This is a genomic window from Salimicrobium humidisoli, assembly GCF_002295105.1.
Lineage (GTDB): Bacteria > Bacillota > Bacilli > Bacillales > Halobacillaceae > Salimicrobium > Salimicrobium humidisoli.
Genome location: NZ_NSGH01000004.1, coordinates 57,672 through 170,575, shown reverse-complemented (window position 1 = coordinate 170,575; position 112,904 = coordinate 57,672). Strand labels below are relative to the sequence as shown.

102 protein-coding genes and 1 pseudogene (1 of these 103 only partly in view) are annotated in these 112,904 nt (G+C 44.7%); 14 read left to right on the top strand and 89 right to left on the bottom strand.

The window, feature by feature from the left end:
* Nucleotides 1-178: 178 nt before the first annotated feature.
* The 5 genes from CKW00_RS04015 to betB form a co-directional block, all read right to left on the bottom strand.
* Nucleotides 179-1,744, bottom strand: coding sequence for a mechanosensitive ion channel (locus CKW00_RS04015; protein WP_095821490.1), 1,566 nt, complete (start codon nt 1,742-1,744; stop codon nt 179-181).
* 140 nt (nt 1,745-1,884) lie between these two features.
* Complete coding sequence (locus tag CKW00_RS04010; protein ID WP_095821489.1) at nt 1,885-2,649, bottom strand: helix-turn-helix transcriptional regulator; 765 nt, start codon at nt 2,647-2,649, stop codon at nt 1,885-1,887.
* A 447-nt stretch (nt 2,650-3,096) separates the two neighbouring features.
* Nucleotides 3,097-3,642 carry a choline uptake/conversion transcriptional regulator CudC gene (cudC, locus tag CKW00_RS04005; RefSeq protein WP_095821488.1) on the bottom strand — a complete coding sequence of 182 codons (546 nt, stop codon included), beginning with the start codon at nt 3,640-3,642 and terminating at the stop codon, nt 3,097-3,099.
* Between the two features lie 121 nt (nt 3,643-3,763).
* A complete protein-coding gene (gene betA, locus CKW00_RS04000) occupies nt 3,764-5,449 on the bottom strand; it encodes a choline dehydrogenase (protein ID WP_095821487.1) in 1,686 nt (561 codons plus the stop codon).
* A gap of 16 nt (nt 5,450-5,465) precedes the next feature.
* Nucleotides 5,466-6,932 (bottom strand): betaine-aldehyde dehydrogenase, encoded by a 1,467-nt coding sequence (gene betB / locus CKW00_RS03995; RefSeq protein WP_095821486.1) that lies wholly within the window; start codon nt 6,930-6,932, stop codon nt 5,466-5,468.
* Between the two features lie 454 nt (nt 6,933-7,386).
* On the opposite strand from betB, the gene CKW00_RS03990 reads away from it, so the two are divergent.
* Nucleotides 7,387-9,042: a sodium:solute symporter family protein gene (locus tag CKW00_RS03990; RefSeq protein ID WP_095821485.1), complete on the top strand. Its 1,656-nt coding sequence runs from the start codon at nt 7,387-7,389 to the stop codon at nt 9,040-9,042.
* Between the two features lie 186 nt (nt 9,043-9,228).
* Here the strand turns inward: CKW00_RS03990 and hxlA are convergent, their stop codons facing one another.
* The 20 genes from hxlA to CKW00_RS03890 form a co-directional block, all read right to left on the bottom strand.
* The gene (gene hxlA / locus CKW00_RS03985) at nt 9,229-9,846 is read right to left on the bottom strand and encodes a 3-hexulose-6-phosphate synthase (RefSeq protein WP_095821484.1); all 618 of its coding nucleotides are present in this window, start codon (nt 9,844-9,846) and stop codon (nt 9,229-9,231) included.
* 4 nt (nt 9,847-9,850) lie between these two features.
* The gene (locus CKW00_RS03980) at nt 9,851-10,801 is read right to left on the bottom strand and encodes a sugar kinase (protein WP_095821483.1); all 951 of its coding nucleotides are present in this window, start codon (nt 10,799-10,801) and stop codon (nt 9,851-9,853) included.
* Nucleotides 10,798-11,448: a ribose-5-phosphate isomerase RpiA gene (rpiA, locus tag CKW00_RS03975; protein WP_095821482.1), complete on the bottom strand. Its 651-nt coding sequence runs from the start codon at nt 11,446-11,448 to the stop codon at nt 10,798-10,800. The genes CKW00_RS03980 and rpiA overlap by 4 nt, the downstream gene beginning before the upstream one ends.
* Nucleotides 11,449-12,744 carry a TRAP transporter large permease gene (locus CKW00_RS03970; RefSeq protein ID WP_095821481.1) on the bottom strand — a complete coding sequence of 432 codons (1,296 nt, stop codon included), beginning with the start codon at nt 12,742-12,744 and terminating at the stop codon, nt 11,449-11,451.
* A complete protein-coding gene (locus CKW00_RS03965) occupies nt 12,729-13,226 on the bottom strand; it encodes a TRAP transporter small permease (RefSeq protein ID WP_095821480.1) in 498 nt (165 codons plus the stop codon). Before CKW00_RS03965 ends, CKW00_RS03970 begins: the two co-directional genes overlap by 16 nt.
* Nucleotides 13,227-13,278: 52 nt before the next feature.
* Complete coding sequence (locus tag CKW00_RS03960) at nt 13,279-14,319, bottom strand: TRAP transporter substrate-binding protein (RefSeq protein ID WP_095821479.1); 1,041 nt, start codon at nt 14,317-14,319, stop codon at nt 13,279-13,281.
* A gap of 2 nt (nt 14,320-14,321) precedes the next feature.
* Nucleotides 14,322-14,960: a bifunctional 4-hydroxy-2-oxoglutarate aldolase/2-dehydro-3-deoxy-phosphogluconate aldolase gene (locus tag CKW00_RS03955; protein ID WP_095821478.1), complete on the bottom strand. Its 639-nt coding sequence runs from the start codon at nt 14,958-14,960 to the stop codon at nt 14,322-14,324.
* 11 nt (nt 14,961-14,971) lie between these two features.
* A complete protein-coding gene (gene hxlB, locus CKW00_RS03950; RefSeq protein ID WP_095821477.1) occupies nt 14,972-15,523 on the bottom strand; it encodes a 6-phospho-3-hexuloisomerase in 552 nt (183 codons plus the stop codon).
* Nucleotides 15,524-15,534: 11 nt separating this feature from the next.
* A complete protein-coding gene (locus CKW00_RS03945; protein ID WP_095821476.1) occupies nt 15,535-16,536 on the bottom strand; it encodes a LacI family DNA-binding transcriptional regulator in 1,002 nt (333 codons plus the stop codon).
* 370 nt (nt 16,537-16,906) lie between these two features.
* The gene (locus tag CKW00_RS03940) at nt 16,907-17,212 is read right to left on the bottom strand and encodes a monooxygenase (protein WP_095821475.1); all 306 of its coding nucleotides are present in this window, start codon (nt 17,210-17,212) and stop codon (nt 16,907-16,909) included.
* A gap of 125 nt (nt 17,213-17,337) precedes the next feature.
* A complete protein-coding gene (locus tag CKW00_RS03935) occupies nt 17,338-18,075 on the bottom strand; it encodes an amino acid ABC transporter ATP-binding protein (RefSeq protein WP_095821474.1) in 738 nt (245 codons plus the stop codon).
* Nucleotides 18,076-18,085: 10 nt separating this feature from the next.
* Nucleotides 18,086-18,796, bottom strand: coding sequence for an amino acid ABC transporter permease (locus CKW00_RS03930; RefSeq protein WP_095821473.1), 711 nt, complete (start codon nt 18,794-18,796; stop codon nt 18,086-18,088).
* Nucleotides 18,774-19,598, bottom strand: a complete 825-nt coding sequence (locus CKW00_RS03925; protein ID WP_095821472.1) for an amino acid ABC transporter substrate-binding protein — start codon at nt 19,596-19,598, stop codon at nt 18,774-18,776. Before CKW00_RS03925 ends, CKW00_RS03930 begins: the two co-directional genes overlap by 23 nt.
* A gap of 447 nt (nt 19,599-20,045) precedes the next feature.
* Nucleotides 20,046-20,888, bottom strand: a complete 843-nt coding sequence (locus CKW00_RS03920; protein ID WP_095821471.1) for a glycosyltransferase — start codon at nt 20,886-20,888, stop codon at nt 20,046-20,048.
* Between the two features lie 73 nt (nt 20,889-20,961).
* Nucleotides 20,962-22,050: a UDP-glucose 4-epimerase GalE gene (galE, locus tag CKW00_RS03915; RefSeq protein WP_095821470.1), complete on the bottom strand. Its 1,089-nt coding sequence runs from the start codon at nt 22,048-22,050 to the stop codon at nt 20,962-20,964.
* 95 nt (nt 22,051-22,145) lie between these two features.
* Entirely contained in the window at nt 22,146-23,480 is a 1,335-nt protein-coding gene (locus tag CKW00_RS03910) for a lipopolysaccharide biosynthesis protein (RefSeq protein WP_233129706.1), read from the bottom strand.
* Between the two features lie 2 nt (nt 23,481-23,482).
* Nucleotides 23,483-24,169: a CpsD/CapB family tyrosine-protein kinase gene (locus tag CKW00_RS03905; RefSeq protein WP_095821469.1), complete on the bottom strand. Its 687-nt coding sequence runs from the start codon at nt 24,167-24,169 to the stop codon at nt 23,483-23,485.
* Nucleotides 24,159-24,908, bottom strand: coding sequence for a YveK family protein (locus CKW00_RS03900; protein ID WP_233129704.1), 750 nt, complete (start codon nt 24,906-24,908; stop codon nt 24,159-24,161). The genes CKW00_RS03905 and CKW00_RS03900 overlap by 11 nt, the downstream gene beginning before the upstream one ends.
* A 79-nt stretch (nt 24,909-24,987) precedes the next feature.
* The gene (locus CKW00_RS03895) at nt 24,988-25,995 is read right to left on the bottom strand and encodes an EpsG family protein (protein ID WP_158221272.1); all 1,008 of its coding nucleotides are present in this window, start codon (nt 25,993-25,995) and stop codon (nt 24,988-24,990) included.
* 49 nt (nt 25,996-26,044) lie between these two features.
* The gene (locus CKW00_RS03890) at nt 26,045-26,716 is read right to left on the bottom strand and encodes a sugar transferase (protein WP_095821467.1); all 672 of its coding nucleotides are present in this window, start codon (nt 26,714-26,716) and stop codon (nt 26,045-26,047) included.
* A gap of 564 nt (nt 26,717-27,280) precedes the next feature.
* Between CKW00_RS03890 and CKW00_RS03885 the strand changes: the two genes are divergently transcribed.
* On the top strand, nt 27,281-28,021 hold the full coding sequence (locus tag CKW00_RS03885) for a helix-turn-helix domain-containing protein (protein ID WP_095821466.1): 741 nt from the start codon (nt 27,281-27,283) through the stop codon (nt 28,019-28,021).
* Between the two features lie 109 nt (nt 28,022-28,130).
* The gene (locus CKW00_RS03880) at nt 28,131-29,033 is read left to right on the top strand and encodes an LCP family glycopolymer transferase (protein WP_095821465.1); all 903 of its coding nucleotides are present in this window, start codon (nt 28,131-28,133) and stop codon (nt 29,031-29,033) included.
* A 56-nt stretch (nt 29,034-29,089) separates the two neighbouring features.
* Here CKW00_RS03880 and asnB read toward each other — a convergent pair whose 3' ends face one another.
* From asnB to CKW00_RS03860, 4 genes are all read right to left on the bottom strand, one after another.
* Complete coding sequence (asnB, locus tag CKW00_RS03875; protein WP_095821464.1) at nt 29,090-30,994, bottom strand: asparagine synthase (glutamine-hydrolyzing); 1,905 nt, start codon at nt 30,992-30,994, stop codon at nt 29,090-29,092.
* 74 nt (nt 30,995-31,068) lie between these two features.
* The gene (locus CKW00_RS03870; RefSeq protein WP_095821463.1) at nt 31,069-31,635 is read right to left on the bottom strand and encodes a YdcF family protein; all 567 of its coding nucleotides are present in this window, start codon (nt 31,633-31,635) and stop codon (nt 31,069-31,071) included.
* 54 nt (nt 31,636-31,689) lie between these two features.
* A complete protein-coding gene (gene cysQ, locus CKW00_RS03865) occupies nt 31,690-32,469 on the bottom strand; it encodes a 3'(2'),5'-bisphosphate nucleotidase CysQ (protein ID WP_095821462.1) in 780 nt (259 codons plus the stop codon).
* Between the two features lie 65 nt (nt 32,470-32,534).
* Nucleotides 32,535-33,911 carry an outer membrane protein assembly factor BamB family protein gene (locus CKW00_RS03860; protein WP_095821461.1) on the bottom strand — a complete coding sequence of 459 codons (1,377 nt, stop codon included), beginning with the start codon at nt 33,909-33,911 and terminating at the stop codon, nt 32,535-32,537.
* A 173-nt stretch (nt 33,912-34,084) separates the two neighbouring features.
* Here CKW00_RS03860 and CKW00_RS03855 point away from each other — a divergent pair, with 173 nt between their 5' ends.
* Nucleotides 34,085-34,645, top strand: coding sequence for a DUF6241 domain-containing protein (locus CKW00_RS03855; RefSeq protein ID WP_095821460.1), 561 nt, complete (start codon nt 34,085-34,087; stop codon nt 34,643-34,645).
* A gap of 51 nt (nt 34,646-34,696) precedes the next feature.
* Here CKW00_RS03855 and CKW00_RS03850 read toward each other — a convergent pair whose 3' ends face one another.
* The 8 genes from CKW00_RS03850 to CKW00_RS13885 form a co-directional block, all read right to left on the bottom strand.
* Nucleotides 34,697-35,491, bottom strand: coding sequence for a mechanosensitive ion channel family protein (locus CKW00_RS03850; protein WP_095821459.1), 795 nt, complete (start codon nt 35,489-35,491; stop codon nt 34,697-34,699).
* Between the two features lie 160 nt (nt 35,492-35,651).
* Nucleotides 35,652-36,608 carry a glycosyltransferase family 2 protein gene (locus CKW00_RS03845; protein WP_158221271.1) on the bottom strand — a complete coding sequence of 319 codons (957 nt, stop codon included), beginning with the start codon at nt 36,606-36,608 and terminating at the stop codon, nt 35,652-35,654.
* Nucleotides 36,609-36,857: 249 nt separating this feature from the next.
* Entirely contained in the window at nt 36,858-38,666 is a 1,809-nt protein-coding gene (locus CKW00_RS03840) for a hypothetical protein (protein ID WP_095821457.1), read from the bottom strand.
* 22 nt (nt 38,667-38,688) lie between these two features.
* Nucleotides 38,689-39,738 (bottom strand): bifunctional glycosyltransferase family 2/GtrA family protein, encoded by a 1,050-nt coding sequence (locus tag CKW00_RS03835; protein WP_233129703.1) that lies wholly within the window; start codon nt 39,736-39,738, stop codon nt 38,689-38,691.
* Nucleotides 39,739-40,011: 273 nt separating this feature from the next.
* On the bottom strand, nt 40,012-41,400 hold the full coding sequence (locus tag CKW00_RS03830; protein WP_095821456.1) for an alanine/glycine:cation symporter family protein: 1,389 nt from the start codon (nt 41,398-41,400) through the stop codon (nt 40,012-40,014).
* A gap of 492 nt (nt 41,401-41,892) precedes the next feature.
* Nucleotides 41,893-43,314 (bottom strand): hypothetical protein, encoded by a 1,422-nt coding sequence (locus CKW00_RS03825; protein ID WP_143544221.1) that lies wholly within the window; start codon nt 43,312-43,314, stop codon nt 41,893-41,895.
* Nucleotides 43,315-43,466: 152 nt separating this feature from the next.
* Nucleotides 43,467-43,826: a hypothetical protein gene (locus tag CKW00_RS03820; protein ID WP_095821454.1), complete on the bottom strand. Its 360-nt coding sequence runs from the start codon at nt 43,824-43,826 to the stop codon at nt 43,467-43,469.
* A 1,506-nt stretch (nt 43,827-45,332) separates the two neighbouring features.
* On the bottom strand, nt 45,333-45,470 hold the full coding sequence (locus CKW00_RS13885; protein WP_269845275.1) for an ATP-binding protein: 138 nt from the start codon (nt 45,468-45,470) through the stop codon (nt 45,333-45,335).
* A gap of 147 nt (nt 45,471-45,617) precedes the next feature.
* Between CKW00_RS13885 and CKW00_RS03805 the strand changes: the two are divergent.
* Nucleotides 45,618-46,109, top strand: a pseudogene (locus tag CKW00_RS03805) (ATP-binding protein); the annotation flags it as partial.
* 402 nt (nt 46,110-46,511) lie between these two features.
* Here CKW00_RS03805 and CKW00_RS03800 read toward each other — a convergent pair.
* The 18 genes from CKW00_RS03800 to CKW00_RS03715 form a co-directional block, all read right to left on the bottom strand.
* Nucleotides 46,512-47,972, bottom strand: a complete 1,461-nt coding sequence (locus tag CKW00_RS03800) for a lipopolysaccharide biosynthesis protein (RefSeq protein ID WP_095821451.1) — start codon at nt 47,970-47,972, stop codon at nt 46,512-46,514.
* Nucleotides 47,973-48,011: 39 nt separating this feature from the next.
* Nucleotides 48,012-48,809, bottom strand: a complete 798-nt coding sequence (locus CKW00_RS03795; protein ID WP_095821450.1) for a phosphotransferase — start codon at nt 48,807-48,809, stop codon at nt 48,012-48,014.
* A gap of 15 nt (nt 48,810-48,824) precedes the next feature.
* Nucleotides 48,825-50,075, bottom strand: coding sequence for a nucleoside/nucleotide kinase family protein (locus tag CKW00_RS03790; RefSeq protein WP_095821449.1), 1,251 nt, complete (start codon nt 50,073-50,075; stop codon nt 48,825-48,827).
* Nucleotides 50,076-50,174: 99 nt separating this feature from the next.
* Nucleotides 50,175-51,284, bottom strand: coding sequence for a glycosyltransferase (locus CKW00_RS03785; protein WP_095821448.1), 1,110 nt, complete (start codon nt 51,282-51,284; stop codon nt 50,175-50,177).
* Nucleotides 51,285-51,288: 4 nt separating this feature from the next.
* Nucleotides 51,289-52,185, bottom strand: coding sequence for a glycosyltransferase family 2 protein (locus CKW00_RS03780; protein ID WP_095821447.1), 897 nt, complete (start codon nt 52,183-52,185; stop codon nt 51,289-51,291).
* 90 nt (nt 52,186-52,275) lie between these two features.
* Nucleotides 52,276-53,652: an O-antigen polysaccharide polymerase Wzy gene (gene wzy / locus CKW00_RS03775; protein ID WP_095821446.1), complete on the bottom strand. Its 1,377-nt coding sequence runs from the start codon at nt 53,650-53,652 to the stop codon at nt 52,276-52,278.
* A 1,441-nt stretch (nt 53,653-55,093) separates the two neighbouring features.
* Entirely contained in the window at nt 55,094-56,071 is a 978-nt protein-coding gene (locus tag CKW00_RS03770; RefSeq protein ID WP_095821445.1) for an SDR family oxidoreductase, read from the bottom strand.
* A 2-nt stretch (nt 56,072-56,073) separates the two neighbouring features.
* A complete protein-coding gene (locus CKW00_RS03765; RefSeq protein WP_095821444.1) occupies nt 56,074-57,480 on the bottom strand; it encodes a nucleotide sugar dehydrogenase in 1,407 nt (468 codons plus the stop codon).
* A 5-nt stretch (nt 57,481-57,485) separates the two neighbouring features.
* The gene (locus tag CKW00_RS03760) at nt 57,486-58,610 is read right to left on the bottom strand and encodes a glycosyltransferase (protein WP_158221270.1); all 1,125 of its coding nucleotides are present in this window, start codon (nt 58,608-58,610) and stop codon (nt 57,486-57,488) included.
* A gap of 121 nt (nt 58,611-58,731) precedes the next feature.
* The gene (locus CKW00_RS03755; protein WP_095821442.1) at nt 58,732-59,829 is read right to left on the bottom strand and encodes a hypothetical protein; all 1,098 of its coding nucleotides are present in this window, start codon (nt 59,827-59,829) and stop codon (nt 58,732-58,734) included.
* 25 nt (nt 59,830-59,854) lie between these two features.
* Nucleotides 59,855-60,964 (bottom strand): glycosyltransferase family 4 protein, encoded by a 1,110-nt coding sequence (locus tag CKW00_RS03750; protein ID WP_095821441.1) that lies wholly within the window; start codon nt 60,962-60,964, stop codon nt 59,855-59,857.
* A 2-nt stretch (nt 60,965-60,966) separates the two neighbouring features.
* On the bottom strand, nt 60,967-61,617 hold the full coding sequence (locus tag CKW00_RS03745; protein WP_095821440.1) for an acetyltransferase: 651 nt from the start codon (nt 61,615-61,617) through the stop codon (nt 60,967-60,969).
* Nucleotides 61,614-62,243, bottom strand: a complete 630-nt coding sequence (locus tag CKW00_RS03740; protein WP_095821439.1) for a sugar transferase — start codon at nt 62,241-62,243, stop codon at nt 61,614-61,616. Before CKW00_RS03740 ends, CKW00_RS03745 begins: the two co-directional genes overlap by 4 nt.
* The gene (locus CKW00_RS03735) at nt 62,243-63,358 is read right to left on the bottom strand and encodes a DegT/DnrJ/EryC1/StrS family aminotransferase (protein ID WP_095821497.1); all 1,116 of its coding nucleotides are present in this window, start codon (nt 63,356-63,358) and stop codon (nt 62,243-62,245) included. Before CKW00_RS03735 ends, CKW00_RS03740 begins: the two co-directional genes overlap by 1 nt.
* Before the next feature lie 61 nt (nt 63,359-63,419).
* A complete protein-coding gene (locus CKW00_RS03730; RefSeq protein ID WP_095821496.1) occupies nt 63,420-65,270 on the bottom strand; it encodes a polysaccharide biosynthesis protein in 1,851 nt (616 codons plus the stop codon).
* 398 nt (nt 65,271-65,668) lie between these two features.
* Entirely contained in the window at nt 65,669-66,433 is a 765-nt protein-coding gene (locus CKW00_RS03725) for a tyrosine-protein phosphatase (protein ID WP_095821438.1), read from the bottom strand.
* A 109-nt stretch (nt 66,434-66,542) separates the two neighbouring features.
* Complete coding sequence (locus tag CKW00_RS03720; protein ID WP_095821495.1) at nt 66,543-67,211, bottom strand: CpsD/CapB family tyrosine-protein kinase; 669 nt, start codon at nt 67,209-67,211, stop codon at nt 66,543-66,545.
* Nucleotides 67,212-67,233: 22 nt separating this feature from the next.
* Nucleotides 67,234-68,001 (bottom strand): YveK family protein, encoded by a 768-nt coding sequence (locus tag CKW00_RS03715; protein WP_095821437.1) that lies wholly within the window; start codon nt 67,999-68,001, stop codon nt 67,234-67,236.
* Between the two features lie 541 nt (nt 68,002-68,542).
* Between CKW00_RS03715 and CKW00_RS03710 the strand changes: the two genes are divergently transcribed.
* Entirely contained in the window at nt 68,543-69,340 is a 798-nt protein-coding gene (locus tag CKW00_RS03710; protein ID WP_076571725.1) for a LysM peptidoglycan-binding domain-containing protein, read from the top strand.
* A gap of 236 nt (nt 69,341-69,576) precedes the next feature.
* The gene (locus tag CKW00_RS03705; RefSeq protein ID WP_095821436.1) at nt 69,577-70,554 is read left to right on the top strand and encodes a C40 family peptidase; all 978 of its coding nucleotides are present in this window, start codon (nt 69,577-69,579) and stop codon (nt 70,552-70,554) included.
* A gap of 242 nt (nt 70,555-70,796) precedes the next feature.
* Here CKW00_RS03705 and CKW00_RS03700 read toward each other — a convergent pair whose 3' ends face one another.
* The 3 genes from CKW00_RS03700 to CKW00_RS03690 all read right to left on the bottom strand — a co-directional run bounded on the left by CKW00_RS03700 (nt 70,797) and on the right by CKW00_RS03690 (nt 75,459).
* The gene (locus CKW00_RS03700) at nt 70,797-72,179 is read right to left on the bottom strand and encodes an N-acetylmuramoyl-L-alanine amidase (RefSeq protein WP_095821435.1); all 1,383 of its coding nucleotides are present in this window, start codon (nt 72,177-72,179) and stop codon (nt 70,797-70,799) included.
* A 140-nt stretch (nt 72,180-72,319) separates the two neighbouring features.
* Nucleotides 72,320-73,987, bottom strand: a complete 1,668-nt coding sequence (locus CKW00_RS03695; protein ID WP_095821434.1) for a S8 family peptidase — start codon at nt 73,985-73,987, stop codon at nt 72,320-72,322.
* An 86-nt stretch (nt 73,988-74,073) separates the two neighbouring features.
* Nucleotides 74,074-75,459 (bottom strand): N-acetylmuramoyl-L-alanine amidase, encoded by a 1,386-nt coding sequence (locus tag CKW00_RS03690; RefSeq protein ID WP_095821433.1) that lies wholly within the window; start codon nt 75,457-75,459, stop codon nt 74,074-74,076.
* 334 nt (nt 75,460-75,793) lie between these two features.
* On the opposite strand from CKW00_RS03690, the gene CKW00_RS03685 reads away from it, so the two are divergent.
* The 4 genes from CKW00_RS03685 (at nt 75,794) to CKW00_RS03670 (ending at nt 81,244) form a co-directional block, all read left to right on the top strand.
* Nucleotides 75,794-77,746, top strand: coding sequence for an S-layer homology domain-containing protein (locus tag CKW00_RS03685; protein ID WP_095821432.1), 1,953 nt, complete (start codon nt 75,794-75,796; stop codon nt 77,744-77,746).
* Nucleotides 77,747-77,853: 107 nt separating this feature from the next.
* Nucleotides 77,854-78,936, top strand: a complete 1,083-nt coding sequence (gene csaB, locus CKW00_RS03680) for a polysaccharide pyruvyl transferase CsaB (RefSeq protein WP_095821431.1) — start codon at nt 77,854-77,856, stop codon at nt 78,934-78,936.
* 44 nt (nt 78,937-78,980) lie between these two features.
* Entirely contained in the window at nt 78,981-79,730 is a 750-nt protein-coding gene (locus CKW00_RS03675; RefSeq protein WP_095821430.1) for a WecB/TagA/CpsF family glycosyltransferase, read from the top strand.
* The gene (locus CKW00_RS03670) at nt 79,727-81,244 is read left to right on the top strand and encodes a putative polysaccharide biosynthesis protein (protein ID WP_095821429.1); all 1,518 of its coding nucleotides are present in this window, start codon (nt 79,727-79,729) and stop codon (nt 81,242-81,244) included. Before CKW00_RS03675 ends, CKW00_RS03670 begins: the two co-directional genes overlap by 4 nt.
* Before the next feature lie 216 nt (nt 81,245-81,460).
* On the opposite strand, the gene CKW00_RS03665 is transcribed toward CKW00_RS03670, so the two are convergent.
* Genes CKW00_RS03665 through CKW00_RS03640 form a run of 6 tightly spaced genes read right to left on the bottom strand, consistent with a single transcriptional unit; the run spans nt 81,461 to nt 87,173 of the window.
* Nucleotides 81,461-82,771 (bottom strand): UDP-glucose dehydrogenase family protein, encoded by a 1,311-nt coding sequence (locus tag CKW00_RS03665; RefSeq protein ID WP_095821428.1) that lies wholly within the window; start codon nt 82,769-82,771, stop codon nt 81,461-81,463.
* 16 nt (nt 82,772-82,787) lie between these two features.
* Nucleotides 82,788-83,672, bottom strand: coding sequence for a UTP--glucose-1-phosphate uridylyltransferase GalU (gene galU, locus CKW00_RS03660; RefSeq protein WP_095821427.1), 885 nt, complete (start codon nt 83,670-83,672; stop codon nt 82,788-82,790).
* A gap of 37 nt (nt 83,673-83,709) precedes the next feature.
* Nucleotides 83,710-84,189, bottom strand: a complete 480-nt coding sequence (gene pssE, locus CKW00_RS03655; RefSeq protein WP_095821426.1) for a PssE/Cps14G family polysaccharide biosynthesis glycosyltransferase — start codon at nt 84,187-84,189, stop codon at nt 83,710-83,712.
* A complete protein-coding gene (gene pssD, locus CKW00_RS03650) occupies nt 84,186-84,659 on the bottom strand; it encodes a PssD/Cps14F family polysaccharide biosynthesis glycosyltransferase (RefSeq protein WP_008590416.1) in 474 nt (157 codons plus the stop codon). The genes pssE and pssD overlap by 4 nt, the downstream gene beginning before the upstream one ends.
* Nucleotides 84,660-85,757, bottom strand: a complete 1,098-nt coding sequence (locus tag CKW00_RS03645) for a glycosyltransferase (protein WP_095821425.1) — start codon at nt 85,755-85,757, stop codon at nt 84,660-84,662.
* A gap of 18 nt (nt 85,758-85,775) precedes the next feature.
* On the bottom strand, nt 85,776-87,173 hold the full coding sequence (locus CKW00_RS03640) for an O-antigen ligase family protein (RefSeq protein WP_095821424.1): 1,398 nt from the start codon (nt 87,171-87,173) through the stop codon (nt 85,776-85,778).
* 462 nt (nt 87,174-87,635) lie between these two features.
* Here CKW00_RS03640 and CKW00_RS13880 point away from each other — a divergent pair, with 462 nt between their 5' ends.
* Nucleotides 87,636-87,758, top strand: a complete 123-nt coding sequence (locus CKW00_RS13880) for a hypothetical protein (RefSeq protein ID WP_269845272.1) — start codon at nt 87,636-87,638, stop codon at nt 87,756-87,758.
* A 43-nt stretch (nt 87,759-87,801) separates the two neighbouring features.
* Here CKW00_RS13880 and CKW00_RS03635 read toward each other — a convergent pair whose 3' ends face one another.
* The 10 genes from CKW00_RS03635 to CKW00_RS13660 all read right to left on the bottom strand — a co-directional run bounded on the left by CKW00_RS03635 (nt 87,802) and on the right by CKW00_RS13660 (nt 99,755).
* On the bottom strand, nt 87,802-89,292 hold the full coding sequence (locus tag CKW00_RS03635) for a tripartite tricarboxylate transporter permease (RefSeq protein WP_095821423.1): 1,491 nt from the start codon (nt 89,290-89,292) through the stop codon (nt 87,802-87,804).
* Nucleotides 89,293-89,308: 16 nt separating this feature from the next.
* Complete coding sequence (locus CKW00_RS03630; RefSeq protein WP_095821422.1) at nt 89,309-89,767, bottom strand: tripartite tricarboxylate transporter TctB family protein; 459 nt, start codon at nt 89,765-89,767, stop codon at nt 89,309-89,311.
* Nucleotides 89,768-89,835: 68 nt separating this feature from the next.
* A complete protein-coding gene (locus tag CKW00_RS03625; RefSeq protein WP_095821421.1) occupies nt 89,836-90,852 on the bottom strand; it encodes a tripartite tricarboxylate transporter substrate binding protein in 1,017 nt (338 codons plus the stop codon).
* Nucleotides 90,853-90,999: 147 nt separating this feature from the next.
* The gene (locus CKW00_RS03620) at nt 91,000-91,668 is read right to left on the bottom strand and encodes a response regulator (protein ID WP_332889036.1); all 669 of its coding nucleotides are present in this window, start codon (nt 91,666-91,668) and stop codon (nt 91,000-91,002) included.
* Nucleotides 91,665-93,245 (bottom strand): ATP-binding protein, encoded by a 1,581-nt coding sequence (locus CKW00_RS03615; RefSeq protein ID WP_095821420.1) that lies wholly within the window; start codon nt 93,243-93,245, stop codon nt 91,665-91,667. The genes CKW00_RS03620 and CKW00_RS03615 overlap by 4 nt, the downstream gene beginning before the upstream one ends.
* Nucleotides 93,246-94,004: 759 nt before the next feature.
* Nucleotides 94,005-94,340 carry a helix-turn-helix domain-containing protein gene (locus CKW00_RS03610; protein WP_095821419.1) on the bottom strand — a complete coding sequence of 112 codons (336 nt, stop codon included), beginning with the start codon at nt 94,338-94,340 and terminating at the stop codon, nt 94,005-94,007.
* Nucleotides 94,341-94,555: 215 nt separating this feature from the next.
* A complete protein-coding gene (locus CKW00_RS03605; RefSeq protein WP_095821418.1) occupies nt 94,556-97,621 on the bottom strand; it encodes an efflux RND transporter permease subunit in 3,066 nt (1,021 codons plus the stop codon).
* On the bottom strand, nt 97,622-98,764 hold the full coding sequence (locus CKW00_RS03600) for an efflux RND transporter periplasmic adaptor subunit (RefSeq protein ID WP_095821417.1): 1,143 nt from the start codon (nt 98,762-98,764) through the stop codon (nt 97,622-97,624). It lies immediately after the preceding gene.
* An 89-nt stretch (nt 98,765-98,853) separates the two neighbouring features.
* Complete coding sequence (locus CKW00_RS03595; RefSeq protein WP_233129702.1) at nt 98,854-99,471, bottom strand: hypothetical protein; 618 nt, start codon at nt 99,469-99,471, stop codon at nt 98,854-98,856.
* A 110-nt stretch (nt 99,472-99,581) separates the two neighbouring features.
* Nucleotides 99,582-99,755, bottom strand: a complete 174-nt coding sequence (locus tag CKW00_RS13660; RefSeq protein WP_158221269.1) for a hypothetical protein — start codon at nt 99,753-99,755, stop codon at nt 99,582-99,584.
* Between the two features lie 76 nt (nt 99,756-99,831).
* Between CKW00_RS13660 and CKW00_RS03590 the strand changes: the two genes are divergently transcribed.
* Nucleotides 99,832-100,722: a nuclease-related domain-containing protein gene (locus tag CKW00_RS03590; protein WP_158221268.1), complete on the top strand. Its 891-nt coding sequence runs from the start codon at nt 99,832-99,834 to the stop codon at nt 100,720-100,722.
* A gap of 50 nt (nt 100,723-100,772) precedes the next feature.
* Here CKW00_RS03590 and fabZ read toward each other — a convergent pair whose 3' ends face one another.
* On the bottom strand, nt 100,773-101,195 hold the full coding sequence (gene fabZ, locus CKW00_RS03585; RefSeq protein WP_093106510.1) for a 3-hydroxyacyl-ACP dehydratase FabZ: 423 nt from the start codon (nt 101,193-101,195) through the stop codon (nt 100,773-100,775).
* Nucleotides 101,196-101,306: 111 nt separating this feature from the next.
* Here fabZ and CKW00_RS13560 point away from each other — a divergent pair, with 111 nt between their 5' ends.
* The gene (locus tag CKW00_RS13560; RefSeq protein ID WP_143023826.1) at nt 101,307-101,453 is read left to right on the top strand and encodes a lmo0937 family membrane protein; all 147 of its coding nucleotides are present in this window, start codon (nt 101,307-101,309) and stop codon (nt 101,451-101,453) included.
* A 14-nt stretch (nt 101,454-101,467) separates the two neighbouring features.
* On the opposite strand, the gene CKW00_RS03580 is transcribed toward CKW00_RS13560, so the two are convergent.
* The 14 genes from CKW00_RS03580 to atpB all read right to left on the bottom strand — a co-directional run.
* Entirely contained in the window at nt 101,468-101,710 is a 243-nt protein-coding gene (locus CKW00_RS03580; RefSeq protein WP_008590447.1) for a DNA-directed RNA polymerase subunit beta, read from the bottom strand.
* An 18-nt stretch (nt 101,711-101,728) separates the two neighbouring features.
* Nucleotides 101,729-102,565 (bottom strand): flagellar hook-basal body protein, encoded by an 837-nt coding sequence (locus tag CKW00_RS03575; protein WP_095821414.1) that lies wholly within the window; start codon nt 102,563-102,565, stop codon nt 101,729-101,731.
* Nucleotides 102,566-102,614: 49 nt separating this feature from the next.
* Nucleotides 102,615-103,436: a flagellar hook-basal body protein gene (locus CKW00_RS03570; RefSeq protein WP_095821413.1), complete on the bottom strand. Its 822-nt coding sequence runs from the start codon at nt 103,434-103,436 to the stop codon at nt 102,615-102,617.
* A 28-nt stretch (nt 103,437-103,464) separates the two neighbouring features.
* Nucleotides 103,465-104,460 (bottom strand): rod shape-determining protein, encoded by a 996-nt coding sequence (gene mreB / locus CKW00_RS03565; protein WP_095821412.1) that lies wholly within the window; start codon nt 104,458-104,460, stop codon nt 103,465-103,467.
* A gap of 203 nt (nt 104,461-104,663) precedes the next feature.
* Complete coding sequence (murA, locus tag CKW00_RS03560; RefSeq protein ID WP_095821493.1) at nt 104,664-105,959, bottom strand: UDP-N-acetylglucosamine 1-carboxyvinyltransferase; 1,296 nt, start codon at nt 105,957-105,959, stop codon at nt 104,664-104,666.
* 266 nt (nt 105,960-106,225) lie between these two features.
* Entirely contained in the window at nt 106,226-106,459 is a 234-nt protein-coding gene (locus tag CKW00_RS03555; RefSeq protein ID WP_008590456.1) for a DUF1146 family protein, read from the bottom strand.
* A 201-nt stretch (nt 106,460-106,660) separates the two neighbouring features.
* The gene (locus tag CKW00_RS03550; protein WP_008590457.1) at nt 106,661-107,065 is read right to left on the bottom strand and encodes a F0F1 ATP synthase subunit epsilon; all 405 of its coding nucleotides are present in this window, start codon (nt 107,063-107,065) and stop codon (nt 106,661-106,663) included.
* Nucleotides 107,066-107,133: 68 nt separating this feature from the next.
* Complete coding sequence (atpD, locus tag CKW00_RS03545; protein ID WP_095821411.1) at nt 107,134-108,528, bottom strand: F0F1 ATP synthase subunit beta; 1,395 nt, start codon at nt 108,526-108,528, stop codon at nt 107,134-107,136.
* Nucleotides 108,529-108,566: 38 nt separating this feature from the next.
* Nucleotides 108,567-109,436 (bottom strand): F0F1 ATP synthase subunit gamma, encoded by an 870-nt coding sequence (locus tag CKW00_RS03540; RefSeq protein WP_008590460.1) that lies wholly within the window; start codon nt 109,434-109,436, stop codon nt 108,567-108,569.
* Nucleotides 109,437-109,543: 107 nt separating this feature from the next.
* Entirely contained in the window at nt 109,544-111,052 is a 1,509-nt protein-coding gene (gene atpA / locus CKW00_RS03535) for a F0F1 ATP synthase subunit alpha (RefSeq protein ID WP_076571680.1), read from the bottom strand.
* A 12-nt stretch (nt 111,053-111,064) separates the two neighbouring features.
* Nucleotides 111,065-111,616, bottom strand: a complete 552-nt coding sequence (locus CKW00_RS03530) for a F0F1 ATP synthase subunit delta (RefSeq protein WP_008590463.1) — start codon at nt 111,614-111,616, stop codon at nt 111,065-111,067.
* On the bottom strand, nt 111,613-112,134 hold the full coding sequence (atpF, locus tag CKW00_RS03525; protein ID WP_095821410.1) for a F0F1 ATP synthase subunit B: 522 nt from the start codon (nt 112,132-112,134) through the stop codon (nt 111,613-111,615). The genes CKW00_RS03530 and atpF overlap by 4 nt, the downstream gene beginning before the upstream one ends.
* A 201-nt stretch (nt 112,135-112,335) precedes the next feature.
* On the bottom strand, nt 112,336-112,548 hold the full coding sequence (gene atpE, locus CKW00_RS03520) for a F0F1 ATP synthase subunit C (RefSeq protein ID WP_093193197.1): 213 nt from the start codon (nt 112,546-112,548) through the stop codon (nt 112,336-112,338).
* 54 nt (nt 112,549-112,602) lie between these two features.
* On the bottom strand, nt 112,603-112,904 hold the 3' end of the coding sequence (gene atpB / locus CKW00_RS03515; protein ID WP_095821409.1) for a F0F1 ATP synthase subunit A. 421 nt of this gene lie beyond the right edge of the window; 302 of the gene's 723 nt are visible here — the last part of the coding sequence; the start codon falls outside the window, past its right edge — the gene reads right to left on this strand; the stop codon is at nt 112,603-112,605.

Below are 112,904 nucleotides of genomic sequence, written 5' to 3'. Positions count from 1 at the left end.
AATGCATATATACACACAACTCCTATCTTTTTCTTGGGTCTCGTCAATTCAAGTGTAAAAGATAAAGGAGCTTGTGTGTTTTTTTTATGCTGAATTTTTCTGATACCCCAACAAATATTGTAGAGCCACAAAAAAAGACTGCCGGCTTTAGAAAACCGGCAGTCCTTCGTCTTTTGTCTTAAGGAAGATCATTCGGGCCAGGACCAGGTTCACCAGGTTCCTCAGGCTTCGAATCTTTTTCTACACTGACTTTTTCCATCTTACGGTCAGCTTTTTCAAGGTACTCGGCCGCTTTGTCACGTCCGCCAAGTCCAAAGGCAAGACCGAATGCAAGAGCTAGTGCTCCAAGAATGAGCATGAACGCAGTGTTGATGATAGAATCAGCTACACCGAGCTGGTCGAGTGCCATGAACAATGCGAAAGCCAAAATAGCGTACTTGGCAACAGAGGCAAGAATGTTCGATTCGCCTCCAGGAGTGCGGACGGCACCTTTCACGAAGCGGGAAGTCGCATCCGCAAGCCACATACCTATACCGAGAATGACGATTGCAGCGAATACAGATGGCAGATAGCTGACGACTCCTGTCGCAAGATCAACGAGGAACTCAAGCTGTATTACCTGAAGAGCTTCTACAGCAAACAGGAATATAACGAAAATCTGTACAATGTATCCACCGATTTCGGACAGTTTAGGAATGTTTCTGTTCTCTTCTGCGCCTCCAAGTCCCATCTTGCTCATAAGGGAATTGAAACCTACGCGTTCAAGAAGGTTGGCCACAACGTCCTTCAGCCAGCCACCGATTACTACACCTACCATAATGAGCAGAGCGGCTACGATGATTTGCGGAATCATTTCCAGTACGGTGTTCAGCATAGCGATAGCCGGTCCGGAAATACCTTCAAGATCCAGTGTTTCCAGTGCGGAAATAACGACCGGAATCAGAATGAGTACGAATACTACCGTACCGATAATTTGGGAAAGACTGGTTCCTTTCATGGAAGAAGAAAGATTCATCTTCTCGGAAACGCGGTCCGTTCCGATGCTCTGAAGGAACTTCGTAACGATATCACGTACGATTTTAGCTACAAACCAGCCGATCAGCAGCGTGATTGCAGCTGCTACGAGTTTAGGAATAAAGGTAAGGATACTCTCTATCATAGAAGAGATGGATCCGCTCAGAGAGTCGATGTTCAGGGCTCCGAGCACAGCCGGAAGCGCCAGTAAAAGGATAAGGTAGAATACGATCTGAGCAAGTGTATTCACACCTTTTTGAGCAGATTCTTCATTATCTGCTACTTTGGACTTCACCATCATTCCGGACATTTTTCCTCCGGCGCCTTCGATAAGCTTCTTAAGTACTGTCGCAATAACGTAGGCGACGAGCAGAATGATACCTGCTTTTACGATTGCAGGGATCGCTGAAGTGATGCTTGAAAGCATATTGGACAGCGGCTCTGCCAGCATATCGATGCTCAGCATATTAAGGAACCATACAAAGGCTATAATGACGATCAGCCAGTAAACGATTTTTCCGGCGACTTTTTCAACGCTGAACGACGGGGGCGTGTCCGAGTCTTTCTTTCCGAACAACCTCCTGCTTACTTCCATTTTTTCCAGAGCTTTTTTAACTCCTCTGGAAACGATCGCAGCTACTATAAATCCTATAATTAGTACGAGAAGCGCAAGAAGAAGCTGCGGTATTTGCGCAATAAAATCTTCGAATGTCTTCATGAGACCATCCACATGATCATCCTCCTTTACTATATTTAAAAAAAATGAATCACTTCCTCCTTCATCGGAGCAAAGTTTCTTCCGGGAAACATTTCCCGGAGCATAACGGCCTCAGACGGAGACCATCATGCGCCGGAAAACGGCCCGAGTGCTTATACGTCTGCGGTGATGCCCGTGACGATCCGTTTCCGGTATTCACTGGGAGAACAGGAGTACTTCTCCTGAAAGATACGGATGAAGTGCCCGTTACTGATGCCGATTCTATCGGCAACGTCCCGGATGGGCAGGGCCATATCCTGAAGAAGGAGCACACTCTCTTCAAGCTTCTTTCTTTTTATATATTCATTGCAGGTGGTATCGAGATGAGTACGGACCAGCCGGGCGAGATGGCCGGGAGACATTCCGAGCCCGTCTGCTATCAAAGTGACGGAGAGCTGATCATACAGATGTTCATCCACGTACTGAATGAACTTCATCACTTGCGGATGGGAAGGGGATTCCATTAAATATGTATTGACTGTGTGCATAAATGTATCGGTCATGAAATACACCCCCGTCCGAAAATCTTCTTCCGTTTCCCATGACTCCACCAGTTTCATTAAAGAGACGGCTGTCGCCATAAACTCCCACGCAAATACAAAACGCTTGGAAAAACGTTCCGCTGAAGCCCCGGCCAGATAAACGAAAAACCTCCGGTAATCCTTCACACGTTCCTGCGGGTCTTTCTCTTCTGCCAGAATATCAGCAATGTTTTCTATCCGTCTGTAAGCTTCGGACTGTTTGCTGTTACATACGGCTGCGAAATAATACTCCTCTTCCTTTATAATAGTGGCAAAAGTCTTTTCTCCCGTGTTCTGCAGGTTAAAAAGTTCCTGATCATACAGCTGTTTGAACTTATTTTCGTTTGTACTATCCACTCAGAATCACCTTCCTCCCGTCCTTTTACCTGATACTTACCGGCTGCTGTTACCGGCAGATTCTTTTGCTCTGCAGTAGGGACACTGAAGGTGGATGATTTTTCCGTCTGTAACTGTTTCCTCAAAATTAGTCTGGCATTGAATACACGTCATCGCTCGTACCTTGTAACTCAAAATGAACAATCCTCCTAAATCCGTAACAGGTATTACGCTGTTAATGTAACCATACCCTAAATAACAGATAATACATTCATAATTACGAACATTTATTGTTAATATTCAACATTGTAATAAATTACGACTTTTGACCTAATTCGTGCATATTAATTGAATTTTCTAATAATATTATAACATTAACTCCTGCTCCCGAAAACCTTACCTTTACTCCCGCTCTCACGGCTGCACGCAATAAAAAAACACCTGTTGTGTACAGGTGCTTCTCCCCGGTTATTTATCTTCCTCAATAGGAAGAAATTCGAAAATCTCGCCGGATTCGATGGAATCTGCAAGACGCTCCAGCCACTTACAGTACTTACGATATTCTTCGAGCTGATTGTAGTCTTTGCGCGCTCTCTCCTTCAGTTCTTCTTCCGTACCTTCGTCATCGATGACTTCCTGAAGCTTCTCTTCTGCATATTCGATCGCGGATAAATTCAATTTCGCTTCCCTTTCCCACTTGTTACCAAAGAAATGAGAAAAATACTTAAAGAAGTTCTTCTCAGCCGTAAAAGCGTCCTTACGGGAGCCCTTCTGCCAGACTTTCTTTACGATGCTCACTTCCTGAAGATTACGGACAGCTATGCTCATACTCGGCTTACTCATTCCAAGATCATCTTTCATATCATCTAAAGTCATAGGCTGATGTTTAAAATACATCCGTGCAAACAGCCGCCCCGTTGACGGGGTGATACCGTACAGGTCCATCGTTTCAGCAATGGAATCGACGACTGCCCCTTCCGCTTCCTCAATCAGTGCTTCCGAATCCTTTTCCACCGGGAGCCCCTCCTTTTATTTCATTTAAAGTATTTAATATTAACTAAAATATAACACAAATTAAAATCAGGGACTTGTAAAATAGCCCCTGATTTTAGTAATTTCCTTATTTCTTTTCCGATTAAACTTTTACTGTTCCTGCATCTGCCGGATGAACGCCGTGCTGATAATAGTCGACATACTCGGGCTCGAGCGGTTTTTTGCCGCGGATGATGTCTGCAGCCTTCTCGGCAAGCATCAGTACCGGTGCGTGAATGTTCCCATTCGTTACGTACGGCATAGCGGATGCATCGACCACCCGGAGGTTGTCGAGTCCGTGAACTTTCATCGTTTCCGGATCGACGACGGCCATAGGGTCGGATTTCGCTCCCATTTTCGCTGTACAACTCGGATGCAGAGCCGTTTCTGCGTCTTCCGCCACCCAGTTCAGGATTTCTTCTTCCGTCTGCACCGACGGTCCCGGCGAAATCTCTCCGCTGTTGTAAGGTTTCATGGCAGGCTGTTGCATGATTTCACGCGTGACGCGCACTGCTTCCACCCATTCACGTCTGTCCTGCTCGGTGGAAAGGTAGTTATAAATCATGCTTGGATGCGCTTTTGGATCGTTGGACTGTATTTTCAAGGAACCGCGGGCATCCGAATACATCGGTCCGATGTGTACCTGAAAACCGTGTTCCACCGGTGCTTTTTCACCGTCGTACCGGACGGCGACCGGAAGGAAATGATACATAAGGTTCGGATAATCCACGTCTTCGTTCGACCGTACGAACCCTCCGCCTTCGAAATGGTTCGTCGCAGCAGGGCCCTGACGTTTCAGCAGCCACTGCAGACCGATCCACGGCATATTTTTCAGTTTAAGGCTCGGCTGCTGGGAAACCGGCAGCGGGCAGCCGTGCTGAATATAAACTTCCAGGTGATCCTGCAGGTTCTCACCCACTCCCGGAAGATTCACTTTCGGCTGAACGCCGACGGAACGAAGATGTTCAGGGTCACCTACTCCGGAAAGCTGAAGAAGCTGTGGAGTGTTGATTGCGCCGCCGGAGAGGATGACTTCTCCTGCGGATACGTAATGTTCTTTTCCGTTCCGCTTATAGGTAAGTCCCCGTGCTTTTCCATTCTCGATATCAATGTGCTGAACGAAAGAAAGGGTCCGGACCGTAAGATTCTTCCTGCGCATCGCAGGACGAAGGTAAGCGCGGGATGTGGACATCCGCCGCCCGTTATAGACGTGCTTATCAAACGGGCCGAATCCTTCCTGACGGAATCCGTTCACATCCGGAGTTCTCGCATGCCCAGCCTCTGACGCAGCTTCGAAAAAGGCCTGGAATAACGGGCTCGTCGCAGGTCCGCGTGTCAATTTAACCGGACCGTCATGCCCACGGTATTCATCACTCTTATCGGAATCGATCGTATTTTCCAGGCGTTTGAAATAAGGGAGGCAATGGGCGAAGTCCCACTTATCCATCCCTTCGTCCGCTCCCCAGCGCTCATAGTCTTTAGGGTTGCCGCGCTGGTAAATCATTCCGTTTATGGAACTGGAACCGCCTAACACTTTACCACGGGCGTGCTTGATTCTGCGTCCGTGCATGTACGGTTCCGGATCCGATTCATATTTCCAGTCATAGAGGGATTTCCCTGCCGGAAATGGTAAAGCCGCCGGCATCTGGATCAGCAGGTCCCACGGATAGTCACTGCGTCCGGCTTCCAGTACAAGTACACTTTTCGTTCCATCTTCACTCAGCCGGTTCCCAAGAATCGAACCGGCACTTCCTGCTCCGATTATTACAATATCGTATGATTCACTCATTTTGATGACCTCCCTGTTATTTGAACCAGTGGATCGGTTCAGGTTTCAAGTTTCTGTATATATGTTTCGTTTCTGTATATTCTTCAAGTCCCGGTTTTCCGAGTTCACGGCCGATACCGGACTGTTTGTAACCGCCCCATGGCGCCTGAGCAAAGTACGGATGGAAATCATTGATCCACACTGTTCCCATGCGCATTTTGGCAGCTGCACGTTCCGCCTTATCGATGTCTGTAGTGAAAACGGCTCCTGCCAGTCCGTAAACGGAGTCGTTCGCAAGAGTCACCGCTTCTTCCTCGGAGTGGAAACGCTCCACCGTAAGTACCGGTCCGAAGATTTCTTCCTGCACGATTCTCATATCAGATGTGCATTCCGTAAAAATCGTCGGAAGGTAGAAGAAGCCGTTCTGAAGCTCTTCCTCTTCCGGCCGTGCTCCGCCGGTAACAATCTTCGCACCTTCCTGCTTACCGATTTCCACGTAGCTTTCCACTTTTCCGCGATGTTCTGCGGAAATAAGGGGTCCTGACTGTGTATCGTCTTCGAAACCGTCACCGAGCTTGATGCGTCCTGCTCTGTCTGCCAGTTCCTTAACGAACTCATCATGGATCGAATCCTCCACAATAAGACGCGCTCCTGCTGAACAGACCTGACCGGCGTGGAAAAACGCGGCGTTCAGTGCCTGGTCGACAGCTGTCTCGAAATCAGCGTCGGCGAACACAACGTTCGGGTTTTTACCACCGAGTTCAAGAGCGATTTTCTTCATGTTACCGCTCGCCTTCTGCATCACTTTCTTCCCGGTTTCAATACCGCCGGTAAAGGAAATCAGATCGACGCTGTCACTTTCTGCCAGCTCATTTCCGACCGTAGCCCCGTCGCCGAGCACCAGGTTGACGACGCCAGCCGGGAATCCGGCTTCTTCCATCAGCTCTGTCACTTTGACGGTTGTGAGCGGAGTTATTTCACTCGGCTTCATTACGATTGTGTTTCCAGCTGCAAGAGCGGGAGCGATTTTCCAAGAAGCCTGAAGGAGCGGATAGTTCCACGGGGTGATCTGCCCGCACACTCCGACCGGTTCCCGGACGATTCTGCTCTGACTGTCCGGGATCGGAGACTCGATCATCTCTCCGCCGTCCTTGTCGGCAAGACCGCCGAAATACCTGAAGACTCCAGCTATATCGTCCATGTCCTCCCGGCTTTCTTCTACTGTCTTGCCGGTATCAAGAGTTTCCATCCTGGCAAGTTCTTCTCTGTCCCGTTCAATCAGTTCCGCTATACGAAGCACTTTTTCTCCTCTGGTTGCTGCAGGAGTCGATGCCCACGCCCCATTATCGAAAGCCTCGCGTGCTGCAGCGATCGCTATTTTGGCATCTTCTTCGTTCCCGTCTGCCGCTTCGGCGATCACTTCCTGATTATATGGATTGATGATTTCTCTCGTTTTTCCGGAACGGGCATCCACCCAGTTTCCGTTTATATACATTTGTTTCATTTCCGTACCTCCTTTTTAACGTTTATTTTATTTAATTATTTTTAAACGTTTTTAACAATTTTCATGCTAGCACATGATTTTTCAGTTGTAAACCGGACTCCAGTAAACTTTTCCTGATGGAGAAAGAAAATGGAGGATCTTTTCAGAGCCTTTAATGAAAGGAATGATTTCCGGGACAAAACTTTTCCCTTTTCCTGTGTAAAGCCTTCCATATCTTATAAGTGGAGAAGGATTTTGTTGAAATTCCTTCTATCCCCTGTCTTTGAAGCTGCCAGCCCGGTTTTGTCTCCGAAGCGGAGTTGACATTATTTTATTGTACGTTACAGTAATACATGTTGATTGTTTAATAATTATTAAACGTTTTAAATTAATTAAGCGACACGGTACCGTCGTAAGCTTTACATCCGGAAACACATACACTACAGCTAACAAATACTTGCAAAGGAGTGGTTTCGTGCAACCGCAACCATCTGAAACACCAGAAGGGAAGCAGGATAAGAAAAATAAGAATTATGAAAAAGCAGGAACGTTCGGATTTCTGGGGCTGCTTCTCGGAGTAGCCGTCTATGTAGGTTTTACGGGGAACAACGTCAACTGGGGCGCCCTCATTTTCATGTTCATCGCGTACGCTATCATCTTCTACATAGGCTCCATTACGGCCGGGAAAAAATCAGACAGTGCCAAAGATATGATGGTCGCCGGTCGGGCGATGCCGTTATGGATCGCCATGTTCACGATGACGGCCACCTGGGTCGGCGGCGGTTACATCGCCGGTACGGCTGAGTCGACATTCGCCTCCGGTATCGTCTGGGTCCAGGCTCCGTGGGGTTTCGGCCTGAGTCTGATTATAGGCGGGGTTTTTTACGCCCGGAAAATGAGAAGATATGAATTCACGACAATGCTCGATCCGCTCGAAGTCCGTTTCGGTAAAAAAGTGACCGGTGTCCTTTACCTGCCTGCGCTGCTCGGAGAACTTTTCTGGAGTGCTGCGATTCTGGTAGCGTTAGGCTCCACATTCGGACTGATCCTTGGGATAGACTTCACTACTTCCATTATCGTTTCGGCTCTCATTGCAGTAGCCTACACGTTCGTCGGTGGTATGTGGTCGGTAGCGCTCACCGACGTAGCGCAGATCATCATGATCATCGTCGGCATGTTCCTCGTCGTGCCTTTTGCTCTTGCAGAAGTAGGCGGACTCGGTCAGGCATGGGGAGCTTATAAAGAAGGTATGGCCGGGTTTACGAACTTGATTCCGCCTCTCGACGGCTGGAACCACCCGGACTGGGGAAACCAGTACTTCTACTGGTGGGACTCTGCTCTTCTTCTCATTTTTGGGGGAATTCCGTGGCAGGTATACTTCCAGAGAGTCCTTTCCTCGAAAAACGAAAATACGGCGATGTGGCTGTCCATTGCAGCTGGTGCGTTATGTATTATCCTTGCAGTACCGGCCGTTATGCTCGGTATAGCAGGATTCTCCGCCGACTGGGCAAGCTACGGTATTGAAGGACCGGCTGCTTCTTCCGATATTCTCGCCTACGTCATCAACTATATGGCTCCTTATCTCGTAGCTATTGTGGCTCTCGGTGCCGTGGCGGCTGCAGTCATGTCCTCCATGGACTCATCTATTCTATCTGCTTCTTCCATGGCAGCGTGGAATATTTACCGTCCACTTATTAAACCGAAAGCCGAAGGAAAAGACATTAAACGCGCTATCCGTATCTCTATCATATTGATCGGACTGGCAGCGACAATGGTCGCACTCAACATCGACAGCGTGTACACGCTCTGGTATCTGTGCGCCGATCTCGTTTACTGCGTACTTTTCCCGCAGCTCACGACAGCACTTTTTGATAAAAAAGCGAACACGTACGGTGCGCTCGCCGGACTCGGTGTATCGTTCTTCCTCCGTATCGGAGGCGGGGAACCGGCGCTCGGACTCCCGGCTTTCCTCCCTTATCCGATGATGGAAGACGGGGTCGTCCTCTTCCCATTCCGGACGCTCGCTATGGTCGCCGGACTGTTGACGATCATCATCGTCTCCCGTCTGACTCAGAAAGCATGCCCGCCTCAGCCGCTTCGCAAGCTGAAAACGGAAATGGCGGAAGAATAACGAAACAGGCAGTTCCTTTAAGGAGCTGCCTGTTTTTTGTAGGGGTGAATGGGCGTTTCGTGACCTTGGGGACCCTCTTGGCTCTCTGAAAGTAACAAATAGAAGTTTCACATTATATTTCTTCATAGAAAATGGTATCCATAGTAACGAAAGAACATAGTAAAAGATAGCATTAAATAAAATTTTTTATTCAGATATTGCTTTTTTGAATTTACGAGCTGCCTCTTTTGGGTTTGAGGCTTTTGTTATACCACTACCCACAATCACTACGTCAGGATTTCCAACGGCTATTTCATCAATCGTTCCCAGATTTACCCCTCCAGCTACCGCCACTTTCACGTCTTTATCTGATAGAAAAGAGAAATTTTCGCGAGATATACCTCCGTCTTGTTGTTGGTCTTTCCCAATATGCAAACTAACAAAATCAACTCCGATCTTACGAAGATCATCTACTTTTTCTAGATTTTTTATACCTAACAGGTCAATCATTACTTCTCCTTTCCCTTCAGCCGTCTCAAGACACGCTTTAATCGTCTCTTCTGAAGAAAAAGCCATTACTGTTGTCACGTCCGCTCCGGCCTCCAGTGCCTGAAGCGTCTCCGATTTTCCAGCATCACAAGTTTTCATATCAGCAAGAATTTTATGACTAGGGTGCCTCCGGCGTAAATCACGCACAAGTTCCATTCCATATTCCTTGATGACACCAGTCCCAACTTCAATAATATCGACGTAAGCTTCAGTTTCCCCGAGCACTTTATAAATTTCATTACGCGTAAGACGATCCAAAGCTAATTGTAATTTCATCATCTCACCTCTCAATTATTTCTTTTTTACCAAGTAATTCCTGAACTTCTGATAGAAAAGGTAGTCCTTCATTGTCGCCAATTACGCTAACTACCATTGACCCAATAGTATTAGAAAACTGAAGACATTTTTGCAAGTTCCATCCTTGAAGATAACCGTAAAGATAACCAGCGTCAAAACCATCTCCGGCCCCTACGGTATCAACTACCTTCGTAGGTTTTCTCGCTTTCTCGTAAATTTTACTCCCATTCCTCATTCCGGACGCTCCGTTTTCTCCATCTTTAATAACTATATCTTGAATTTCATACGACCGAGCTTGTTTATACATCTCATCTTCATCATCTGTTTCAAAAATAATTTTCATTTCTTCTTTTCCTGCCAAAAGAATATCCACATCCGGCAAAAAAGTTTTTAAAGTTTCTCGCGCTTCCTTCTTACTCCATAATTTCAAGCGAATATTTGGATCAAGAGCTATCTTTACGTTGTATCGCTTAGCTATTGCAATTGCTTCCTTCATGTATAACCGAGCCCCTTCATGTAAAGCAGGAAAAATTCCCGTTAGATGAAGAATGCGTGAATTTTTAATATAATTTTCATTCAAATCTTCTGCATATAAATCTCTAGTAGGCGTCTGGTCTCGATAATAAAAAGTTTTCCCACCTCCGTCTTGACGGATTTCTTTGAAATTAATAGATGTTGGGTATTTCTTAGTTCTTTTCACTTCACTTACATCTATTCCTTCTCCTCGAGCAAAGTTATTGATAAAAGTACCGAATTCATCCTCCCCGAGACTACTCAACCAACCGGTAGTAAGACCCAGTCTTGAACAGCCAACTAAGACATTCAATTCCGCTCCTCCAACGTTTCTTTCAAAAGAAGGGACAAATCTTAATGGCCCAGTTTTACTAGGGTTGAAGACTACCATTGCTTCCCCAATTGTAATTACATCCCTCATAACTTATTTCTCCTTTCCGTTCTCACTCCTGTATCTTCACCAATCAGTACAACATCTGCTAAATTTAAAAAAACACCTGTATTAACAACCCCCGGAAGACGAACAGCTTTCTCATGAAAAGCCCTCACTTCTTTTACATTCGTACAATCATAAATAAAATTACCGTTATCGCTAATGAAAGGATACCCGTTCGTATCAAGTCTAAGAGAGCAGTAGCTTCCTGCCGATAGTAACAACTCTTTAGTTCCCTCATGGAGAAAAGGGAGAACTTCGACCGGTACCGTTTCATCATGCAGTGTCTTTTTCCATTTCTCTTTCGTCCCGATAACGATGTAAATATCTGCATGATAAGCTACTAATTTTTCACGTACGAGTGAACCTCCTCCCCCCTTTATCAAGGTCAAAGAATTATCCACTACATCTGTTCCATCAACTGTTACATCAATTTTCCCAGTTTCCACGAGCGGAATCCCCAGGGAGCGAGCCAATTTTTCTGTTTTTTTAGAACTTGCTACTCCCTGTATATTTTTATCTTTCAAATTATGAAGGAAGAGTTCTGCAGTCGATCCTGAACCTAGCCCAACAGTCATCCCATCTTCAATCCAGTTAAGTGCTTCTAAGGCTACTTTTCGTTTTAACCAGTCCATTTACATTACTCCAAATAATTCCGGGTTCAATTGTTTCGGAATGTACATTGCTATCTCGGGGAAAAAGGATACAAAACCGAGCACAAGCAGAACAATTGTAATATATGGTATTACCGCTACAAAAGAGCGCTCAATTGGTAAGTTCCCGATCTTCGCTGCAAGTAATAAACACAAACCATAGGGTGGTGTAACGAGTCCGACCGCGAGGGTCATAACCACTATCAGGCCAAGATGCACGTCCCCAACCCCGAATTGCATCGCTGCAGGCATGATAACTGGAACAAACAAAATCATCGCAGGGATTGCATCCATAAAGGTACCGATAATCAGGAAAAAACCTATTGTTATCAAAAGGAATACCCATTTTGCATCAATAAAGTTGTCGAAAAAGGCTTGTGCATGCATACCAAGTTGATAATAGCTCATTAATTCACCCAAAGCACTTGCTGCAGCTAGTGCAAATAATGATAAAGAACTTAACGCCAAAGTATCAAAAAAGATCTTCGGTAAATGTTTTACTTTCAATGTTCGATAGTAGAACATACTTACGAGGAGGGTATAGACAGAAGCTACCGCAGCTGCTTCCGTAGCTGTGAAAAACCCTGTAACGATACCGCCTACAATTATTATCGGAGTAATCAGAGCTGGCAGAGCATCTCCAAAAAGCTTCAGTACTTTTTTAAAACTTGCGCGTTCCTGACGTTCAAAATTATTTTTTTTAGCCAAAAAGTATACAAAAACCATCATAGTAAGTGCAATTAATATACCAGGAACTATTCCGGCGAGAAACAAAGCTCCTACCGAAACATTAGTAATACCAGCAAAAATAATCATTGGGATACTCGGCGGAATGATAACTCCTATCGTGGACGAAGCTGCCGTTACACCTACAGCGGTCTCATTATCATAACCATTTTTCTTCATGTTCGGGATAAGAATTTTCCCGACCCCTGCTGTATCTGCCTGAGAAGCACCAGATACTCCTGCAAATAACATAGAAACAAGGATATTCGATTGAGCTAATCCACCGCGTATATGACCGACAATCCCAAGAGAGAAATCGATTAACTTCTGAGAAATCTTTCCGGAGTTCATTAAGTTAGCAGCCAAAATGAATAGAGGGACTGCTAGAAGAACAAATGAATCCAGGCCGTTAACCATTTTCATTGGTACAGTCATTTCCGGGATATATTCAATGTTTACAATACCCAGCAGCGCAACAATACCTATAACGAAGGCGATAGGTATTCCAATTACCATCAGAAGTACAAACGCAGATACTAGGAAGATGCCCATGTTTCTACCCCCTCTTTCGAAACACTCTGAAATCTGTCAATGACATGATGCAGTGTGTAGACAATCATCGACCCGGCCATTATTGGAACAGCAATCCAAACATAGCCCATTTTCATAAATGGGAGAGCTACCCACTGGTTTCCCCAAAATTCCATCACAACCTTAATTCCATATACTAATAAAGCACTGTTAAAAATAAGAAGGATGAAGTCATTCACTGTTAAGAGTACCAGTAATGATTTTCCCTTCAGTTTTTTAACAAGCATATCGAAACTGAAATGCTCTTTTCGATTAACCATCACTGCAGCCCCCATAAACACCGACCATACAAAAGAGTAACTCGCGAGTTCTTCTGTCCATATCACAGATATACCTAAATGTCTTGTTATAATCTGATATAGAAGCACTCCGAAGAACAAACTCAGAAACAAAAGCCCAACTGCCGTCTGAATTCTTTCAATAACATGTACAGCTTTAGCCATATCCCTCTCCTCCTAAAAAACAGGGACACGCGGAGTGTCCCCACTAATATTATTACTCTTCTACTGAATCACCGATTTCCCTGATCTTCTTAAGCAATTCTGTTACACCAATATCTTCCGCTACTTTATCCTGAATAGGTTTAGCAAGATCAATAAATGGCTGACGGTCAATCTGATTAACTTCAGCTCCATCGTCTATCGCCTTTTGTTTATATTCTTCTTCCTGAGCATGCAGTTCTTCCCACTCAGCTTCTACAGAAGCTTCAGAAGCCTTATCAATTATTTCTTTTTGCTTATCAGTGAGATTATCATATGTCTCCCCACTGATCATAAGAAAGCGGGTAGTGTAATCGTGACCGGTTTCTGTAATATATTTCCCGTTAGGTGTTTGGTGATGGTCTTGCTGAACAAAATATGGGTAAGCGTTTTCAGCAGCATCTACGACATCCTGCTGAAGCGCTTGATATAACTCACCCCATGCGACAGAAGAAGGCACCGCACCTGTTTCTTCCCAAAAATTTGCTACTACTCCTGAAGTTTGTGTACGTATTTTTTTACCCTCAAGGTCTGACATTTTCTGAAGTGGTTCGTCGCCATAATAATGACGGACCCCTGCTGTCCAGTAACCAAGCATGCGGAAATCATTGTTTGATTCTTCATTAATGATTTGTGCCATTTTATCTCCTACTTCACCCTGGACAGTTTTTTCCCAGTGTTCATAACTTTCGAATAGATAAGGGAATGCAAACAAATCTACTTGATTTATACCACTTGAAGTCATGAAGCCTGGAGAAACCAGCACCACGTCTGCAGCCCCAGTTTGAAGTTTCTCTACAAGTTCAGTTTCACTGGTACCGATCGTACCCGCGTGCACTTCCACTTCGATATTCCCATCAGATTTTTCTTCTACTGAGTCTTTAAAAGCTAACAAACCTTTCTGGTAAGGGTTTTCCGGGTCTGTCTGGTTATGAGCAGCAACTATTTTCAGAGAATCTCCACTATCTCCTCCACTGTTTCCTTCTTCTGAAGAACTGCCACAAGCACTCAAAACAAAAACAGCAACAAGTAAAATAATTCCGAATATTTTTTTCATATTTAGAATCCTCCTGATTGATTAATTGTTTGCATTACTTTTTCAGCTTTTTCACTTATTTCCTGCAGACTTTCTTCAGTTATATTCTTTGTATCTACCAGTTCACTGCCTAAACCTACTACATCTGCTCCGGCTTCAAAAAAATCCTTCATGTTTTTCTCACTTATACCGCCAGTGACCATTATTGGCATCTCTGGCAAGGGGGCCTGTATGCTTTTGATGTAAGATGCCCCCATCACACCAGCCGGGAATATTTTCACCATATCCGCACCCAGGTTATAAGCATTCATAATTTCTGTAGGGGTCATTACTCCAGGAGTCATTACTCCATTTCTTTCTTTCACAAACTTTACTACTTCTTCATTTAGACCTGGTGATACTATAAAATCCGCACCTGCATCCATTGCTTTTTTAGCTGCTGATGTTGTATTCACCGTTCCAGCGCCAATCATCGTTTTTTCACCTTCAAAATGGTCCACTGCTTTTTCAAGTATGACCTTGAAATTTATTGTTTCTGCCGTAATCTCAACCGTGTGAACACCTCCTTCAGATAATTTTTCGATGATTGGTATGATATTGTCTACTGTGGAATGACGGATAACCGCTACAACTTTTCCTTCTATTATTTGTTTTACAGACATTTAATCACTCCTCACTCCAGATTTGAGTGCTTTCTTTTCCAAGAGTCTTCTCCATCTTCAGTAAAATATTTCGTCATGTAAACAATCAAACTATCCAGTAGTAGGTGTGCACTCTGATCAAATTGACTTCCTAAAGGCTGAATGGTAGCTTTTTTTGAACTATCATTTTTTGTAACTGCAGGAATCACTAAAGTACTTACAGAAATCTCCGCAACTTTCGATTCTTTATTAGTAGTCAAAGCTAAAACATTTGCTCCTTCTCTAACAGCTTTTTCAGCGAAATCTACAAGAGATTTTGTATTGCCAGATCCAGATATAACCAACAACACGTCTCCTTCTGCAATACTAGGAGTAATAGTTTCACCAACCACATATACTTCATAACCCACGTGCATTAATCGCATCGCAAACATCTTTCCTGCAAGGCCCGATCTTCCATTTCCTGCTATAAATATACGATTAGCTTCGTGAAGGTAAGAAGTCATTTTTTTCGCTTCCTCTTCAGATACCTCTTCAAGTACATCCGTGATTTCTTCACTTATAGTTCGTATTATATATTTCATTAATCTCACTCCTAACATGAACTTCGCGAAACTAAAGCTGCCGGAAAACGAATAATATCTTTTTCTGCATTTTTTTTACCGATGATTTTTTCAATAAGTATTTCAGATGCTTTTTCTCCCATTTTTTCTATTGGTTGAGCAATAGTAGTAATGGCAGGATTATATATAGATGAAAAAGAAACATCATCCACTGCAATAATTGCCAAGTCCTGGGGAATACGAAGGCGATGATCTCTCGCGTACTTTAAAATTTCCATAAGAACCAGGTCATTCCCGGCTACAAGAGCTTCCGGAGGTTCGTGACTTTGGAAAATATCTTTGAGTGTTTCCGTCATTTTTCCTGTTTCCACTCCACGAATGAAATTTTCTTCAATAGGAAGTCCAAACTTTCGACAGGCCTGTTTAAACCCTTCAATCCTTTCAACTCTGGGAGCTACGTTGAAAATAGTGGAATTAGTAAGAATACCTACTCTTTTATATCCATTGCGGTTAAGTTCCTCCACTGCTAAACATAAAGCTTGCTTGTTATCGAGCATAATCGTAGGCACTTCCACTTCTGGTACAAAGCGATCAATAAAAACAAGTGGGAAATCCTGAACATTCAACTCGTTATATACATTTACATTTGTACTTGTTGGAAAAATAATTAATCCATCCACCTGCTTAGCTAACAACATGTCGATGTATTTCTTTTCTTTTTCCGGATTATCTTCAGCATTGCATACAATGACGTGGTAATTTAATTGGTGGAGACTATGCTCAATCACTTGAATAATACGGGTCGAAAATTCATGTGAGATATTTGCTACTATCACCCCTATAGTCGTAGACGATTTTTGCTTCAAAGAACGCGCCACCATGTTGGGCTGGTAACCTAATTCTTCTATTGCTTTTTCTATACGCTGTTTTGTTTTAACACCCATAAATTCGTATCTTTGATTTAAAAATTGAGAAACGGTGCTTTTAGATACATTTGCTCTCTCTGCTACATCAGCCATAGTTACTCTCTTCATTTTAATTCCTCTTCCTGTAATTCAAAGTGGTTTTCCAGGTTAACTAAACCGATTTACTAAACCGGTTTAGTTAATGGTAATACAAATGAAAGCGTTTTACAACACCTGAATTGTGATTTTTCTGAAAATAATTCCTTCACTTAAAGCATCTCCCATTCTTTTCATACGTCATTTAAACAGTTGTTACTAAACGAATTCCTCTATTATGGGAAAGTAAGATCAACCCCCGGAGCCCCGGTTGAAGGTGACTTAAGAGAGCGATTCGGCCATTTGCGTACCGGTCATCAGGAAACAGCGGCCCTGAACGCCACGAAAACAAAAAAATTGCAACGGAAACCGGCCACGCCAGCCCCATTGCAATCGTTAAGAATTATTTTACCGTTCCATTGTTGATTTTCGTAAGTGCCTCGTTCATCCGGAACAGTTTCGAACGGATACCGGTAATACCGAATTCTTTCAGCCTTGCGGAATGCTTCTCCAAATACTCCTCAGTCGCTTCTTTCGTCTCAAAAGCATAAATTCCGCCGGCTTCCTTCGTATCCGGATTCTCGGTCCATACCTTCCACAGAAATCCTTTTTCTTCATTAATACTCTCGGCCAGTCCGGCAAAACCTTCGGCCATCTCCTCGCCGAAGGGGCCGTCCATGTCGAAATCCATCTGAAGAATATAAGTCATACGTACGCACTCCTTTTTCATAAAATAGTTCCTGTTTCATTATCCCTTCCTTCTCTAAAAATTTCGACTCATTTATTTTCAAATAAACAACACCCCTGAGGCAGAGGTGCTGTTAACTAAGTTCTTTACTCTTTCAACAGATTGAGAAACCGTTTCGTCCGCTCCTCTTTCGGCTGTTCGAACACTTCAAGGGGTGTCCCTCTCTCCACGACCGCTCCTTCATCCATAAAGATGACTTCGTCTGCGACTTCTTTTGCAAAATTCATTTCGTGGGTGACGACTACCATCGTACGTCCTTCCTCCGCCAGCTGCTTCATGACGCGCAGCACCTCTCCTATAAGCTCGGGATCAAGGGCGGAGGTAGGCTCATCGAAAAGCATCACTTTCGGATCGATGGCCATTGCCCTTGCAATTCCGACACGCTGCTGCTGGCCCCCGGACAACTGGTACGGGTACGTATCTGCTTTCTCTTTCAGCCCCACCTTGGCCAGAATCCCTTCCGCTTTCTGTCTCGCTTCCGGTTTTTTCACCTTCTGAACAATTACGGGCCCTTCCATCACATTTTCGATGGCAGTAAAATGAGGAAAAAGGTTATACGTCTGAAAAACCATTCCTGACAGTCTGCGGAAGTTACGTATTTTATGCTTTGAAATTTTGTCACGGAAGTCTATCGTCTGCGTATCTATGGTAAGACTCCCGGACTCCGGCTGTTCCAGCAGGTTCAAACAACGCAGCAGAGTCGTTTTTCCGGAACCGGACGGCCCGATGATGACGACGACCTTCCCTGTGTCCACTTCCATATTTATTTGTTTCAGTACTTCTAAATCTCCGAAACGTTTTGAAATATCCGTTGCTGTAATCATACAAATCTCCTCACGTATTCACATAACGGTTCATTTTATTTTCGATTCCTCCCTGGATAAGGGAAAGGACGAAACAGATCGCCCAGTAAATAGCTGCCGCCTCGATATATAGCAGAAGCGGTGTGTAAGTAGTCGCGACTATTTCCTGAGCTTTCCGGAACATTTCGCTCACAAGAATCGTCGAAGCGAGCGACGTCTCTTTCACGAGGCCGATGAACGAATTGGAAAGCGGCGGAATCGAGACGCGGGCCGCCTGCGGCAGAATCACCCGTCGCAGCGACTGCATGTACGACATTCCGATGGAAGAAGCCGCCTCCCACTGCCCTTTGTTCACGGAAAGGATCGATGCCCGGATCGTTTCGGAAGCATAAGCCCCCGTGTTGAGGGAAAAGGCGATCAGTGCCCCCGTGAACGGCTCGAATTTCAAGAATTCCACTCCGAGGTTACCGAGACCGAAATAGACGATGAATAACTGAACGAGAAGCGGTGTCCCGCGAATGATGGATACGTACACCCGCGCCGCCCCCGACAGTAAAGCGATACCCGAAAGACGGCTCAGTGCTGTAACAATCGCAAGAACCAGTCCTATAAAAAACGACAGCAGGGAGAGAGGAATCGTATACGTAAGCACTCCCCGCATTAGCGGCAGGAACGAATCCTTCAGTATTTCTATATTCTCCGAGCTTAACCAGAGAATACTATTGAACAGAGACATCTTCATCGAACCATTCGTTGGAGATTTCTTTCAGCGTTCCGTCTTCTTTCATTTCTTCAAGAGCTCCATTCACCGCCTCCACCAGTTCTTCATTCCCCTGGCGGAACATCATCGCCGTTTCGGAAGCGTCATCTTTGCGATCCGCAATTTTCACTCCGGCTTTATCCCCTCTCGTATTCAGGAAATCCAGTACGGATAGACGATCGTTCACGGTCGCGTCCGCCCGGCCATTTGCCAGAAGCTCCATCGCAGGATTAAACCCTTCAACGCTTTCGATTTCCGCTCCATGCTTCTCGGCGATGGAGGCATAGTTACTCGTCAGGGACTGAGCGGAAGTCGCACCTTCCAGATCCTCGAAACTTTGGATCTCCTCATTGTCCTCCTGAGTTACGAGCACAGCAGAAGTATACGTGTAAGGTTCGGAGAATGCATATTTCTCTTCTCTGTCCGGCTTGATCCCGACCTGATTGGCAATCATATCAAAACGCTCATTGTTCAGACCTGCAAACATGGAGTCCCATTTCGTTTCCTCGAAATTCACTTCAACCCCGAGCCTTTTCCCTATTTCTTTCGCAACTTCTACGTCATACCCGGTAAGCTCATCTTCCTCGTTGTGGAAGGTATAGGGAGCATACGTCCCTTCCGTACCAACCGTGAGCACCCCTTTTTCCTGAATGCTTTCCCACACGCTTCCGCTCTGGTCACCGGAAGAAGAATCACCTGCTTCCGACTCTCCTTCACTTGACCCGCACGCACTGAGAATCACCATAAAAGTAATAATAGATATAAAACCGATAACTTTCTTCATTAAATCCAGCTCCCTTTAATCCTTAGTAAATTTGTATGTTTAATAAGAATACAAAAGGTAATGCTTTTCGTCAACAATTAAATAGTTTCGATAAAATACCGGAACATATCTGAATGTTTAAATCATTTAAAGAGAACCACTTATAATATACGGCCACTATGAACGAAGTATAGTACTGAACTTTTCCTGCTTCGAGGGAAACATCGTTGAATCAGGGAGACACTTTTTCAATCAAGTGTCTTTCGTGACTTTCACCGTTCTCAAAAAGCTCCGAAGGTAACGATTAGCTCCGAATCGTTACCTTCAACAGACAATTTCTCCTGCGAAGGGAATGATTTCGACCTTTTCGTGACCTTCACACAGTAAATTCTCTCCTGAAGGGAAGGATTCGGGGTGCAGCCGCATAAAAAAAGCTGCCGTCCACGCAGGGACCACAGCTTTCACATTCTATTCTCCGGCAGCCTGAGGCACGACCGGCTTTTTCCTCAGCATCCGGGTATATATCAGAGAACGGACATCATTCGGAAGCACTCTTACGAATGTGCGGCTCGATACGTTGAACACAAATTCCGAACGAGAGATGAATCCCGATTCCAGTATCATTCGTTGAAATTTCACTTCATTCATTATATAGTCTCTCCCACCTCTGCGCCGGTACATCCCTTTTCCGGTCCTCACATCCAAAAGGACTTCCGGAATATTTTCTATTCTGCATCCCCTGCTCAGCATCCGGATCCAGAGGTAGTAATCTTCATTCCACAGGCACGTCTGGTAATTCCCGCTCTTCAGAACCGCCTGCTTCCGGAACATGACAGATACGTGATTCAGCGGGTTCCGGTATCTGGCTCGCCTCCTGATTGTTTCATATCCCGTGGGTACGGTTCTCGTATGCCTCCTGGAGTCGTTTTCATCAAACTCGGAGATCCATCCCCCTACAAGGTCCACATCCTCATGCGTTTTCAAGTAATCGATCTGCGTTTTAAACCGGTGGGGAAGACTTATATCATCACTGTCCATGCGGGCGATGACAGGATGGGAGCAGTGCCACACCCCTATTCTCAGAGCCTCCCCGAGTCCTCCGTTCTTTTCAAGAGGTACGATTTTCACTAACGGCTCATTCTCCCGCTCGAATGTCTGAAGTACTTCTTCCAGTCCATCAGTAAGTCTTCCGTCTTTTACTACGACGATTTCGTCCGGTTTCAATGTCTGTTCCACTACGCTCTCCAACGCTTCTTTGAAAAATCGGGGAGTTTCCTTATCGTATACGGAAATCAATACAGAAAATTTCATTGTCCCACCGCCCCTTTTCAGTAATCGATTCGATGTTCGAGGTGCTCCGACGCTTTTCAATGTCCGCCACTGCTCAGACTTTCTTTTCCATATTGATAAACGTTCCATTCCCTTTCGAGGCTTCAAGCAGCGCCGCTTTTTCTTTCATGAGACCGAGTTCGTATTGCCATGCGTCCCTGCACATGTCCGCTACCGTGCGTGTCGCCCGCCAGCCGATCTCCCTGTGGACTTTTCCGGTGTCCGCATAGCAGATTGCTATGTCACCTTCTCTTCGTGCTGCAAATTCATGCGGGACGCGGACGTTGTTCACCTGCTGGAACGTATGAATCAGTTCCTTCACACTCGTCCCCTTACCGGTCCCGAGGTTATAAACGACCGCCCCTGCTCCCGCGTGCTCCATCGCCTTCACGTGTCCTTCGGCAATATCCATGACGTGGACGAAGTCTCTTATACACGTGCCGTCCGGCGTATCGTAATCGTTCCCGAATATATGGAGCTTCTCTAGTTTTCCGGCCGCAACCTGAGTGATGTAAGGCATAATATTATCAGGGACGCCCCGCGGATTTTCGCCGATTCTTCCGCTCACATGAGCACCGACGGGGTTAAAATAACGGAGGATAGCTATCGAGAACTCAGGGTTCATCAGCGCAACATCACGAAGCACGCGTTCGCACATACTTTTCGTTTCTCCGTACGGGTTGATGGTCGGCTTCAGTGGCATGTGCTCTGTAAACGGAACCTGATTCTCTCCATAAACTGTAGCGGATGAGCTGAAGATGAATTTGTGTACTCCGAAAGCGTTACAGACTCTGGCCAGAGTCACAGTGCCGCTGACGTTTGTTCGGTAATAATCCAGCGCTCTCGTGAAGGACTCTTTCACAGATTTCAGTCCAGCGAAGTGCATGACCGCATCGATTGAATGTTCCGTAAATATCGTTTGTAATGCCTGTTCATCCGTTACGTCCGCCCGGTAGAAGGGGACGGGGACTCCTGTGATCTCTTCCACCTTCTTTACATTTTCCTCATATCCGTTAGTGAAGTTGTCAGCGATGACGACGGAGTATCCTGCTTCAAGCAGGGCGACACTCGTATGGGAACCCAGATATCCCGCTCCTCCCGTGACCAGAACTGTGCCTTTTGAGTTACGAATATTCTTTTTCACTTTCAATGTCCTCCTTCGTTAAAGTCTGCGAGTCCTTCAAGTAACAAAGAAAAATTAATTCTATATAACGAACAAAAGCATATATTTATCCTTTCTTACATCAAACTGTTTCGCTCCGTATCAAATCTGCGAGTTCGTTTCCACGTAATGAAGACAAGAAGTATGTTCATTACCGCACCTCCCAGACAAAAACACGCCACGGCTATAAGATCATCACCGAAAAGCCAGTATCCTGCAAACATGGCTGATATCCGAACACTTAAGGAACAGATCGTGAAGACGAGGTGGAACCCCTGCGCCGACAAAACCGGCAAAGTACTGGTACTTGGTCCCTGCAGAAATCTTGTCCATCCCCACACTGCAATCCACACGGCGTATTCCCCCGCCATCGCCCATCCTTCTCCGAAGACCAGTTCGAATAACCACGGACCGATCAGGATGACGAGGCCAAACGGAAGGAGACCTATGACACTCATCACCGCTGTCGCCTTCATCAGTATGGGAGTGATCTTTTCAAAGTTATTCGCCCCCTTTGTAATCCGGGGATAAAAAACATCTGAGACGGATTTCCCGATCAAATGAGTCGGCATATCGAGAGCGATTCTGCCTATGGCGTAAAACCCTGCGGCTACAGGAGAGAAGAAACTGCTCAACATCAGAACCGGGAACCCCTGAGAGAATCCATTCAGCAAAAGTTCCGGGGTCCGATAAGCCGGAAAGTCATAATATTTTTTCGCTAACCTCTTCATCTCCTGCGTATTCGTCTGTTTCAAAAAAGCTGTAAGTTTTCCGAGTCGAAAGTACCCGGCACCGGTCACCATAAGAAAGGATCGCAACACCTGGTTCATCGAAGTGAACAGAATCAGTACGGCTGCCATTGGGTTGAAAAGTCCGACTCCGACCATGCCTGCCTGAACGATGGTCGTCTGACCCATAATGGAACGAGCCGTAACTTTATACTGATTGTTACGAATGAGCCAGTTCTCTATAATTTGCAGACATCCTGAAAAGAAAATGACGAACGGCAGTAAATAAAGAAAAGCGGCGACCTCCTGCAAATGGAACACTGATGCGATGAGGTCACTGAATAATAGCAGCGCCACCAGTAACGTGACGTAAAAAGAAAGCCGCATCAGATTCATCGCTGTCTCTTTCGACTTCGGCAATACGATAGCAATCGGGTAGGTCAGGGCGACTGCGGGAGCCAGGATCGCGATGATCGAAGAGTAGACTCCAAACATGCCGAACGCCTCAGGTCCATATATTCTCGTTAAAAACTGAGAACTTACTACCATAATCACCTGCGCAGAGGCGGTGCCGGAAGCTACGATCACTACGTTTCTGACAAATGTTTTCCGGGATATTTTCACTAATATATTTTCCATAGGCATCCCTTCCCGAAGTTCTGATCTCTTTTTTGAATCTCCCATTGCTAGGCGTAGTAATAATAGTTTTTCTTCCTTCTTCCCATCTCATTACCGTTCAGTACCGCACCAAGGATCCTTGCCTGTGAGTGCAGGAGCACTTCCTTGGCTTTATTCGCTTCTTCTTTTCTTGTCTTCCTGCTCCGCACTACGAGAACTACTCCCTCTGTATGCGGGGCCAGTAACTGTGAATCAGTCACAGAAAGTACGGGGGGCGTGTCGAAAATAATCAGGTCGTAAGTGCTCTTCAATTCGTTCATAAGAGTCTTTACGGAACTTCCGCCCAGCAACTCAGCCGGATTCGGCGGAACCGGTCCGCTGGTTATTATATCCAGGTTCTCCACTGCTGTTTCCTGAATTACATTGGTGACGGAAGTTTTCTGACCGGCTAGATAAGTGCTGAGACCCACCCCGTTATTGGAGGAAAACGTATAATGAAGGGTCGGTTTACGCATATCGGCATCAATAAGAATCACTCTTTTCCCCTGTTCCGAAAAAACGACAGCCAGATTGGCGGCAGTTGTAGATTTACCTTCCCCAGGGCCCGGGGATGTGACGAAGAATGACCGGAGTTTGCGATCTACGGACGCAAATTCCAGATTCGTTCTGATTGTTTTGTACTGCTCTGCCGCTAAAGAATGTCTACCGTTAACAAGGTAACTGCCTCTTTTATTTACTGTCTGTTTACGAACCAATGGACTCACCTCTCATTTCCACAGTGTTAGAAGCAGGGATGGAGTCTTCTCCTTCTTCTACAATTACTTCGACACTACCCATAAACGGCACACCAAGGTTTTCGATTACGTCACTTTCTTTTCGAAGTGTCGTATCCGACGTCTCGAGGATAAAAGCGACTCCGCTTCCGACAGCCGCACTCCCCGCCAGAGCTATGAGCAGGTTCAGCATGATATTAGGGCTGAACGGGACAACCTCTCCGGCCGGAACAGCTTCCGAAAGAATCTGCACGTTATTTACGTTCATCAGTTCAGGGATACTATCTTTAAAAGTAAGAACCGTAGTATTAGCGATTTCGGCTGCTTTCTCCGGACTTGCGTCGACTACCGTGACTTTGACTACTTGCGATTCTTCGGCACTCGACACCGATATTTTGTCTTCGAGTTCGTCCGCGCTCATTTCAAGGCCCAGCCAGGAAGTCACTTTGTCGAGCACGGCAGGACTTTTAATGATGACGTTATACGTGTTGATCAGTTCGATATTCGATTTTATACTCTCCGGTGTCACTGAACTACTTTCTGCAGATGCCGGCTGAGCCTGATTGACGATGAACTCCGAGGACATCTTATATTGAGGAGTCATTACGTAAAACGTAACGAAAGCACCCGCTCCGAGCCCGAGAATTACTATGAGAGTTACAATCAGCCAGCGTCTTTTCAACATGAGCAGAAGTTCCATGGTCGAATAACCATTTTCCACTAGTAACAGCCCCTTTTGTTTTATGAATAGTAATAATGTGTCTTTTAAAGAACGAAGGGATAGTATGGCTCCCCCGGATCTATCTGATACCGAAAATGTGGGAAGTGTTAGTTAACAGGTATGTGCAGAACAGTACGAGAGAGAACGCCAGTACTACAGTTCTGATGCTCCGGCTTACGTTAGTGCCGGTCAAGCTGAGCAGGTAAGGGAAAAGGAGCATCTGTACCATCAGAAAGTCCAGGGCTATTCTCGATAGGGAAAGCGGCAGAACCAGCCGAAGTATGATTCCGAACAGCACCAGGTAGTAGAAATTATTTTTGACGTTTTTACCGGTACCGAGTATCAGAAACATTGCCATCACGACCCACACCAGCCGTTCCAGAAAGTGTTTGGCGCCCCCTTCCACAAAATCTTCGCGAACGTAGAAGGAGTATGTCTCCAGAATAGGAACACTTTCGACGATGAATGCTATCACTATGTTGATTACAGGTGAGAACGCTGTGGAGAAAAGAATAATGAAAATGAACAGTTTGTCAGGTATCTTTTTCAGACCCTTCAATACGAACGGCACGATAAGCAAAATTAATGCACTGTAGTGAATAGTAATCGCAAAGCCGATATACAAAAAGTACTTCAGTAAATTCCTCTCCAGATATTTAATGGCGTACAGAAAGACGATGATACTCATAAACTGCCTGATACCGTTGAACGAATAGAAGAAGAATCCCGACGTCAGGAAAATGAGCGTAAGTTCCGGAGCCACTTGCGCGTGATCTTTAATGATTTTGACGAGAAAGAAGAAGATGAACAGGGTGGTGAGGACGAAATACGCGTATTCATAACCTGTTACCGTACCGAGGTAATACAGAAGTTTGTGAAAAGGTTCAAAATACACATAGTCCAGATTTACATCTGCTGCCTTTTGAAGAAGAAAATAAGACTCGAAATCCGTACCGATATTTTTCCGGAAAGCGGAAAAAGTTAAAAGAGAAGCTATCAGTAAAAACCCGAGTGTTCTGTTGCGCAATTTCAAGTTTACGATTGCGAGCAGAAACGTATTTACATAGAAAGCCATCAATGCGCCCATCGGCTTTTCCTCCTGAACCCGGTAACCCTTTTCCTCCATTTGTCATTCATTACACAGCACCTTTTCCTTTCAGTACTTGCAATATGGTAAGAAAAAAGATTTTCACATCCATTTTCAATGACAGATGATCGACGTAGTGGTTATCGAAATGTACTTTCTGACCATGATTTATTTCACTTCTTCCATTTACCTGAGCCCATCCGGTGATGCCGGGTTTCACTTCCAGCCTTCTTTTCTGAGCGGCGCTGTAGCAGTTCGTGATTTCAGGCACCTCCGGTCTTGGTCCCACTATACTCATCTCGCCTTTTAAGACGTTCACCAGCTGAGGCAGTTCGTCCAGGCTGAACTTCCGAATGAACCTTCCCACTCTCGTGACATCCGGATGCCATTCGGAACAGCTTTTGAATACGAAGTCGTCCGGCACCCCGTTCGTCCAGCTGTATCTCTTTCCGTCCGATTTCTCCTCTTTCATCACTACTCGCATGGACCGGAATTTATACATACAGAAAAGTTTTCCATCCTTACCGGTGCGTGTTTGTCTGAACAGAACCGGTCCGCCGTCCTCTATATAGATGGCAGCAGCAATGAACACGTACACAGGTGTCAGAATCATGAGGAGGATCAGGCTTAAAATAATATCGAGACTTCTCTTAACGACTCCCTGAAATGATCTTCCGGAGGGACGTGGGACGGGTTTTTTCTGAACAACAGAGTTTTCCATATTATAGCCACTCCTTTTCCTGTTAAAAAATTGCCCGTTTCTTTCCTGTACTTGCTGAAGGTTCATTCCTATTAAAGGTATTTTTATTCTTTATAAAGAACGTAACGGCAAAAAATAAAAGACTCATGCTGAACCTGGATTTTTTGAAAAATACTCCCTATGTTCTTAATAAGGAACGATAAACTGGATTCACTCCTTTCACTCACCTTTTCCAATCCGGAATCTCCGCTATTATTATTCTAGTCTTGCCAATATTATACTACATCGTTTACAAAAAGCCTAGCTTTTGTTTAAAATAATGAAATATTTTATTTTATAAAGAACAAAAGGTTTACGCTCCTCCCTCGTTTCATTCTTTATAAAGAATCTTTTTGGACATATACAAGATTAACAAGAATTTATAGTTTTTCATTTCTGCTGCCCTCCCGTTCATTTCTCGCGAACGCCGCTATTCAAAAAAATGCACTTGTATGATTATAAAGAACCTTTTTTTTCACTTTCACCTAGGACTAGTGTATTATAAATTTAAACAATGACGGAATCAGAGAAAGGAGGTCGTTTAATTTGGATTCGGCTGAACATATTTATTTGAAACGTCTGGACGAGAATATCCGTGTAGTGGATCATCTTAATTCGCATTCCACGACCTCGAGAAATGTTCATAATATTACCCAGTCTCTCGCTGATAACGATCGGGAAAGTTTATATAAAGCCTTTCATTCCACAGGTTTTTCCTATGAGGATTATCCTGATCCGGAACAGTGGAAGAGTATCCGCTTCTTTTGGAAGAGCATTCTCGCTTCCGCAAGTCTTCAATCTGAAGTTAGGCACCTCACCTTGATGTCCATGGCACAGATATTCTCCCTGTTTCATACGATTGATGAGATGAAAGCTGAGCAGGCAGAGGAGGGGGCCCGTTTTTTGACGGATAAAATCATCGATCTGTACGCTTCGAGCGTCAAGGAATTTGATACGATAACGAATCAGCATGTCGCCAAGGCCATCCAGTTCATCAACACGAAACTGAAATCCCGCGATCTGCAGCTGAGTACTATAGCAGAAGAACTCGATATCTCCTCTCCTTATCTGTCTTCTATATTCCAGAAAGAAATGCAGGAAACGATCACTTCCTATATCCACCGCAAGAAAATAAAAGCTTCCACGGAACATCTTATCTTTACCAACTATTCAATCAAGAATGTGGCTCTGGAATACGGATACTCATCGGTGACCTCTTACGGAAGGAAATTCAGGGAAGTCATGGGAACGACTCCTCTCAAGTACCGGAAAGCCCATTCGTTCTGAAATATCTCTTCTGAATTATACCGCCCATCGACTTTTGTGGTAAAATAAAGAATAAAGGTTTCGCAACGCGAACCGGTACTACCACTACACTTGGAAAGTAGGGTTTCATTTGAAGAAACTTGGAAAGATTACTGCAATTGTCGTTATTTTATTGTTTTTCGGGGCCGGGACGTACGCCGGATATGTATACAGCCAGGCAGAAACGACGGTAAACAGCAACATGCATTCACCAATCGGCTCTATCGATCATGAAGAAACGAAGAAAAAAGTCGAAGATAAGGAAACGATCAACATTCTGCTGATGGGCGTGGATGAACGGGATGGGGACCGCGGGAGATCGGACACCCTCCTCGTCGCTTCCGTCCAGCCATCCAATGAGAAGACCAGAATGATCAGCATTCCGAGGGACACGCGGACGACTCTCGGGGGTAACGAACCGGAAAGCGGACGGATGGATAAAATCAACCACGCTTACGCTTTCGGCGGAGTGGACATGGCTGTGGATACGGTAGAGAATTTCATGGACATGGACCTTGACTACTACGTAAGAATCAACATGGAAGGTCTCGTCGAACTTGTAGATGCTGTGAACGGGGTGACGGTCACAAATGACAGAGCCTTCAGTCAGGGAGGCGTCGACTTCCCGACAGGAGAAATCAGCCTGAACGGGGATGAAGCCCTTAATTACGTAAGAATGAGAAAGAATGATCCAAATGGTGACCTCGGCCGTAACGAGAGACAGCGTGAAGTGATCAAAGGTGTCGTGGATAAAGCCGCTTCCTTCTCTTCGGTCAGCAAAATCCAGGGAATTCTGGATGTTCTCGGCGGCAACGTCACGACGAACGCCGACTTCGATACGATGAAGATGCTGTTCCAGGATTACCGGAAGTCCGGTCAAAATATCGACACCTACCAGATGAAAGGCAGCGGCGTCACCATCGACGGTGTCTATTACATGCAGATGCCCGATGACGAAATCGCCAAAGCGAAATCTCTCATCAACGGTAACTAATAACATTCACACAGGAAGAAGCCTGACGGACCACCATCCGTCAGGCTTCTTTGTCGTTATACGAGAGTCAGTTTGCTTGCTGTTTTATCTTCCGAAATGAGTTCTTCAAACGAATAGCGTTTCTCGACGAAGATCTGGTGCCACAGCATAAACATGAGTACCGTCCATATCTTCCGGCTGTAATCATGTTTGCCGCTCCGGTGCGTTTCCAGGAGATTGAGGACGTACTCCTTATGGAAATACCGCCCGGTTTCACTTTCGGAAATAAGCGTCCGTGCCCACTCATACATTTCATTCTTCAGCCACTCACGGATCGGTACGGGGAACCCGAGCTTTTTCCTGCCCAGCACGTGTTCCGGCACAATGCCTTCCGCCGCTTCCCGCAAAATGTGCTTCGTGGTTCCGTTCGCTATTTTCAGATCCGCCGGTATATGCTTCGCTACGTCATATACTTCCTTATCCAGGAACGGAACACGCAGCTCAAGCGAGTGAGCCATCGTCATCCGGTCCGCTTTCAGCAGGATGTCGCCGCGCAGCCAGGTGTGGATATCCACGTTCTGCATCTGGTGAACGTAATCATAATCCTCCATAGCATCAAACAGGTTTTCCGTCACTTTCTGATACGGAGGTGCTGCGTGGTTTCGAAGCAATTCCTGCTTCTCTTTCTCCTCGAACATTTTCGCATTTCCTATATAGCGGTCCCGGAGCGGGGTCGTACCGCGTTCAAGAAAACTTTTCCCCTTCACCCCTTCAGGCATGATCGACGCGACGCGGTTCAGCCAGTGGTTCACCGCCCCGGGCATTTTCGTGAAGGCCTTCAACGACTGAGGTTCCCGGTAGATGTTGTAGCCCCCGAACAGCTCGTCCGCTCCTTCGCCGGAGAGCACGACGGTGGAGTGCCTGCGCGCTTCTCTTGCGACGAAATACAGAGGAACGCAGGCAGGATCGGCAAGAGGATCATCCATGTGGTACATGATTTTCGGAAGTTTCCGTACATACTCTTCCGGTGAAATCATGTAGGAATGGTTCTCCACCCCGAGCTTCTCCGCGGTTTCCCGGGCTACATCCACTTCGGAGTACCCTTCTCTTTCGAATCCGACCGAAAACGTGCGGAGGCCGGGATGGATGTCCCTGGCCATGGCCACGATCAGACTGGAGTCGATGCCTCCGGAGAGGAAAGAACCGACTTCGACGTCACTCCGCATATGTTTCTCCACCGAATCATACATAACGTCGCGTACACGATGGACCCACTTACTTTGTTCCATGATTACGGGAGTGAACCCGGGGTGCCAGTACTGCGTGAACGTCACAGTCCCGCCCGGCTTCTGGATAAAATAGTGACCGGCCGGCACTTTCCGGATACTATCCGTCATCGTCCATGGTTCGGGAACATACTGGAAACTTAAATAATGGCTCAGAGCTTCCTTGTCCACTTCGGACGAATCATCTTCAAGCGTGAGACACTTCTTCTCCGAGGCGAAATATGTCCCCTCTTCCTCCACCGTGTAGTACATCGGTTTGATTCCGAAAGGGTCTCTGGCTCCGTACATCGTCTCTTCCTGCTTGTCCCAGAGAAGAATGGCGAACATGCCGCGCAGACGACGGAACGCGTCTTCACGCTTCGCTTCGAAAAGAGCGGCGATGACTTCCGTGTCGGAATCGGTGGTGAACGTGTAGCCTTCTCCCTGCAGTTCTGCCTTAAGCTCAATATAGTTATAGATCTCTCCATTGAATACGAGGGAATATCTTTCATTTTCGTAGCTCAGCGGCTGCTGGCCGTTCTCGATATCTATGATGCTCAGCCGCCGGAACCCGAAAGATATATAGTCGTTATGGAATATCCCTTCCTCATCCGGACCGCGATGCGTAAGAAGATCGTTCTTCTTACGGAACAGCAGCCTCTCTTCATCTGTCATATGCCGGGGGACGTTTCTGAGGACGCCGATGAAACCGCACATAGTTTAACCTCCTTCAATCAACACAGGGCTATTATATCACTACCAGAGTTTTGATATGAATCTTTCATCCCCGTTCATTCGAATATAAGCCTGCCCTGATAAAACATTAGTTTCACGTATTCCCTGAAAGCAGTCCGATGCTGCTCTTCCGTCAGCTCGCTTCCGGGATCGAACGGGGTATCTGCCGTCGCATAGCTTACGTCTGTATTTTCATTTCCGATCACTTTATCAAAAACAATTTTCGTTCTCCTGGAGTGGTAGTCGTCTGTAACGACCAGCAGCGTCCGTATCTCTTCTTCCTTCACTATCTTTTCCATATTCCTCGCTTCCTCCCACGTGCTTTCCGCTTCCGGAACACCGGTGACGGCGGCCGTCTTCAGTTCGGGGAACGCTTCTATGTCCTCCTGCTGAACACCACCCGAGAGGATGATGCGGCCGGAATATCTCCCGTTGTATAACTCAAGACCGCGCTCCACCCGACCTGGGCTCCCGTCCAGCACGTATATCACCTCGGAAGGCTTCGGTTTCGCTTCGATAACGAGAAAATCACGCCCGAGTACAGAGAACGTAATAACGATGCCGAGAAGCATCAGGAAGAAGATCAGAAGAACACCGGCGATCACTTTTTTCTTCGTTTGCATGACAGACCTCCCCCGTCTATTAAAAAAAGGCACCCCGTAAAGGAGTGCCGGTGCTTACCCACGTGTAGCGAGGAACCACGGGTTATGCAGATCCTCTTTGTTGTATTCGAGAGAGTGGATGGAGTTTGCGACACCGACGGAACCGCCGGCGAGCTCGACGATTGCCTGACCTGCGGCTGTATCCCACTCCATCGTCGGAGCATAGCGCGGATAGTAGTCGGCCACCCCTTCCGCTACCAGGCAGAATTTAAGAGAACTTCCGGCGGAGACGGTTTCGACGGAATCATACGTCATCTTAAGATCCCCGATGAACTCCTTCGTATCCTCGGACATGTGCGAACGGCTCGCGACGACGCGTGCCGTATCTCCTGCTGCTGGGAGAGCCGGGAGAACCGTCGCTTTTTTCTCCCACTCCGGGCGCAGTACGGAAGTGAGCTTAAAGGATCCTTTCCCTTCGACGGCTACGTAAAGGTCTTCGAGCGCCGGAGCGTACACGACACCGAATACCGGTTTTCCGTCTTTGATCCGGGCGATGTTCACGGTGAACTCCCCATTTTTCTTCAGAAATTCCTTCGTGCCATCAAGCGGGTCGACGAGCCAGAATTCGCCCCACTCTTTACGCTCTTCGTAAGAGATGGAACTTCCTTCTTCGCTCAAAATCGGAAGGGACTCTTCCCCCTCTTCCAGTTTCTTCACGATAATGTCATGAGCGGCACGGTCCGCCCGGGTGAGCGGTGAATCGTCCTCTTTCGTTTCGACATCGAAGTCTTCGCTTTCATAAATCTTCATAATTTCCTGACCTGCCTTAAGAGCAGCTGCAATCGCTTGTTCCATATGTTTCTCCCCCTAGTTCACTATAATTTATTGTTTATTATACATGATTCCCCGCCGGAGGGCCTCTACTTCCCTACTCTCCGGGGATCTTTCCTGGCTGTCCTTTTCCTTAATATGAACAGAAGCACCACGGCGAGCAGTGCCGTCGCGGCGAACAGGGTTATTCCTAGCGGACTCGTCCAAAAAAAGGAAGCGTCCGAGGAACCTCTGACGTCACTGGTGGGAAGGGCGTACACGTTCGAGTCCTGACTCCCGACAATCAGAGTTCCGTTCATCAGTACCGGGCCGGAGGGGGCCAGGACTCCTCCGAGTTCCTTACTCCCGAGCAGCTCATACGTTTCGGTATCGAAAGCGTACACGAACCCTTCTTTATCTGTGAAGTACACGGTCCCGTCTTCCGCAACCGGAGGCGCCTTACTAACGTTCGCCTCGTACTTCCAATTCTGTTCCCCGTCCGCCGCGTTGTAAGCGTAATAGGATTTGGTAATCGGACTCGCGACGAATACCTGGTCTTCATAAATCATCGGGGCTCCCGACTTATTATTTTTCACCATTTCCCCCTGGCCGAGGCTGTCTTTCCATTTCATCTCTCCGTTGTCCGTATTCATGGCGTAGATCATGTGGGTGGGATTGTCGTCCTCTTCCCCCTCAAGGGCTGTTGTAATAACGGAATCTTCATAAATGACAGGCGGTACGTCATCAAGACCCGCATAAGCTTCCGGGAATTCCGTCTGCCAGCTGATTTCTTCCTTTTCAAGATCGACGGCTGTGAATGTGTAAGGCGTAGGCGCCCCTCCCCCTACGTACAGCATCCCGTCTTCAATCGTCGGAGAGGACATACTCATCACGTGGCCGAGTTCTAAGTTCCACTCTTCTTCCCCGCTCTCTGCATCCACGGCATACAGGTGTCGATCTCCGGCTACAATGTATACCGTCCCGTCATGAAAGGCCGGTGTCGGCATCACCTCGCCGTCGGTTTCAAACTTCCAGCGGGTCTCCCCCGTTTCGGGATTCAGACTGAGAACCCCACTGTCTTCTGTTCCTCTCGTTCCATTTTCTTTAAAATAGCGGTTTCCGAAACCTACGAACAGATTATCTTCGGCATAAATCATTTCCGAGTGTACCCAGTTCGGAGCTTTTGCTTCCCAGTTCATCGTACCCTCGACCAGATTATAAGAGTAAAGATCGCCGGACTCGTGATTTCCTATGTAGGCATTGTTACCGACAATCACGGGAGTCGACCGTATCTGGTTGTTCGTTTCGATGACATCCTGTATCTCTTCGTCGAAACTGCTGTTGTACACGGGGTTGTTTTCGGAATTCATCCGGTACTCCGTCCACTCCTCCGGACCGACTTTCGCAGCAGATGCCTGTTCGGTCATCATCAGGCTCCCCGTCAAAAATAAAGCGGATAACATTACATTACGGACTCGTTTCTTCATCGGTGACCTCCTCCATCGTGATAGACGTTCTCTTATTATACTTACCAAACTTACCCTTCTCCCCGTAGCGAAAACGTATACAAATAATTGGCTTGCCGTTTTTTTCTCTCTTGAATTCCCAGTATATCATCGATAGCATGTAGATGGAATGCAAGGAGAGGAGAGGTTTTATTATGGTCAAGAAAACGATTCTGTGGACGCTTGGTATTCTGCTTCTTGCCGGAGCGGGGACCTGGGGTTACTTTTACATAACAGGTACGGAAAACACCGAAACGAAAGAAGAGGAGCCGTCCGATTCCAAAGACGGGAAACCGGGGAAAAAGGAAGAGGAGAAAAAAGTCGAAGAGCTGTCTGAGGAAAAGTTCGAGGAATCCTCGGACGAGGAGGAACTGAATCCGTTCGGGGATGAGAAGAAAGCTGACACTGTCCCTGAATCGACCATCCGGGATTACATCCACCAGATGAGCCACCAGAAAGTGCAGGCCGAACAGAAGTGGGGTTTTTACCGTATAACCGAGGAGCGAATCAATTGGCTCTCCGATAAAGTGAAGAGGAATGAATACAGTGAAGGGGATCAGTATGAAAATATACTGAATGCCTGGAGTAACGGGAATTTCAGCAACGTCGATGAACACCACAATATTATATGGAGGATGCAGGGCGGAAACGTCGGCAAAGCGACCGGCGTCCTGAGCGAAGAGGAAGAACAGGCGTATATCGAATCCGCCCAGTAACAGAAAAGCCATAGCCGAATCGCCGGCTATGGCTTCTTTGTTTCTGATTATTTAATGTTTCTGACTTACGTTAACGTCCATCTGCGGATAAGGGATAGACAATTCATCATTTTCAAACCATTTCTTCACGTCTTCCATTACGTCGAAATGCACGGTCCAGTAGTCCTCCGACTTCGACCAGACGCGTACGGTATAAACGACGGCACTCTCTCCGTGTTCGGAAATTTTAACGAACGGAGCCGGATCCTGAAACACGAGAGGATGCTTACTGACGATTTCCGTAAGAGACTGGATCACATAGTCAGCGTTCGTTTCATATCCTGCTCCGAACGCAAAGTCCACACGTCTCGTTTCCTTGACGTTGTAGTTCGTCAGTCCAGTGTTGGACAAAGAAGCGTTCGGCACGAAGATTACTTTGTTGTCGGGAGTGACGAGCTCCGTATAAAGTATTTTGATCCCCTGTACAGTACCGCTGTAGCCACCGCCTTCCACATAGTCTCCGACCCGGATCGGGCGAAGGGTAAGCAGCAGCACACCGCCGGCGAAGTTAGCCAGCGCCCCCTGGAAGGCAAGACCAATAGCGAACCCGGCAGCTGCAATAATAGCGACGAAAGATGTGATATCCACGCCGAGAATCTGAACGACTGTCAATACCAGCAAGATTTTCAGAATCGTCCCGGCCATGGAAGTCAGGAACGGCTTCAGCGTATCGTCCATTTTCGAACGATCAATTCCTTTAGCTACGAATTTCGTTATAACTCGGATAACTGCAAGTCCCACAAGCAGTACAATAAGCGCAAGAGCTATGCTCTTGGCGATAGGTAAAACAATTTCCAACCAATCCACGAAAAACTCCTCCTCTTAATCAATGAATATTTTATAAATTCCTACCCTATCTTACATTCTTTTCATTCAGCGAACAACGTAAAAAATGGAAATTACCGATTAGCAGCAGTTACAAGTCCGAACATAAAAAAGAGCAGAAGAATCCTCTGCCCCGCTCTCCTTACTTATTCATAAATCTCTCTGTCTCCTCATCTTCCTTTTTCACTTTTCTGTACCTGTCTTTGAACCATAGCGGATTAAGCATATGTCGCGTCAGGATTTTCACTTTCTGTTTCCTTAACGCCCGATACACGTTCCATATTTTACGTATGCCGAATTTCCGTGCGCCCAGCAGGTAGTAACGTCCGTTCGGTTCGATAATTTCAAACTCTTCTTTTGATAAGTGGTCTTTCAGAAAATAATGTTCCCTCAGAAAAACGTGGCACCTCGTATCAAATGATCTCTCCGTTATGAAGGTGGTCAAACTGCCGCTGTCTTTCGTAGCACAGTAGATTCGTTCGTCAGAAGCATATACCTCCTGCGCATAATAGCCCGTCTTAACGGAAAATAGGACGTCGTTGGCGTGCATGACTTCGTCGAACTTAATGTAATTCTTCATGATTAACGAACGACGGAACAGCTTCGACCACGGAACCTCGAACTGATACCTCAATTTCAGTTCAGCTATACGGTTCTTTTCCTTCAGGTAACTCTTTACAAGAACCTCATACTTCGCATGTCTGTCCGCCTCGTCGTCAGTATTGTTATACACACTTATCGGTGTGAAATATACGATATCATACTCACTTTCAAAAAACGCACTTACCTTTTCATAAAAACCGTCCAGAAAGTAATCATCCGCATCAGCGAACAGAATCCACTGACCAGATGCGTAATACAGACCTTCGTTTCTTGCAGCGCCTGCACTTTTCTTACCAATTCCGTTCGCCAGAAACAGAAGACGGTGTTTATAAAACTTATCACTCAGAACTTCCAACTTTGCTTTTTCAGTGGGGGCACTGTGGTCGTCTACGATAATAATTTCAAGTGAATGACGGGCAGGGATAGAGGCAATAAGTCGCTCCAGGGACCCGGAGGAATTGAAGTGGGGAACGATGATTGATAATTTCACCAACATATACCCTCTCCTTTTAGCGAATTCGTCACGGCAGCCTATATAAAATATCATTCTTTATAATCTATTATAATTCATTATAAGAAACAAAACAACAAAAATAAAAACACTTCCTGACTGGAACTGTTCGCGCAGAATAAGCTCGGAAAGCTCTATGTAAAACGAGAAAAGATTCGGATAGGAAAAAAGGGGAAACTTTTAAGTACTAAAAGTTTCCCCTTTGCCAGGCCACCCGAACACCTGTAAAACGATTTACTTTTCCACAGGTTCAATACTATTATCTTCAATCGCGTATATGCCCTTAGTTAAGTCCGTACCTCCGGAAACGTCCTTCAGGCAATTCTTCATCTGATCATTCATATTAAGGATGATCATATATTTTGATTCTTTTATACTTTGCTGTATGGAGTCTTTCTTTTCTTTCGACTCACAAGTGAAGAACTGATCCGTATTTTCACTCAGTCGTTCATAATTCATCATATGTCTTATATAACCATTGTCATCATTTTCAGCCGCTTTGATGATAGTTATATTGTCCGCAGTGGTGATGTCAGTATGTGAATGCAAAGCCTGATATTGAGTAAGTAACTGGTCTCGCACGCCACCTTCCGTATCTTGGAATAATTCTCCCACATTCGGAAGCAAAGGTATCGTAATCAAAACAGAGCAGCCGATAATCGTTTTCTGCAGCCAATTGACCTTGGCCGTTACATTCTTTTTCTGATACAAATGCCCATTAATTACAAAAAGCATACTACCTATGAGAAAAATGACGATAGAAGCCTGGTACCGGTCAAAACCTGCCAAGTACGCAGCTTCCACTTCAGGCATGATGAATAAGTACAAAATATACAGAAAACCTATGTATACCAGATAAATCATATTTAAATAAATCACATTATAAAGTAGAGACGCTAAATTTTTTCTGAAGAAGAAAAAGGAGCTTACAAGGACGACTATAGCTAAAACGTCTACTAAAATCAGTGTCATAAATTCCACTGACGAGAAGTTGAACGCATAACTTATGAGATGAGGCAGCAGATTTTGTATAAACTCTTCGGAACGATCAATATTGAATATATCCATCGTAATAGCAAACCGATTTTCTTCGTAATCTATCGAATATGCTTTCTTCTGATACTGCCCCCACAGATAATTGATGAATAAAGGTATCACAACCGTAGAGGCCAGAGCTTGCATCACTAATTTCCACGTTATATTTTTATAAATAAACACTCTTCTCGCCAAAAGCAGTACAATCCAGGCGACCAGGAAGCCGAAGAAAATTTTGCCGCTGTCTTTAGTCAAAACGATCATTGATAATAAAGGAGCACTGAGCAGGGAGAGACGGAAAATATTATTTCTGTAATAAAATATAACTGCAAACGTCGCTATAGAGAGGTAACCTAATACAGTATCCACTATCAGCGAACTTAAGGCAAAAGGCAGGACCAGTACAGAACACACTGAAGCTGTTAAAGGAATGACTACGGACATCGGGCGCTTCCAGGCAGAAAAAGCGAACAAAGTCGTAAGAAAGCTTGCGGTTAACAGACTTTGAGCAATGAGAGACATGCTTTCAGAGAAACCGACTATTTTCACCGTAAAATATATAAATAGCGCCGTGCCCGGCGGATAATTCCGGTAGGTGATAATTGTAGAGTCGTCCGGCAGAATATCTTTTGTGATCATCTCTTTTACGATAAGAGCCCAATGGCTGAAATTATCATAGTATACAAAGATTGAATTATGTAATAAGAGTACAAATACAACAGTTAAAAGAGAAAAAAACACAATTGCCGGACTATATAACTGAGCTACGGATAATTTATGTTTATAAATCATGAACAGTCCCGCAATGAATAAAATAACGCCTATGATAAATAAAGAGTAAGCTGTGAAAACCAGAATATTCAAGAGGCCTGCGAAAAACATCAGCACAGTAATACTTGAAACGATAATCGCAGGTATGAAGGAAGGGTTTATGCTGAATCTAAACAGAATAAACATCCCGTAACCTGCAAGAGAAATCATAAATGCGATAAAAAGCAATAGGACCACAGTTTAACCCTCCTTCGACAATTTAGAAGACCCATTTTTTCTGGATAAGAAAGCTCAATAAGAACAGAATGGAATCTACGCCTATTTTTATTAATACTTCGTGGTCGCCCACACTTTGATAGATGGCATGTACGCCCAAAGCTGAAGCACTCATTTGGAAAGCAGCCAGAATATAGTATTTTACTAAACTTCGACCTTTAGAGGCTGAAGATTTAAATACTAACTTCTTGTTGACGAAATAATTGAACATTGAGGATAATATCCTGGCAAGTACGGTCGCGATGATAATAAAGCTGTTCTGCATGAATACTTTCAAAACAGACGAAAATACAGCGAACAACCCTATATCAACTATAAAAGAAGCTACTGAAGTGAGCAGAAAACGAAAGAATACATAATAAATTTTTATAGAATCGACAATCGGATTAAAATGGGAAGATTCATTTTCATCTATATATATTGTATCTATAGTTACTTCTTTCACGCCTCGATTGTGGTTCTTGCAAGCCAGGATCATTTTCATTTCAAATTCATACCGGTCTCCTTCTAAGTGAAGGAGCTCCTCAGCGAAGTCGGAAGGAATCCCCCTTAATCCCGTCTGCGTATCGGTGACGCTCATGCCTGATGTAACTCTTAAAACAATTTTAGTCAATTTATTCCCGAACCGGCTCCTGAGAGGAATGTCTTCCCCCGAAAAATCTCTTACACCCAATATCAGATCTTCCGGATTGCTCTGCAGTTTTTCTGCTACTTTTTTAATATCGTCAGGGCTGTGCTGACCATCAGCATCGGCGGTGATAAGACCAATTCCACCCTCGTTCTTTTCTGTGTAGTAGGAGAAGGCTGTTTTCAAAGCTCTGCCTTTTCCCATATTGACCGAATGGTTCAGAACCGTACATTGGGGAAACTTAGTTACCTCATCGAATATCGGCTGAGTAGAAACATCGCTGCCATCATTGACTACGATAATTTCGTCAAAAGAAAAATCGGATATATTCTTCACTGTATCTATTAATTTATCGTCAGGGTCAAACGCAGGTATAACAATAGATATTCCGTTCTGTCGACTCAAGTGTCATCCTCCTAGCGGTGTGAAAACAATAAGTTTTTACCAAAATTAATCTTAACACATATCCCAATCCTAATGACATAATCCCGATAATTAAAATGTATCGTTTACACGTCATTCAATACGGATTTAGTAACAGTCTGAAGATGCAACAGGGTTTACTGACAACTGCAAAAAAATAAGCCGGCTTACTATAGCCAGCTCACAATGAGTACTACCCGAAGATCTAATTACGTTAAAAAACCAGAATATCGTAACAGTTTATATAGTTTTCTGCTACAGCTCTCCGTTTCCCTTATATTTACTTTCGCCTTCCCCGCGCAAGTAGTTCCTGAAGTAATCGTCCGTAATCGACTTCACCTGCTTACTTAAAAATACGACAGCAATCATATTAGGGATAACAATCATCGCCAGCAGCAGATCGAGGAACTGCCAGATGAATTTCAGCCCGCCTATGGCACCGAGAACGATAGCCACGAGGTAGACGTAGCGCATGAAGAGCGAGAACTTACGACCGAACAGAAACTCCGCCTGCTTCTCCCCGTAGTAGACGATAATCAGCACAGTAGTAATAACGAAGAAAAACAGAATAAGAGAGATGATGCTTCCTGCGAGGGAAGAGCCGAATATCGTCGCGAAAGCCGTCGGTACCATGTCGGCGGCGCTGTCCGGACCAACTTCCTTCCAGGCCCCCGTCGTAAGAACAGCCATGGCGGTCATCGTACAGACGACGAGCGTATCCATAATGACTTCGAACACACCCCAGAACCCCTGCCTGGCCGGGTGATCGTTTCTCGCAGCCGAGTGGGCGATCGGCGCGGTGCCCATCCCCGCTTCGTTGGAGTACAATCCGCGTGCCAGCCCCCAGCGTATAGCTGCAGCTACCCCAGCCCCGAGGAATCCTCCCGCAGCGGAAATCGGCTGGAAAGCGTATTCAAAAATCAACAGAAAAGCCTGCGGCACTTCACTGATGTTGATGATAAGAATCGTAAGTACACCTGCTATGTAAGCGAGAATCATAACCGGAATCAGCTTCTCCGTCACTTTTCCGATAAGCTTAATGCCGCCGATAACCACCATACCGACGAGAAGCATAACGACGAGCCCGGTCCATAGCGGGGAGATGCCGAATGATCCGTTGATCGTCTCCGCCACGGAGTTCGCCTGGACCATCGTACTTGCGATAATTTCAAGCATAAGGGCGAACGCAAAAAAATACGCGACCTTTTTCCAGCCAAGTCCTTTCCGTATGTAGTACATCGGGCCGCCGACGTACTCATTCTTCTCGTTCGTCTCCCGGTACCGGATACCGAGGACGACTTCCGAATATTTCGTAGCCATACCGATCAGAGCGACAATCCACATCCAAAAAATCGCTCCCGGCCCACCGAGAGCAATCGCCACCGGCACCCCGACGATATTCGCCGCTCCCATCGTCGCCGCAAGAGCACTTGTCGTCGCCTGGAAAGGAGACACCGAGCCTGGATGATCGCTTTTTTTGAACATCTTTCCAAGTGTTTCACCGAGAATATGCGGCAGATGCCTAAACTGAAAGAATCCGAGCTTCAATGTCAAAAAGACACCGCCGCCCAGCAGTAAGATGATCATAGGCAAGCCCCATACGATTTCGGTAACTTTTGCGATGATTTCAGTGAATTGTTCCATCCAAGCCCTCCCCAGTCGGTTACCCGTAATTAAGTAATCGCTTACAATCTGTATATAGAAATTCCATCAGGAATCACTAATCCGTCCAATGAAATTTATTCAATCTTATGTTAAATTCCATTGTCTGTCAATTCAGATAACAAGTTGCATTTAATTGTTTTTTATTTACCCGTAGTTCCTCAATGCAATCTCTAAAAATATTAGTAATTACTACCACTACGATGTACTACCTCTGATATATTTCAATCACTAAATACCAATAACTGTGAAATTGCACCAAAAGTATCTTACTGAGGAATAGCAAACAACTCCCATAAAATGCGTACGACTAAGAGAGAATACAGTAAACGGTTCAAAGACTACTTAGAGTGAAGTAATTTCTCGAGTACTACACAACTGAACTTTTCGATTTTGAGAATTCTTTTACAGGTTATGAAAGAGCAGTAAATATATTGGGGATAATGGAAGAGACAAATATGGGTAATAGAGAAATCACTCATACCGTAACATCTTCTTCACCTTTTCTTTACTCACCGCCCCATTCTCCATGAAAACATTAGGTATGCCTTTCAAGTAGGCGCGGACATTTTTCCTGCCGAACAACTCTATGGCACTTTCTCCAACATCTGTACAACCGGAAGAAGGATGATCTTTCAAAAACGCTTCCAACTCTTCCCCATCTAACCATCTATCTTCTCCATCAGGGTCAAAATTGACTATGGAGCACTTGACTCCTTTTTTCTTTTTCGCCGTCAGTACGCTACGATAATGTACGTCATCTGAAGGGAGAGAGTAACCGAATAAAATAATGTGCTTCGCTTCGGAAACAGCTACGTTCATATCTCTCTGTATTTCTTCTATATACGGAGGATGTTGACCCTTGTAGTTTGTTTGCATAACGAGCGGCGTGTGTTGGGCTTCAGTCTCTGCACCACAGTAGATACACTGAATCATATCGAATTTCCCAAGAGAGCCATATGCTTTTTCTTCTCCTGCCGATTTTGCTTTATCAGTATAACCCAAGGAGGGGATAATACTCGGAGGAAACAAATCATCCGAAAGTACTTTCCATTGATCCCCTAAATAAAAAGTCAGCTTACCGCAATAAGGACATTCACGGAATCCGTGAGAGCCATGCGGGAAATAGAACTTACCGATGCGGACGCGTCTACCTGTCTGATGCTCCGGATCATTCAATCTCTGAACAGCAGTCTCATTCATTGGATACCAAAGCGAAAGAGTAGGAGTATCTATACTGCGTACACCCATGAAATGAGCCAAATCATGAAACAGCTTCATTTTCTGAGGTGGATTTCCTACACCGGGCGCACTGCTTGGGTTATTTAACTTATAGTGAGCGTTAAAGAGAAACCACAAAATCATTGGATCCCAATTCATTGATACAACAGAATAGCTGAACAGGTAGAAGTCTCGCGTGTTCAAAGAATGTTCTTTTGCTAAATCCAGCCCTTCTTCCCACATTAACTCCCCCAGCACTAGAGAGAACTGATAAAATTGTTGGTAAGTCTCTTTATTATTTTTCACTGCTTGATCATATTCCATTTTATGTATCATCGTAATGAGCAGGATTAGCATATTCCTCGCTGGATGCAATTGTTCCGGTCTTACAAAATCATCTCCCACAAAAACTCCCTGATTTGCCGAAATGCTCAGATCGATAAGATTGAACAAATCCTGTAATTTCAACATGCCCTCTACTTTCGGACATAGTCTTACCAAAGCTTTCAGTGCTCTCCAATCATAAATGCTGCATAGTTCATTATAGCGTTCTTCAGATATTCCCAGTCTTTCCCTTTCCGCTCGCTTGTCCTGATTTCTGCTATCCAGCATATTCAGTAAATCGACCCATTCCTTTTTGATTTCTTCAGAGTGGTCCTTAATCGCTTTATTCACACACTCCTCTGTCGACAATTCCTCCTCTTCAACTAGGGAAGATATCATGTTACCTAGATTATCAGTCGTGGAAAAACCTAATGGAAGAGATGCTCCAGCCCCGACAAACAGCATATTATCTGGCCAACTCGGTTCATATGATAGCTTATTCATTATTCTAAACTCACTTTCACAACTTTATATCGGCTTCCACGCTTTTTAGTATAAAACAGCACATTTTTCTGTTGGATGAATAATTCCGAGATTACATCGTGAAGGGATTCGCTGATAAGCAGGTTTTCCAGCGAATCTTCACTTACGATTTCCAGGCAATCAATAGACTTAGAGTCACAATTAGAATCAGACTTACAATTAAGATGAGCAAAAAAATATATGTTATCTTCGCCTTCTAAATTATTATAATAGATATTCTTTGCAGTCGGCTTGATTCCGATACTCAACCCTTCCTCTCCTTTATCTCCCACAGACTTTATGGTTCCTTCAATAATAAAATAATTCACACATTCGTTCATTGTTTCTCCCCCTCATAAATCATGATTTTCACCACAAACACCATTATCAAATTCACACATTCATCATCGTTACACCGAATACCGAGAAATCAAACTAAAAGTAGTTTTAAATTGAACTAACGATGCAAATAATAATCTAATCAACAAACGGTACCGTCAGTAAGTCTAACTAAGGAACGGACCATGCCTTTCTTTGAGCCTCAAGGTTATTCCGTCCTATACTTGTAGATATAGGTAGGACATTCCCTTTCATAGGTTGATTTGGTCGTTAACTATGAGGGTTCCCTCCCTCTTTTTTGTCTTCAAGAGCTTTACACAAACTATTGTACGTTATCGTGAAATTTACTCAATCTTATGTCAAATTCCATTGTCTGTCAATTCAGATAACAAGTGAAAATTAACCGTTACTCATATACTTCCGTGAAACGAGAACACCTCAGGGGACTTGTGAAAATAAATTACTGTAAAACTGATGATCGCCCCCAGTTTCCCCATAGAACTGTAAAGAAGGGAATAATTCAGTTTTACAAAGAAGTGAAGATAATGATTTATCTTTAAAAAGAATGAGTAAAGCTATTCATATCTGTTTGACTGAAGTTCTTTATTAAAAAGGCTTAACTTTACATATTGTTAAAAAATAACGCAGTAAAAACCAAAGAACTATAAGAGTATAATCATATAGCAAATTTAACTCCTCTGCAAAAACTAAGATAAAACATAAGACTTTTACGAATAGAAAGAAAAATCTCTCAGGAAATGTTGGTGTTGGTAGTCGGGATTACCCGTTCATACATATACATAGGGAAGATTGAACGCGGGGAGGTAAATGGTTCCATACTATTGTTTTATCAGATTGGGGAAACCCTAGATGCAAAGCCGGAATCTCCCGTAAGAGATACGGGCAGAATCGGCTCATAAATTTTGGGGGACCTGCTCCCTTACAACATTCTGCCGTAAGACTACAAACAGCATGAAAACCAAAGAATAGCTTCCACCTCTGATCTTATCCGTTTCTTACAGACAGCACTTTTCTCTCCCCTCTTCTTTGCAACATCCACCCTAATAGAAAAATGTGGTTTTCATCTTCACTAAAAAACGTTACCTTCACTTCTCCTTGGTCAACGCGTCCAACATCATTGAAGTACTGGGATAGAATTACTTCTACGCTCGGTCTTCTGCCATATGCCTTACCAAGTCGAAGGAAAAGACTTGAACAGAGTGATCTTTACCATACTGCGTTGCATAATTTCAGATAACCGGGGTCTTTTCACAAATTAATTGATTCAATTTTTATGTAATTCTAAATACAAAATGACGTTATAACTTTTGACGAACAAGCTGTAATCACTAGACTGAAGTGAATGTCTTCCCACCACCAGGACTGAGTACTGTTCGTTTTCTTCCTTCTTCATAAAACTGCACCTACATATTTTGATACGATTATCGATGTCAAGGCCGTTTAATTTTCTTCAAAATCGTCGGGTTACATCATACAAAGTTGCCACCTTATTCGGCAGCTTTGTTTTTCATTCGAAAGCTTGGCCCATCCACGGAAAAGACCCTGGAATGGTGAAGTAACCGATCCAATATTGCTGTCGCAATAATATCGTCTCCTAAAACTTCTCCCCACTGTGTATTTGGCAAGAGAAAAATGCATAAAACGGAAAACGTTTACATGCTCATTAAGTATACTAAGGTATTGGTGGTAAAGCCCTGTCATTAACTGGTACATCGCTTGTCACTCGGTGGTAAAATAGATGGCAATGGTGGTACATTTCATTGGCTGTAATCAAAGCTCTCATCTTACGCCTTGCGACTGGTGCTTACATCGAAGAACGCCATAATATCATACTAATCGGCGCTTCCGGGAACGGAAAAACATATTTAAGCTGTGATTTTGGGAACGCAGCCTGTCGGCAGTTTTATAAAGTTAAATACACGAGATTGCCGGATCTACTTGATGAGTTGGCTATCGCTCGAGGAGATGGAACGTATCGAAAGGTCATGAAGAAATATAAAAAGGTCAATCTACTTATTTTGGATGAGTGGCTTTTAACACCTCTTAATGATACTCAAGCAAGAGACCTTTTAGAGATTGTGGAATCGCGCCACCAACATGGTTCTACCATCTTCTGTTCACAATTCGATCCGAGAGGATGGCATGAGAAGATAGGAGAAAGTACACTCGCAGACGCTATTCTAGATCGCATCGTTCATGATTCCTATAGCATTGTCATCGACGGTGAAACTTCTATGAGGGAACGTTTTGGATTAAAACAATAAAAAGGTGAGCCACTATTTATAAGGTAGTGGCTCACTCTTGTCATAAGTGGATCAATTTTATGTCCGACTCTGGTCAAAAAGATGGCAGAAGTGGATCTGAACGATGTCTTTCTACAAAAGAGGAATATTATCATTACGACAAACCTTTAATTCGGGGGATAAAGTCACTTATTTGGTAATTCGACTTTAACTGAAGAGGCCGTAGATTTCTTGACTCATCACTTCTAACTCGTTCTATTGAATTAGGGTAGTCATCGATTAAAAGAATTCATGGCTTTTCGGCCTATGTAGGAAATAATTGAAGGGATGTTATTGGCTACATAAACGTTTTCCGTTATATACGTTTTCTCTCTCCGAATACATATTAATAGTAGATATTAAAATGGTTTCTCATTCATAAAGTTAATCATTTTTACTACTTTTTCTCATTAATGTGAAAATCAGTCTCAATTCCTCAATTTTAAAAATCAAACTTAAACTAATATACGTTATTATTCCAAATGTGATTTCTAACATAATTTTTACAAATAAAGGTGTTTTTAAGTACTCGAAATTTAAAAAAATCAAACTTGACATAACAATTGCCAATAAAAGTGAAGGTGTCATGTCTTTTATTTGTTTAGAAATGTTATAGTTTATCTCTTTACCAGTATAATGAGCATTGATAAATAAATTAAATATCGAGCTTATAATAGCACTATATATTAGCCCTGAAACCCCAAGTTCCAAAATAACAGCAACTATTATTAATATAGATAAAAATATTTTTTTTATGATTTCAATTAATAAAAATAAATCTGATCTGTTTTTCACTTTTAAAATATTTAAATTAATCGCATTTATCGGATAAAGAAGACTTGCAATACAGAGCAACTGAAAATAATTAATAGCAGGTACCCACTTTTCTCCCAATAACAATGGAATAAAACTTGGTGCAATACAAACCAACCCGAGCATAAATGGAAAATAGACATATGCAGTAAGTCTAATTAATAATCTATAATTTTTAGTTAATAAAGACTGATCATCATTCATCTTACTCAACACAGGATATGTTACTTTTTGTATGGATTGGGTTACAGCCAAAGATGCAACATCTCTAATTTTTGACGCATTTGTGTAATACCCCAATTGGTTTAAAGTGTACACTTTACCAATAATTACAAAATAAATGTTTTTGTAAATTATATCTATTATACTGGAAAGTAATAACTTATATCCAAAATTAAAGTACTTTTTGAAAAGGTAGAAGTCAAAGATGAACGAAGGAGCCCATCGATTGTTATACAATAGTAAAATCATTTCGGTAAATTTCATAACTATTTGCTGAATTACAAGACTCCAAACCCCTAACCCCATTAAAGCAAAGGATATTGCAAAAGCACCAGCTGATAATCCAGATATTAGACTAATTTTAGTTTGTGTTTTGAAGTCCACTTTTCTAATTAAAAACACTCTTTGTATACTGGATACTGCATTAATAACTACAACGAGCATTATAACTCTTAATATTCCCACTAATTTACTCTCATCATAAAATTGAGCAATTAAAGGCGCAAAATAGAAAGAAATAGCATATACCAGTATTGAAACCGCTAGATTAAAATAAAAAACAGTAGAATAGTCCTTATCCCCAGGTGCCTTTTCTCTAATCAAAGCTTGGTCCAACCCACTTTGAACAAACGCGGTGGAAACTGCAATAAAGATTGTAACCATCCCTATTACTCCGAAATGTTCTGGTGCTAGCAACCTCGCTAAAATAATTTGAATTATTAATTGTATACCTTGTCTTGAAAGTAATTCAATAAAACTCCAAAGCAAACCATGAAGTGTCTTAGATTTAAGCTGACTCTTTTTAATCATTAAAGTTATCAATCCTTGTATTATTTGTATAGCTCGATTCTAAACATCATTGCTTGATTCAATAATTTTTTTTTGACACAATTCGATTATCTTGACATATTTCTTTTTTTGATTATGCTTCAACTTTTTAATATCTCCAAACTGTTCTATCTCTAGCGAAGCTCTATTAATAGCATATGCTATACTAAGTGTTTCAATATCTTGTCCTGCTATTTTTGATAAAATGACTGCTTCCTTTGATATACTAAACTCACTAAAGATAACATCTACCCAACTCTTATTTCTAGATTTTGAATAATATCTGACATAGTAATGAAAGGCATCAAAACAAAAACTGCTATTTTTCTTATACCCCCCCCAATCAATAATTGCAATTTCACCATTATTCATCAATAAATTCCCTATATGCAAATCCCCATGTGCAGGTGTGTTTGGTATATAAATTTTTTTTAAATAGTTTTGAATTAATTTTTCCACGTTATAGTTGATTAATATGTGTATGTAACTATAATCAATTATCTTTTCAGCACTGACGAAAGGATATTTTTTACTATATCTAAGTTTTTCCAGAATATAGTCATCAATGCGGACTAATTCTTCAGTCTTTTTTATAGGATTTCCTCTTAACGTTTTTATTCCCGTTATAAAACTGCCAGATGGTAAAATATTATTCATAAAGAAAACATCTTGTTTAGCTTTCATATAAGAATATTTTTCTTGACTAATAGTGTAATATCCCATTTTATTTATCGGAAACTTAAATACATATTTAGACGTAAATAGTATTAAAGCACCTGTGTTAGTTATTTGAATATTCTTAATTTTTGATAATTTCACCCCCCCTCCTCCTTTCTAAATATTGATCTTTTTCAAAAGATTCTTTTTGATTTTGGGGTGTTTCAGTATAATTTCTTTAATAATGTCCATACTTTCATCAATTGTCATTTCTGTAGTATTTATAGAAATATAATTACTATCCGAGATTTTATCCGCAACTTTTTCAAATTTTTCTAAATCTCTAATGGCTCGTTCAATTGTTAATTCACTTTTTCTTTTGACTAAAATTTCAGGATTACCATATAAGAAAATAACAATATCTGGTTTTGGCAACACAATACTGTATAATTTCGAATAAGTTTTACTACTGCTGATAAAAGGAAATCCTGGAAATCGATCGATTAAAAAAATTCTGCTCTTACCGGTTTTTATGGCATCCAATCTTCTAATAAGAAGTTCTAAAGGTAAAGCTAATAATCCATAAAACATATTTTTTAATTGATTGAGAGAATCAATATTGATTTTTTTATCCTGGAGTTTTTTTACACCCTTGCTTTTCCACCCCTGTTCGCCCATTCCTAAATATAAGTTAGAAACTTTAAATTGCATAGAATTTTGTATATTATTGATTAGTGTAGTCTTTCCAGATCCATCAGTTCCCAAAAAAAGAACATTAATTCCTGCCCCTGTTCTCCTTATTTTCAGTCTTCTAATCATTCGAATATTTATAGTGAAATACGCTTTTATTAATTTAGATAACAAATGAACTTCTACATCTTTCTTTTTCAATAATTCATATAATCTTTCTGCGAATAAAAATTCTTTCTCACCTTGAAATTCGATTTTATGTTTGAACAAGTAATCCTTTATTTTCTTGCGTTTTGCAACATCAAGTTTTCCACTTGTATTTATTATCGTTTTCGCTAAATAAAGTATAATTAGATGAATTCCATATGGTCTAGGAACACCAAATTGATTATAGACTTTACTTTCCAGTACTTCTTCAGAAAAATTATACTTCCATGCTCTAAAAAAACTTTCTGCAAAAACTAATTCGTACTTAATATGAAGGTATAGCTCTGAATCTAAATGATAATAAAAATAGTCTACAACGCAATCGGCTCCTTCCTTTCTTTCATACCACCCTAGTTTTGATAGAGTACATTCAAATTTATATTTGTGATTAAGCGGTACATATATGTCAACATCTCCTGTGTTGCCTTCACTTTCAAAATCAGATAGTAACACGAAATCTATTTGATTAAATTTTAGTTCGCTAAATAAATTCGAAATGACACTATTTTCATTCTCTGTTTTTTTTGTCATGAAATCATTCCCTTTATGATGAAAATATTCCGATGCGCTTTTATATTGTGAACTTTGGTATATGATAAATCGTAATGATCTTAATTATTAATACTAATTTCAGTTCGAATCATACAAAATTTCAAAGTGTTTTAAAACTTCCTCTATATAATATGGTGACTTTCTAAAACTATCTGCTATTTGCCTCTGTTTACCTGAATATACAATTGATTTTAAAGTTCTACTCCATTCTTGGTCACTACTATTTAAAGGTACTATAGTGATACCGTCATTTGTATCAGAGATTTCATAGTGACCACCGATGTTACTCCCTAATACTGGAATGCCCGCAGATAGGGATTCTAACACTACACCAGGAAGGCCTTCCCAATAAGAAGGGAACAACAAAACATCCGAGATGGAAAGAAAATCCTTGATATTACTTTGTCTTCCTAAAAAGAGGACCTTATTTTCAAGGTTTTGATTCTTAACTAAATCTTGTATATTTTGACCTAGCTCAGAATTATTATCTCCTATAAGTAATAGCTTTGACTTTGGAACTATTTTATTAAAAGAATTAAAGACTGAAATAACCTTATAATGATTTTTAGCTTCATTAAATCTACCGATATGAATAATTACTTTTTCATCATTCTTTATAGAATATTCACTTTTAAATTGTCTTATCTTTCTTTCATCCTCTGAATACAACATCCCTTTTCCGTTATACAATATTTTGCACTTTTTAATTTTTTTGTAATTTTTAAAATGATTCACCATTGTATATCTATTTACAGCAACTATATCGGTAGCGAAAGTCAATATTAATAATTTTAACACCCCTGTTTTGATTTTTTCTTTAACAGACCGGGTCTTGCCAATTTTCGAGCTACGAAAATGTACAATTCTCTTGTTTACACCTGCTAAAAAACTTAGAAACATAATATAGCCAGAAACAATTGAAATATGTGAATGAACGATATCAATGTTATTTTTTTTTAATATCTTCATAAATTCCATTGGAAAACTAAGACTGAAAATATTACATGGGATAACATTATACCCCTTTTCGTTTAACTCTTTTGCTAACCGGCCCTTTTCACCACTCATAGTACAAAAATATATATTTTCAAAAGAATTTTGCATGTTATCCATAATTTCTATAGTTCTTAATTCTGCACCTCCAAATTCCATCTTCCCAAATATATGTATGATATTATTATTTTTCAAAATACTACCTCCGTAACAAAAGTCTAATTAAAATTTCAAAAGCTTTGGGACGTAATTTTCCATATTTAAAGCTATTCAAAAGAGTTTTAAAGGATTTTTGATACTGTTTATTCTTAAACAAAGGGATCACAAAGCTTAATCTGCGCTCTAGTAAATAAATATGAATATTTTCAAGTTGCTCTGAGCTAATTTCACTATGTTTTAAATTATTGATATAATCCTCAAAGATCCAATGAATATTTATGTCTTCACTGGATGTCAAACCTGTGTCAATTATTCTATAAAATGCAGTAGGATAATTGTAAAAAACAACTTTATAAGTTAAAGCAATCACTCCCCAAACATATCGATCTTCTCCCCTATTGACTCCTTCTGGAAAACCTCCAACTTCGAGCAGTACATTTCTTGGAACTACTACCGCTGAGGTCCAAGCAATATTATTACCTAAAGTACTTTCCTCGAAATAATCATTAATTAAGTATATTTTGTTATCTTTGGCTGGCATGTTTTTAAAACGAGATGATTTTTTTTTACCGTTCACAACTCGATCATACGCCGTACAATATAAGCCGCAACCTGGGAATTCATTAATCATATTATAAATGTTCAATAAATGAATATCGGACCAAAAGTCATCTGCATCTAAAAAGGCAATGTATTCCCCCTTCGCAAACTTAATGCCCCTATTCCTAGCTGCGGATACCCCTTCATTTTTTTGATTTATTATTTTTATGCGTTTATCATCAATAGTAGATACTACGTTTAAACTATTATCTGTTGAACCATCATCAACTATAATTACTTCGAAGTTTTCAAAACTCTGATTTATAACACTTTCAAGAGCATCATAGATATATTTTTCCTTATTAAAACAAGGCATAATAACACTAAAAAATGGCATGAGTATCACTCCCTAAATACTTATTAGTAACCTTCACCCAAAAACTTTTGATTAATCTGGCATGATCCTCTATTTATTAAATGGCCCTCATTACTGCCTCTTGCCTTGAATTTTCTTAGTTTTATAATTGCCATCCAGTATAAAAGCAATAGACACTATTATTAACGCTATTGAAATTTGACCAGGAACAAACGAGAATCTGTTTCTAGTTAGAATCATAAGTATTACTACTATAACTGAGAACCAAGCTTTCTGATATACATTATTTTTTTGATTTTCAGCTTTTACCGTGAACCAACCAAGAATTAAATAAAAAATAACTGGGCCTATAAGTCCGAAATTATAATAGGATTCAGCCACTTGTGAAAAACCCCAACCAGGTAATCTTTCACCAAATGACCAAGGGACTCCCTTAATAGGAATTTCAGGTATTATTCCTAAAGTCAGTTTGGATATAATTCTTTCCAGAGGAGCAAAATAGCTAATTCCATACCCTAGGTTTTCACCGGAGTTAATCCAATGAACAACCTTCTCTACAGTTCTTAATTGCCAGCCAATTTCAATAAATGGGCTAGTTATATTTATACCGATTTCATTGAAAGACTTGACTATACTTCCGTTTCTAGCTGAAGTGATAAACGGTACTACGATAAAAAATAGGACTAAGCCCACTACTAATATCTTCTTATTTATCTTTCTAAATCTTGAATAATATATTCCTATAGCAGCTAAAGCTGCATAAAGAACCTCACCTTTATTTCCCGTAACGAATAGAATTAGACTAATAATCCCATACAGAATAGTAATACTTTTGATTTGTTTAACATTTCCAGTTGAGATAACTATTATAAAACCTGTTGCCAATAGAAAAATTGCCATAGAAAAAAAATTACTCTCGTTTCTCCACGCTATAAATTCACCATAACTAGATGTTAAAGAAAAGTTCCCAATCGCTAAATTAAATAGAAAGTAAAATAATACTAAAATCAACGATATAAAACCTATCCTAGGTAACCATATAGAAGACGGAGATATTGTTTTGTCGGAATTGGAATAAAGAGAGTTTTTACTAAATACGACTGCACTAAGCATAAAAACTATTTGCCCAATAATACTATTTAATATTGCTAAATTAACTTGTCTAGAGTACAACCATTCATATTGATGAGGCTCGAAATTGTTAAAAATACTATCTGGAGTGATAAGAAATACGGACGTTGCACCAAAGTGCACTAGCGTAAAATATAAAAATAAAACAGTAAAGACACCTAAATTTAGAATGCTATCTTTTATTCTAATATAAACAAAACAAACAACTGTACTTACTATCGATAGAATTGAAGTTGTTTTAAAAGTAACAACCTCTTCAAATAAAGTTAAAAATAAGATCGAAAGAGTGAATATAGCAAGTAACATTAATACACATATTACTTGACTAAAGTTCTTAAAATTCATTTTTTTCAACATAATAAAGTATTACCTCTTAATAATATATTTTGAAAATTCACAAAAATTTTAACCGATATTTAATGAATACTATTTCTAATTGTCTTAAGGAATTTCCTGTTCTATTAATCAATATGTCACTTCCATAATCCGTATATTTGTGAAAGTTTTCTATCATAATTTAAAAAGTGAAACTTAATTTTTCTAGGACTTTCAAGTAATTCTGCTAGTGTTTTACAACATCTATTGTTGAATAACATAACTTCTCTTTACAGTTTTAGAATACTGTTACCTTCCTGCCAATAGCAAGATCCCTGTGCTTCGTAGCTTCTATTAATGCTTTTACAAAACCATTAGTTAAACTAGGGACTATAAAATAGCTTTAAATTATCTAACCATTTCATTACTGGGTTACCAATAGATAATATACCAGTTAGATAGGCTACAATTAATTGGACAGTTTTATGAAGGTTAGCTACACGTTACGAAAATCGAACGCCTAGGAGTGCTTAACTATGACCAAACAAAATAGTTGTAGCTTTACGAAGGAGGCAAGTCAATACAGAAAATCGTTCGGGAGTATAAGTTGACTTCTTCTTTCGACGGTTGGATGAGCTAATATCATGATACCGGTTCGTTCAAGGTAGAAAAAACAGAACGCCTGAAGAGAAGGGGGGGGGAAGCTTCGCAAAGAGAATCAACGTCTTAAAATGAGGAACGCCATTTTAAAACAAGTTACGCTGATCATGGAAAGAACGTAAATTTGATCCGTAACGACCAACACAGTTACTAGGTATCAGCAATGTGTGCCCTCCTGCCCCAAAGAGTACGTATTATTATGAATCAAAATTAATAGATTTATCTGAAGAAAATGAGTTCACAGCCTAGATTGCGGACATTTTCGGTAAAGCAGAAAGAACTTCGAAACCCAGAAATTTATCGGGTACAGTTCCGGTGTCAAAAAAGATGCAGCCCTTACCCAAAAAACTTTCGCTTTCATTGAGGGAGACTTAAGGGAAATTCAACTCTTTCATACCGAATAAGGGAGGGAACGAGTTTAAAAAACAGACCACTAAAAATTGCTTAAAACTTTTGGTATTGACCTTTTCTTGAGTAAAAAAGGATATGCACATGACAGTACCATTGCCACAGTACATACAAACTCCTAAAAACAAAGTTCATGTATGGAGAAAAATTTGATATGCCTTAGGAGTTAGGAAGTGCCTTATATGATTACGTCTCCTAGTACAATAACATCCGTATTCGCGGGACAATATGCTCCCTCCCCCGGCCGCTTATCACCGGAAGCACCTAAACACTAAATAGTTGGGTTTTGTATCGATGCTACATCAAGTTTATAATTCAAGTTTGATCGCACCCTCAATAAAGTATTTTTCTTTTAAAGATTACCATGGTGTTTTTTATGAAAAGAAAAAATCATCATATATTTTTACAATTGATTTTACTGTAGTTCTTTTTCATACCAAATAATAGCATCATTCATTCCTTGTTCAAAACTCCATTCTGGATCATAACCTATCATACTTTTTGCTTTGCTGATATCAGCATTACTATGTTTAATATCGCCCTTTCGATCAGGTCCATAAGTCACTGGAACATCTTTTTTCAATGCGTTCGATAACTTTTTATAAATGTCAATTAAAAATTCCCTACCACCATAGGCTATGTTATATGCTTCACCTGCTGCATCATGAGAAGCATTGCAGGCTTTTAAATTAGCTTCAATCACATTTTCAATATAAGTAAAATCTCTACTTTGCTTTCCATCGCCATTGATAGTTGGAGATTCATTATTTAACAATTTTTTTATAAATTTCGGAAGAACAGCCGCATACATACCATCTGGGTCTTGTCTTCTGCCAAAAACATTAAAATAGCGCATACCATAAGTATCTAGACCATATAAACTTGTATACATTTTGCCGTACTCTTCATTAACTTTTTTAGTAAGGGCATAAGGAGATAGAAGGTTGCCTTCTTTTCCTTCCTTTTTAGGAAGGTTCGGCTCATCTCCATATACTGATGAGCTTGAGGCATATACGAACTTTTTAACATTGTTCTGTCGAGCAGCTTCCATCATATTTAAAGTTCCTCTAATGTTGATGTCTTCATATAAAACAGGCAATTCTATACTTCTAGGCACACTTCCCCAAGCAGCTTGATTCAAGACATAATCAACACCTTCACAAGCTGCTAAACATGTGTCGAAATCTCGTATGTCTCCTTCAATGAACTCATAATTTGTGTTATAAATTAAATCATCTACGTTTTTTTTCTTTCCTATCGAATAGTTGTCCAACCCTCTTACTTCATAACCCAGTTCAAGTATAGCTTCTACTAAGTTGGAACCGATAAAACCCGCTGCGCCAGTAACCAAAAATTTACTTCCTTTTGGGAAAACCAAATGTTTGTAACCCACTATCATACCCTCCAATATATAAATCCAGCATCTTCAGATTCTTCTTTACTGAACAAACCTTTTAGATCTATTAAAACTTTTCCTTCGTTTTCATTGATACTGTTAATTTTTGATGTCGTAGCTACTTGATTATAAGTTTCCGATGTCGTAGCTACTTGATTATAAATTTTGGGTTCTACAAAATTATTTTCTTTAAACATACTATTTAAGTCCGTCAAACTAATTAATTTAAATTCATCATGTGGAACTGCAAAAATTACAGCATCCATTCCAGTAACATCTTCCGGTTCAGTAAGTTGAATGCCATATTCATGCGCCAAATCTTCTTTATCAGCTTGAGGATCCACTACAGTTACTTCTGCTCCGTAATCTTCTAATTCGTTAATCACGTCAACCACCTTGGTGTTTCGAACATCTGGACAGTTTTCTTTGAATGTAATACCGAATACTGCTACTTTTGAACCCTTTACCTGTTTATTTGACTTAATCATTTTCTTGATAGTATTTTCCGCAACATATTTGCCCATATCGTCATTGATTTTTCTTCCTGAAAGTATAATTTGAGAGTGATACCCCATTTGTTGGGCTTTATAAGTAAGGTAATATGGATCCACGCCTATACAGTGACCACCTACTAACCCCGGAGAGAAATTAAGGAAATTCCACTTGGTTCCTGCTGCTTCAAGAACAGACTTAGTATCAATATCCATTTTATTGAATATGATGGATAATTCATTCATGAAAGCAATATTGATATCTCTCTGTGAATTTTCTATAACTTTTGCTGCTTCTGCTACTTTGATAGTTGGAGCCTGATGAACACCTACTTCTACCACTAATTCGTATACACTTGAAATGATATCTAAAGTTTCTCTGTCTTGACCGGCTACAACCTTTATAATATTCTCTAACCTGTGCGTTTTATCCCCTGGATTAATTCTTTCCGGAGAATAGCCGACCTTAAAATCTACCCCACACCTTAACCCAGATTCCTCTTCTAATATTGGGATACAAATCTCTTCTGTTACACCCGGATAAACAGTAGACTCGTACACTACTATAGAGCCTTTTGTCAAATTTCTTCCTAAAGTTCGGCTTGCTGATTTGATTGGATTCAAATCGGGTGTATGATCATCTCTAACTGGGGTCGGAACAGCAACAATGTGGAATTTTGCTCCTCTGAGTTTCTTCTCATCAGACGTAAACTCTACTGATGAATCTTTTATCACTTCATCACCAACTTCTTTTGTTGGATCAATTCCACTCTTGTACTGTTTCACTTTTTCTGGATTAACATCAAAACCTATCACATCTATCTTTTTAGAAAAAGCCTCCGCAATAGGCATACCTACATAACCTAAACCTACCAAAGAAATTTTCTCCTGTTTATTTATTAATCTTTCAAACATATCTTTCACTCCCTCTTATCCCCAATTTGTTTCTTTGATGAAAATTTTTCTAAAATATGATTTCTTCTTTCTTCTATTAATAGCTTATCGTATTTCTTAGCTTCATTATAATTTCGCTTTGCATAATATTGTAATTTGTTACCTCTCATATCTATCAATAATTTTTTAATAGCATTTATTGATTTTTTGTTAAATATACACTCTTCATCTAATAATTCAGGTATTCCACCTACATTTGATCCAATTGCAGGCAAACCTCTGCTCATAGCCTCAATTAAAGACCTTGGTAACCCTTCGGTTACACTTGGTTGTGCATACACGTCCAATTTATCCAGCCAATCATGTATCTGGGCGTGTGGTATTGAGCCCAAAAATTTCACTTGATTTTTTACACCATTATGTTCTGCAATAGATGACAAATAACTCTTGTCTCCACCACCTACAATTTGATATTCAAAATTAACAAACCCCTCTTTTTTCAAAGCACCCAATGCTTCAATAACATACTGTTGACCTTTGTATTTAACATTAATTGCCCCAGTAGTTCCGATAATTGTTTTTTTATTTAAATCTGAACTATTCTGTTTTCTTAAACGCATATCAAGGGCAGAGTCACTAAAATTGGTTAATGAAACATTTGAGCAGTTGGTATGTATTCCATTTGTAGGATACCTTTTTTGCAAGAAATAGTTGGTTACATAAACTACATATGGAGCCGTTTCCAAAGACTTTTTCACTGTGTGGCGTACAAACGGAGCTATGATTTTACCTTTCAGGCCATGGTTCCATAATGCATCCCATGGACACCCTACCATTTCAATAAGATAAGGAACTTGATGTTTACAGGCTATTTTACTCACAAATCTAATTATTAGAGAAGGGGCTTTAGTAGCTACTCTATCATGGTGTTTTATTAATTGTTTGTATTCTTTTTTTATATTTCGAATCGCTATGATTTTTCCTAATACTGTCCCCTTTGATTCAATTAAATGGAATTTAACAAAAGCAGAGTTTGTATTTACTTTTTCCACCATTTTATTTTTGTTATTTTCATTTTCTTCTTCACAAATACCAGTAACTGTGACAAATTTAAAATAACCTTTGAACCTGTTGAAATACTTTTCACTCATTTGTCCCGTTGTGTAAATCTCGCCTGATTTACTTTTAATAAACCGATGATCCGAAACATAAAGCAACCTCATATAAAGAGCACTCCCTAAATGCATGTTAAGTAGTAACTTAAGTAATTATTTATATTTCAATCATCCTTGAACCTGAGTCGTCGTTTGATTTATCAGATACAATATGCTTTAAAACGATTTCTCCAACGTCGTCTATAGAAATTGATGTAGGAATATCTAACTCAAAATTTTCCGTTCTCTTAAAGGATGACGTTATTAAATCATACATTTTGATATGTGTCTTTTGATAATCAAATATACCAGCCCCATTCAGAGCATATACACAATTTATTCTACCAGCAAAAAGCTCTAATATTGAAACTGATACTACCTTTGATACTAATGACTCTATTTCTTTCTCATAATAATTCACTTCATTACCTACTATTCTCTCTAACCATATAACTTTTTTAAGCTCTCCACCGTTTGATATTTCTTTATTATCAAAAAGTTCGAGGGGACTAACTCTCATAGATTGCGGGTTATGTTTTCTAGCAAAAGCTAATAAACCTGGAATAGGTCTCATGATTTTTTTAGCGTAAGGGATTCCACTACTCAACAATTTGTTTAAATTTGAATTTGTAATGATATTTCTTTTATTACTTTGGAAAACTTGTGGGAATAAATTCTTGTGATAGGGATAAATCACAAATGGTTTTAAAAATGGGTGGATTTCATTATTTTTAACAATCACAAGATCATCCCCTAATAATTTCCACTCTCCCTCTTTTACCATTCGCATTACAGTAGCAGTTTTTCCCACACCACCCCAAGATGGTAACAGTAATACTTCCCCATCTTTTTCAAGAGCCGCTGCATGAACAAGGGTACAATTTAATTCTAGTAGTAATAGTTGAATGCAAATCACTAGCCATTCATTGCATTCTTGCACTACTTTCAAAGTAATGTGGTTATTTGATTCCCTTTCAATTCGCACTCCATATTTCATATCTACAAATACATTGTTACCAATTAGCATTCCTTCTCCTATATCACGGCAGTCATCAGAACTTAATGTTTTGCATTTTTCAATAGAAATAGTAGCCTTAGATTTTTCGTACTCTGCATCACCAAATGTTGCAATACCCGAATTAATAAATAATGTGTCTTTCCAGGGGTAACTTTTATCTATTTTTACACCTATCAAGTTACTGATTAAAACTTTCATTAGATTGATCCTCCATATTATTATTTTATGTACATGTTAAATATATTTTCTCCATATCTTTCAAAACATTACTGTAGTCATATGTTTTAATCTTTTTTTTACTTTCTACACCAAATTTATTCCTGGTAGTTTTATCGTTCATTAATGTGCTAATTGCTTCCATGAAACCTTCTATATCATTAGGATCTTTTAAATATCCCTCTTTACCATCTTCAATCAAATCACTATTACCTCTGATATCAGAGCCAACTACTGGCACACCATTGGCCATTGCTTCCATCAAAGACACAGATAATCCTTCTCTAAAAGATGGAAAAACAAACACGTCAGCAAGTTTATACATAGTATCCACATCAGTCCTGAAACCCAATAACTTCACTTTATTTTCCAACCCATGAGAGACAATAAGTTTTTCTAAATATTTTCTAGAACCACCCTCTCCACAAATAACGTAATAAGCATTTGACTTGTTTAATTTTGCTAAAGCTTTTATAACAGTCTCGTGGTTTTTATTTTTGTTGAGTTCACCAATAGAAAGAAGAATAAAAGCCTCTTCAGGCAGTCCAAGGGCTCTAAGTTTTTCAGTTTTATTAATAGAAACGTAATCATTGTCTTGAGTATTTATACCTACACCTGGAACGTACTCAATTTTTCTAGCCTTTAGTGAGTTTTTTGCTTTGAAATAATCTTCACTGTTAATTGTGATTATTACATCTGTATATCGGGCTAACCAACGTTCAATAGGATAGTATATCATCCAGTTTAAAAATGGTGCCCCTTTAAAGAAATGAAACCCATGAGCAGTGTAGACTACTTGTACACTAGAGTTTGTTTTACATGCAAACCTCACACAAGCGGAAGCTACTGGAGTATGTGTATGAACAACGTCATAATTATTATGTTCTATAATTTTTTTTAATTTTTTATAAGCTATATAATTTTGCTTTTTGAGCGGAGAACGATTAAACTCTAGATTATAAATTTCACATCCCATTCGTGCTAATTCAGGATGAACATCTTGGACAATATTAAACGCTACATCAACTTCATGACCTAACTCTCTTAGCATCCTTATGTGAGGTATTAAAAATGTATTAACGGTATTTGAGACTGTTGAAACAAATAATATTTTCACTCCTAATCCCCCTCACCCTTGAATTTATCATTTTCATCCATTCTCTTTACTGGAGCACCAATATACGTTCCTGATTTTTTAATGTCCCTGATAACCAAAGAACCAGCACCAACTGTACACTCCTCTACAATGTTTACGTTATTACTTACTACACTTCCTATACCTATCCAAGTTTTTTTTCCTATACTAACCGAACCAGCTAAATGTACTCCTGGTGATATATGGGTGAAATCCTCGATAATATTATCGTGATCCAGAGTAACACCTGTATTTATTATGCTCCCTTTACCAATTTCGCTGCAGCAGTTTATTACAACCCCAGGCATTACGACTGATCCAGAACCTATATGGACTTGTTCACCACACACAGTATTAGGATGAATCAAAATAGGAACACTAGCTCCTTTTTTTTCAAGGGAATCCTGAATTAATTCGCGCGTACTATTATTACCAATCCCTACAAACACGTCATATTCATCAATATATTTATCTACGTCAGTAGAAGTTCCAATTACTCTCAAACCCATTGAGGTTATTTTACTTTCATCGTCATCTAAAAAAGCAATTTCTTCCCACTTATTCATTTTTAAAGCAATATCAGCGACAACTTTCCCATGACCACTAGCACCAATTATCAAAAGTTTGTTTTTCATGATTTTTCATTTCCTTGAAACGGCTCCATAGTCGTGGCAGTCTCGGAACTGATCCCTTCTTTAACGAACACTTTTTTAATAGTAGTAATGATTATTTTCCAATCAGTAACGAAACTTACACTATCAACATACTTCACATCCAAGTTGAATTTATCTTCCCAACTAATCGCATTTCTGCCATTCACTTGAGCCAGTCCCGAAAGCCCCGGTCTTACTTCGTGGCGGCGCTTTTGATGGTCATTATATAGTGGTAAATAAGAAACCAATAGCGGTCTAGGACCAATAATCGACATATCGCCCTTTAGTATGTTGAAAAGTTCAGGCAACTCATCAAGAGAGGTCGAACGGAGAAATTGTCCAAAACTTGTTAACCTGATATTATCCGGCAGAAGCTCTCCATCCACGTCTTTTGCATCAGTCATCGTACGGAATTTGTACATCTTGAAAATTTCACCATTTAAACCTGGACGATCTTGTTTAAATAGAACCGGCTTTCCTAGTTTCTTCTTAACTAACATAGCGACTATAATGAATACGGGTCCAAGAAATAAAATTCCAAGTAAGGATAAAATAAAATCCATTTGTCTTTTAACAAATTTTCTATAAATACCTTGATCACTTTTCATTAATGTAACCACACCTTTTTGAGAGTCTTCACCACTCTCTCTAAATCCTCATCGGTTATCTTCGTATCCGATGGTAAACATACACCGTTATTAAATAATCCTTCTGAAACCTCTCCACCTATAGAAGGATATTGTTCGAAAAAGGGTTGAAGATGCATGGGTTTCCAAATAGGTCTTGCTTCGATATTTTCATTTTCTAAAGCTGTTATTACGTCGAGAGGGCGAACACTTCCATTCAAAGTCATAACCGTCAGCCAGCAATTCGGCTCGTCCCATGAATTCATTGGCATAAATGTTATATCTTCAAACTTCTCTAGTGCTTTTTTGTAGTAGTTGAAGATGTATCTTTTCTTTTCTACCCTATCTTGTAATACTTTTAATTGTCCGCGACCAACCCCGGCGACTACGTTACTCATGCGATAGTTGAATCCTAATTCGCTATGCTCGTAATGCCTTGCTTGATCTCGTGACTGAGTAGCCCAGAACCTGGCTTTAGCTACTCTTTCCTCATCATCGGAAATAAGCATTCCGCCCCCAGAAGTGGTTATAATTTTATTTCCATTAAAAGAGAACACTCCATAATCACCAAATGTCCCTGTATGCTTCCCTTTATAATAAGTACCTAGAGACTCAGCTGCATCTTCTATTACTGCTACATCATATTCTTCACAAATTTTCATAATCTGATCCATGTTTGCGGAAAGACCATATAAATGAACGACAATCACAGCTTTAACTTCTGGATATTTCTCGAACGCTTCTTTTAGTGCTTCTGGATCCATATTCCATGTTTTCTCATCGCTATCAATGAATACAGGTGTTGCATTTTGATAGATAATCGGATTAGCGGTAGCTGAGAAAGTAAGGGTTGGACAGAATACAACATCCCCTTCTCCGACTCCGGCTGCTTTTAGGGCCAAATGGATAGCGGCTGTCCCAGAAGACAAAGCCGCTGCATCTTTAGAACCCACCATTGCCGCAAGTTCTCTTTCAAATCCGTTAACATTCTCTCCAAGTGGAGCAATCCAATTTGTGTCAAAGGCTTGTTGTACATAATCCTTCTCATATCCTTCATCACTCATATGAGGGGAAGAAAGGAAGATTTTATCATTCATTTTGGTAGTTTCCATTCAGGATACCTTCCTTTGCTATAATTATTCTTTGAAGTGTGAAATTTCAACCGTGTGAAACGGTCTGTTTTTCTTTTACCGTAATAAGATCGAACACTCTTTCAGGAATCTTCTCTGTCTTCAGATAGACGAGCTCATGTTCTGCAATATCACGGATGTTTTCGTTTGATACTTGGTTGTTTTTTCCGATATAAATCTTAGGATAGATTTGTTCAGGATGTACTTCGTTGTCTCCAAGTAGTTCTTCGTACATTTTCTCCCCTGGACGGATGCCTGAGAATTCGATTGGTATCTCTTCTTCCGTGAAGCCGGAGAGATATATGAGATTCTTCGCGAGATCGACGATTTTCACCGGCTCGCCCATGTCGAGGACGAAGATTTCTCCACCTCTGGCAAGGGCTCCTGCTTGAAGGACGAGTCTTGATGCTTCCGGGATCGTCATGAAGTAACGCGTCATTTCAGGATCTGTTACGGTAATCGGTCCACCCGCTTCAATCTGTTTTTTGAAGAGTGGAATGACACTGCCGCGGCTACCGAGGACGTTTCCGAATCGGACGGCTACGTATTCAGTTTTGCTTTCCGGGTTCAAGGACTGGATGACCATTTCCGCTAAGCGTTTCGTTGCTCCCATCACGTTTGTAGGGTTGACCGCCTTATCTGTGGAGACGAGTACGAATGTTTTAACCCGGGCCCTGTCCGCTGCTTCGGCTACATTCTTCGTTCCGATGACATTGTTCTTCACCGCTTCTTTCGGGTTCGCTTCCATCAGAGGAACGTGTTTGTGCGCCGCTGCGTGATACACATACTGCGGCTTGTACTCTTTCATCACCTGATGGATGCGGTCGCGGTCCTGTACATCTGCAATAACCGGAATGACCTCTGTCTCAAGGTCAAGGTTGGACAATTCCATATGAATGTTATAAATGCTGAATTCTCCGTGACCCAGAAGCACTAATCGCTTCGGTTTAAAATTGACGAGCTGGCGGCAGATTTCAGAACCGATGGAGCCGCCTGCCCCTGTGACAAGGATCGTCTGCCCGGTAATTTCTTCATTAATGGAATCGGTGTCCAGTTCGACAGGTTCACGCCCCAGCAAATCCTCAATGGAAACATCACGGATATGACTGACAGAAACTTTTCCGGAAGCAATGTCCTCAATCATCGGCAACGTCTGCACACTTTTAACGTGAGGTTGGACCTGTTTAATGACTTCCCGCATGCGTGAACGATCCACCGAAGGCATAGCAATTACAGCGTGGTCGATTTCTTTATTATTGACCACTTTTTCCATATCTTTCACCCGGCCAAGAACAGGAACGGAAGCTATAGACATTTTCTGTATGAATAGATCATCATCGATAAACCCGATGAGATTGACACTCGTATCACCATTGCCTCTCATCTGATTAGCGAGCATCTGCCCTGCTGATCCTGCCCCTATAATAACCGTGCGCCTGGCTTCCGGGTTATTTTTCATGAGTTTAACTTTTCTAAGACCCGGGTTGAGAGTAAGGCCGTACGTATTGTAGTATCTCCATAAATATCTGACTCCGCCGATCATGAGAATATGGAGCATCCAAGTAACGATCAACGCCCGCTCGTATACAGTTCCGAACAATCCGAACTGGAGAATGGCTGTTGATAATACAGAAGATGATACAACGGTAGTAAGACCTAGAAGCTCTTCCATATTGGCATAGCGCCATTTCTTTCTATACATGCCAAGCGTCCAGGAAAAGAGGTGGTGGGTTATAAGGAGCATGAGGGAAGTGACAAATACGATTCGATTAAAGACGTGGAAGTAAGGGTTGAGGAAGAAATGTGACATGTAGATAGAGAACGTCACAATTAATGAATCTATTGTAATTAACAGCAACAATCTCCGATTTTTCGTCATGACCATGAAAAACTCCTACTTTCTTATGTAGTATCTACTATGATGGACAAATTGCAAATGTCAGTGTTTATATTATTCAAAAGAAGGGTACAATCTGTTTAGTTGTAATTTCAAAAAATTTATCTAAAAAATGTTCCATAGAGTAATTGCCTTCTTTCTTCATTAATGTTTTCATGAAGAATTACTTTATAAGTTTAACAATACTTTCCTTTACTGGCAATACCGGCTTTAGGAAGCTGTATGGTAACTACATATTTTTGTGCAAGAAGCTCGTGGCAATGGATTGATTCTTACCAAAAAAACCGAGTAACAGCATTCTACCACTGATACTTTAGATGTGAAAAATCCAGATAGAACCCCCTGCCCTTATGGGAAAGGGCAGGGGGTTCTGATTGTTTCTAAAAGAGACCGAATCTTTTTTTCTTTTTCACGTGTTCCGGAGGTTCAGCGAATAAAGGCTCATTGTTCACTACAAATCTCGCATTATCAAGAAACACTTCGCGCGTCTCCGGGCCATACAATTTCTCGATTCTTCCAAAGGCCTCTTTCATATGAAACGGACGGTGTTTCACATTGTGAGCATCTGATGCAATCAGATGGATGAGCTTCGCCTCCATCAATTGTTCACTGAACTGTTTCACCGGCTTGCCGAAGCTTCCCACCAGACTTCCTGCAGTCAGCTGAGCGTATGCGCCCTGATGGATAAAGTCATGAAGAACGGAAGGCTTCTCCTGAAAATAACTGTTCCGCTCCGGATGTACAATCACCGGTTTATATCCTTTCAACTGCAGGTCGTACAGAAGCTGACTCGTATATCTCGGCACAGCGTCACTCGGAAATTCCACGAAAACGTATCGACTGTGGTTGATCGGCAAAACTTCTTCAGCATCCAAATCTTCAAGCATTTCTCCGTTTATCCGTGTTTCCTGTCCCGGCAGCACCTGAAGCGGTACGTCGTTATCTTCGAAAAAGCGATTAAGGACATGGACCTTTCCCTCTATATCGCGCCGTGAATTATCCCACTGCCCATTTTTAAAATGAGGGGTTGCCACAATAGTATGAATCCCTTCATCCAGAGCCTGCTCGGCCATTTCCAGACTTTCCTGCTCCGACTGAGCTCCGTCGTCAACATCTGGTAAAATATGACTATGTATGTCAATCATAAGATTCGCTCCCTAACTAATTAGATGTATTTACACTATATCTTTATTTTACCAAAAGTCCCAGAAAAAATACAGCTCTTCTGTACATTAACAGTAGAGCTGTATTTTATTACCGGTTACCATAGTACGCGTAATATCCGCTTTCTTTCTGAGGGACATCGTTTAAAACAATACCTAAGACCTTCGCTTTTGCCTGTTCAAGCAGTTCCTTGGATCTATTCGCAGCTTCTTTTTCGGTTTTCTTGTTCCGGACTACGAGTAACGCACCATCCGTCTGCGAAGTGAGGACCTGAGAATCCGTCACGGCTAATACAGGCGGCGAGTCAAATATTACTAAGTCATATTTCTGTTTCGCCTCATCGATGAATGCTTCCATTCTCGCCGACCCTAACAGTTCGGAAGGATTCGGCGGAATCGGTCCGCTCGTTACAATGTCAAGCCCATCCACCTGGGTCGGTTGCGCAATCTCTCTCACAGTATCTCCATGGCCCGCTACATAGTTGCTCAACCCTGAAACGTTGTCGAGGCGGAACGTATAATGTACAGTCGGCTTTCTTAAGTCACCATCCACTAGTAGAACCCTCTTCCCCTGCTGGGCAAATACTATCGCCAGGTTAGCTGTAGTGAGTGACTTCCCCTCAGAGGGCCCCGCCGAAGTTACGGTCATCGTGTGCAGTTTGCTGTCGACTGAAGCAAAATCCAGATTCGTACGTATCGTCCTGTACTGTTCGGAAATGGGGGATCTCGGGTTTTCGTGGGCAATCAACGTTCTTTTCATTAAAGGTGATTTTTTATTTCTTTTAAGAACCAACGTTTTGTCTCCTTTCACTTGAAGTCACCGGCTTTTTATTCATCACGGCTCTCTCTCCACTAGCAGCTTCGCCGGGGGCTATGGTAGATACCGAACCCAGGACCGGCATACCGAAAGTTTCTTCCAGGTTATCCGCACTTTTTACCGTGGTGTCGAGATACTCAAGGAGGAATGCCGCTCCCACTCCGAGCATGAGGCCGACGACCGCTGCGATAGCGAGATTCAACGGAGCGTTAGGACTTACCGGAGAAGGGTTGATTCCTACTTCCGCTTCCGACAGGACGTTCACGTTATCGACGTTCATCAACTCAGGAATCTTTGCTTCGAACGTCTTAACCGTTGCATTCGCAAGATTCGCTGCAGTCTCCGCCGATTCATCAGTCGCAGCTACTGTAACGACCTGGGACTGCTCGGCGTTAGAGACGGTTATTTTGTTCGCCAGCTGTTCGGCGCTTAAGTTGAGATCCAGTTCGTTGTTCACTTCATCTAAAATTGCAGGACTCTTAATAATGACATTATATGTATTGATAAGTTCGACGTTCGACCTGATTTCGTTGATATCGTATCCCGCCTGCTGCTGGTTATTGCTTTTCTCCTGGTTGACGATGAATTCCGAAGAGTATTGATACGTCGGTGTCATAAAGAAAAATGTAGCAATAGCACTCAAAAGAATAGCTCCAATAACGCAGCCCGCTATCAGCTGCCATCGTTTCTTCAGTACGCTCATAATTTCCTTCAGTGAAATAGTTTCTTCCATATGTGTACCTCCTGTTTCCTTTGAAAATCCGATAAACCATTTCCAATTATAACATAACAATATTTTGCATAGTCTTTTATTTTGTAAATTATTGAATATTTTCACGTTTGCTCTCTTCATTTTGTATTCCTGGCATACATTTTCTCACCCCTGTTTCTTTAATAATTTTTGACGAGTTTCTTCTATATTATACGCACACATTTCATTACATATCAGCGGCACATCTGTACAGTTCAAAAAAGTTGTTCTAAAGCACGGGTAATTTATCTAAATTTCCTTCTTAAACTCTTAAAATATGAAATGCAACCATTATTTCAAGGAATTTTATCATATTTTCGCTTTTATTTTCAGGTAGAGGGATTCCGTTTCAACCCCGTCATTACAGGGTTTCTCTTTTTACTGTAACTTCACTGAAATATAACTGTCAGATTTGCAATACGAATGTTAGCATTTTGTTCTTAACTTTAATGTTTAATGACTTTAGTATTGTGGTTGTGCAGATGAGACACGGAATTTTCAAACACACAGGAGGAATTTTAAAATGAAAAAACAAATGATTACTCTAGCAACTACCGCAGCTTTGACAGGAGCGTTCGCGACTACTGTAAGCGCGGAAGAATATAACGTAAATAGTGGAGATACGCTTTGGAGCATCTCCCAGCAAAATAATGTTTCTGTAAGCCAGCTTAAATCCTGGAACAATCTTTCTTCCAACCTGATCTTCCCTAACCAGTCCCTTACAGTTAGCGGTCAGGCTTCTGCTTCCGACAACGGCAGCAGCAACCAGGCAAGCGAATCGAATACGTATACAGTTAAATCCGGAGACACGATCTACTCTATCGGTAAAAAACACGGAGCAAGCGTTTCCCAGATCAAATCCTGGAACAACCTTTCTTCTAACCTGATCCACCCTGGTGATCAGCTGTCTGTTGGCGGATCCACTGCAGTGAAGTCCGAATCCAGCAGTAATAACACAGCTTCTGAAGAAAGTAACACGACTGCATCTTCTTCTGCTTCTTCCGAAGAAAGCAGCAGCCAGGGCGATGTCGTTAAACAGTTCACAGCAGAAGCTACTGCTTACACTGCTTACTGTGCAGGCTGCAGCGGTACAACTGCAACAGGTCAGGACCTTAGAGCTAACCCTAACCAGAAAGTCATCGCTGTAGACCCTAACGTAATCCCACTTGGGTCCAAGGTATGGGTTGAAGGTTACGGAACAGCAATCGCCGGTGACGTTGGCGGTGCTATCAAAGGTAACCGTATCGATGTCTTCATGCCTAGCAACAGCGACGCTCTTGACTTCGGCCGTCGCAACGTAACCGTTAAAGTTCTTAACTAATAATAGCAGAGTCTAAATGAATGAAGCGTCCTCCCCGTGCGGGTGGACGCTTTTCTTTTGGAATCAGTCACTTTTATCAGGAAGTTAAACGGGAATCCACTAAATTTAAGAAACCAAAGTATTCCCGATTTGACGGATCATAAAACGGCTGTAACCCAATTGTCATAAATCTGTAACTTGTCTAAAACTTTCGTATGCTAGGCTTGAAACAAATAACTTTACAGGGGGATTTACATATGATTAAGCGACTGGCGGCTTTTTTATTTACATTTGCAGCAGTATTCTTATTATTCGCTCCAGGCTCATCCGCACAAAGCAAAGCGGAGAGTATTATTGATACAGCTTACAGATACTCAGGTTCACCGTACGTTTACGGAGGTACTACTCCATCCGGTTTCGACTGTTCCGGCTTCACCCGCTACGTCTATGCGAAAAACGGTGTCAAACTGAATCGCACGTCCCGTCAGCAGGCGAGGCAGGGGAAATATGTCAGCCGGTCGAATTTGAAACCAGGGGACCTCGTCTTCTTCGGTAAACCCGTCTATCACGTAGGTATTTACATAGGTAACGATAGAATGATTTCTGCAGAGAACTCAAGAGATGACATTGACGTAACGTCTCTTAACTACAACTACTGGAAACGTAACTATAGCGGAGCACGCCGTGTGTTCGAAGAAGACCAGTCCCACACTTCTTCCAACACCATTACTGATTTCCGTGACGTCCCTGATCATTACTGGGCAGCTAAGAAGATTTCATACATAAGCGATAAAGGCATCATTGAAGGTTACAACGGTTACTTCCGTCCGAAAGATAACGTCACACGCGGAGAAGCAGCTAAAATGATCAGCGAGGCACTGAATTTGGGTACGTCTTCTAGAGACAGGTTTTCTGACTTATCCGGCTGGTCCAGAAAGTACGTGAACGCAGTGGCAGCCAAAGGATTGATTGAAGGTTACGAAGACGGCACGTACAGACCGGAAGAACATATGACACGTGAAGAGATCGCCACCGTCCTCACGCGGGCTTTCGACCTTTCCGGCAGCGGGAGAGTAGGCTTTAAGGATGTGAGCAGTAACAACTGGTCTTATGAATACATTCAGGCGCTGGCTTCCAATTCTATTACGAACGGTTACGAAGACAACACTTTCCGTCCTAAAAAGACCACTTCAAGAAGTGAGTTTGCCGCTTTTGTCTATAATGCTATCAACTAATACGGATTGATCCTGTTGTTTCACGACAGAAGACTGCTTTATCAGTATTTGAGAAATGACAGAGCCACTAACACCGGAACATTGACTGGCTCTATTTCGTTTTTCACCGGTGCTATCTGAACAGTACGCCGCTATTCATATTCTAGCGTTATATATCGTTTTAGAAAGCGAGCAGGAGTCTCTGCTCCTCTCCTCTATATACAAACAAAAGCCTGCAGCTAAGCTGCAGGCTCATTTTTCGTCTATCTTCTTTCCTCCCAGTTGTAGTAGTCAATAATACCCCGGGACACGGCATTGGCCGCTCTGTTTCTCCAATAGGAGGATCCGAGTTTCTGGGCTTCTTCTCTATTCGTTACAAATCCAAGCTCGACAAGTGCAGAAGGCAGGGTCGTTCTCTTGATTACGTGGAATCCTGCTTCTTTCACACCACGATCGGAAGCATCCATGGCTTTCACAAGGCGTTTCTGAATGAAATGAGACAGTTTGTAACTCTTATACGCTCTCGGTCCAAGTGCTGCCGCCGAGTAATACGTCTCTACTCCCGAGGCATTTTCACTCGAAAAAGAGTTGGAGTGAATGCTTACGAACGTATCCGCGTTATTACGCTGCGCGTAATCCACTCGTCCGGAAAGAGAAATGTATGTGTCATTCCGGCGCGGCATTACCACTTTCACTCCTGAAGCTGCGAGTTTGTCTCTTACAAGTTTTGATACTTTCAGGTTCACTTCTTTTTCTACTACCCCATGTCCGGAAGCACCCGGGTCCCAGCCGCCGTGACCGGCGTCAATCGCGACGACTCTCGAGCTGCTTACATCGGAAGTCGTGTAGTTTGCATGTACAAACCCGAGCGTGTTTCCATAGGAGACCTGAAGCCAGTTTCCGACTTTTTTATGGACACGGACAGTTCTGCCCGTTTTGAACTGATTAATCACTTTGTATCCAGTCCCCGGGCCGATTCTTACATTAAGGGGAGTGCTGCTTGAGATTATCCTTTCTTCCTGTACCGCGAGATCACGTTCCACCCGGTAGTCGTTATTCATAGCGCGGGCCAGAAACAGGGAGTACTCCGTTCTTGTGATTTTATTGTTCGGAAGGAATCTGCCGTCCGGTGTTCCGTTACTTACTCCTGCTGTCGCCACTTTATTCACGGCTCTGTAGCCGGAACCGGGCCCTTTGACATCCGTAAAGTAGGCCCCGCTCATGTTAGAGAAATTGAAAGCTTTGGATACGAGGTAGGCCATTTCTTTCCTTGTCATCGTATTTTGAGGACGGAATGTGCCATCCGGGTAACCGGTAATGATTCCTTTATCTTTGGCAGACTGTATGTATCCGGAAGCGTACGAATTTTTATCTACATCGGGAAATTCCGTAGTCCGCTTCCTGTTATTCAGACCGAGAGCCCTGCCGACCATCGTGGCGGCCTGCTGTCTGCTTACTTCTTCATCTCCTCTGAATCGACCGTCCGGGTAACCGGCGATTACCTTTTTATGGATGAGGTAGTTGATTTCAGACTTATAGCTGCCCGGTATTCCTGTAACGGCAGCGTTCGCTTCCTTCAGCGGAACGACAGTGAAAAGAACAGCAAAGACCATGAACACAACAACCTTATTAAAGTTTTTGATCATGTGGTTAAAACTCCCTTTTTTTCAAATTTTTATAATATTCTTTGTTCATTATAATATACTATTATTTTATTAATAGATGATTATTGCATACTAATAGTTTCTTAACATTATTGTAATGATCTTGTAATATTGGTGAGTAACTACCTGGATGAGTATTCTTTTGATTCGTAAAGTGCTTTAGCAAGTTCCGCACGGCTTACAGGTTCGGACGGTTGATATGTCCCGTCCCTGTACCCGGAAAGAACTCCTGCTTTTGCAGCGGCATTTATAGGTTCAGTGTAGTAACGGCCGTTTACGTCCGAGAAATAGGATCTGCCTGCCTCCGGAAACTGGAAAGCCCGGTCCAGCATGACTGCCATATCGCCGCGGGTGATATTTTTACGCGGAGCGAACGTTCCGTCCGGAAAGCCGTTGATGAATCCTTTTTCGACAGCGGCGGATATATACCCCGCACTGTACGAATTCTCCTGCACGTCCGGGAAGCCGGTATTCGAGTCCTTTTCCTCCAGATTCAACGTTCTGCCTAGCATCGTAACGACGTCCTGACGGCTGATCTTCCCATCCGGCCGAAACGTGGCATTTCTAAACCCTGTAACTGTCCCATCGACGTACAGCTTGCGGACAGGCTCATAGTACCAGCGGCCGGAAGACACATCTTTGAAAGGATTGACCGGAGCCTGGACAAGACCGTGACCGAAGTCTTTATCTTTTCCTTTTGGTCCGAGATCTTTCGACCGGTCTCTCACTTCTTTCCTGAGCTGCTGGATAGTGTAATGAGGATAGGCTTCTCTGTTCAGCGCGAATACTCCACTCACGAAAGGGGCTGCCATGGAAGTACCGTTCAAATATTCGTATCCGTTCACCCCTGTCTTTGCATCTACATATGTACTGTATACTCCGGTGCCCGGTGCGACTACGTCAAGAGAATTACCTCCGTAGGAGAAAGCGGCTCTCTGGAATTCATCATTCACCGCTCCCGTACCGACGACGCTGTCATAGCGTGCCGGATACATGACGTCCGGAAGATACCTTCCGTTACAGGGAGTTTTGTTGCCGGAGGCGGCAACAACTACGACACCTTTCTCTTCCGCTTTCTCAAGCGTTTTCTTCATAGGAATGGAGGAGCTGCAGGTCGTAAGGCTTAAATTGATGATATCCACATCTTTTTTGAAAGCCCACTCGATCCCTGCAATGATTTCACTTTCCCAGCCGTCCCCGTCTTTGTTCAGGGCTTTGACAGCATAAAGATCGGCATCGGGAGCTATACCGACTGTTCCTCTATTGTTCGGCTGGGCGTTGAGTACGCCCGCAACGTGGGTACCGTGGCCATTGTCGTCCGCCCATCCGGTCGAGCCCTCGATCGTATTCACACCGCCCCGGACGTTGAGATCCGGATGATCTTTGGCTACTCCCGTGTCGATAACCGCAATATTCACGCCTTCCCCCGTAAGACCCCAGCTTCTTGCCTTCGATGGTTCCGTCGCTTTATATCCCCACGTTTCTCTTTCTGCAGCTACAGAGACCTTCTGGTCAAATTCGACCCAGGCCACCTCCGGCTTCTTTTGCATCTCGATGATCTGTTCACGGTTCATCTTCATAGATACAGCATTCAGAGAATCGTACGTATGTAAATGCTCCCCTTCCCCTGCAGTTCTGTATCTGCCCGAGGTGCCCTCTTCAAATCCGACTACCACTCTGTAACTGCTTTCGGCTGAAACGTTCTCCGTCACCGCTCCTCCGGACGCCGCAACCAGCGCCAGAAGGCCTGCGAGCAGGAGTTTGCTGCCCATATCCTTCATCCATTCCATCCTTTCTTTTCCTGTCTTATCCGCCAGCTCTTCTGAGCGGAAAACGACAGAAAGAAACGGACAGAGTTCGTCCGCTTCTATTCCATTTATTCTTTCCAGTTATAATAGTCCATGACTCCAAGTGCAATCGCTCTCGCTGCGGCCTCACGGTAGTGCTGGGTCTTCAGCTTTCCTGCATCTTCTTTGTTCGTCAGAAAACCGATTTCCGTAAGGACAGCTGTCAATGAAGTTTCTCTTATAACGTGGAAGTTCCCGTTCTTAACCCCCCGGTCCGTCATATCCATCTCTTTGTAGAGTCTTTCGTTAATGAATTTAGCCAGCTTATAGCTGTTGAATTCTCTGCCCGTCATACCGCTTGCGTAATAGAAAGTCTCTACACCATTTGCGCCTTCCGAAGCGGCGTTTGCATGAATACTTACAAATTCCGTAGCGTTATTACGCTCGGCGATAGCTACCCGGCCTGACAGGGAAGGATACCAGTCCGACTGTCTCGTCATTACTACGTCCATTCCTGCGTTCTCCAGGTACTCCCGCGTTTTCTTACTCACATCAAGCACGAGCTCTTTCTCCACGATACCGTTCGCCGAAGCGCCTGGATCTCTTTCCCCGTGTCCCGGGTCGATAGCGATTTTATACGTCTTCGATGGCTTATCCATCAGGTACGCGGAATGCACATACCCTTTTATGTTGCCGGAAGAAATGTAGTACCAGCTGCCTTCTTTCTTATAAACGGAGACGGTATCCCCCGTATAAATTTTGCCGACGATCTGGTTATTCGATCCGGCTCCATTCCTTACGTTCAGGAAATCAGCCGTAACAATCTGCTTTTCAAGCACTTCCATCGGCTCTTCCGTACCCGACGAAACTTTAAATTCCTTGTTCATGCCGCGTGCAACGAACAGGGAGAACTCCGTACGGGAAATGATTCTGTCCGGCTTATATTCTCCGGAAGGAAAACCTTCTGAAATACCTGCCGTACTGAGCTTATTCACATAGTCATAAAGTTTCGAGGATTTCGGGATATCCGTGAACGTAACGTCGCTCTTCGTCTCGAGACGCAACGCTTTTACAATCAGATAAGCCATTTCCGCTCGCGTCATGCTCTTATTCGGACGATAGTCACCCTCCGGAAAACCGGTGATGATACCTTTCTCTTTAGCAGACTGTATGTATCCGGAAGCGTACAAGCTCTTATTTACATCAGGGAAATCCGTGCTTCTTTTTTCACCGGAAAGTCCGAGCATTCTCCCTACCATGACCGCAGCCTGGGCTCTCGTAACTTTGTCATCTCCGTGGAAATCTCCGTCCGGATACCCTTTGATGATGTTCTCTCCGATCAAATAATTTATTTCTTTACTGTACTTACCGGGAACCCCGGTGACCGTGTCAGCTGACACACTGCCTGCTCCCATACTCAACAACAGAACAGCGACGAGGACGACGATTGAATAGCGTAAACCCTTCCCTTTCATTCACTTAACCCCTTTTCCGAATGTATTACTTATCGCTCCGGTCCGAATGACGGGAGCACGAGAATTTTTCCTCACTATTTGTTGTATCGATTTATTTTAAGTTTATTAAACAGGACTTTTTAACTAATTATAAAATTTCCGGTTTTAAGATGAAAAATTCGGGTATAATTTCCCTTTTTTATACGTCTAAACGCTTATTTACCGGCATTTTCAGAAGGTGGAGAATAAATTACTTAAAAATTTGTTGTTATTCCCTAAAATTCATCTATTCAAAAGTGGTTCAATCTGATAGTTTATTATAGAGAACGAAAAAGCACAAGGAGGAGTTTGTTTAATGAAAAGGATTTCCGTTTTTCTGGCCACTTTATTGATACTCCTGTCCATTTCCGCCCCGGCCCTGCACGCGCAGGACGATATTTCCGGGTCACCTTTTGAAGAAGATATGAGGTCGCTGATAGATAAAGAAATAATGCAGGGCTTCGAGGACGGTACATATAGGCCAAAAGCTGAGGTGACGCGCGCTCAGTTCACAGCGTTCATCACAAGGGCGCTTGATCTACCGGTGACAGAAGAAGTCATCACTGAGCTGCAGTCGCTCGATCCAACTTCTTTTTCCGATGTGGATTCGGGCAGATGGTATTACCCTTATATACTCGTCGCCAACAACGAAGGACTGATCCAGGGATACCCGGGCGGTACTTTTAAACCCAACGAGAAAATAAGCCGTCAGAATATGGCTGTCATTATGATGAATGCAGCCAAATCCAAAGGAATCGTTACGGAAACGGAACCTCTGACGTTTAAAGACAACGGGAAGATCCGATCTTATGCGAAAGAAGCGGTCCAGATTCTTACGGGACTGGAAATCATCAACGGGAAAGTAATTAACGGGGGCTCTTACTTCGCTCCTTCCGACCTTACTACGAGAGGGGAAACGGCAGCCGTGATCAACAGATTGCTGAAAGTACTGGACCCTCCGGAAGAGAAATATAACTACAGCGTAGCCACACTCGGCAAAGACAAGGATCCTCTCATTCACAAAAGCTATAAAACATACGATCAGGCTGTCTCCAACGCCTCTTCCGGCCAGGTAGTGCTTAAGGGTAACAGCATCGCCTGGATCGAAGACGGGAAAGCGGTCTCGAACACTTTCACAAGCATTTACAAAGATAAGAATCTCTCAAGCTCTCTGACGTACTTTACGTCAGGTGTCGAAGTGAAACTGCTCGACCTCACCGAAGATTATGCGAAAGTCCAGCTTGCTGATACTGTCGGTTATGTAGCTCAGGAGGATATCAACCTCATCCCCTCCTCCATGATTGAGGGACGTTCGTATTACTATGCGAAGAACGGAGATCTGTATCATTACAAATACAATACGTCCCTTAAATCAGGAAGCTCCTACGTATATGGAAAAGCTCCTTCCTTCATGCAGGAAGGCCGGAAGTATTACAGCTATAATGGCAACACTTTTCTGAACGAAAATGGCAGCAAAGCAGGAGATGCGTATCAGTATTTCAACCGCCTCCCTCTTTACAGTGATACGTCCTATACTGCGGAACAGCTCGACAATTTCATCGCCGCCGAACAGCCGAACAGTCCGCTAATCGGCACCGGTGATGACTTCAAGAAAGCCGAAAAACTGCACGGAACGAACGCATTGTACCTGATGGCCCACGCCATCCATGAGAGTAACTGGGGTAAGAGCCGGATCGCCCAGGATAAAAACAACCTGTTCGGTATAGGAGCGAGAGACGGCACTCCGTACGAAAGCGCCTACTCCTATAAGAACTTCGAAACGGGCATTCTTGAAGCGGCGGAAGATTTCATCGTTCCCGGCTATTTCGAGAATACGTGGAAGAGCTACGGAGCTCATCTCGGCAACAAGAGCTCCGGTATAAACGTCTACTACGCCTCAGATCCGTACTGGGGACAGAAAATCGCCGGCCATATGTACAGAGCCGATAAATATTTAAGCAAAAAATATGGTGTGAAAAGCGAGCTCGGCGCTTCTCCTCTGGCGGAAACACTGAAGCCGGACACGAACGTCCGCACCAGCGCCAGAACTTCCGCCGGCAAAATTTACTCGCTCGGGAAAGCAGGAAGTACCGTACAGGTTCTTGATACGGTGAACACATCGAGTGAAGGTACGTGGTATGAAGTTACGACGAAAGACTATGAATCTGGAAAAACTGGCGTGAAACCTGTCGATCACGGTAAAGGATTCGTTTACAGCCATAACGGACGATATGGAACGAATCTGGAAAAACTCAATATCGCTGAATAATCGGCACCAGGGGAGTAATCGCTTTTAATGATTACTCCCCTGTTCTTTTCGTGATAAAATGGAAATGGTGAAATATAAACCATAAGGAAAATAAAGGATGAGAATTTATGCACCTGGTCATATCAGGATACTACGGTTTTCAAAATACGGGGGATGAGGCTATTCTGCAGGCGATGGTTTATCAGCTTCGCCGGCAGGAACCCGGAGTGCGGCTTACCGTCCTCTCCAACGACCCCGTCACTACGTGCAGTAACTACGAGGTGGAAGCCGTAAACAGGTGGGATATGGCTCAGATCCTCAGGGTCATCCGTCAGGCAGACGGACTGATCAGCGGCGGAGGCAGCCTGTTTCAGGATGTAACGAGCCTCAATACCCTTATTTATTACACTTCTATTGTAAGTATCGCTAAATTTTATAATAAACCTGTGTTTCTTTACAGCCAGGGCGTGGGCCCGCTCGAACGTCCCCTCTCCCGTCTTATGACCCGGAGAACTCTGAAGAACGTGGAAGGTACGGTGAGAGACGTGGAGTCGCTCGATTTTCTTCACAGACTCGGAGCGAAGGGACCTTTTTCGATTTCGCCGGATCCGGTTCTCGGCTCCGTATTCGCAACACCCTCCTGCACCTGGCTTGAGGAGAAGAAACTCACTTCCGAAATCGTGACGGTCAGCTTACGCGACTGGCCCGTATCAAAAGATTACAGGCAGGGGCTCGCCTCCGCTCTCGACCGCCTTGCAGAGTCAGGATATACCGTTCTTTTCATTTCGATGCACGGCGTCCCGGACACGGAGGCTGCCGAAGATATTGCACATCTCATGAAAACGGAGCCCCTGATCAGCCCTTCTCATTTATCTCTTGAAGAGAAAGCGGCACTCATCGAGTCGTCCGCTCTCCTCATAGGAATGCGTCTGCACTCTCTTATTCTGGCGGCGAACGCCTTCGTTCCTTTCGCAGCTATTTCGTACGACCCGAAGATCGATTCGTTCGCAAAAGAACTGAAACAGCCGGTCCTCGGAGACGTAAATGATGAAAAAGAAACGTGGGACCCCGCTAAAATGAACGCGTCTTTCGAACATCTGTCAGATGAGGATAATTATGCGGAATATTGTACAACCGTCCGCTTTCTTATAAAAGAAGCCGAAAAAACCCCGGGACTGGCCCTCCGTTACTTCAGAAAGAGGCTTGACTGAACCGGTCGCCGAAAGAACTCTGTAAATCACTAAAGGAGATTCATATGGAAACGAAGAACGTGGATATCCTCGGGATACCTGTAAGCAGTATCGATCGTCATACACTTAAAAATAATCTCATTTCTCATATCGAAAACGCGGAAAAATCATTTGTCGTAACTGCCAACCCGGAAATCGTTATGACGGCAAAGAAGAACAATTCTTATATGAGTGCTATCCTGTCCGCTTCGTATATTACCGCAGACGGCATCGGTATCGTTAAAGCCTCCCGGATCATGAACAACCCTCTTCCGGAGAGAGTCGCAGGGTACGACCTTATGGTTGATTTTATAAGAGTCTCCCAGGAATATTCCTATAAAATTTTCCTGCTCGGAGCTAAACCCGAAGTCATCACCCAGACTGTGCGTAACCTTGAGAAATACTACCCGAATCTGCACATCGCCGGTTATCACGACGGGTACTTCAACATACATGATGAAGAAGAGACGACATTGATTGTGGACCGGATCCGGGCGTTGGAGCCGGACCTTATATTCGTCGGGCTCGGAGTACCGCGTCAGGAAGAATGGGTCGCCGAAAACTATCACCGATTCGACAAAGGTGTCTTCCTCTGCGTGGGAGGCAGCTTCGATGTACTTGCCGGCGTTACGAAGAGAGCACCCATCTCCTGGCAGAACTGCAACCTGGAATGGCTGTACCGTCTCCTCCAGCAGCCTGCAAGATGGAGACGCATGATTTCTCTCCCCCAGTTTGCTCTCAGCGTACTTAAAGAAAAGGTGCGGATGCGAAAATGAAGACGAACGGGCTTATGAAAGGTGCGGTTCTATTATCCGCGTCGATTCTTCTCTCAAAAATTCTCGGAAGCTTTTTCAGAATTCCGCTCCAGAATATTGCGGGTGACTCGGTACTCGGTATTTTTTCGCTCGTCTACCCGGTATATATGGTAGCGCTCACTCTGTCCGTAGCCGGTATACCGCTTGCACTGTCGAAGCTGATTGCAGAAAGGGAAAGTTCCCGGGAGATCCGGGTCATACATAGAACCGCCAACGTGTTAGGCGCGCTCCTCGGAGTCAGCGCTTTTCTTATCGTTAATTTATTTTCTTCTCCGCTCGCCGCAGCTCTCGGCGGGCCTTCCACCCTCCCTGCGATCCGGGCCGTATCTTTCGCTCTGCTATTCGCTCCTTCCATGGCAGTGTACAGAGGATATTTTCAAGGCAGCGGTGATATGAAACCTACGGCTCTCTCCCAGGTCATGGAACAGATTGCTCGAGTTGCGGTGATTATAGGCGCAGCCTATATCTCGGTACGAGTGGGGTTGAGCGCCTCCTCCACAGCTGGATTCGTCATGACAAGTTCGACGGTCGGAGTCGCCGCATCTTTCATCTATCTCGCATTCCGTTACTCGAAAGTGCCGTCTGCGAAAAGGAAATTCACCGGAACCTATACGCTCAAAGATTTCCGGGTATGGAGTAAATACATACTGAAAATCTCGCTCCCGATTGCTTTCGGTACCCTCACCGTGCCACTGCTTCAGTTCGTGGACGCCATTACGATTCCCGCCGGTCTCAGGGCCGACTCGAACTACCTCTTCGGCCTGTACGGCCGGGGCTTATCGCTTATTCAGATTTCGACCGTTTTTGCAACAGCCGTCATCTATCCCCTTCTTCCGGCCATCTCGCACCGGCTTGCAGCCGGCGATGTCTCCGGAGTGAAACTGGATATCCGTAATGCAGACAGGTGGAATCATCTGGTTTCCTGGCCGGCGGCTTGCGGTTTTGTCGTCCTGGCCCTTCCGCTGAACGTGGCCCTGTTCACCGATGCAGCCGGCACCTTAGTCATGGCCATTCTCGGAGCGAGCTCTGTGTTCATTTCCTTTTCCATTATTACGACAGGTATACTGCAGGGACTCGGGAAAGGGAAACAGGCGGCTGTGGTCATTTCAACAGCTGCCGTTTTGAAACTTGTTCTTAACCTGCTGCTTGTTCCCGTGTTCGGGCTCACGGGTGCCGCTGTCATCAATATTCTTGTCTTTGCGCTTATTTATGCAGGAAATACGCTTCTGATTAAAAAAAATGTGCAGCTGCGTCTGGTGCCCGACCGGTTTCCGCAATTGCTCGGCAGTACTGTACTGGCCGGAGTGGCGATGGCTGTACCTTTCCTGTTTTTTTCCCCCGGGGTCTGGGCGAGAGGAGAAGCTTTTCTGTTTGTAATGATTTCCCTTTCGGCGGGGGCCTTAGTTTATGCAGGCAGCTTACTCGCTTTGAGAGTAGTGTCCTTACAGGAGCTGAAACTGCTCGTTAAACGGTGAGACATCGGGGAGCTGCAGTTTGCGTGCCCTTCGGGGGTTTGTCGTTGCGTTGAAAGTCACGATTACGGGGGAATCCTGACTTTCGGATGTTATTTTTCTTACTGAAGGTAACGATTACTGCCTAATCGTGACCTTCAGCCTCAGATTCTCCTTCTCAACGTAACGATTAAGATACAAAAAAGCCACGGAGCGTTCTATCGCCTCCGTGGCTTTAAATTATTTATTGTAAACAGTAGGACGTCCTATCGAATGATATTCAAGTCCCGTGTTTTCGATTTCTTTAAGGCCGTAGCAGTTGCGGCCGTCGAAAACGACAGGGTTAGTGAGAGATTTCGCATAGTCCTCCGGCGAATACTCCTTGATCTCTTTCCAATCCGTCATAATGACGGCGAAATCTTTACCGTCGATGGCTTCTTCGACCGAATCCATGTAGTTGGTCGCTCCCGGCAGATATGTCCTCGCGTTCTCGCTCGCAATCGGGTCATAGGCATAGACCTCGGCTCCTGCATCAACGAGTTCACGTACGACTTTGATTGACGGCGCGTCTCTCATGTCATCCGTGTTCGGTTTGAACGCAAGGCCTAAAACGGCGATTCTTTTATTCTCAAGATCCGGGAAAACTTTCTTAATCTTGTCCACGATAATACGCTGCTGCCCTTCGTTCGTAGCGATGACGCTGTCCACGATAGTAAGGTCGTAATCTACACTTTGAGCGATGGCACTGAGGGCGCTCGTATCTTTCGGAAAGCAGGAGCCGCCATAGCCGACTCCCGCGTTCAGGAATTTGTCGCCGATACGCTTGTCCATGCCCATACCCTTCGCGACGCTTTCGACGTTTGCGCCGATCCGTTCGCACAGATTACTGAGCTGGTTGATAAAGCTGATCTTCGTCGCAAGGAAGGCGTTCGACGCGTACTTGATCATTTCGGCACTGCGCAGGTCAGTCATGATGATCGGAACGCCGAACGGTTCGAATATGCTCTTCACTTTTTCAACGGCCTGTTCACTCTCACCTCCGACGACGATGCGGTCCCCGTTGAACGTGTCATGAATAGCGGAACCTTCGCGCAGGAATTCCGGATTGGAAATGACCTCGACGCTGTAAGATCCGTTATGGTGTTTCTCGATTTCGTTCTTCACGTGCTCGTTCGTACCGACCGGCACCGTACTTTTCGTAACGACGATCATGTCGTTCGTCATCGTTTCGGCGATGCTGCGGCAGGCATTATTCAGGTAAACGAGCTCTGCGGAACCGTCATCCGCCTGCGGCGTACCGACAGCGATGATGACGATGTCGCGGCCCCGCATGGCCGTCTCGTAGCTGTCCGTGAAATCAAGACGGCCTGCATCGATATTCTTTTTCATCATATCCTCAAGACCCGGCTCATAAATAGGCGACTCCGAACGATTCAGCCGCTCGACTTTTCTGGAATCGATATCCAGGCAGGTAATCTCGTGGCCGACTTCGGAAAGGCAGACGCCTGTGACAAGTCCTACATATCCTGTACCAATTACTGAAATTTTCATTGTCTCACCTGTTTCCTCACTTATATTTTTCCAGTTTATCCTCAAGAAGCTGCAGTATATCCTCTTTCAAATCGCTGCGATTCAGTGCGAAATCTATCTGGGCATCGATGAACCCGAGTTTGTTACCGATATCGAATCTCTCGCCTACGAAATTGTAAGCCAAAACCTTCTGTGTATTCGTCAGCTTTTTGATAGCGTCCGTGAGCTGGATTTCATTGCCGGCTCCCGGTGGAAGGGTTTCAAGGATGTCGAACACTTCCGGAGTGAGTATATACCGGCCCATAATCGCAAGGTTTGACGGGGCGTCCTCCAGAGCAGGTTTCTCGACGAGGTCCTCGACTTCGACGTAGCCGTCCGACAGCTCCTCGTTATTCTTCGTCTTAATGATTCCGTAGCTTGAGACCTGGTTCTCCGGAACGTCCTGGACGCCGACGACGGATGCTTCTTCCTTCTCATATACATCCATCAGCTGACGCAGGCACGGAGTACCGTTTGCCTGCACGATGTCGTCCCCTAGAAGAACAGCGAACGGTTCGTTGCCGATGAACCGACTGGCAGTCGCAATGGCGTGACCGAGCCCTTTCTGTTCCTTTTGTCTTATGTAGTGGATGTTCGCAAGGTTGGAGATATCCTCCACTTCTTTAAGCAGATCATATTTTTCTTTCTCTTCCAGCTTTTCTTCAAGCTCATATGATTTGTCAAAATGATCCTCGATTGCACGCTTCCCGCGGCCCGAGACGATAATAATATCCTCGATCCCCGATTCCACTGCTTCTTCGACGATATACTGGATTGTCGGTTTATCTACGATGGGAAGCATTTCTTTCGGCTGGGCTTTTGTTGCAGGTAAAAAACGTGTACCGAGTCCCGCTGCCGGGATAATAGCTTTTTTCACTTTCATTTGACCTCCACCTTTCTATCCATTTCCTTCAATTCTATCATAAATTTTCTATATATGTTTCCAGAAGGTTAATCATACCGGCTTTTCCTGAGACGAAAGGCTCCGGTTCAAAGTTCCTGGATTTGGCGATCACTTCCGCGAGATCTTTGCCCGGGGCCCAGCTGAGGATATGTCCCTGCTCCTCGAAAACGTTAACCAGTTCGAGCTGGTGATCGTCGTTATGCTCTCCGAATTCCGCAAGCCGGGCTACTGCAATCACCTTCTTCCCTTTTTTGAGGGCGGTCGTCACCGATCCGGTTCCTGCATGAGTAATGATCAGGTCCGCCTGATCGAAGAGCTTGTCCATCTCCTCATAGCTGACGAAAGGAGAGAAAGTCATGTATTCGCTGCTGTAGGACGTGTGACCGTTCTGCACGATAATCTCCTCATCAATGACCCCGTCGATCTTCAGCCGTTCCACTTCTTTCAGAAGCCGCGGAAAGGGGAGTTCATGTGTACCGAGAATTACGAAAATCAATAGATCGACCCCCCGTTCACTGCTTTCGGATATACTTTCTTCATCGACTCCCACTGCACGACAAAAAGGTCGGCGATCGGATAGACGAGTCTGCCGGACAGGTTGGGGGATGTAGTCTTGGCGAAACTTTCGATGTAAATCACTTTTTTACGGAACAGCTTCGCTATGTAGCACATCGGCACCGCCGTGTGAGCTCCGGTCGTAATTACCACGTCCGGCCTTTCTCTTAAGAAAAGAAAAAAAGACTTCATGATGTTGAAGGAAAACTTGAAAATGTACCGCACCGGATAGTTCCTGCCCCCGTAAACGAGGAAGGAGACCGGGTGCTTCTTCTTCATTTGTTTCGTAATCGCCGATTTTTCGGTCACGATGTGGTAGTCATACTGGGAAAACAATGGTTCGAGCTGAAGGAGTTGAGTGAGATGTCCCCCGATTGAAGATATCAGCAGTAATTTTTTATCTTTACCCATTCATTTCTCCCCCATCTCTTCGTACATCTGTCCCAGCTTACGTACCACCGTTTCTAAATCATGTTTCTGTGCCATCGTTTCTCCCTGTTCTGCGTACGTTTTTCTCAATTCCGGGTCGTTGATAAGCTTGTTCATCCGTTCGGCCAGGGCCCGTTCATTCCGAGGTTCTACGAGTTCGCCTCTTCCGTCTGCCAGCACATACTGCAACCCGCCGACGCGGGTACCAAGTACCGGCGTATTGCAGGCCATCGCTTCGATAGCGACGAGACCGAGGCCTTCCATGTGGGACGGCAAGACGAACAGATCGGCCGCCGACATCCACTCGGCCAGTTTATCCTGATTGACGGAAGGGTGGAAATGGATACGACTTTCGGGCGATTCCGGAATAGCCGCTCTCACTTCGTTGTAAAAGTCCGGTTCCTTCACTTCGCCGACGAGGTGAAGATGAACGCTGCTGTTCTGCTTTTCTACTTCCCGAAAACCGTTCACCAGCTCTTCGATTCCCTTCGCTTTAATTATATTGCCTACGTACAGGATATGAAAACAGTTAACATCAAGCCCGAGCATTTTTTTGCTGACACTTTTATCCCGCGGGTAGAATTTGTTACGGTCCACTCCCATGCTGAGGACGGATATTTTCTCCGGGTCCCCGCCGAAATCGCTGATCATATCCTGCCGCAATCCTTCTCCGGCTGCGATGATCGCATCCGCATCCCGGAGTATCCGTTTCGTTTCTCCGGCGATCAGATTGTTTTTTCTTGCCATCCGGTCGATATCTCCGCCGTGAGCAGTGACGATCATAGGGGCTCCGGATATTTTTTTGAAGATCCGGGCGAGGAGACCGCTCGGGAATACGTAATGGGCATGGATGACGTCGTATTTTTTCCTATTCTTAAGAAGCAGCCAGGCAAACTTACCAAGCCACTTCACGTACTTCTGTATGACAAATTTTTTCCCCATACGCGGGTCACGGATGCCGAGTACGTCTATTTCAAAACCGCGACTGCGAAGCATTTCCACGTGATTCTTGACGAAGATACCGAATGTTCTGCTTCGTTTTCCCGGATACATATTGGAAATCACTAAGATTCTCTTCATAAAGAAGCTGCTCCTTTTTTATCTGAAATGATAGCTTTCACGGCTATTCTGTCTATACAGCTGGTACGTTTCGAAGTTTAAATAAACGACTGCAAGGGCTAGGTAGAAACCGGAAGCCGGAGAAGACAATACGTGCCCGGCGGTTAATGCAGCTCCGAGTCCGAGACCGACAGCCGTTCCTGTAAGCAGGAAGTACGGCGTGAACACTTTCCCTTTCGCTTTGACAATTAATACGACGGTCCTTCCGAGAAGGAACCAGATGGGAGCACTCAACAGGATAAAGCCTATAATTCCGAAGTTGAAGAACCAGTCAAAGAAGTCCATCTCCACCAGTTTCGCCTCTCCTTCGTAGTTGCCGCCGTAGCCCATGCCGAAAAGTTTCTGAGTGATGACCGCTTCTTTATAGTCCACCAGCTGCGCGTCAAAGAAGTCACCGCGACTGCTCAGTAATTGTTCCACTGATTGGGAAGTTTCTCCGGTACTGTTGTCCGCAGTCTCTCCCCCCTCTTCCGCTGAACCTCCGCCCGGGCTGTTTGCCGGGTCGTTGTCCTGCTGCGCTTCCTGCTCTTCTTCAATCTGACTTATCGTCAGATCCAGGTTATTCCCGATAGCCGTATAAGGAACAGCTATAACCGTCAGCAGAAGAAGGACGGGCAATACGACAACATTGTGCCATCCCTTCTTCTTCCACCACTGAATCAGCGCTGCCAGAATACCTACGGCGAGAAGTGCGAGTATGGAACCGAGGGCGACTTTTGTGCCGACGGTCAGAGCCGCATAAATAGTCAGACCCACCAGCGGAAGCTTCCAGAGTGACTCTTTCTCCCCGTCACGGACCATGTAGGCGAGCAGCATGAAACCGAAGCCCATGCCGATAATAATACTGATCTCATTACCGGAGAAGAACCATCCGGAGTGCCCTTCTTTCGCGAGATAACCATAACTCCTTTTTCCGGTGTCCGTTATGGACGCCGTGACCATGACGATACTCACGACAGAGATGGCCCAGAATACGAGCTGTCTGATCAGAGCTTTCCACTTGATTCTTGAGTAAAGAGCTTCAATTACAAAGTAATAAATGACGATCATCATTACAACGTATGCTGTTTTTGTTAAGTAAGTAATCTCCGCTACTATCGAGAACGGATCTTTGAAAATATAGTTATTAATAAGATTCAAAGCAAAAAATGCGGCGGCTGCTCCAATGTACAGGAGAGCTATTTTCTTTCCTCTGGACGGCGCCGTCAGGAAAACGACGTAAAAAACACCCGCCACCATGGAAAGGACACGTACAGGCTCAGAGACAGGCAGATTCACGAAAGCTGTGATATCAAGAAAAGGCTGCAGCAGAATGTACAGCAGGAAATATACCTCCAGCCCTTTTTTCAATTTGTTATTATCGCTGATCGCTTGCATTTAATAAATCCTCCTAGGTATCTCTTCATATCTATCACGGCTCCTAAAGATAGCCTTTTCGGATATAAAGATATTTTATGTCTGTGATGATACTTTTTTTATGTAACAGTGTGATTCGCTGTATGCGTGCTGATGGTTTTGCGACCTCCGTGCTTCTTCCATGTGACAACCTCTTTCATCAATCATTAAAGTTGCACTGCAACATTATAACATTAAATCGCTTCGATAAAGGGGGGGCAATCCAGTTTCTTTTTCGAAAATAGTAAGGAAGTTATACGTTTCTATAATAAAAAGTATATTTCCGTGCTCCCTTCCCTCAAATCCGGCAGCAGAGGATTGTAGTATTTCCGGGGAAATAAAGATGCACACCGTTATTTATCTTCATCTATTCTACCGTACTATGAGAGTATGTACAAAGGTGTAACGGAGAAAAGAAGGCGGCCAGGAAATCGTGACGTTCAGATGCTTTTTGGAGGTGCGAAGGGCATGATTCTTCAGTTATCGTTACCTTCGGAGGCTTTTATTGTGGTCGAAGGGCACGATTCGGACGGTTTCCTTACCTTCGGGCGGATGAAGAGCTTCTGAAGGGCACGAAAAAGCCCGCCTTCAAAAATGAGGCGGACCTTTTTTATGCAGCTGATTTATTTTTTCTCGTACGAATTAAAGGGACGATAAATGACAAAGCACTCACTACATACAAACTTATCGATACGGGATCGGATATCAGGGCCATAACGTTTCCGCCGGAAGCAGTTAAGGCCTGACGCAGCGACTGTTCCATCATCCCTCCGAGTATAAATGCCAGTATGAACGGAGCTGCCGGGAAGTTCAGAATTCTCATAAAGTAGCCGACCACCCCGAAAAACAGGAGGACGTAAAGGTCGAACGTATTGAAACTGATGGAATAGACTCCGATCAGACTGAAAATGATAACAAGTGAAATGAGCAGCGGTCTGGATATTTTCAGTATTTTAGCAATGTAAGGTATTAATGGTAAGTTTAATATCAGTAGAAAAATATTCCCTATATACATACTTGCGATAATACCCCAAAAGACGTCCGGGCTTTCCTGGACGAGCAGCGGTCCAGGCTGAATACCGAGCACCAGCAGGGCACCGAGCATGACGGCTGTCGTGCCTGACCCTGGAATACCAAGGCTGAGAAGCGGTACAAATGCACCGCTTGTCGCAGCGTTGTTTGCCGTCTCGGGGGCGGCCAGCCCCTTAATCGAGCCTTTGCCGAACTTTTCAGGATTTTTAGCAATCCTTTTTTCCGAAATATACCCGATGAAAGAGGCGATCGTCGCACCGGCTCCCGGCAGCACGCCGAGGAGAAAACCGAGGAACGACTGACGGGTCATCGGGCCTCTCATTTCTTTGAAGTCTTCTTTGGAAAGACGAAGACTTCCAATGTCGCCCTGATCGCTTAAGGAAGTATCTTTTCTCTTAATGATTAAGAAACAGACTTCGGCAATGGCAAATAAACCAAGAGCAATCACGAGAAAATCGATACCTTCCATAAGGTTGGGGTTGTTGAATGTAAAACGGCTCGTTCCCGTCTGACTGTCCAGCCCAATGGTAGCCGTCATGAATCCTATCGTTGCGGTGATCAGCGCTTTTGTGGTGGAACCGTCGGACAGACTTGAAATTGCAGTCAGCCCGAGGAACATAAGTGCAAAGTACTGAGCAGGTCCGAAAGAGACGGCGACCTGTGAAAGCATCGGAGCGAACAGCATCAATAGTACGACTGATACAGTACCGCCGACGAAGGAGGAAATGGCGGCAATCGCTAAAGCTTTACCCGCTTCCCCCCTCTGCGCCATAGGGTACCCGTCAAAGGACGATGCCACCGTTCCGGAAATGCCGGGAGCATTCAGTAGAATGGAGGAGGTCGACCCTCCGAAAACCGCCCCGTAATACACTCCGGCCATCATAATGAGAGCGACTGATGCTTCCATTCCGTAAGTAACAGGAATCATGATGGCTATTGCGCTGATTGGTCCCAGCCCGGGCATCATACCTATAAGCGTTCCGGCGATGACACCGATCAGTACAAAAAGGATACCCTGTAAACTGAAAGCAACCTGGAACCCCTGTGCTATCCCTTCCATTGCACCCATACGTATTTCCTCCTTTCTAAAATGGTAATATGCCCTGTGGCAGAATGATATTCAGCAGATACGTAAACGTTACGTAAAGTACTCCGGGAACAATGATCGACACCAGTGCATTCGTAACGTGCTTTCTGTAACCGAGAAAAAGGGAACACCCGAAAATGAATAAAGCTGAAGTAACGACGAATCCGAGTATTTCAAGAAGAAATATGTAAAGGAAAATAAAGAATCCCACCCCGAGCATAATCGGAACTTCTTTTTTCGGTACGTTACGCTTCTCTTTGTCTTCTTCAGTCTCCGAGGATTTATCGAAAAACAGAATAATGGCGAGCCCTATCAGTAAGTATCCGAGCACTTTAGGGACGGCGTCAGCGTCTACAGGAACGTACGGATACTTCTTTAAGTTGTACGCTGCATATAAATAACCTGCCGCAAGTACAATCAGAAAAATACTGACTTTCTGGTTCATGGTTTTCAGCATAACCACACCTCCCTGATTGATTCATTTAAGGAAAGGACCTTTAGTTGAAAAGGTCCTTTCTCCCATAATTATTGACCCATATCCAGTTCCTCCAGAAGCGTTCCCAGCTCTTCCGTCTGTTTCTTGATAAATTCGGTGTACTCTTCACTGTTCATGTACATTTCGTTCCACCCGTAATTATCACGAATATCAGCAAATGCATCGGATTCACTCACTTCTTTCAATTTTTCTTCGTAGAAAGAAACTTGAGCATCCGTCATATCTCCCGGGCCGAAGAACCCTCTCCAGTTGACGAATGTTGCGTCAATTCCCTGTTCTTTAGCAGTAGGATATTCGGAAAGCACTTCTCCGTCGAGACGTTCTTCCGCTGTAATTCCGAGGACTTTCACTTCTCCTGCTTTCACCTGTTCCACAGTCTCAGCAACACCTGTAGAGTAGACGTCCGCGCTGCCGTTCATAATCTGGGTCATACCTCCTGCGTCCTGGGCAGATACATACTTGATTTTTTTAATGTCCACGCCCGCTTTTTTCGCGATAGAGACAAACTGCATGTGGTCCATGGAGCCCGGAGAAGACGTTCCCACGACCGTTACGCTGGAAGGATCCTTTTTCATATCCTCGAACAGTTCGTTCAGGTCATTCCACTTGGCGTCTGCGTCCACTGCGAATGCACCGTAGTCAGCAATCATGTTAGCAAGAGGAGTGAAATCTTCGTAGCTGAGCTCTGATTGGCCGTTCAACGGGATAAATATGAGAGGTGGAGAAGAAACGAAAATATTGTGGGGGTTATTGGTACTGTTTATGTAAGACCACCCTACAGCACCGCCGCCGCCTTCTTTGTTTACAACACCTACACTCTTATCCATAATATCTTCTTCTTCAAGAATTTTACCTACACTGCGTGCTGTAGTGTCCCAACCGCCTCCAGCTCCGGCCGGCGCTACAATTTCAACGTTATTCTCAGGTTTCCAGTCTTCGTTTCCTTCTCCTTCACTGTCTCCTGAGGATTCTCCGTTCTCAGAACTTCCGCAAGCTGCCAGAACAACGACAAAAATTATAGAGATAAAGAAAAATAGTTTTTTCATGTTACAACTCCCCTTCTTTATGTAATAATCTCACTTTAAATTATAATTTTCTGAATGTAACCGTTTTCAAATTATCCTTCATTAGAAAAGTTAAATGAATTAAATAAATAAAATTCACGAAAAAAATCAGCCGGTTTATCCAGCTGATCAATAGGGGTAATATTTTCTTTCCGGTCTGCCGACTCTTCCGTATTTCATTTCGGCTGCAGCAGTATCGGTGGAAACCAGATATTCGAGATACCTGCGCGCCGTCGTTTTCGAAGCGCCCATCTTTTCGCTCACCTGTTCCGCCGTCACTCCCTCTTTTTCACTCATTAAAAAACGTTCGACTTTTTTTAAAGTGAGCGGGTCGATTCCTTTAGGTACTTCTTCTTCCTTACTCTCTTCATTCTGGTTCAAGAGAAAATCGAGCGTTTCCTGACTGAACTCTTCGGTTTTATTAAGGATATCCGTCCTTTTTTTATAGTCTTCTATCGTCTTTTGGAAACGTTCGATCGTTATCGGTTTAATGATATAATCCACTACCCCGTAGTTCAGGGAATGTTCTACCGTTTCTTTATCTTTCGCTGCCGTAATCATTATGACGTCTGTCTGCGGAGCTTTTTCCCGGATACGGGGCAGCAGATGTGAACCTAGTTCGTCAGGCATGTATACATCAAGAAGAAGAAGGTCCGGCTGTTGTTCTTCCACAAGAGCAAGTGTTTCTTCAGCATTTGCAGCTTTCGCAACGACATCTACATCATCTATTGTATTCAGGAACTGTTCATGTAAATTCGCTACTCGGAAATCGTCTTCACTGATCATCACTTTCATCATCTATCCCTCTCTTTCGGTAAAAATACGGAGAAAACAGTACCTCCTCCTGTGTTATCGAGAATCTCAATAGTCCCTCCGAGTTTTTCAATGATCTGCTGCACGTTCCAGAGACCATACCCCCGCATTACTCCGTCTTTAGTGGAGGACCCTTTCCGGAAAATGGACTCGTACATGTGCTCAGGTATCCCCGGTCCGTTATCCGTTATAGAAAATATAATGTCGTTACCGATATCCGTAATGAATATCTCGACCTGTTTTTCTTTTTGATGCTGCACCGCTTCAAAAGCATTATCTACGATATTACCGAGGATCGTTACGAGATCGGCTTTATTTATGTGCTCAGGAAGATATTCAAGAGAAGACTCTTCATCAATTTTGAAGTTCACTTTCTTCTCTGAGGCTTTACTGATTTTCCCTGTAAGGATAGCCTGCGTCGTATCATCGTGTATGCGCTGAAAAATGATTTTCTGCTGGGGCTCCGAATTTGAAAACTCCTGTTCTATCATTTCTGCTGCTTCCTTCGTATTGCCGAGCTGCAGCAGCCCGAGCAAAACGTACATTCTGTTTGTGTATTCGTGTGTCTGAGCACGCAGACTTTCCGAATAGCGCTTCACTTCGGATAACGTATTGACCATCTCTCTGACTTCCGTTTTGTCGCGGAGGCTGGAGACTACACCGACTGTCTCCCCCTTTTCCAGGATAGGGGTACGGTTCACAATCACCACTTTGTCATTCAGAACTATTTCTTCATCCTGCTCCGCTTTGCCGCTTTTCAACGTACGAAGCATACCTGTATTCGGGAAAATATCTATTATATTTGTACCGGGATCCGCGTTTTCCAGTCCGAGCAGATCTATGGCGGACTGATTAATCATCGTAACCCGTCCCCGGATATCTATCGCTATAATCCCTTCTTTTACAGACGATAAAATCGCTTCCCGCGTCTGATAAAACGATGTCACTTCATAAGGTTCAAGACCAAGGGTATCTTTTCGAATGCTGCGGGCCAGGAGAAAGCTCCCGATTACTCCTAACAGAAGAACGCCGGTGGCGATAAGTATAATGTTCTCCATTTCATTCCATACCATCGTGCGGATATCTTCAATAAGGAATCCGACAGAAACCAGTCCGACGATATTCCCGCTGTCAGAAATGATCGGTGCCTTCCCCCGAAGGGATGGTCCAAGCGTACCTTCTGCTCTCGAGGTATAATATTCCCCGTCTTTGAGGGCCCGGCTATTATCACCGCCCACCATCTTCTTCCCTAACTTCCATTCGTCGGGATGAGCGTAACGGACGCCTTCTTCGTTTCCTACTACTACGAACTCGGCACCGGTTTCATCCTGAATACTTTCGGCTATAGGCTGGATGATTTCTGAAGGGTTCTCTGTTTTAAATGCTTCTTTAATTGTCGGCATAAATGACATGGTAGAAGCGACCTGTAACGCCAGCTGCCCTACATCCTCCTCCACTTCTTCTTTTTCCATCAGAGCATACGCCCCTGTAAAAGCAATAGTGACCAGAAGCAATAAGGACAGCACAAGACCTAAAATTTTAGTTTGTAATTTTACATTCATGCCGACTCCCCCCTTACGTAAATCTCTCTTCGATATAGTAACATATGCATTTACAAAGAGGGATGCTTATTATATAGAGGCGATGATAATTTAATTTACGAAGCTTGCGTTACCTTGGGGGAAGGTTTTGGTTCGTGAAGGGCACGATTCTTCAGTTATCGTGACCTTCGGAGACTTTCTTCAGGTGTGAAGGGAACGTTTCGCACGGTTTCCTTACCTTCAAACAGCCAGCCGGCTCCTGAAAGTCACGCAAAATATGAAATCGCCCATACAAAAAGCCTGCCTTATAGTAAGGCAGACCCTCTTTTACATAATCATTTTTGAAGAAGTTCCATTAACTGCTGGATGACATCCTGGGAAGTCGCCAATTCGGACGTTTCTGCCTTCTGGATGACATTTTGCAAAACTTCCTTCAATTGCTCTTGCTGCTGCACAATACTCACCTTTTTCTTCTGACATTTATCTTTGTAATTCAAGTTATTCGTGAGGACCCTTCTACAAATCTCTCACTGGACTTCACCACGTCCCGGGATTCACTCCTCGGAACTGGTCCGCTCGTTCAATATCATTTCCCATTATATCATAAACCACTGCAAAACTATATATTCCTTGAAAAACTTTCCGCCCCTGTCTTCATTATAGTGTTTCCCGGCTGAATGTTCGTTAAACGTTTTTCTTTATTAAGAACATTATACTTTTAATCACGAATAAAGTCTATAGTTTTTCATAAAAAAATAAGTGCCGCCTTGCCGGGCGCACTTATTCCTTATCGCTTTTATTCAACTTCCATTTATTGAATTCCAGATAGTCTTTGAACTGTTCCTTGGAGAGTCCCGAGCTCATGGCGTCTTTCACCAGGTTGATCCATTCGTCATCCAGCGGCTCGTTGACGTCCTGCTGTTCTCCGTGCAGAAGATAGTTCATGGAGACATCAAGTTCTTTTGAAATCTTTTCAAGAAATAAAACCGACGGGTTCTTCTGAATGTTGCGTTCAATCGAACTTAAGTACGATTTGGCAACGTTCGCCCTCTCGGCGAGTTCAGACAGGGAGTACCCCCGGTTTTTTCTTATATGCTGTATACGATCGCCTATCATATCTCTCACCTTCTTTCTAAAAAAGTATAGCACATTATTGCGTAATGTTCTATATAAAGTACCGCTTAAGTCATCGATGAAATACTTCACAGAAACCGTACATGGCGAATTCCTTCACATTCTCCATAATTCCTTTCTAATCAACCTTCAAAACCTTTTTGTAAATAAAATTTAATAGTCTTAAAAAAGAAGCCTCCCTTCAGGGAAGGAAAGCTTCATTCTACTCTTTTCTGAAAAAAGCTGTTGATTTTGACGGAGAGATCATCGAAATACGTATAGACGACCGGAATCAGCACCAGCGTGAAGAAGCTGGAGACCGTCAGTCCGAAAATGATGGTCACAGCAAGCGGCTGCTGGGCTTCCGCGCCCTGACCGATTCCGAGAGCGAGCGGCACCATACCGAGCACCGTGGTCACCGTCGTCATCAGAATCGGACGAAGCCGGTCGGGTCCCGCTTCGAGAATCGCATCGTACCGGCTGTACGAACGTCGCCTCAAAATGTTGATATAGTCCACGAGAACGATGGCGTTGTTCACTACGATCCCCGCAAGCATAATTATTCCGACGAATGCCGGCATGCTGAGAGGGAGACCGGTGATGAATAACCCGACCGCTACACCGACAACGGTCGCCGGCAGACTGAACATAATGATGAACGGAAACAGGAAGTTCTCGAACTGCACGGCCATGACCGCATATACGAGGAACAATGAGAAGAGAAGCGCGACGGATAAGTCTCCGAAAGCCTCTTCCATATCCTGGGCCTGTCCGCCCACTTCGTACGTATAGCCTTCCGGGAAGTTGAGTTTATCAATTTCTTCTTCCACGTCGGCTGTCACACTGCCGAGGTCCCGCTCCCCGATCTCCGCTGTGACGTTGACCTGGGGCTGCTGGTTCTCCCGGTTCAGCGCGACCGGCCCCTGAACCTGTTCAATTTCGGCGATGGAGGATAAAGGAACGAGGTCACCGGAAGCCGCAGCTATCGGAGTACCTTCCAGTTCAGCTATTCCCGCACTCTCATCGAGCGGCGTGACGAGACGTACTTCAAGCTCTTCCCCGCCTTCGCGGTACCGGGTAGCCGTCTGTCCCTGGAACGCCAGCTGTACCTGTGAAATCACCTGCTGTTCCGTAAGCCCGTATCCGCTCGCTTTGTTCCGGTCGACCTGGATGTCGAGCTGCGGTTCGGAGTCTTCCGTCGACGAGGAGGGGGCTACTACCCCTTCGACATCGTTCATGATCAACACGATCTGTTCTGCCAGTTCGTTCAGCACCGCGTTGTCCTTGCCGTTGATCTGCACCTCGAGCGGAGCCCCGGTCCCGAGCCCGGCACTCATCTCCGTCACTTCGACCTCGGCTCCGACGACATCACCGAGATCATTCTCCATATCTTTCATCACTTCCTGCGTGGATCGCTCCCGTTCTCCCGGGTCCACGAGCTGGACGGTGTAACTGGCCCGGTCGGCACTGCCGCCGGCCAGCCCCATCTCCCCGCTTCCGACCGACAGGTAATGGACGTCAATTACGTCACTGAACTCATTAAGCCGGGCGCTTATATCGGAAGTGACGCTTTCCGTTTCTTCAAGAGACGTTCCGCGCTCGAGTGACACGTCGACTTCTATCTGGCCCTGATCGGATTCCGGAATAAAAGACGTTCCGACGAGCGGGATGAGCGCTATACTTCCTCCTATCGACAGGATGGTAAGCAGTACGGTCGTTTTGCGGAATTTCAGCACTTTCCTGAGCACCCGCTGGTATCCCCGGTTCACTTTTCCGAGAAGCCGGTCAAACCAGTACCGCTTCCCGTTTCGCATCGCCTTCGTCAAAAGTTTGGAGGACAGCATAGGAATAAGCGTCACCGAAACGGCGAGAGAAGCGAGCAGGGCGAATGAAATGGTCAGGGCGAGCGGTGTAAACAGTTCGGAGGCGATTCCGTCCACCAGCATGATCGGAAGAAATACGACGAGTGTCGTAGTGGCGGAAGCGATAACGGCCGGAGCCAGTTCGGAGGCCCCTTCCTCCGCTGCCTCCTTCATCGAAAAGCCCCGCTGCCGGTAGCTTACGATATTTTCAAGGATTACGATGGAACTGTCCACCATCATCCCGATTCCGAGCGCCAGTCCGCCCATCGTCAGGACGTTGAGAGTCTCCCCGGTAAAATACATGAGGGTGAACGTCGAGATGATCGCGATCGGAATGGAGATTCCGATGACGAGCGTCGCCCGTATACTTTTCAGAAACAGAAGCAGTACCGCAACGGCGAACAGACCACCGATAATGATGTTCACGATGACACTGTTGATCGAGACTTTGATGAACTCCGACGTGTCGAGCACGGTGTTCATTTCGACACTCTCCGGCAGCTCGGGAGCTACTTCATCCATCGCGGTCTGGATGTTTTCAGCCGTCTCCACGGTGTTCGCATCCGTCTTTTTCAGAGCGGACAGTACGACGGCCGTTTCCCCGTTCACTTCCGAGACAGTGCCGGTGTCTTCGATTCTTTTTTCCACCACGGCGACCTGGTCGAGCTTCAGACGATCTCCGGACTCCGTCGTCAGGACGGTATTTTTAACGTCATCGATCGAATCGAATTCCCCGTTCACACGGATACGGAGGTTCTTATCCCCTTTATCGACGGACCCTGCTGTCGCCGCCTGATTGGAAGCGTTCAGAGTCTGTATGATCGTCTGACTGTCGATGCCTAATCGGGCGAGTTTTTCCCTTTCGATTTCAATCTGAACTTCTTCGGTACGGCCGCCCTCGACGGAAATCGAGGCGACTCCTCCCTGCCGCTCCAGATAAGGAACGATCTGGTCTTCCGCGATCTGCTGAAGCTCCACCGGCGTGTCCCCGGACAATCCGATGGTCATGATCGGCAGAGCCTGGGGATCGAAACGCAGAACGCTCGGCTCCCCGGCGTTCTCCGGCAGCACTCCCGACACCCGGGAGACCGCTTCTCTCACTTCAAGAAGGGCACTGTCAAGATCCACTCCCGTCGAAAACTGCATAAAAATGAGGGAGGCTCCCTGCTGGGACTGGGACTGCAGCACTTCTAACCCTTCGAGTGAACTGACCGCCCCTTCGATCGGACGGCTGACGAGCTGTTCCACATCCTGCGGGGCCGCTTCCTCATAGGACGTCGACACGACCGCAACCGGCAGGTCGATGTCCGGGTACAGATCGATCGTCAGGTTCCTGAGGGAGACGAACCCGAGAGCGAGTATGGCAGCGACGATCATAATGACACCGACGGGGCGTTTGATGGACGTCTGTACGAGCTTCATCTATTCGTCCTCCCCGATGATGCGGATCTCCGCCCCGTCCGTCAGGGTGATCTGACCGGAGGTGACGACGCTGTCCCCGTCGCTGACGTCCCCGGTGACCGCCGACTCTTCCGTCTGCGAGGACTCCACCGATACCGGCACTTTGACAGCTTTCTTCTCTTCCACTTTATAAACGAAAGTTTCGTCCGAAGTCTCAACGAGCGCTTCTGTAGGAATAATCGTCGTGTTCTCGACGACCGTCTCCGGCAGCTGAAACACAGCCGTCGTGCCCGGTTTGATGTCACCGTCCGGATTGGAGATTTCCGCTTCCACGCTGTAAAGACCCGTGTCCCCGGGCACGGTGGCGACATTCGTCAGCTGCGCTTCCACCGGCTCTTCGGATGCTTCCACGTCCACCTCATACTTCGCTCCTTCTTCGAAAAGAGGAAGCTGCTCCGCCGTAATCGAAGCGGTAATGAGAGCAGGGTTCAGCGACACTACCGTTGCGAACGGCTGCTGGTTCGTGGCCATGTCCCCGACGTTTCCCTGAATGGAGGTGACTACGCCGCTCCTCGGGGACGTCAGCGTCTCAGGTCCCGACTGCTCCCGTGCCTGTTCCAGCTGAATTTCCGCCTGTTCCACCTGGAGCCGTGCCGACTCCACCGCGGACCTGGCCTGGCTGAGCTGCTGTTCGGCCTGAGCCACCTGGCCTTCGAGCTCCTGCTCTGAAGGTCCGAGTAACCCGCTCAGACCTTCCGGTGCTTCCTGACTTCTGGCTCTTTCCACAGCTTCTTCCGCGTCATCACGGGAGGCGATTGCCTGATCCAGCTGCTGCCTGGCCTGAGCAAGGGCATTTTCCTGAAGTTCCACCTGGGACTCTCCCTGCCCGGGAGTGATTTCAGCAAGCGCGTCTCCTCTTTCCACTCTGTCTCCTTCTTCTACACTGATAAACGTAATTTCTCCGGGCGCGCCGGGGACGACAGGGGACGTGGCAGAAGGCTCGGCCCGGGCGAGGATTTCCCGCTCCACCGTAAACGTACCTTCTCTTATTTCCTCTGTCTCCACCGGGGTGACCCGCTTCTTTTCTTCTTCCGGTTCGTCACTTGAACAGGCGGCCAGCAGTATCAGCAAAAGCAAAAGCGAAAGTAAAATTCCTCGTTTCATGGGGGCATACTCCTTCAGTGTGAAAAATATAAAACCGCTCTCATTTTATCAGAAAAAAAGCTGCCGCCTGTACGCGACAGCCCATCATTTTATAACGTAGAGCCAAGCTGTGATACGATCAGATCTATTTTTTTCTCGACCGGAAGCTGATACCCTCCGAACCGTTCGTCGAAATGATCGAACACCGGCTGCATTTCTTCGAGATCGATCAGTTTCTGGTACGTTTCGTACATGTGACGGTACTGATCGATATACCGCTTCATCTTCTTGTAGAACCCGGACAAATGATACGCAGACGAGAAGTCAAAAGCTTTGAATACCTGGGTATCGTAGTGCGGGAAGGCCGGGTTTATCGCGTGCAGCATCGCTGTCGCCAGAGGGAACTGCAGCGTGTAGGCGCCCTTGTGGTTCGCCACTTCATACAGGCTTTTCGTAATACGGTAGACGTTCGGACGCGTCTCTCCGCGCACGCCTTCCATCAGGTCAAAGAACCTGTCCTTGAAATCCTGAGTCAGGCTCGGGTTCTCCAGTCTGTAAAAATGACGGAACACAAACTGATAAAGCCCGTCTTCCGGCACGTATGTAGAATGGTACATGCGGTTCGTATACAGATATACGGCAACTTTCTCTTCCGGAATAGCGTTGATCAACTCTTCATAATCACCAATGATCATTGATGTGAGTTCCTGTGATGCACGATATTTCATAATTTTTCTCACCCCGACTTTAGTTTTCGAATCCTCTACTGTTCCCTATTTTACAGAAGGTCACGGGTTTTTCCAATCTATTTAGGAAATTTACCCCGCTGTGACAAAATTTATGCCGTCCGGAGCATGAATCGTGCCCTTCGGGTGCTTATTTTTTCGCTGAAGGTAACGTTTCTGCCGTAATCGTGCCCTTCGTGACGGATCAGGCGCCCTGAACGTAACGATTCCCGCTGTTTCGTGACCTTCGGACAGGAAAAGTGGATCTGAACGGCACGATTCCTCACTTCGGGCGAACTTCCCGTACCGATTTCTTTTCCTTAAGGTATAATAATGAAGAAGCATACAGAAAGGATGATGCATTTGATCAGAAAAAAACGGGACAGGCCGGTCCAGTTGAAGATTCTGCACGCGCTGGAGAAAAGAAGAACGCTGACGGAGGAGGATCTGCTGCAGAAAAGCCGGCTCGAAAAAGGATGGGAAGGGGAGCAGCTTTTCGATAGGATGACCGGAACCGTGTCCAAAGAGACACTTCAGCTTCACGACCTGCGCCTGAACTGCCGCAGTTCCATCTTCCAGCTGGATACGCTGCTCATCCGTCCGGATGCGATTTATCTGTACGAAGTGAAATACTACAGCGGCGATTTCCTCTATGAGGACGGGGACTTCAAACTCTCCGGCGGCAAAGTGATCCTCAATCCCATGCACCAGCTTATGCGCGCCCGTACCCTGCTGCACCAGCTGCTCGAGGAACACGGATACTCCTTTCCGGTCCGGGCTTACGTCGTTTTCCCTCACCCTCATTTCTTCCTGTACCACGCCCCCGTAAACGATTCTTTTCTTTTTCTCCCGCAGTGGAAAAATCATCTCACAAGTCTCTCCGCTCCCGGCTCTCTGATGGACACCCACCACAAACTGGCGGATCTGCTTTGTCACCTGCATAAAAAAGAGCCGCCTGCACAACAGGAGGTCCCCTGCAGAGATCTGCACAAAAATCTGTTCTGTCCGGACTGCGCCGGACCCGTACGCCGGCAATCCAGAACGTTCTTCTGCCCGGACTGCAGCAGTCTTTACCCGGCGGACCGGCTCATTTATGAAGCGCTGGAGGACTTCCTTCTGCTTTTTCCGGAGGTGCGGCTCACTCTTTCTTCGGCGCGGGACTGGTGCCGCGTCGCTTCCGACAAACAGTTAAGACGCGTGCTGAGCCGTCGTTTTAACGAAAAAGGGAAAGGACGCGGTGTGCACTACGTATAAACTGTTTAGTCCCAAACAAAAACGACCTCCCGTAGAGAGGTCGCTTCCTTTTATTTCAGGGCGAACATGATTTCCGCTTCGCAGGCGACTTCGCCGTCTACGGAAGCAACAGCTTTCCCTTTACCCATCGGGCCTTTGAGCCGGACGATTTCCACTTCCAGCTTCAGACGATCCCCGGGCTTCACCTGACGTTTGAAGCGGCACTTGTCGATGCCGGTGAAGAAGGCGAGTTTCCCCTGGTTCTCCTCTTTCTTCAGCATAGCGACAGCACCGGTCTGGGCCAGCGCTTCCGTGATCAGTACTCCCGGCATTACCGGATAGTCGGGGAAGTGGCCCTGGAAATACGGTTCATTGACGCTTACATTTTTATAAGCGACCGCCCGCTCGCCTTCTTCGAGCTCCTCGACTTCATCGATGAGCAGAAACGGGTAGCGGTGCGGAATGACTTCTTTGATTTCATTAATATCAAGCATATGTATACTCTCCTTTTTTTCTACATTATAAGTATGTTTTCTGTGGAACGCAAAAAGGTTTGCCGATTCTCCCAGTAAGGGTATAGAACGTTAAGAAGGAGGTGGAAAGATATGTTATGGACAATAATAGTTATTCTCCTGATACTGTGGCTGGTCGGCTTCGTCATCGATCTTGGAGCTATCATTCATCTGCTCGTCATCGCAGCCATCGTTCTTATCGTCATCAGACTTATTCAAATGGTTACAGGGAAAAAGTAGAGCAGAGTGATCCGTCACTCTGCTCCAGTCATGATATCGATGATCTGCTGCCACAGCGACCAGTCGAACACTTCAAGCGGATTGCCTCCGCCTATGACGCCGTAACCGATCATCAGCCCGACGACGAGCGCAAGCAGGCATAGAAGCACGACAATGATGAGACGCAGCCAGATCGGGAGTGCTCTCCGTCTCTTATTCCGTGTCTTCGCTTCGTTCGTTTTATTCTTTCTGTAGTTCTTTCTCGTATTTTCTACCATACATAAATCTCCTTATATTCAGGATCGCAACTGATTGACGAGTCCCATCATTTCATCCGACGTCGATAAAGCCCGGGCGTTGAACTGATAGGCCCGCTGCATCTGGAGCATCCCGGTCATCTGCTGTCCGGTATCCACGTTCGATGCCTCCAATGAATTGCTGCGGACGGAGCGATCTTCATTTTCCACAGCAGCAAGGATCTCCTCTTCGTTAAATCCGAGAGCCTCTGTATCAGGCAGACGGAAACGGTTCCCTTCCGTTTCCTCGAGCATGCGCGGACGGATGGCCTCCGCGATACCTATACTTGCTTCCGTCTCTTCACGGTCGCCTCTCTTCACAGAAATCGAGCCGTCTCCCCAGATCGTGAAGTCGTCAAAACCGTTATCGAGGCGGATCTCCTCTCCGTCGTCCCCGAGAACCGGGTGGCCTTCCCCCGTCGTCAGCATAAGCTGATCATTTTCCACCGGCGAAAAGTAAAAGTTCCCGGCCCGTGTGTACTGCGTTTCGTTTCCTGCCTCCGTCGGCACCTGAACACGGAACAGATGACGCTCTTTCAAAAGCGCGAGATCGAGTTCCCTGTCCGTCGTCCGGACCGTCCCCTGCTTCAGATCGAGGTTCGTATGTCCGAGCCGGGCACCTGATCCGAGACGGATTCCATCCGGCGTCCGGCGTCCGACAGCAGCTTCTTTATCTTTCAGGTTGTCTATGTTCTGAGTGAGAAGTGAAGTGAAATCGGCCTGCCTGGATTTGTATCCGGCCGTGTTCGCATTTGAAATGTTCTGTCCGATGATATCAAGCTTTCGCTGCACCTGGCCCATCGTTACGGCTGACTGCATCACTGCACGATTTACCACAGTTTCCCTCCTCCTCTATTCTTCCCCGGTTTCCCGTTCAATAAGATCATCACTGGACTCTGCCGATTTCGGTGACGGCCGACTGCAGGTTCTGGTCGTAGGCACGCAGCACACGCTGATTCAATTCAAAGGACCGGTAGTTACTCATCATTTCGGTCATCGTGGCTTGGGCATCGACGTTCGACCGTTCAAGCATCCCCTGCCTGACTTCGAACTCCATATCCTCTTTCCCCCGGGCCTCTTCCGTTACAGCATCTTCCCCTGCCCGGAACAGGTCATCCCCTTCTTTTATAAACTGGGAAGCATCCGGCGTGTACGTAATGCCGAGAGGTTCTTCTTCTCCGTCTATTTCAACTGTACCGTCATTTCGTACCGTAAACTCCATGCCTCCGGTCTGGACCGGGTTCCCTTCGGCGTTCAGTACGTAGTTGCCTTTATTCGTGGTAAGAAACCCTTCCCCGTCCACGGTGAAATTTCCGTTCCGCGTATAGCGGGTATCGCCATCTTCATTCCGGACGTTGAAAAACGTGAACCCTGTTTCATCCGGCGCGCCCTTCTGGAGAAGAGCCATGTCTGTCGCGGTCCCTGTTTCCCTGAGTCCCCCCTGCGTAAAAGAAGGTACGGTTTCCTGAAGATACATTCCCGTGTGCATTGAGCCGATACCCCGGTCCTGCGGGAGGCTCAGGCCGCTTTTTACAGGAAGCTGCAGCCGGCCCGACTCTTTAATGAGCATTTCCGGGAAGGCCCGTTTCACTCCCTGATCCTGCTTGTACCCCGGCGTATTTGCATTTGAAATATTGTTGGTCAGTGTCTCCTGATATCGCTGATTCGCCACCATCGCCGATGCAGAATTGTAAAATCCACGAAGCATGAGCCTCCCCTGCCTTCCCTTTTTAAGTTTACGTCCTTCTATTTCTTCTGAAATTACCCTCAAGCATCATTCCGGCGCCTTTTGCTGCGCTATGGAGCGGATCTTCAGAGACAAATACGGGCATATTAAGTTCTTCCCGAAACCGGACCCCGAGTCCTTTCATCAGAGCTCCTCCCCCCGTCAGAACGATGCCGCGTTCTTTTACGTCAGTCGTCAGCTCCGGAGGTGTATCTTCCAGAACGGCTTTTATCGTGCGTGTAATCATCCCGAGCGACTCTTCGAGAGCTTCTGTCAGTTCACCGGAAGTGACTGTAATGACCCGGGGCAGTCCGGTGATGATATCAAGACCTTCCACCTGTATATTATCGCTCTCACCGGCGTCCGCGTTTATAGCAATATTTTTCTTCACTTTTTCGATTGTATGCTCCCCTGTCTGAAGAGCGTATCGTTTGTTTATGTACGTAGTGAGATCGGTGCTGAATTTATCCCCCGCTCCTCTGATCAGACGGGCCGACACAATTTCTCCCATGGAAAGCACGGCGACCCCGGTCGTTCCTCCTCCGATATCGACGATCATGTTGCCGTCGGGCTGAAAAATATCCATTCCGGCGCCAAGGGCTGCCACTTTCGGCTCTTCGGCCAGCTCGATCTTCTTCCCGCCGGCTTTTTCTGCCGCTTCCAGCAGGGCTTTCTTCTCTATTTCCGTTATATCGGCCGGATGACAGATGAGCACGCCGGGTTTGCTTAACAGACGCTGAACTTTTATTTTTTCGAGAAAATATCTGAGCATTTTTTCGGTTGTGTCAAAATCTGCAATGACCCCTTCCCGGAGAGGATGAATCACTTCAATATGCTCCGGCGAACGGCCGAGCATCCGCTGTGCGGGTTCACCTACTGCGATTACGGCATCCTTTCTCCGGTCCACCGCAACTGCAGAAGGTTCTTTAAGCAGAATTCCTTTTCCTTTCACGTATATCACTGCATTGGCAGTACCCAGATCCACTCCTATCTCCTCAGCAAACATGAGTGAAGAACCTCCCAGTCTTGCCATACTGAACAACCATCCTAACCGAGCGACTGTTTATATGATATTAAGAACGCATCTATTCCATTATTTTATCATAATATAAAGAATTTCGTCTTATTTTTCCAAAAAAATAAACGTCCACCCGCAGATTATCGAAAAAAAGCACCGCCACGGGGGCGATGCTTCAGATTTGTTATGAATTATGATGTTGATAATGATTCCTGAGGCTCAGACTTTGGGACAGCAACACGTTCTATATCTGCTCCGAGACTTGCGAGTTTTCCTGCTAAATCAACGTAACCGCGGTCGATGTGACGAAGCTCCGTTACACGGGTGGCACCTTCGGCAACGAGTCCTGCGAGTATGAGTGCTGCTCCGGCACGAAGGTCGGTCGCTTCGACTTCCGCTCCCTGCAGGTTCGAAGGGCCATCAACGATGACACTTCTGCCTTCAATCCGCAGTTTAGCGTTCATACGGCGGAATTCTTCCACGTGCATGAAACGATTCTCGAATACCGTCTCCGTAATGACACTCGTACCTTCCGCCCTCAGCATGGCCGCCATCATCTGCGACTGCATGTCTGTCGGGAAACCGGGGTGCGGCATCGTTTTGATATCTGTCGCTTTCAGCTGTTCCGGTCCAATGACACGTAGACCGTCGCCTTCTTCTTCGACAGATACGCCCATTTCCTCAAGTTTTGAAATAACGGCTCTCAAATGCTCCGCTTCCGCACGCTCAAGCAGAATGTTTCCGCCCGTGACGGCCGCTGCGACCATGAAAGTCCCCGCTTCGACGCGGTCCGGGATAATCGTATGTTCCGCACCGTGGAGTTTTTCGACCCCGTCGATTTTTATCGTTTCCGTTCCGGCTCCGACGATGTTGGCCCCCATCTTGTTCAGGTAGTTGGCCAGGTCGACGATTTCCGGTTCTTTCGCTACGTTCTCAATTACGGTCTTTCCATCCGCGAGAGCTGCTGCCATTACGAGATTCTCAGTGGCACCGACACTCGGGAAATCCATATAAATCTTCGCGCCTTTCAGACGGCCGTTTGTGTTCGCTTCGATATAACCGTCTCCGACCGTCACCTCGGCGCCCATAGCTTCAAAACCTTTCAGATGCTGATCGATCGGGCGTGACCCGATGGCACATCCGCCGGGGAGAGCTACTTTAGCGTGCCCGTAGCGGGCAAGGAGCGGGCCGAGTACGAGTACGGAAGCGCGCATTTTACGCACGTATTCGAAAGGAGCTTCCGTCTTAAGCGGCTGGGACGCATCCACTGTCACCGTATTTCCGGAAGTTCTCACTTCGGCATTCATGTGAGAGATGACTTGATTAATCGTCGTTACATCCGCCAAGTCAGGGACTTCATGCAATACACTTTTTCCTTCACTTGCAATAATACTTGCTGCGATCACAGGCAACACGGCGTTCTTGGCACCTTCTACTTTTACACTACCGTTCAGTTTGCCGCCACCGCGGACGATGATTTTTTCCACCATACATTCTCCTCTGCGTCGAGATTCTTAGTTATCATATTCACCCATCATTAATTACAGTTCCAATTTTCATCAAAAGTTTCTTCAATTCACATTAGTGACCTTTTTCACACAAACAAAACAACACTAATCGTATCACCACTGTCAACAAAAACACAAGGGCTAAAAGTGGGATATTTGGCGATGGGATGCAAAAATTACTTTTTTCTTCAAATGTTGTTCAATAAACAGTTTCCCGACATATTTCTCCGATAAACGCTTTTCTGTCAAAACAGATACGTGAGACTATTAGACCACGAAAGAAAATCCAGGAAGAATCTGCTCACGGTCGTTCCTATTGCAATCGTAAGAAATATCACCAGTATTCTGGCTTCGAACACTTTCCCCTTCCGGAACAATCCATCCAGATTCAGCGACTGGAGAGCGTACCAGCTGATTACTATAAAAATAAGGTGAGAAGTCATACTCATCAGTGCTTCCTGGACAAACACATCTTCCATCGTAAATTTCCTCCTTCGACATTTCCCGGGAAATAGTAAATCATTTCGGGACGTACCCGTTCTTTCTTGGGGGTGTATGTTTTTCTTTCCGCATTGATGAGGAGAGAATCCCCGTTCCACACGGTCACGGTCATTTCATTAGCTTAGAGGATGTGAAGAGAAGTTGCAACAAAAAAAACTGCTCTCCCTCGGGAAAGCAGTTTAAAAATTATTATTGTATACATCCAGACGGTTCATTGCCCGTTTAAGTGCCAGTTCTGCCCGTCGAAAATCAATATCGTCCTGCTTTTCTTTCAGGCGGCGTTCCGCACGTTCTTTCGCTTTTCGGGCACGTTCCACATCGATATCCGAGGGAAGTTCTGCCGACTGCGCCAAGATCGTTACTTTGTCGGGACGAACTTCAAGAAATCCGCCGCTTACAGCTATTCTCCGGGAATCGCCGTCCCCTTTCAGTCGCACCGCGCTTATCGTAAGCGGAGCTACCATTGGGATGTGACCGGGCAAAATACCGAGTTCACCGCTTTCCGCCTTGGCACTGACCATATTGAAATCTTCCTCTAATACCGGGCCGTCAGGAGTAACAACACTCACTGTTAGTGTGCTCATGGATCTACCTCCTTCGGCAATGGAATAACAAGTGCCTGCTTAAGAGACACCTGTCATCCTTCCTGTACTTACTCCATGTTCTTCGCTTTTTCTACAACGTCCTCAATACGGCCGACAAGACGGAAGGCGTCTTCCGGAATGTCGTCATGTTTACCGGCAAGGATCTCCTTGAAACCTTTTACAGCTTCCGATACAGGAACGTAGGACCCTTTCTGGCCGGTGAACTGCTCGGCAACGTGGAAGTTCTGGGAAAGGAAGAACTGAATGCGGCGTGCACGGGAAACCGTGAGTTTATCCTCATCCGAAAGTTCATCCATACCGAGAATGGCGATGATATCCTGAAGTTCATTGTATTTCTGCAGCGTCTGCTGCACCTCACGCGCAACGTTGTAATGCTCTTCTCCCACGATATCTGCGTCAAGGGCACGGGACGTGGAAGCAAGCGGGTCCACGGCAGGATAAATACCCTGCTCGGACAACTTACGTTCCAGGTTCGTCGTCGCATCGAGGTGGGCGAACGTCGTCGCAGGAGCCGGGTCTGTATAGTCATCGGCAGGTACGTAGATCGCCTGGATCGATGTTACGGAACCTTTGTCCGTGGACGTGATTCTCTCCTGAAGCTGACCCATTTCCGTTGCCAGAGTCGGCTGGTAACCAACAGCGGAAGGCATACGTCCAAGCAGGGCGGAAACTTCCAGACCTCCTTGGGTAAAACGGAAAATGTTATCAATAAACAGCAGTACGTCCTGCCCCTGTTCATCACGGAAGTGCTCAGCCATCGTAAGTCCTGTAAGCGCGACACGCATACGGGCGCCAGGCGGTTCGTTCATCTGTCCGAACACCATCGCTGTCTTCGAGATAACACCGGAGTCTTTCATTTCGTAGTAAAGGTCGTTCCCTTCACGGGTACGCTCCCCTACACCTGCGAATACGGAAATACCTCCGTGCTCCTGTGCGATGTTGTTGATCAGTTCCTGGATAAGTACTGTTTTCCCTACACCGGCACCGCCGAAGAGACCGATTTTACCACCTTTTACGTAAGGGGCGAGCAGGTCTACGACTTTAATACCCGTTTCAAGAATCTCTGTTTCTGTCGCCAGATGTTCAAACGTAGGCGCCAGTCTGTGAATCGGTTCCCGGCGAACGTCACTCGCAAGCGGTTCGTCGAGGTCGATGTTGTTACCAAGTACGTTGAATACGCGGCCAAGCGTTACGTCCCCTACTGGTACGTTGATTGCACCGCCTGTATCTTTCACTTCAAGTCCTCGCTGCACTCCGTCTGTCGAGCCCATGGAAATGGTACGAACAGCATTGTCACCGAGGTGAAGAGCTACTTCGAATGTCAAATCTTCGCTGCCATCCCGTTCCACAACGAGAGCGTTGTTAATATCAGGGAGTTGGCCATCGTCGAAAGTGACGTCTACGACCGGTCCCATAACCTGTGTTATGCGTCCAACACTCATCTGCTATTCCCTCCTAACTTAACTTCTCCCCCGTCTTACTATTCGAGGGCGGATGCACCACCGACAATTTCGGTGATTTCCTGTGTGATTGCTGCCTGACGGGCACGGTTGTACGTGAGTGACAAGTCGTCGATAAGATCGTCGGCGTTGTCGGTCGCACTTTTCATTGCCGTCATACGTGCAGCATGTTCACTGGCCTTACTGTCTATAAGTGCTCCGTAAATCAGACTTTCCGCATACTGCGGCAGAAGCACTGACAAAATTTCTTCCTGGTTCGGTTCATATTCGTAGGAAGCAGACGATGATTTCGTTGCCTGCTCAGCAGAGATATCGTTGAGCGGAAGTACTTTCGTCTTCTTCACTTCCTGGGTAATCGCACTGACGTAGTGGCTGTAGTAGACGTAAAGTTCATCGATGTCTTCTTCGGTGAAAAGATCGACCGTTTCGGAGGCCAGTTCTTTGATATCTTCAAAGTCAGGCTGGTCGGCCACACCGGTGATTTCTTTATCCACTGCCATATTCCGTTTCCGGAAAAAATCCCGGCCGATCCGGCCGATGGCTATGATTCTGTACTCGTCGGCAGAGGTATGATTGTTCCAGATGTCCTGATAAGCTTTCCGCAGAATACTTGCGTTGTATGCTCCTGCAAGACCGCGGTCCGAAGTGACGATAACGTAGCCTCTACGTTTCACTTCCCGCTCCTCAAGCATCGGGTGGGATGCATCTCCTCCCCCTTGAGCGATACTGGCGACGACTTCCTGGATTTTCTCACTGTACGGTACGAAGGATTTTGCGTTCTCTTCCGCACGGTTCAGTTTGGAAGCTGAAACCATCTGCATCGCTTTCGTGATCTGTTTCGTTTTTTTCGTGGAACTAATACGACCTTTAATCTCTCTAAGGGATGCCAAGCTGATTCACCACCCTTTCTTAAAAACTCTGTCCGTCCGTGCAGGAAGGAAGTCTGTTGCGGTCTTCCTTCCTTTTTTAAGACGAAGGTTTTCTGAATCCTTACTGTTTATTCGGCAACTACGAAGGTTTTCTTGAATTCAGTAACCGCTTCGGCCATCACTTCATCGTCCTGAAGTTTGCCTGTTTCGCGGATTTTTTGAAGAAGATCTTTACGGTTGTTATCGAGCCAGTCGTGGAACTCACGCTCGAAACGGGTTACTTCTTCAGTCGGAATGTCATCAATGTACCCTTTTGTAAGAGCATAAATGATCATTACCTGTTTCTCGACAGATATAGGCTGGTGCAGTCCCTGTTTCAGAACTTCCACCGTGCGTGCCCCGCGATTCAGTTTCGCCTGTGTCGCTTTGTCCAGATCCGAACCGAACTGGGCGAACGCCTCAAGCTCACGGAAGGAAGCAAGGTCCAAACGAAGTGTACCGGCCACTTTCTTCATAGCTTTAAGCTGGGCGGAACCACCTACACGGGATACGGATAGACCCGGGTTGATCGCCGGTCGTACACCGGAGAAGAACAGGTCGGACTGCAGGAAGATCTGACCATCCGTAATCGAGATGACGTTCGTCGGAATGTAGGCGGAAATGTCACCGGCCTGTGTTTCGACGAATGGAAGTGCGGTAAGCGAGCCTCCGCCTTTGGCGTCACTCAGTTTTGCCGCGCGCTCAAGAAGACGGGAGTGAAGGTAGAATACGTCTCCCGGGAATGCTTCACGGCCTGGCGGACGACGAAGGAGAAGGGACAGTTCACGATAAGCGGACGCCTGTTTCGACAGGTCATCGTACACGACGAGTACGTGTTTTCCGTTATGCATGAATTCTTCTCCCATGGATACGCCGGAGTATGGCGCCAGGTAAAGAAGCGGTGCCGGCTGGGAAGCACTGGCAGTCACGACGATCGTGTAATCGAGTGCTCCGCGACGGCGAAGTGTTTCTACAGTACTGCGGACAGTTGATTCTTTCTGACCGATGGCTACGTAGATACAGATCATGTCCTGGTCGTGCTGGTTCAGAATCGTATCCAGTGCTACAGACGTTTTACCGGTCTGACGGTCTCCGATGATCAGCTCACGCTGGCCACGGCCGATCGGTACAAGTGCGTCGATCGCCTTAATACCGGTCTGAAGCGGCTCTTCCACGGACTTACGGTCCATAACGCCTGGAGCCGGAGATTCGATCGGACGGGTTTTCGTCGTTTCGATGTTCCCGAGGCCGTCAACCGGCTGTCCGAGCGGGTTGACGACGCGGCCAAGAAGTTCCTCGCCTACCGGTACCTGCATGATGCGGCCGGTACGACGGACTTCGTCGCCTTCTTTGATATCTGTGAACGGTCCCAATATAACGAGACCGACGTTACTTTCTTCCAGGTTCTGTGCAAGTCCCATAACACCGTTTGAGAATTCAACGAGTTCCCCGGCCATGACGTTATCCAAGCCATGAGCACGGGCGATGCCGTCTCCGACTTCAATGACGGTACCGACATCGGTAACTTCCATGTCTGCTTCATAATTTTCAATCTGTTGTTTAATCAGACTACTGATTTCTTCAGCATTGATGCTCATGCGGTTTCACCCCTATCCTCTATTGTTCGCTGAGAGCAGCTTACGTTCCATTTGATCGAGTTTGCCACGGAGGGATCCGTCGAAAATCCGGTTCCCGATACGTATACGCATTCCACCGAGAAGATCCGGATCCACGCGGTTATCGATAATAAGGGAATCCTTTCCTACTTTCGGTGCAAACGTTCTGGACAAACGCTGTTTCTCATCCTCCGACATTTCCCTTACTGTGTAAACGACAGCTTCCTGCACGCCCTGGTAATCGTTCACCCTGGCAAGGAAACGGTCCGCAAGCGGAACCATAAGGTCCGTACGGTGACGGTCGATAAGAAGGTGAAGCGTGTGAAGTACTTCTTCGGAGAAACCTTTGAAGCTGTTCGTCATGACTTCCTTCTTACGGTCGGCCGGAATGCGTGGATGCTTGAGAACATTTTCTAACGAAGGGTTCTCGCGCGCCACTTTTTTCAATATGTTCATTTCTTCCTGAAAAACATCAAGTTTCGATTTTTCCTGTCCGAGCTCAAAGAGGGCATCTGCGTATCTTTTTGCTACGACTGTCTCGCTCATCGCTCTTCTCCCTGTTCATTCACGTATTGTTCGATAAGCTGTTTCTGATCCTCTTCGGACAGTTCTTTTTCGATAACTTTCGATGCAATCATGACGGACATGGAAGCGACTTGATCTTTAAGCTGCTGTACAGCTTTTTCTTTCTCCTGCTCAATTTCCTGCCGTGCCGATTCCTTCATACGGTCGGACTCGTCTCTTGCAGAAGCGATAATATCTTTTTCCTGTTTTGTAGCTGTCTGACGCGCATCTTCGATGATTTTCTGTGCATCCTGACGCGTCTGTTTCAATTCTTCGGAGGCTTCACGCTGAAGGCGTGCTGCTTCTTCACGGCTTTTCTCCGCCGTTTCTATCTCACCGGAAATGTAATCTTCCCGTTCTTTCATCATATTCATGAGCGGGCCCCACGCAAATTTGCGCAGCAGTACCAGCAAAATGAAGAAAAAGAATAACTGGGCAATCGCATCTCCGAATGCAAAACCACTTGCCTGGACAATCAGGTTATCAGTCAACCCGTACACAGCTCTCACTCCTTTCTTTCCTCAACATACATAAGAATAGCGCCGACACCCGGCCCGTTCCCCGATTAACCGTCGGCTTAAAAGGCGTCAGGTACAAGCGCTAGTGCCAGAAAAATATATCGTTTCCTACATGTTCTTACCGGGTACCAAACAGATATAAGAAAGGCGAAGATAGACTCCGCCCTGTTCTGATGGACGACATTAGCCGCCGATTACGATAAACGCGATTACAACACCGATGATCGGAATCGCCTCAACCAGAGCCACACCAATAAACATTGTCGTCTGAAGGGCACTGCGGAGTTCCGGCTGACGTGCAATTCCTTCCACCGTACGACTCACGATCAAACCGTTACCAATACCGGCACCAAGTGCTGCCAGTCCTACTGCGATAGCTGCTGCTAAAAGACCCATAATGTAAATCCTCCTCAAATATTTTATTAATGATTAGTTGTTTCAAAAAATATGTTAATGGTCTTCGCTCACTTTGTGAGACATATAAACCATCGTCAACATAACGAAAATGAATGCCTGGATAAAACCTATGAATGTACTGAAACCCATCCAGGCGACCATCGGCACTGTCGCTCCGAGGAAACCGAGGAAACCGCTTGATGCCAGCCCGAGAAGCAGGCTGATAAGAATCTCCCCTGCGTAAATGTTCCCGTAAAGACGCAGTCCGAGCGTCAGAGTGTTCGAAAATTCTTCAATGATATTGAAGGGCAGGAGGAACGGCAACGGACGTACATAGTCCTTTGCGTACTCTTTGG

Bases quoted from the DNA above. Each gene is read 5' to 3' on its own strand.
- betA (WP_095821487.1), bottom strand. From the start codon at position 5,449: ATGAGTGAATCATACGATATTGTAATAATCGGAGCAGGAAGTGCCGGT.
- betB (WP_095821486.1), bottom strand. From the start codon at position 6,932: ATGAAACAAATGTATATAAACGGAAACTGGGTGGATGCCCGTTCCGGA.
- hxlA (WP_095821484.1), bottom strand. From the start codon at position 9,846: ATGAAATTACAATTAGCTTTGGATCGTCTTACGCGTAATGAAATTTAT.
- CKW00_RS03980 (WP_095821483.1), bottom strand. From the start codon at position 10,801: ATGAGGGATGTAATTACAATTGGGGAAGCAATGGTAGTCTTCAACCCT.
- rpiA (WP_095821482.1), bottom strand. From the start codon at position 11,448: ATGGACTGGTTAAAACGAAAAGTAGCCTTAGAAGCACTTAACTGGATT.
- CKW00_RS03970 (WP_095821481.1), bottom strand. From the start codon at position 12,744: ATGGGCATCTTCCTAGTATCTGCGTTTGTACTTCTGATGGTAATTGGA.
- CKW00_RS03965 (WP_095821480.1), bottom strand. From the start codon at position 13,226: ATGGCTAAAGCTGTACATGTTATTGAAAGAATTCAGACGGCAGTTGGG.
- CKW00_RS03960 (WP_095821479.1), bottom strand. From the start codon at position 14,319: ATGAAAAAAATATTCGGAATTATTTTACTTGTTGCTGTTTTTGTTTTG.
- CKW00_RS03955 (WP_095821478.1), bottom strand. From the start codon at position 14,960: ATGTCTGTAAAACAAATAATAGAAGGAAAAGTTGTAGCGGTTATCCGT.
- hxlB (WP_095821477.1), bottom strand. From the start codon at position 15,523: ATGAAATATATAATACGAACTATAAGTGAAGAAATCACGGATGTACTT.
- CKW00_RS03945 (WP_095821476.1), bottom strand. From the start codon at position 16,536: ATGAAGAGAGTAACTATGGCTGATGTAGCAGAGAGAGCAAATGTATCT.
- CKW00_RS03940 (WP_095821475.1), bottom strand. From the start codon at position 17,212: ATGACTTATATTCTTCAGATGGATTTCGACATGGACGGCCCCTTCGGC.
- CKW00_RS03935 (WP_095821474.1), bottom strand. From the start codon at position 18,075: ATGATTACAGCAACGGATATTTCAAAACGTTTCGGAGATTTAGAAGTA.
- CKW00_RS03930 (WP_095821473.1), bottom strand. From the start codon at position 18,796: ATGAAGATGTCTCTGTTCAATAGTATTCTCTGGTTAAGCTCGGAGAAT.
- CKW00_RS03925 (WP_095821472.1), bottom strand. From the start codon at position 19,598: ATGAAGAAAGTTATCGGTTTTATATCTATTATTACTTTTATGGTGATT.
- CKW00_RS03920 (WP_095821471.1), bottom strand. From the start codon at position 20,888: ATGAAATTTTCTGTATTGATTTCCGTATACGATAAGGAAACTCCCCGA.
- CKW00_RS03910 (WP_233129706.1), bottom strand. From the start codon at position 23,480: ATGGGAGATTCAAAAAAGAGATCAGAACTTCGGGAAGGGATGCCTATG.
- CKW00_RS03895 (WP_158221272.1), bottom strand. From the start codon at position 25,995: ATGGGCGCATTGATGGCTTTCTATGTAAATACGTTTCTGCTCGCAATC.
- CKW00_RS03890 (WP_095821467.1), bottom strand. From the start codon at position 26,716: ATGGAAAACTCTGTTGTTCAGAAAAAACCCGTCCCACGTCCCTCCGGA.
- asnB (WP_095821464.1), bottom strand. From the start codon at position 30,994: ATGTGCGGTTTCATCGGCGTCCTCAGAAACGTCCCCCGGCATATGACA.
- CKW00_RS03870 (WP_095821463.1), bottom strand. From the start codon at position 31,635: ATGCAAACGAAGAAAAAAGTGATCGCCGGTGTTCTTCTGATCTTCTTC.
- cysQ (WP_095821462.1), bottom strand. From the start codon at position 32,469: ATGGAACAAGCGATTGCAGCTGCTCTTAAGGCAGGTCAGGAAATTATG.
- CKW00_RS03860 (WP_095821461.1), bottom strand. From the start codon at position 33,911: ATGAAGAAACGAGTCCGTAATGTAATGTTATCCGCTTTATTTTTGACG.
- CKW00_RS03855 (WP_095821460.1), top strand. From the start codon at position 34,085: ATGGTCAAGAAAACGATTCTGTGGACGCTTGGTATTCTGCTTCTTGCC.
- CKW00_RS03845 (WP_158221271.1), bottom strand. From the start codon at position 36,608: ATGTTGGTGAAATTATCAATCATCGTTCCCCACTTCAATTCCTCCGGG.
- CKW00_RS03830 (WP_095821456.1), bottom strand. From the start codon at position 41,400: ATGGAACAATTCACTGAAATCATCGCAAAAGTTACCGAAATCGTATGG.
- CKW00_RS03820 (WP_095821454.1), bottom strand. From the start codon at position 43,826: ATGAACGAATGTGTGAATTATTTTATTATTGAAGGAACCATAAAGTCT.
- CKW00_RS03800 (WP_095821451.1), bottom strand. From the start codon at position 47,972: ATGATTAAAAAGAGTCAGCTTAAATCTAAGACACTTCATGGTTTGCTT.
- CKW00_RS03790 (WP_095821449.1), bottom strand. From the start codon at position 50,075: ATGACAAAAAAAACAGAGAATGAAAATAGTGTCATTTCGAATTTATTT.
- CKW00_RS03780 (WP_095821447.1), bottom strand. From the start codon at position 52,185: ATGCCATTTTTTAGTGTTATTATGCCTTGTTTTAATAAGGAAAAATAT.
- wzy (WP_095821446.1), bottom strand. From the start codon at position 53,652: ATGTTGAAAAAAATGAATTTTAAGAACTTTAGTCAAGTAATATGTGTA.
- CKW00_RS03765 (WP_095821444.1), bottom strand. From the start codon at position 57,480: ATGTTTGAAAGATTAATAAATAAACAGGAGAAAATTTCTTTGGTAGGT.
- CKW00_RS03760 (WP_158221270.1), bottom strand. From the start codon at position 58,610: ATGAGTGAAAAGTATTTCAACAGGTTCAAAGGTTATTTTAAATTTGTC.
- CKW00_RS03755 (WP_095821442.1), bottom strand. From the start codon at position 59,829: ATGAAAGTTTTAATCAGTAACTTGATAGGTGTAAAAATAGATAAAAGT.
- CKW00_RS03745 (WP_095821440.1), bottom strand. From the start codon at position 61,617: ATGAAAAACAAACTTTTGATAATTGGTGCTAGTGGTCATGGGAAAGTT.
- CKW00_RS03740 (WP_095821439.1), bottom strand. From the start codon at position 62,243: ATGAAAAGTGATCAAGGTATTTATAGAAAATTTGTTAAAAGACAAATG.
- CKW00_RS03735 (WP_095821497.1), bottom strand. From the start codon at position 63,358: ATGAATGATAAAATCTTCCTTTCTTCCCCTCATATGAGTGATGAAGGA.
- CKW00_RS03730 (WP_095821496.1), bottom strand. From the start codon at position 65,270: ATGACGAAAAATCGGAGATTGTTGCTGTTAATTACAATAGATTCATTA.
- CKW00_RS03725 (WP_095821438.1), bottom strand. From the start codon at position 66,433: ATGATTGACATACATAGTCATATTTTACCAGATGTTGACGACGGAGCT.
- CKW00_RS03720 (WP_095821495.1), bottom strand. From the start codon at position 67,211: ATGAAAAGAACGTTGATTGCCCACGAAAACCCGAGATCCCCCATTTCC.
- CKW00_RS03715 (WP_095821437.1), bottom strand. From the start codon at position 68,001: ATGGAAGAAACTATTTCACTGAAGGAAATTATGAGCGTACTGAAGAAA.
- CKW00_RS03710 (WP_076571725.1), top strand. From the start codon at position 68,543: ATGAAAAAACAAATGATTACTCTAGCAACTACCGCAGCTTTGACAGGA.
- CKW00_RS03705 (WP_095821436.1), top strand. From the start codon at position 69,577: ATGATTAAGCGACTGGCGGCTTTTTTATTTACATTTGCAGCAGTATTC.
- CKW00_RS03700 (WP_095821435.1), bottom strand. From the start codon at position 72,179: ATGATCAAAAACTTTAATAAGGTTGTTGTGTTCATGGTCTTTGCTGTT.
- CKW00_RS03695 (WP_095821434.1), bottom strand. From the start codon at position 73,987: ATGGAATGGATGAAGGATATGGGCAGCAAACTCCTGCTCGCAGGCCTT.
- CKW00_RS03690 (WP_095821433.1), bottom strand. From the start codon at position 75,459: ATGAAAGGGAAGGGTTTACGCTATTCAATCGTCGTCCTCGTCGCTGTT.
- CKW00_RS03685 (WP_095821432.1), top strand. From the start codon at position 75,794: ATGAAAAGGATTTCCGTTTTTCTGGCCACTTTATTGATACTCCTGTCC.
- csaB (WP_095821431.1), top strand. From the start codon at position 77,854: ATGCACCTGGTCATATCAGGATACTACGGTTTTCAAAATACGGGGGAT.
- CKW00_RS03675 (WP_095821430.1), top strand. From the start codon at position 78,981: ATGGAAACGAAGAACGTGGATATCCTCGGGATACCTGTAAGCAGTATC.
- CKW00_RS03670 (WP_095821429.1), top strand. From the start codon at position 79,727: ATGAAGACGAACGGGCTTATGAAAGGTGCGGTTCTATTATCCGCGTCG.
- CKW00_RS03665 (WP_095821428.1), bottom strand. From the start codon at position 82,771: ATGAAAATTTCAGTAATTGGTACAGGATATGTAGGACTTGTCACAGGC.
- galU (WP_095821427.1), bottom strand. From the start codon at position 83,672: ATGAAAGTGAAAAAAGCTATTATCCCGGCAGCGGGACTCGGTACACGT.
- pssD (WP_008590416.1), bottom strand. From the start codon at position 84,659: ATGGGTAAAGATAAAAAATTACTGCTGATATCTTCAATCGGGGGACAT.
- CKW00_RS03645 (WP_095821425.1), bottom strand. From the start codon at position 85,757: ATGAAGAGAATCTTAGTGATTTCCAATATGTATCCGGGAAAACGAAGC.
- CKW00_RS03640 (WP_095821424.1), bottom strand. From the start codon at position 87,173: ATGCAAGCGATCAGCGATAATAACAAATTGAAAAAAGGGCTGGAGGTA.
- CKW00_RS13880 (WP_269845272.1), top strand. From the start codon at position 87,636: ATGCTTTTTGGAGGTGCGAAGGGCATGATTCTTCAGTTATCGTTACCT.
- CKW00_RS03635 (WP_095821423.1), bottom strand. From the start codon at position 89,292: ATGGGTGCAATGGAAGGGATAGCACAGGGGTTCCAGGTTGCTTTCAGT.
- CKW00_RS03630 (WP_095821422.1), bottom strand. From the start codon at position 89,767: ATGCTGAAAACCATGAACCAGAAAGTCAGTATTTTTCTGATTGTACTT.
- CKW00_RS03625 (WP_095821421.1), bottom strand. From the start codon at position 90,852: ATGAAAAAACTATTTTTCTTTATCTCTATAATTTTTGTCGTTGTTCTG.
- CKW00_RS03620 (WP_332889036.1), bottom strand. From the start codon at position 91,668: ATGATGAAAGTGATGATCAGTGAAGACGATTTCCGAGTAGCGAATTTA.
- CKW00_RS03615 (WP_095821420.1), bottom strand. From the start codon at position 93,245: ATGAATGTAAAATTACAAACTAAAATTTTAGGTCTTGTGCTGTCCTTA.
- CKW00_RS03610 (WP_095821419.1), bottom strand. From the start codon at position 94,340: ATGATAGGCGATCGTATACAGCATATAAGAAAAAACCGGGGGTACTCC.
- CKW00_RS03605 (WP_095821418.1), bottom strand. From the start codon at position 97,621: ATGAAGCTCGTACAGACGTCCATCAAACGCCCCGTCGGTGTCATTATG.
- CKW00_RS03600 (WP_095821417.1), bottom strand. From the start codon at position 98,764: ATGAAACGAGGAATTTTACTTTCGCTTTTGCTTTTGCTGATACTGCTG.
- CKW00_RS03595 (WP_233129702.1), bottom strand. From the start codon at position 99,471: ATGAAATATCGTGCATCACAGGAACTCACATCAATGATCATTGGTGAT.
- fabZ (WP_093106510.1), bottom strand. From the start codon at position 101,195: ATGCTTGATATTAATGAAATCAAAGAAGTCATTCCGCACCGCTACCCG.
- CKW00_RS13560 (WP_143023826.1), top strand. From the start codon at position 101,307: ATGTTATGGACAATAATAGTTATTCTCCTGATACTGTGGCTGGTCGGC.
- CKW00_RS03580 (WP_008590447.1), bottom strand. From the start codon at position 101,710: ATGGTAGAAAATACGAGAAAGAACTACAGAAAGAATAAAACGAACGAA.
- CKW00_RS03570 (WP_095821413.1), bottom strand. From the start codon at position 103,436: ATGCTTCGTGGATTTTACAATTCTGCATCGGCGATGGTGGCGAATCAG.
- mreB (WP_095821412.1), bottom strand. From the start codon at position 104,460: ATGTTTGCTGAGGAGATAGGAGTGGATCTGGGTACTGCCAATGCAGTG.
- CKW00_RS03555 (WP_008590456.1), bottom strand. From the start codon at position 106,459: ATGGAAGATGTGTTTGTCCAGGAAGCACTGATGAGTATGACTTCTCAC.
- CKW00_RS03550 (WP_008590457.1), bottom strand. From the start codon at position 107,065: ATGAGCACACTAACAGTGAGTGTTGTTACTCCTGACGGCCCGGTATTA.
- atpD (WP_095821411.1), bottom strand. From the start codon at position 108,528: ATGAGTGTTGGACGCATAACACAGGTTATGGGACCGGTCGTAGACGTC.
- atpA (WP_076571680.1), bottom strand. From the start codon at position 111,052: ATGAGCATCAATGCTGAAGAAATCAGTAGTCTGATTAAACAACAGATT.
- CKW00_RS03530 (WP_008590463.1), bottom strand. From the start codon at position 111,616: ATGAGCGAGACAGTCGTAGCAAAAAGATACGCAGATGCCCTCTTTGAG.
- atpE (WP_093193197.1), bottom strand. From the start codon at position 112,548: ATGGGTCTTTTAGCAGCAGCTATCGCAGTAGGACTGGCAGCACTTGGT.